This is a genomic window from Apilactobacillus micheneri, from assembly GCF_002993975.1.
Lineage (GTDB): Bacteria > Bacillota > Bacilli > Lactobacillales > Lactobacillaceae > Apilactobacillus > Apilactobacillus micheneri.
This window is the reverse complement of the sequence record NZ_POSO01000002.1, coordinates 230,687-346,029: the sequence shown is the minus strand read 5'-3', so window position 1 is coordinate 346,029 and position 115,343 is coordinate 230,687. Positions and strand designations below refer to the sequence as shown.

Here is a 115,343-nt window from a genome sequence, read left to right as displayed (position 1 = left end):
TGATTGTGCTACTAAACGTATGTATCCAGATATTTTAATGTATGACAAACTTTGTGAAATTACTGGTAATTTTAAAGCTCCAATGGGTTGTCGCTCATTTGTACCTAAATGGGTAAGTCCTGCAGGTGAAGAAATCAATGCCGGCAGAATGAATTTAGGTGTTGTTACTGTTAACTTACCAAGAATCGCTTTATTCGCTAAAGGTAATCAAGATTTATTCTGGAAAATATTCGATGAAAAGTTACGTATTGTGCATCAAGCAATGGCATATCGTATTGAAAGAACTAAACAAGCCAAGCCAGATAATGCCCCTCTATTATATAAATATGGTGCTTTTGGGAAACGCTTAAATTCAGATGATGATGTGGATCAACTATTTAACAATGAACGCGCTACTGTTTCATTGGGTTACATTGGTCTTTATGAAGTGGCTACTTCTATGTATGGTCCTGATTGGGAACATAATCAAGCAGCACATGACTTTACTGTCAGCATTGTCCGTGAATTAAATAATTTATGTAAAAAATGGTCTAAACAAAGTGGTTACCACTATAGTTTATATTCCACTCCAGCTGAATCTTTAACTGATACTTTCGCCCAAGATGATATTGAAAAATTCGGTAAAGTTAAAGATATCACTGATAAAGAATACTACACTAATAGTTTCCATTATGACGTTAGAAAACGCCCTAATCCATTTGAAAAATTAACTTTTGAAGAAGCATATCCTCACTATGCATCAGCCGGTTTTATTCATTATTGTGAATATCCTAACTTGAAGCAAAATCCTAAAGCATTAGAGGCTGTTTGGGACTGGGCATATGATCATGTTGGTTACTTAGGTACTAATACTTCAATTGATAAATGTTTCAAGTGTGGTTTTAAAGGTGATTTCAAAGCTACTGCCCGTGGCTTTGAATGTCCACAATGTGGAAATCATGACCCTAAATATTGTGATGTGGTTAAAAGAACCTGTGGTTATTTAGGTAATCCACAAGCGCGTCCAATGGTTCATGGTCGTCATGTTGAAATTTCATCACGTCAAAAAAATATGTCGAAAGGAATGGTAAAAGATGTCGCAAAGGAAGAGACAACCCAACAATCCAAAGCCTAAAGAATGGCTGGCAGATGATTTAAGTTTACAATATATCGCTGATTATAAACCCTTTAATTTCGTAGATGGTGAAGGTATTCGTTGCAGTATTTATGTTAGTGGATGCAATTTTCACTGTCCTGGTTGTTACAATGTGGCATCCCAAAATTTCCATTATGGACAACCATATTCAAAGGATTTAGAAGATCAAATCATTGAAGATATGAAAGAAGATTATGTTCAAGGTTTAACCCTTTTAGGTGGTGAACCATTCTTAAATACCCAAGTTTGTTTACAATTATGTAAACGTGTTCGTAAAGAATTTGGTCATACTAAAGACATTTGGTCATGGTCAGGTTACCGCTGGGAAGAATTAATGAAGGAATCTTATGATAAATTAAAATTGTTATCAATGATCGATATTTTAGTTGATGGTCGTTTTATGGAAGATAAAAAAGACTTAACTTTACAATTTCGTGGTAGTTCCAACCAACGTATTATTAATGTCCCTGAATCATTGGAACAAGATAAAGTGGTTATTTGGGATAAGTTAGTTCACTAAAGGAGTCTGCTTTTGCTAGAAATCAAAAATTTACACGTCAAAATTAATGAAAATGATAAAGAAGTCATTAAAGGGTTAAATTTAACTATTCCGGATGGTGAAGTACACGTCATCATGGGGCCAAATGGAACTGGTAAATCTACCCTTTCACAAACTATTATGGGTTCACCTAAATATAGTATTACCAGTGGTGAAATTCAATTTAATCATACAAAATTCAATGATTTAGCAACCGATGAAAGAGCACGTTTGGGATTATTCATTGGGATGCAATATCCTACTGAAATTAGTGGTGTTAAGAATGTCGACTTTATTCATGCTGCTATGAATGCAATTAAACCAGCTGATCAAAAGGTTAGTGTTTTAGAATTCATGCACAGATTGGATAAAGTCATGGACTTTTTGGATATTCCAGAAGACTATACAGACCGTTATTTAAATGAAGGCTTTTCTGGTGGTGAAAAGAAACGTAATGAAATTCTTCAAATGATGATGATTCAACCAAAATTAGCCATCTTAGATGAGATCGATTCTGGATTAGATATTGATGCCTTAAAAGTAGTATCCAAAGGAATTAATGAAATGCGCGATGACAAATTCAGTTCGTTAATTATTACTCACTATGATCGTATTTTAAAATATGTTCGACCTGATGTAGTGCATGTCATGATGGATGGTCGTGTCGTTACTAGTGGTGATTATCATTTAGCCGAACAATTGGAAGCTGGCGGATATGCTGATCTTCGTGATCGTTTAGGTATTGATGCAAAGTTGGTGGATGATTAATGAGTCTTTCAATTCAAGAATTTGCAAAACAAAATAATGAACCACAATGGTTGTCAGTTAAAAGAATGGTTGCTGCTAAGCTGGCACCTAATTTTGAGTTAGATAATCAACAACGTAGTTTTAATTTTTCCAAACCAGATTTAAATCAACAAAAAATAAATTCCAATAATCAAGCTAGTGATCAGCATCAAAAGGATGGTGTCATTGCGATGGATTTATTTGCAGCTGCTAATCAATTTCCAGAATTAATTCAAGAAAATTTGATGGAAAAAGCTATTTACTGGCGAGATAATCAACTAAATGCTAACCATTTAGCCTACCTACAATCCGGTGGCTTTGTTTTTATTCCTGATAATAAAAACGTTGATAAGCCTATTAAAATCAGTAATTTAATTAATCATAATAATCAAGAAAAACATCTATTAGTTATTGCCGCTGCTGGTTCAAAAGCTAATATTGTTTTTGAAGATAAAGATACTAGTCGTAAAAATGATCGCTTAATGATTGAAATATTATTAGGTGATCATGCTAAAGTTAATTTTTATGATGCCGCTTTATCCAAAGCACAAAATGCGCATCGCGTTTTAAATGCTTATTTAGCACAAAACGCTGAATTAAATACCTATACCGGACTATTTAATCATTTTAATAGTCGTTATGATAGCAATATCGATTTAGATGGTATTGGTAGTTGTGCAACCATCAATTTAATTAACTTAGCTGATAAGCAACAAAAACAATTAATTAAAACTAAGATTGTGAACCAAAGTGAACATACCAGTGGAACCATTAATGAACGTGGTATTGTGGCTGATGAAGCTAGAACTATTTGTGATACTACTGGTCAAATTAAACAAGCTGCCCCTAATAGTTATTCAGATCAAACCAATCGATTACTAACTTTATCTAAAGAAAGTAAAGGTAAGATTGATCCTATTTTGCTCATTGATAATCATGATGTTGTGGCAGGTCATGCAGCTAGCGTTGGCAGAGTGAATGCTGAACAACTATATTATCTAAAAACACGTGGCATCCCTGCAAAAGAAGCTCGTTTACTGCTTACTCGTGGATTTTTAATTCCACTAATTAATAAGTTTCCTGACAAAAAGATTAGAAAACAAATGATGATTAATTTAGAGGAGCGAATCAATGGATAATCAAGAAATCAGAAACGATTTTCCAATGTTAATAAAACATCCCCATTTTATATATTTTGATAATGCTGCAACTACTCAAAAACCACAATCAGTGATTGATGCTTTAACCAATTATTATGAAAATGATAATTTCAATGTACATCGCAGCGTTTATTCAGCGGCTGAAAGAACTACTCAAATGTTTGAAGCTTGTCGTGAAAAAGTTGCACAATTTATCAATGCCAAAGACAACAAATCAATTATTTTCACTGCCGGTACTACCCAAGGTATTAATCAGGTTGCAAATGGCTATTACAAATATCATTTAAAAAAAGATGATGGAATTGTTGTTTCCATAGCAGAACATCATAGCAATTTATTACCATGGCAAAACATTGCTAAACAAAATGATGCGAAATTAAATTTCATTGATATTAATGATGATGGCACATTAAATCTTAATTCTGCTAAAAAGGTCATTACCGATAAAACTAAATTAGTTGCAATCACAGCAGTTTCAAATGTGCTAGGTACAATTAATAATTTAGCAGCATTAATTGAGATTGCACATCAACATAATGCTGATGTTTTAATTGATGCTGCACAAGCAGCTCCTGAAATTAAAATTGATATACAAAAATTAAATCCAGAATGGTTAGCATTTTCAGGCCACAAAATGTTAGCACCAACTGGCATTGGGATCTTATATGGCAAAAAAGAATTATTAGCAAAGATGCAACCTACTCAATTAGGTGGCGAAATGATTGAACATGTTGATAAAAATGACTTTAAAGCCAAAGATATTCCTTATCGACTAGAAGCTGGCACCCCTAATGTTGAAGGCGTGATTGGATTATCAAAAGCAATCGATTATTTAGCAAATATTGGTATGAATAATATTGAAACTATCTGTAAAAACTTAGGCCAATATTTATATGATCAATTAAGTAAAATTGATGGCGTTAGTGTATATGGTCCAAAGCAAAGACAAACTGGAATTGTTTCTTTTAATATCGATAACATTCATCCTCATGATGCTGCTACCTACTTAGACTTTAATCATATTGCTGTCAGAGCGGGCCAACATTGTGCAGAACCACTTACTAATAAACTGGGTGTTAATGCTACTTTACGTGCTAGTATGTACTTTTATAACAATAAACATGAATGTGATAAATTAGTTCAAAAGATTATTGAAATGAGGTCCTTTTTTAATGGAGCTTAGAGATTTATATCAACGAATTATTCTAGAAAACGCTAAAAAATGTCCAAACGAACAATTTCAAAATGAAACTGTTCATTTACATAATCCAACTTGTGGTGATGATATTGCTATCAAATGCCAATACGATAACAATTTATTCAAAGACTTCGAGATTAAAGCTGATGGCTGTATTATTTTTAAAGCAGCCACTACTTTTATGAAAGAACTTTGTATTAATAAAACCAAAGAAGAAATTGAAGACATTGTACTAAATTTTTCTAAATTTATGACTAATGATAAAAAAGTTAATCAAAAAATTTTGGGTGATGCTGTCGTTTTACAATCAGTATCACATCTACCTATGCGTATTAAATGTGCAATGCTACCGTTTAAAGCAATCTATCAATTAGTAAATGGAGATGATAATAATCAATGATGAAATTAAAAATTTAAATGATGATTATCAATATGGATTTAAGGATAATTTTAATCCCCTTTATTCGACTGGTGATGGATTAAATGAAGATATTATTCGTGAAATATCAGCCCATAAACATGAGCCAAAATGGATGTTAAATATTCGACTAAAGGCATTTAAAATTTATCAAAAATTACCAATGCCTGACTTTGGACCTGATTTATCAGATCTAGATTTAAATAAAATTAGATATTTTCAACGTGCATCAGATCATGTTTCCAGAAATTGGGAAGATGTACCTGATCAAATTAAAAATACTTTTGAAAAAATTGGGGTTCCAGAAGCTGAAAGAAAATATTTAGCTGGTGCTGAAGCTCAATATGAATCAGAAGCAGTCTATGCCAACATCAAGAAAGAATTTAAAGATATGGGGATTATCTTTAGCGATACTGACACTGCTTTGCGTGAACATCCGGATTTAGTAAAAGCACATTTTGGTAAATTAGTAACCCCACAAATGAATAAATTTGCTGCTTTAAATACTGCCGTATGGTCAGGTGGCGTTTTCTTATATGTACCAAAGGGTGTCCATGCAAAAATTCCCATTCAAGCTTTCTTTAGAATTAATGCTGGCAGAACTGGTCAATTTGAAAGAACTTTAATCATTGTGGATGAAGATGCCAGTGTTAACTATGTTGAAGGTTGTACTGCTCCTAATTATTCAGAAGATAGTTTACATGCTGCTAACGTAGAAGTCTTTGTTAAAAAGAATGCCTTTTGTCGGTACACAACTATTCAAAATTGGTCTGATAATGTTTATAGTTTAGAAACTAAACGTGCTTCTGCTGATGAAAATGGAACTATGGAATGGGTTGATGGAAATCTTGGATCCAAGGTAACTATGAAATACCCTAGTATTGATTTAAATGGTCCCCATGCCACTGGAACCATGTTATCAATTGCTTTTGCAAGCAATGATATTTATCAAGATACTGGTTGTATTATGCGTCATCATGCGCCACATACTTCTTCTAATGTAGTTTCTAAATCCATTTGTAAATCTGGTGGTATTTGTAATTATCGTGGTACGATTCGGATGAATAAAGAAGCTCATTATTCAAAATCACATATCGAATGTGACACTATTATTATGGATGATGATTCTGCAAGTGATACGATTCCACATAATGAAATTAATAATGGTGATTCTGAAGTAGAACATGAAGCTAAAGTTTCTAAAATTTCTGAAACTGATTTATATTATTTAATGAGTCGTGGATTATCAGAAAGTGAAGCTACTAAAATGATTATTATGGGCTTCATTGAACCCTTCTCTAATCAATTACCAATGGAATATGCAGTTGAATTAAATAAATTAATTGACTACCAAATGGAAGATTCAGTTGGTTAAAAAGCTTATGTTAAATAACATAAGCTTTTTTGTTTCACATGAAACATTTTATATTTTTTGCAAATAATTATTGAAAATTATTTATATGGTGTTAAAGTATAGATGAAGCGAATATTACAATAATGTTACATAAATATTATGCAAATATTACATAAATAAAAAATAAGAAGGTTGTATTATGAAAAAACAATTTATTAAAATTTCAGCTGCATTATTAGCATTAATAACTACTACAACTGCTTTTAGTTCAATTAATGCTAATGCCAAAACTGTTGATTATAAAAGAGCTCCTAAAGAATATGCTGCTAAAACAATTACTAAAAATAAAACATGGGCTAATCGATTAAATAAAGATGGCTATACATTTAGAATTAAAAATGATCCTAATTATTATAAAGATGATTTTTCTAAAAATATTAAAGGTGACAAATTAGTTAACTATAGCAACAAAGATACTAAAAATTTTGCACAAAAGGGAATTAATTTTAAAGTCAATCATATTTGGAGTTATAAAAATGGTTTAGCTGCTAATATTGTTTCTCAATCTGGCAAAATAAATGGATGGATTGGCTATACAAGTATTTACAATAAACAAACTTCTAATAAAAAGTTTAAAAATTTAATGAATATTGAAAATAAAATTTGTGATCAAGCAGAAGATTTAACTTTCTATAAATATGAAGGTAAAAATATTCATGATCAAAAAATCAGTAAATTAAATACTTCAATTAACAAAGATTTAAAAGATGCTAAAAAGGATGCCAATAAGTTAACTGGGAATGATAAAAAATTAGCTGAACAATCAATTAAAGAAACCAAGACATTTATTAAAAATAGTGATATTAGGAATCTTCCAACATTATTAGTTGGCCGTATGTAATAATATTAAATTAATATAAGGAATAAAGCTTTACGATAATATATTTTAACGTAGAGCTTTATTTTTTTATTTAAAACAATATATAAATGCCCTTGTCATGTAATTGTCGTGTAAGTGTCGCCTATCTGGCGTAACATTTAATAAGCTATTAAGCTATGATAAAAGTATAGAAAATAAATATTTTATAGGAGGCTTTGTTATGAAAAACAAAACTTTAATTAAGGATTTAAGAAAGCAAAAGGGTTGGACACAAGAAAACTTAGCAGAAAAATGTAACTTAAGTGTCCGTACTATTCAAAGATTAGAATCTGGAGAAGATGGCAATTTAACAACACTTAATCTTGTTGCTAAAGCTTTTGAAGTAAAAATCGGTGATTTGTTTGAATCAATAGGCAATTCCAGTAAAGAAAAAGACATCTCAGATTATAGTGAAAATCAAAGCGAACAAGTTGAGCAACGCCGTATGGTTCAAAAGCTTTATATAATTGCTATACTTCTTTTCATTGCAATCATGATTGGGATAGCACCATTTATGAAACATTTTGGTTTTCTTTGGGCAATTATGTGGCCAATTGGTTTTATATTATTAAAGATTTCTAATGACACTTGGTTTAATCCACTTCTAGATAAAAAATATCCATTAACTAGAGGCGTTAATATTAAGAAATATACTAAAAAATAGTATTTAGTTAAGGAGATTAATCATGAATAATATAAGATGAGATGCTGCAAATAATATATTTGCTGGAGTATTAAGTGGTATTGCTAAACAATTTAATTGGAATAAAACAATTTTAAGGATCATATGGGTAATTTTGACGCTTACTCCATTTCCAGGTTTAATCTTATACTTGTTATTATGGATAATAATTCCAAAAGAAGATTTGAAATAAAATTATTAATTAAAAAAGACTAAATACCATATTTTTAATGATATTTAGTCTTTTTTAATATTAATCTTCAATGGTTTTAATAACTTTAGCCGGAACTCCGCCTGCAATAACATTATCGGGAATATCTTTGGTTACAACTGCCCCAGCAGCAATTACCACATTACTACCAATAGTTACACCTGGAACAATAGTTGAATGACCACCAATCCAAACATCATTACCAATATGAACTGGCAATGCTTGCCCTAATCCTTGATTACGAGCTTCAGCATTAATTGGATGATTAATTGTATAAATTCCAACATCTGGGCCAATCAAAACATTATTACCAATAACAACATCATTAATATCCAAAATAGTCAAATTATAATTAGCAAAAAATAAGATCCTACATATATATTTTGACCATGATCAAAATTAAAGTTTGATTGAATATAGACATGTTCACCATATCCACCCAACATTTCTTTCATTTTATCGTTTCTTGCTTTCTCATCTGATTTAGGAATTGAATCATATTCTAAGCATAATTTCTTGTAATGTTGTTTTCGATTAGTGAATACTTCATCTCCGAGAAAAAACAATTCACCCTTTTTCATCTTTTCAAGTTCAGACATAAATCATTGTCCCCTTTAAATTATAATTAACGGTATTTTACACCTTTAATTAAATTTTTGAACCAGCCTTCATTGCTGTTTTGCAACATAAGTCCCTTATAAACTTTAGAAATAAAATAGGTTAATCCAATAATAAATGCAATCAAAATAATCAATGAAATTATTCCTTCAAAAATATTAGCCTGATTGTTAATCATTCTAATAGGCATAAAGAAACATGATGATAATGGGAAATAAGAAAGAATTTGAGGAATGATACTATTACTATTATTTTGGAACATAATAGATAGCAAAAATAGTAATAATGTAATCATAACAACTGGCTGTGCTGATTTTGATGCATCTTCTTTTCTGGCAACTAATGCACCAGCAGCTGCTGATAAAATTATTCCAACAATTAAACCTAAAACAATAAATGCTAAATTAATGTTTATAAAATTACCTATCATTTGATGAATTGTATCTGAACTTTCATTCACAATGTCTTTAGAGAAAGAAGCTGTTGATAAAAACTTATATCCAGCAAATATCATAATTAAGTAAGCAATTAATTGAGTTATAAGAGTGAGGATGATTCCTACAATTTTACCTAAGAAATATTTGGTAGCGGTAGTACTGCTAAATATAACCTCTATTATTTTTGAACCTTTATCTTTTGCAATTGTACTAGCAGTTACTGATGAATACATTATTAAGAAGAAATATAAAACAAAAATTAGCGTTTGTAGTGATGCCATCTTAATACCATTGTCATTATTTTCAGAATTTTCTGATTTTTGTTTTTCAATATGACTTTCAAATAATGGTTTATTAGATAATTTTTGTATCTGATCTTTTGTTAAACCACCGTTACTAATATTAAGTTCATTTTGTTTTAAAGATAAAGTTTGCATCAAATCATGTTTAACATCGCTATCAAGATAATCGTTACCGATATATTGAGCCTTAATCTTATTATTATTTTTAGACATTTTTACGTATCCATAAATATCATCTGATTTAATCTTATTTTGAGCTTGCTTCTCTGTTTTTACAGAAGAATCAATTGAGTCTCCGTCTAATTTAACTAATGACTTTTTTATACTTGAATCACCAACAATAGCGACTTGATCTTGTTCTGCAGAGGATGATGCATTGGAATAACTTATATATCCAGCTCCTGCACCAATTATTATAAATATTAATGGCATCAATAATAATGCAATAAAACTTTTAGATTTAACTTGGTTCATATAAGTTTCTGAAACAATTGCCTTAAATTTATTCATTGGTTTCACCAACCTTTTCTCTAAAAATTTCATCTAATGATGGTGGTTGTTGACTAAATTCCTCAATATATTTACCCTTACTGATTAATTTAAATAGTTCAACTCCAGCATCTGGATTAGATAAATCCAACATATATTTATTATTATCACGAATTTTTACCGACAAAACTCCTGGTAATTGTTGTAGTTCATCTTTGGACATGGGGGTTGTTACATAAAGTTCATTTTTGCCAAATTGATTTCTGACATCCTGTACTGATCCATTTAAAACAACTTCACCATTTCTAAGCATTACTAGATCATCACAAATTTCTTCCACGTTATTCATATTATGACTAGAGAAGATGATGGTCGCACCATTGTCTTTCGCCTCTAAAATTGATTGTTTTAATAAATCAGCGTTTACTGGATCAAGTCCGCTAAATGGTTCATCCAAGATAATTAATTTAGGTTCATGAATCAACGTACAAATTAATTGAATTTTTTGTTGATTCCCCTTGGATAATGATTTTAATTTAGAATTTAATTCACCTTTAACATCAAATTTTTTCATCCAGCCTTTAATTCTAGGCTTAGTCCAATTAGCTTTGCGATTTTTTAATTTAGCAAAGTAAATAATTTGTTGTTGAACTGTGGCTTTTTCCATAAGGCTACGTTCTTCTGGCAAATATCCAATTTCATCAAAAGCCTTTTCGTCTATGTGTTTTCCATTCCAAGTTATTTCACCACTGTATTTAATAAAATTTAAAATACTGTGAAAAGTTGTGGATTTCCCAGCCCCATTTTGTCCAATTAGTCCTAAAATACGGCCATTTTGTGCATCGAAATTTACATTACTTAAAGCATGTAAATTATCAAAATACTTGTCTAATTTGCTTATATGTAAGATACAGATCATCTCCTATTTCATTTTTTTCATACGATGAAGTCTAGATATATAGTTACCAATTGCTACAAATGTTCCAAAAAATATTAAAATTGTAAAACCTTTTTTAGGATGAATTATTTGATTTAAGATATTATCGTTATCAAAAACAAAATTTAAAATTGCATCCAATAAGTTAAAGATTACTACAAATAGAATAAAGTCTTTAATACTTAAAAGTAATATTTTTTTCTTTGCTTTATTATAATCTTCAATTGAAACTTCCTCTTTTGTTAAATGTGATTTTCTAGCCGCTAATTTCATATAGACACTAACAAAGAACAGAAATATAACATTAGACATTGAAAACATCATAATTCCATTAAATGGATGAAGATAACCATATAACATAAAAAACATCGTTGCTGTAACTATATATAACCAGGTAATTACAAATGCATTATTACAAATTCTCTGCATTTCTTGTTTTCTATATTCATCTAATTGACCTGGAATACCCAAAATCATTTTCATATACTTAGTTAAAAGTGATTCTTTAATTTTCATCGTCTTCCTCCCAAAACAATCCATTCAAATTAGTACCTAAAACTTTGGCCAAACTAATACATAAGTTTAATGATGGATTATATTTATTATTTTCAATCAGATTAATAGTTTGCCTCGCTACTCCAATCTTTTGCGATAGAGCAAACTGTGATAATCCTTGTTTCTCTCGATATTCGCGAACACGATTCAAAAATAAGCCTCCTTATTTTCTGTCACATATATGTTACACATAACATAAAACTAATTTATATATTTGTCAAATATATATGACAAAATAAAACAGTAATCTTAATTAAGATTACTGTTTTTAATATATTTTATTTAACTAAGTGTAGTGGCTCTTCGCCTTTAACGATTTTAATTGAATCAATTGATGATATCATGTCCATATTTTTAACAGCTGCATCTGTATAAAAACCAATATGTGGGGTAACTATCACATTGGGCATTTTTAATAATTCTGATAAATCTTCATTTTCAAATCCTGGTTTAGATAAATCAACACCAGTAATGCCAGCTTCACCTTCAAAGGTATCAACTGCAGCAGCTGCAATTTCATTATCATTAAGTGCTGCAATTAAATCTTTTGTGTCAACAACTGGTCCACGAGAAGCGTTGATAAAAATAGCATCCTTTTTCATTTGTTTAAATCTATCAATATTCATAAAATGATGCATGAAATCAGTCATTGGTGTATGCATTGTAACGATATCAGATTTGGTTAACAAAGTATCATAATCTACATATTCAACGGTATCAAATAGTTCAGGTCGCTTAACTGGATCTGAAACAAGCACCTTGGAACCAAGTGCTTTAAAAATTCGAGCAACCGCACTCCCAATTTTTCCAGCACCAATAATACCAACTGTAAGATTATGAATCTCTCTAGCCTGTAATCCATTCCAAGCAAAATCAGCATTATCTTCACGCAAATGCGTTTCACGTAGATGACGTAATAACGACATTACATCAGCTAATACTAATTCACTCACTGAACGTGGTGAATATGCTGGAACATTGGTAATTTTAAGATCATATTTCTTAGCTGCAGCAAAATTAATAATTTCATATCCAGTAATTCGCAATGAAATTTGTTTAATCCCAAAATCATGTAATTTTTGGTAAATAATATCGTCATCAATATTGCCATGTTGTTGTACCGTAATGCCATCAAAGCCCTTTGCCAAATCTACAGTATCTACATTTAAGGGCTTATCAGTTGTACTTATTTTCACAGCATATTTTTGTTCAATTTCTTTTAAATTATCTAGTTCATCTTCTCTAATTGAGTACATCAATAATTTCATAATTAGCCTTCTTGTTTAACAAAATTTTGGATTCTTTTGATTGCCTCTTTTAAATTCTTTTCACTGGTAGCATAACTGATTCGAATATATCCAGCGCCACCTTTTCCAAATGAACTACCTGGAATTACACCTACTTTAGCTTGATGTGCCAATTGACGACTAAATGCAAAATCATCTTGAGTAAATTGTTCTGGAATTTTGGCAAAAATATAAAATGCTCCAGTGGGTTTAGCACTAACAAATCCAGCCTTTTCTAATCCAGATCGCAATAAATCTAGTCTTTTTGCATATACATCTCTCATTTTGAGACCATCATCTAAACCATTTGTTAAAGCTTCCAAAGCTGCAAATTGTACATTATCAGTAACTGATGTCACTGCGTACTGATGAACCACATTAATCATCTTAATTAGGTCTGCTGGTGCCATAATAAAACCAATTCTCCAACCAGTCATTGCATGTGATTTAGACAATCCATTCAAAACAATGGTTTGTTCTGGAATGAATTTAGCAATTGAAATGTGTGGTTCACCATAAGTTAATTCACTGTATATTTCATCACTAATACAAAAGATAGAATTATCTTTTATAACTTTTGCTAAACCTTTAAGGTTTTCTTCATCATAAGAAATTCCAGTGGGATTACCTGGTGAATTAATAACCATTGCTTTTACATTTTTATTTTCAGCTAATGTTTGTTTTAATTTTTCTGGGGTTAACATAAAGCCATCTGCAGAAGTATCAACTTCGATTACATGCGCACCATGTAATTGAATATTATCCATGTACAATGGAAAAGTTGGAGTGGGGACAATTACACTATCGCCAGGATTTAAAATCGTAGCTAAAGAATCAAAAATACCTTCAGTTACTCCAGCTGTAGTAATAATTTGAGTTTTTGCATCATAATGTAAGTCATATTTTTGGGCAAAAATTTAGAAGCAGCTTCTCTTAATTTTAAAATGCCACGTGGATTAGTGTAGTGACTGTAATTATCATTAATTGCATTGATTGCCGCATCTTTAACATGTTCAGGAGTATTAAAATCTGGTTCTCCTAAAGTTAATGGAATTAAACCCTCTTCTTTCGATAATTCTTCATTAAAACCTAAAATAGGATTAGGTTTAATTGATCGTAAATCTTTATTAATTTTTTCAATCATATAAATCACCTGCTACAATCATTAGAAAATGATTAGAATAATTATTAAAATTCTAATATTATAATTGGTCATTGTCAATATTAACAATAACCTTTCAAATTAAATTGACATATTAAAGATATGAACTATAATCTTATGTAAGGTTTTATAACAGAAGATTGATTAGGAGATGCTTGTAATGAGAATTGAAGAAGATTGTGTTGGTAAAATGGAAGTTCCTGATAAAGCGCTATATGGTATTCATGCACTTAGAGCCGTCGGTAATTTCCCTATTACTAAAGAGTTAGTCCATCCCAAAATTATTGAAAGCTACATTGAAATCAAAAAAGCAGCTGCAATCACAAATCATGGTGCCAACACCTTAGATGTAACAAAATGTAACGCAATAATTAAAGCATGCGATCAACTATTAAAATCAGGTGATCAATCTGGATTCATCACGCCTTCAATTCAAGGTGGTGCGGGAACATCTACCAATATGAACACTAACGAAGTTATTGCAAATTTGACAATGACATTGGATTCAAAAGTATTTATTCATCCCAATGATGATGTTAATCAATCACAATCTACCAATGATACTTATCCTACTGCTGGTAAAATGGCCATGTTAAAATTAATTCCTAATTTATTAAGTGAGTTAGAAAGACTAGTCGCTACTTTTACCAATTTAGGCCAAAAGTTTGCAAAGACTATTAAACTAGGTCGTACTCAATTGCAAGATGCTGTTCCTACTACATATGGTAAAAGCTTTCACGCATATGCTTCATTATTTAAACGTGATTTAAAACGTATCAAACATGCTAGTGCCGAATTAAAAACAATCAGTATGGGTGGAACTGCCATTGGAACTGGTATGAATGCTTCTAAATATTATCAAAAACACATTGTAGAAAACATTAATAAATGTTCAAAAATGAGTTTAAAATCAGATGAAGATTTAATCGACGCTGTACAAAATACTGACCACTTCGTTACATTTTCAGCAGCATTGAAAACTCTAGCCGTTGATTTATCCAAAGTAAGCAATGATTTAAGACTATTAGCCAGTGGTCCCCAATCTGGTTTGGATGAATTACGTTTACCAAAAAGACAAGCGGGGTCATCAATCATGCCTAATAAAATTAATCCTGTAATTCCAGAAGTGGTTAATCAAGTTGCCTTTGAAGTTATTGGATTTGATGCAACTGTCACCGCTGCATCTGAAGCTGGACAATTGGAATTAAACGCTTTTGAACCAATTATGTTTAAGAGTATTTTAACTGCGGAAGAACATTTAACTAACGCAACGCAAACATTAGTTGATAATTGCTTGAAAGATATTAATGTGAACGATGATAAATGTAGCGAAGATGTTAAAAAATCTGCTGTTACAGCAACTATCCTTTCTCCAATATTGGGTTATGTAAAAACAACTAAAATCATTCAAGAATCTTTAAAGAAAAATGAATCCGTCAAAAACATTCTATTGAATCATAATATTCTAGATGAGCAAAAGATAGATGAACTATTTTCACCAGAAAATTTGGTTAATGAATCCAAATAAACAAAAAGAGCAATAATTTAAAAATTATTGCTCTTTTTTTATTCAGAATATTTAGTAACTCGTTTTCTTATATAGCTTGCAATTATCATCGATAAAATACAGATTAATAAACAGGTTAAGGAACAAGCGATAAATAATGAGTGATAGGATGTCATATCAATCACAATTCCACCAACTAACGGACCAATGGCTTTACCAACTGAAGCCCACGCATTAGTTAATCCTTGGTATTTTCCTTTAACTGCAACTGGTGTTAATTCATTCACCAAAGCTGGTATTGCTGGAATAACTGAAGTTTCACCTAAAGTTAAAATAATCATTGAAATGACAAAGCCTATATATGAGTGCATAAAAATCAATGTAAAGAAAGATAGTCCTATAAAAATAATGCCAAAGTAAATTTGAAAGTATAGGCTATCATGATATTTTGCAATCCAGTTAATAATTAATTGAAATACAACTAATAAAAATGCATTCAACGTCCATAATAAACTGTACATACTCATTGGAATTCCCATTCCAGTTATATATACAGACATATTAGAAACCCATTGTTCATATACAATCCAAATAACTGCCAAACTTACAAAAAATGTCATAATAATTGCTAAATTAGGCTTAGGCAATTTCACTTTTTTAGTATCAATTTTCTTAATCGATGGATGAATTGAATTAGGTTTATTATAAGTGAAAATTGCATTAACACCATAAACAATCAAAATAATCGTCGATAATAAAAAGACTGAACTAATTCCCATTGGATATAATAATCCAACTGCCATAGTTCCAAAAACAACTCCTACATTTTGTGCTAAATACAACATATTGAAAATAAAACGCCCTGATTTCATTTTGACAGTTGTACCTAAGGAATTAATCATCGTTAAATTCCATCCAGTCGAGAAACCAAATAAGACTAGACCAATTGGGTATGCTGGCCATCCATTGAAAAAGATCAATCCAGCTGATACTACAATTGAAAATACAATTCCTAAAATGGTTAATATGTATCGATTATGACGATCAAACAATTTTCCACCAATATAATTTCCTAATACATTCGATGCTGAATATAAAAATAATATAATTCCTACTTCAGTTAAGCTGTTGCCTAAAGCATCATGCATGTAAACAGTAGTAAGTGGCCACACAGTACTGACCGCAATGTTATTAATTAAAGATCCCATAAATAACCAATGTAATTTTATTTCATTCATGTGTTCACCTTCATTTCTCTTTATTTTATTATACAAAAAATCCTTAGCTATATTGGCTAAGGATTTAATTTTTTATTCATCTTGATTATATGCAATGGATGAAAATTTATTATGCGACTTAATAAATAATAATTTAGCAGTCCCACGAGGACCAGAACGATTTTTTTCAATAATGACTTCAACTTCACCAACATCATTATTTTCCTGTTCATCCCCGTCATCTTCATCATCACCATCTTCACGTTCATAATAATCATCACGATATAAGAAAGCAACAATATCCGCATCTTGTTCAATTGAACCAGATTCACGAATATCAGATAGCACTGGGCGCTTATCTTGACGTTGTTCAACCCCACGAGAAAGTTGAGATAAAGCAATTACTGGCACTCCTAATTCCTTCGCAATTTTCTTCAATTGTCGAGAAATATAAGATACTTCTTGTTGACGATTTTCTTTATTTCCACCATCAATTAATTGTAGATAATCAACTACAATTAAACCAAGATTACCAGTATCTTTTGCCAAGCGACGTGATTTTGCACGAATTTCGGAAATTTTAGTTCCAGCTGTATCATCAATATAGATACTAGCATTCGCTAAGCTTCCCATCGCAATCATCATGTTATTCCACTCTTCATCTGATAATTGACCCGTTCTCAAATGATTGGCATCAATACTACCTTCAGCACAAATCATACGGTTAACTAATGATTCGGCACTCATTTCCAAACTGAAAATGGCAACTGTTTTGTCAGTTTTAGTTCCAACATTTTGTGCTAAATTCAATGCAAAAGCTGTTTTACCAACCGCTGGACGAGCCGCCAAAATAATTAATTCGTCTTCATGCAATCCAGTTGTCATTTTATCTAATGCTGGATAACCAGTTGAAAGACCAGTAACCTCAGTCGTACTCTCTGCTAAATCTTCAATATTGTTTAAAGCATTTTTTAATACTTCACCAATTTCTTGAAATCCAGTATCGTTACGATCTTCAGAAACGTTTAAGATTGATCTTTCTGCTTCATCTAACAAATCATCGATGTTGTCATTATTATTGTAACTTTCAGTCACAATATTAGTGGCCGTTTTAATTAGTTTTCTCGCAACTGCCTTCTTACGCACATTTTTGGCGTAATACATCGCATTTGCTGCAGTGGGAGTTGATGATGCTAAGTCAGCTAAATAAGCGACTCCACCAGCATCTTCTAATTGTTTTTGACCATCTAATTCAGAACGTAAAGTAGAAGCATCAATGGGTTGATCTTCATCAGATAAGTGAACCATTGCTGCATAAATCAATTGATGAGCACGCTGATAAAAGTCATCAGGCTCTAGATACTCCTGCGATTCAGGTAATTGATCATTATCCAGTAAAATCGCACCCAAGAGTGCCTTTTCAGCTTGAACATCTTGAGGAGGAGTTTGGGTATTTAAATAATCATTACTCATATTAATCCTCTATTTTAAATCCAGAGAACTATTTTTCACTAACATGCACACGCATAGTAGCAGTTACTTGCTTATGCAATTTAACTGGAATATTTGTGTAACCTAGTGACTTAATAGGTTCCTTTAGTTCAACCTTACGTTTATCAATCTTAAGGTTGTGCTGTTTTTGCATTTCATTAACGATTTGCTTAGATGAAACTGATCCGAATAAACGACCATCAGCACCTACTTTAGCAGATACTTCAACAACATTTTTGTCATTTTCTAATTCAGCTTTCAAATCTTTAGCTTCTGCTAATTCAGCTGCAGCTTCTTTCTTTTCAGCTTTCTTTTCACCATCTAATTGGCTCACTGCTGAGTTAGTTGCGGCTTTAGCCTTGTTACGTTTAATCAAGAAGTTTTGTGCATATCCATCAGGTACGTTTTTGATTTCTCCACGTTTACCTTTTCCGCGTACATCTTCTAAAAATATAACCTTCATACAATATCACTCCTCTTATTATTCTGCATACAATTATAAACTTAAATTAAAACTTTTTAAATTATGTTTTATTATGAATCTTCATTTTCTTCAGGAGCTTCTTCAGATTTAGCCTTTTTAATCGCTTCGTCTAACATTTGATCAACTTCGTCAATCTTCTTATCAGCAATTTGGGTAGCACCACTAGATAAGTGACCACCACCACCTAATTCTTCCATTACTCTTTGAACATTGACTTCACCATTACTTCTAGCAGAAATTCCGATTAAATCATCAGGACGGTGCGTAATAACAAATGAAGCACTAACTCCCGACATATTTAGCAATGAATCAGCTGCTTGAGCAGCAGTTACTGGATCATATACCTTATCCTGTTCACCAGAAACTACCATCATATTCTTTTCATCACTAATAAAACGTGCTAATGAAATTAAATGCATTCTAGCCATATAGCTGTCAGGATTTTCCTGCATAAATTCTTTCATTTCACTAGAATCAGCTCCAGCCGAACGAAGATAACTAGCCGCATCAAAAGTTCTGGTTCCAGTTCTTAAAGTGAATGATTGCGTATCAATAAAGATTCCCGTTAACATCGCAGTTGCTTCAAGTTTATTAATTGGTTCTGCATCTTGTGATTGATATTCAAACATTTCAGTAATTAATTCACAGGTCGATGAAGCATATGGTTCAATGTAAACCAAGACTGGATTTTCAGGGAATTCCTCACCACGTCTATGATGATCAATAATCATAACTTTATTTTCAAGACGTTCATACAACTTCGAAGAAACACTCATTGAAGGTTTAGAATGATCTACCATAATCAATAAACTATTATCAGTTGCCTTTTGTAAAGCTTCATCAGGAGTGACGATATCATCTTTAAGATTGTCATCTTCTTGAATTTTATTGATTAATCTTTGCACATCAGAATGAAAAGTACCTTCTGGAATAACAATATAACAATGTTTATTATTCATTTGCGCAAGGCGATGCATTCCCATACAAGCACCAATTGAATCCATATCTGGTTGACTATGACCTTGGACGAAGATTTGATCAGATTCTCTGAACACTTCTTGTAGTGCTTGTGAAATCATACGAGCACGCACTCTGGTACGTTTTTCCATTGGGTTAGTTTTTCCACCATAGAAACGGGCTTCATGATCTTTTGCTTTTACAACAACTTGATCACCACCACGGCCTAGTGCCAAGTCTAAGTCACTTTGAGCTTGTTCAGCCAATTCGTTTAAATTATCTTCACCATAAGCAATCCCAATACTTAAAGTTAATGGGAAATTTTGCTTAGATGTTGATTCACGAATAGTGTCCAAAATATTAAATTTATCGGCTTCAATATCTTTCAATATTTTAGAATAGGTAAACATAATATAGTGATCTTCATCAACTTGTTTAATGAAGAAACCAAATTTTTGCGCCCAAATATTCAATTCATTAGTAACGTAATTGTTCAAATTAGATATTTCTTGATCACTCATGGATTGAGTAATTTCATCATAGTTATCCAAAAAGACTTGCCCAATAGAAATTTTCTCATCACTATAGTCTTTTTCAATTTGATAATATCTAGTGATATCAATCATATAAGCAGTACGATATTCTTTTTGAATTAACAAAGTGAAATAATGATCTTGCCACTTAACAGTTGCATTATCTGGATTATTCCAATTATTTGTTAAAATATCATTTAATTCTGGATTAGTTTCTTCCAGATTAGTCCCTAATAGGTCTTGGTCACCAAAGTATGGCATTAGATAAGGATTAACCCATTCAATTGCACCATTTTCGCTAACAATGATGACTCCAACTGGCATTTCCAACAATGCTTCTTGGTCTCCACGATTAATTCGATATGATAAATCAGAAATATAGTTTTCAGTACTTTCACTTAAATCGTTCATCTTTTTAAATATGTAAGATAGAAGTGCACAGACAGCAACTAAGAATCCAATTCCAACAATATAATTGTATAAAAATGAGACTACCAAACTAAAAATTGATAATAAAGTTAAAGCTAACGTAATCCATCTTAAAATCTTATTTTTAAGGAAAGGTGGTAAGTTAGTAAATGAAAACAATTTTTTCATTGTAACTCCTCTTTTACACTGTTTTTGTATTTCTATTTTATCACAAAAATTATGTAATAAAAAAACTGAGATAACCAGAAGTTATCTCAGTAAAAATATAATTTTTATGCATTTTCAGTAACAAATGGCATTAAGCCCATGATACGAGCACGTTTAATAGCTAAAGTAACACGACGTTGGTTCTTAGCACTTGTTCCAGTAACACGACGTGGTAAAATCTTACCTCTTTCTGAAACAAAACGTCCTAACAATGCGATATCTTTGTAATCGATGTAATCGATGTGGTTGGCTGCGATAAAGTCAACCTTGCGACGACGACGGCCGCCACCTCTTCTTTGTTGTGGCATTAAAATTCCCTCCCCTATTATCTACTCATTAAAATGGTAAATCATCATCGGAAATATCAATTTGATCGCCAGAATTAGCAAATGGATCAGATGAATTATTATTGTTATTCATGCCATTTCCATTGTTTCCACCATTATTTGATGAATTGTTATTTTGGTTTTCAAAAGGATTATTATTTCCTGAATTATTTTGAGGAGCACCATTGTTGTTGCCACCTTTGTTTGCAGAACGTGGTTCTAACAAAGCAAAGTTTTCAACAACTACTTCAGTAACATAAACTCTTTGACCTTGTTGATTTTCGTAATTTCTTGTTTGAAGACGACCATCAATTCCAACCAAAGCACCTTTATGAGTGAAGTTAGCAAAGTTTTCAGCAGCTTTACGCCAGATAACACAGTTAATAAAATCTGCTTCTCTTTCACCATTTTGGTTAGTAAATCTACGATCAACAGCTAAGGTAAAATTACCCACGGCAGCACCGTTTGGAGTGTATCGCAAATCAACGTCCCGTGTTAATCTACCCGTTAAAGTTGTACGATTAATCATGCTGAAAGTACTCCTCTCTTTTTAAAAAACAATAAAGTTCTAAATTATCTTCTTACGATCATGTGACGTAAAATGTCGTCACTGTATTTTGATTGACGATCAAATTCGTCTAATGCTGTTTTTTCAGCAGTAGTTAAGTTAATAACGTGGTATACACCTTCGTTATAACCACCGATTTCGAATGCGAAACGGCGTTTTGACCAGTCTTTTGAGTCAATTAACTTAGCACCATTGTCAGTTAAAACCTTGTCGAAACGAGCAACTAAATCATTTTTAGCGCCTTCTTCTAGATCTGGACGAATAATGTAAGTAATTTCATATTTATGTTCTTCCATGAATTACACCTCCTTGTGGACTTTAGACCCTCTTAATTGAGAGTAAGGAGTATAAGTTTTATAACTAATACTCACGTTCAATTAGTTTACCATCAAAAATAATTTTATTCAATACAATACGGGAAATTGTTTACGATACATATATATAATACGAAGATATAAAATATTATTTTTAAATTTTAGAATTAAAAATGACTAAAGGTCATGATTTCAGGTGATCTATTTAATAGTAAATGACCTTTACCATTTTTAGTAAACGCTAATCCTTCAAACTCACGACGAGTTAAAAATTTGGTGTCACGGATATCATGATTCTTCAAATGCCCCAACTTATTAACTGGAGCTGATAAAATTCCGCCATCAGAAACAAAGTATAAACGATTATTTCTAGGATTATATGATAACGACTGGGTTAAATATCCTGGTGCGTGGCGAATCCCCTGCATAATCATTTTAAAATGAACCTTGTGATGTGAAATATAGCCCTTACTAATTCTTAATGTGCCATTTTTAATGGCACCATTACCACTAGTTCTAGTATAGGTATATAGATTACCACGTTTATCAAACGCTAGTTCATTACTCAATGAATAGGCTTTGCTATAATGAAATTTAATAATCTGGACTGGCTTTAAAGTCTTCATGCTTAATTCTTCTAATTTAGCATGTTTATTCATAGTCCCCATGTTAATAAACCATAGGCGATGAGTTTTATAATTATAGCTAAGTGATTGACCGTGCCCGTTTTCAATAATGGGTCCAAATTTAACTGCTGCTTTAATCTGCTTTTCACTTAAAATAGGATGCTTAAAATTAACGCCCATTTTATGTAACTTAAACAAGTTATATCTAACAACTTCTCTAGGATACATTACAAAGGCAAATTTTCCATTAGGTGTAATCACTAAACTTTGTGGATTCCAACGACGATGTTTAGAGTTCCTTCTGGCACTAGTTAAAAAGAATAAAGTTTTAGCATAAGTGCGATAGTTCCCACCATAAGACTTAATATGATTATGTGTACGACGATATCCTCGATGATAATGTTTATGGTAGTCTTTGCGGGTATAGTTATGATTATGTACATATTTAAATTTAGAAACTTTAAATTTTTTAAGTGCTATACCATGTTGATTATAAACTTTAACTTTAGCGTTAGTACTAATAGAAACCGTTATCAAGCAAATTGCTAATATGAAAATTGGTATAAAAAACTTTTGCTTAAAAGTATGCATTATTTTATTCCTTCAAATATATATTTATTTTTTAATTACATTATTATATTATAAATTCAAATTAATCAAAATTAAATAATCATATTATAATTTTATAAAAATCAAGATAAAAGGAGCAATAATAAATGAATGTAGAGGAAAAAGTGTTCAATTTTCTCAATAATAATGGTATAGATTATAAATTAATCCATCATAAACCAGTATATACAATTGAAGATATTGATTTTGATTTTAAAGGCAGTAAAGTCAAAAACTTATTAATTAAACATCAAAAAAATTATTATTTGTTAATAATTGATGATGAGCATAGAGCTGACACCAAGCTAATATCTAAACAAATCGATGAAAATAGAATTTCATTTGCAACACCTGCAGAATTATTTGAATTAATGAACCTACGTCCGGGTTCAGTTAATCCATTTGGATTATTAAATGATAAAGATAACCAAATTACAATTTTAATTGATAAACATATTAGTAAAGAAAAATCAATTGGATTCCATCCAAACATAAACAATCAAACTATTATTATTTCATTTGATGATTTTCTTAAATCAATAAGTAAAATTGGACATAATTATAAATTTGTTGATGCTTATTAAAATTTTAATTGATTTAACCATTTAATGGTTTCAGGATTTGAATGATCTAAGAATAAGCTTTTATTCAAATCTAAATCACTAATTTTGTTCATTTCATCTTCAGTTAATTCAAAATCCCAGATATCAATATTTTCTTTCATACGTTCAACATGGGTAGATTTTGGAATTATTACAACTCCACTTTGTGCCAAGAATTTCAAAGCAACTTGAGCAGCAGACTTTGCATATTTTTCACCAATTGAATTTAATACTTCATTGCTGAACAAATTATTTTTACCTTCTGCAAATGGTGCCCATGATTCGATTTGAGTGTCATTTTCATTCATATATTTTCTTAATGTCTTTTGTTGATTGAAAACATGAGTTTCAACTTGGTTCACTGCTGGTTTAACTTCGTTATTCATAATGAAGTCTACATACTTAGCAGGATCCATATTTGAAACACCAATTGCTCTAATTTTACCGTCATTATATAACTTTTCTAGAGCACGATAAGCACTATAGTAATCAGCAACTGGTTGATGAATTAATACCAAATCAAGATAATCGGTCTTTAATTTTTTCAATGATTCATTTACTGTTTCTAAAGTTTTTTCATAACCAAAATTACTTATCCATACTTTTGTAGTAATAAAAATGTCTTTTCTATCAACATCACTTTCAGCGATTGCATCACCAACTGCATCTTCATTTTGATAGCCTTGAGCAGTATCAATTGCACGATATCCAACTGATAAAGCATCTTTAACTGCTTGTTTACATTGTTCATAATCGGGTACTTGGTAAACACCAAAACCTTCTTGAGGCATTAAAACACCATTATTTAATTTTACATTAGGAATTTTTACCATAAATATTACCTCCTCATTAATGTTGTCATATCATAGCACCTTCATGTAACATGAAGGCAAGTAATAAGGAGTGATTTTTTTGGAAATTAAAACTGCTGCTAAAAAAGTTGGCTTAAATGAAAACACTGTCAGATATTATTGCGATAATGGATTAGTTCCCAGCGTTCAAAGAGATAAAAATAATCATCGTATTTTTGATCAAGAAGCTATTAATTGGTTGGTGGGTGATAAAAGAATGCGTGAAGCTGGTATGTCAATCGACGATTTAAAAAAATATGTAGACCTATGTTTAAAAGGCCAATCAACAATTAAGGAACGTTATCAAATAATTGAAAATTTGAAAGTTAAAGCCCAAAGACAGTTAGAAGAGGCTCAAAAACGGGTTCAATATTTGTCTAAAAAATCAGATATTTATAAAAAAGGATTAAATAATAAAAATGAAGATATTTTAAATCCTAAAAAATGGTAATAAAAAAGACGATTCAAATGAATCGTCTTTTTTCATTAATAACTGATTGCTCTATTGTGATCATGACTTCTATGAATATTTATCTGTTTAATATTCATACCAGTTCTTTTACCCAACCATGGATCATTATAATATAATTGTTTTTTATTAAAACCAGTCATAGTTACTGCATGATTAGGAAAGCCATCAGCATTAGCTATCCAAATAACAATAGGATGATTATTTTGTTTTAAATAATGTTTTAAATAATTTGTACTTTTACCAGTTAGATTGACACTACTGTCAGCATAACGATGAACTAATTTCATTAATGCTGGTGGATAAATATACCAACCTGATTTGGAATAAGGACTGCCCACAAAACCTTTATTAGGATTAGAGTTACGAGGCATTTTATTAGCAAAAAAAGTTTTAGAGTATTTCTTACCAGTAGCGTAATTAATCATCATTGTCACAGCCGTAATTTCACAACCCGTTGGTAACTGTGGACGTTGGCTAATCAGTGGGACATTATTTAATTTAAAAGATGAGTAATCTAAAGCAGAATTGTTAATCCAGCCTTCATCTTTTCCATTATGTATAATATGAGCATATTTACCTAATTTAGTATTCTCAAATTCAATTACATGAACCCATGCTTTAAGTAAATTTTTACTATTTTTGTAGCTTTTAATACTTTTTTTATTTGTATTATAACCACCGCCTATATAAAGACTGCGATTTTTTTTAACAATCGTATTAAAGTTAGTCTTTTTTGTACTTAAAATTCTAAAATAATGATGTTTCTTTACCTTTTTAGTTCGATTATCAGGAATACGTTTATCTGTATTTTGATTATTATCTGTGGAATTACTAATGCTCTTGTCATCATTATTATTGTTTGAATCATTAGTATTATTTCCAGAAGATTGATTACTATCAGTAACATTATTTTGTGAATCATTCTGATTATTAGTAACTGGTGAGGTTACGGTATCCGCTTTTATATCAATAGATTGAATAGAAATTGCAATGATAGCAATTATTGGAAGGATAAAAAGGATTCTCAAATTTTTTCGTTTCATATAATTTACTTCTTTCAATATAAGCTTATTATATTATAACACTATTATAATTAATCAATACAAAATGATTACAACAGTGTTAGAATAATTATGTGTTTTATTATTTTATTTTAAGAAAGAAGGAAGTTCCATGAATAATTGGAGAAAATTATTCACTTCAATTGCATCAGCACTATTATTAATAACTTTGTTGATATGTTTTAGCAATAACAATGTTAATGCAAAAGCAAAAGAATACCAAAATCCCAAGCGATATTATCAAATTGCTGACAAACAAATTAAGCCAGTTGGTAAAGTTGGCTATACAGTAAAAGTCGGCTATGAAGGTATTAAAACAGTTAAAATCATGCGTAGACTAGGTATCAATATGGGACCAATTGGAACTGGTCATTATGAATACAACTATGCAACTAAAAATGCTGTTATGAATTTTCAAAAGAAGCATCATTTAAAGATTACTGGTGATGTAGATGTTAATACATGGGTTAAATTAGGTTTCCCAAGATGGCAATTTTACAGTATCGATAGATATGTAGCTCCACTAGGTGCAAAAATCACCCAAGGTAGACAAGCACATATCAATGCGGCTATTAAGCAAGCATACAAATACTTAGGTAAACCATATATTTATGGTGCATCTTCAAGCCCTAATTATGGAAATGATTGTTCAGGATTAGTTGTCCAAGCATTATATGCTGGTGGTATTAATCCTAAGCCAGTTAGTGCAATTCAACATGCCCATCCAGGTAACGAATGGAATTCACGCAAATTATGGGCAAGTAAAAAATTTAAATTTGTTCCATTTGGTCAACGTAAACGTGGTGACTTAATTTTCTATTATGAACCCGGTACCAAAACAATTTGGCATGTAGCATTATATCTAGGAAATGATCGTATTATTGAAAGTTGGCCTCCAAGAGTTCAAGTATCAAGCGTTTATGCTAGATCCGTACATACTGGATATGTAGCACGCCCATGGGACGAAAAATAATATTTTTAAGATATAGCTAACTGCTATATCTTTTTTACAAAGAAGGAAAAATTATGAAAAAAATAATAAATATATCATTATCAATATTAACTGTATTAATCGCTTTATTATTTATACAAAATACAAAGAACATTAATATTCATGCTAGTGTTCCACCTACAACTTATAATAAAAATGAACTAAAAGCGTTGGGTTTTAGTAAATCAAATCATTTTCCCAAAGCATTTTATGGAAAATGGTATAATGCTTCGAAAGAATCTAATTATGGTACTAAAGAAAAATCACCTATAAGTATTAATAAAGTAACAATTAAAAAGAATATCTTGAATGATGGTGGATTAATTTATAACTTAAAAACCAATAAACAACATAAAAATCATTTTCCAATAATGATTGGCAAAAAACTAATAAAAATTCATGATTCATTTAAAAATAATAATAAAGCCATCTGGGCTTTACCAATATATAAAGACAATAATCTATGGTATATGCCAATTAAAAATAAAAAAATTGGTATGAGTGTGGTTGTACCTAATTCCAAAAAAAGTGGATTACCTAATCATGTATCTATTACTACTTGGTATTATAAATCAATGAAACAAGCTAAAAAGAATTATCAATTAGATAACTAATAAAATAATAAATACCTTTTTATTTGAAACCATAAGACGACAAACTTAAAATTGAAAATGTAAGAGGTCTTTATTTATGGATATTAATCATAATATTTTTAAATTATTTAGTTTCTTTTTAAGCATTATTGTAATTACTATTTGTGGTTATGGAATAAATAATGTTGATGCTCACGCAAATATTCCAGCAACCTATTATAATAAAAAGCAATTAAAAGAATTAGGCTTTAACCATGAAAACAAAATTCCAAAAAGATTTTGGGGTAATTGGTACAATGCCGAAAAAGATTATCATGGAGCAGCTAATCCAAAACATGTTCCATTCATTATTTTAAAATCCGTGATGAATAATCACATGATCAAAAGAATTACCTTAGGTGATGTCTATAACACTAACCATCCTTTAAATTATTTAAAATTAAATCATAAAACTAATGATTATAATTTTGGCTTAAGGATCAATAAAAAGATGGTTAATGCGAAAGTTTTAGTGGGGCATAAATATCAAAACATAAAAGTCTTGCCCGTATATGAAGGTCGAGAATATGGTTTATGGTATTTGTCAGTTAAGCATAATCATCTAAGCTTAAGTGATGCTGTGCCTAATAAAAACACAAAACATCATTTAACATTACCCAATAAAACTACTATGACTACTTGGTATTATCGTCATGTGAATACTGCAAAGAAGCATTACCGAGTATATTAAAAAATAAGCTAGTGAATTGATAAATTCACTAGCTTATTTTTGTTTAATTATTCTCTTGTAGTTTCATCGTTAGAATCTGATGATTCATCATCTTTTTCATCATTTGCTTCTTGCGCTTCGTTAGAAACTTTAGCAACTGTTGAAACTCTTGAATCTTCATCAATCTTAATTAAATGAACACCTAATGTAGCACGACCAGTTTGTGAAACATCTGCTACATTGAATCTGATCATAACACCCTTATCGGTAACTAACATAATATCTTCATCACCAGTAACAGTCGTTAAACCAGCTAATGGACCATTCTTTTCAGTTACGTTAACGGTCTTGATACCTTTTCCACCACGACCTTTAATTTGATACTCAGAAGCAGGTGTTTGTTTTCCATAACCTTTTTCTGAAATAACAAAGACATTGTCATCTGGATTTAAGACATCAGCACCAACAACATAATCGTTGTCTCTTAAACGAATTCCACGAACCCCGGTAGCAGAACGTCCCATTGAACGAACATCGGAAACTTTAAAGCTAACACAGTAACCTAAATGAGTCCCAATAATAATGTTTTGGTCTTCATTTACAGTGGAGACACGCATTAATTCATCCTTATCTTTTAGATGAATTGCTTTTAGACCATTACTACGGATATTCTTGAATTCATCTACAGAAGTACGTTTTACAGTACCTTGAAGAGTAGTGAAGAATAAGTCTTTATCATCATAATTTTCATTTTCACTAATGGTAATAACTGCTTGGACTTTTTCAGCATTTTCAATTCCTAACAAGTTGATAATAGGAAGACCTTTAGCAGAACGACCATATTCTGGGATTTCATACCCTTTCATACGGTAAACCTTACCTTGGTTAGTGAAGAATAATAATGTGTGGTGAGTAGTTGTTGAAACTAAATGTTCAATGAAGTCATCATCATGGACACCCATTCCTTGCACTCCACGACCACCACGATTTTGGCTCTTGAATTCTGAAGTAGCAGTACGCTTAATGTATCCATTATGAGTTAGAGTAATCATAATGTCTTCTTCAGCAATAAGATCCTCGTCTTCGATGCTTAATACTTCGCCGACACGTAATTCAGTCTTACGATCATCACCGAATTTATGTTGAATTTCCATTAATTCTTCATAAATAATTTCGTTGATTTTTTCACGACTGGCAAGGATTTCTTTGTAGTGGTTAATACTCTTTAATAATTCATCATGTTCACTAGCAATCTTGTCACGTTCTAGTCCAGTTAAACGAACTAAACGCATATCCAAGATAGCTTGTGATTGCTTATCTGATAAATCAAATTCATCCATCAATTGCTTTTTAGCAACGGCTGAAGTTTGTGATTCACGGATAATTGTAATCACGCGATCGATATTATCTAAAGCGGTAATTAAACCAGCTAAAATGTGGGCACGATTTTCGGCTTTTCTTAATTCGTATTCAGTACGACGTTTAATAACACTAACTTGATGTTCTAGATAGTATTGAAGAATTTCTTTTAAGCTCAAAATTCTTGGGGTCCCATCCACAATTGCTAACATGTTAAAACTAAAGCTAGTTTGCATTAAAGTCATTTTGTATAAGTTATTTAATACAACTTGAGCTGAAGCATCACGTTTAACATCGATTACGATACGCATACCTTCACGATCAGATTCATCATTAACATCTGAAATTCCATCAATTCTTTTATCACGAACTAAGTCAGCAATTCTTTCAATTAGTTTTGCTTTATTAGTCATATATGGAATTTCAGTTGCGATAATGCGTTGTTTTCCGTTTTTATTTTCTTCGATATCAGTTTTAGCACGTAAAATAATGCTACCCTTACCAGTTTCGTAAGCTTTTCTGATACCAGATTTACCTAGGACCACTCCCCCAGTAGGAAAGTCAGGGCCAGGTAATGCTTCCATTAAATCAGCAGTAGTTGCATCTGGGTTTTCCATTAAAATATGCAATGCTGAAATAACTTCGCTTAAGTTATGTGGTGGAATGTTAGTAGCCATCCCAACCGCAATTCCTGAAGCACCATTAACTAATAAGTTAGGAAATCTTGAAGGTAGTACTTCTGGTTCACGTTCACTACCATCAAAGTTATCTTGAAAATCAACAGTATCTTTGTTGATATCGCGTAACATTTCCATCCCCATTTTACTTAATTTAGCTTCAGTATAACGCATAGCGGCAGCTCCATCACCATCGACAGAACCAAAGTTACCATGTCCATTAACTAATGGATAACGATAACTAAATTCTTGTGCCATACGTACCATTGATCCATAAACAGCACTATCACCATGGGGATGATACTTACCTAAAGTATCACCAACCACTCTGGCTGACTTACGGAAAGGTTTTTCTGGAGTCAAACCTAGTTCACGCATATCATATAAAATTCTTCTATGAACTGGTTTCATACCATCTCTAACATCAGGTAAGGCACGTGCAACGATAACACTCATTGCATAGTCTAAAAATGATGTTTTCATTTTTTCAGATAAGTCCACATTCTCAATGCGATGACTTGATAAATCTTCATTATTGGCCAATGTATTTGCCTCCATTCATGGTCGTTATAACATAATGTTTCATGTGAAACATTTTAACTAAACATCCAAGTTTTCAACGAATGTTGCGTTTTCTTCAATGAATTTACGACGTGGTTCTACTTTGTTACCCATCAACATATTGAAAACTCCAGCTGCGTTTTCAGCATCTTTAGTTTCAACTCTTTGTAAGCGACGGTTTTCTGGATTCATAGTAGTATCCCATAATTGTTCAGCATCCATTTCACCAAGACCTTTATAACGAGAAATGCTTGGTTTAGGTGATGCTGGCAATTCGGCTTTCCATCTATCTAATTCTTCATCGTTAGCAACATATCTAATCATCTTACCTTGTTGTAAACGATACAAAGGTGGTTGAGCAATATATACATATCCGGCATCAAGTAATGGACGCATGTAGTTATAAACTAATGTTAATAGCAATGCTTGAATATGGGCACCATCGACATCAGCATCGGTCATGATAATTAACTTATGATAATGCACATTATTAATATCAAAATCTTTACCAAAACCGGTTCCCATTGCAGTAAACATTGATCTGATTTCTTCATTAGCTAAAATCTTATCCATTGATGCTTTTTGCACATTTAAAATTTTACCTCTAATTGGCAAAATAGCTTGGGTTAAACGAGAACGACCTTGCTTGGCAGATCCACCAGCAGAGTCCCCTTCGACAATAAACAATTCTGAAATAGCTGGATCTTTACTAGTATTATTAGCTAACTTACCAGGAAGACTACTAATTTCTAGACCAGATTTCTTTCTAGTTACTTCACGGGCACGCTTTGCAGCAGCACGAACTCTAGATGCTAAAGAACCCTTATCAACAATTTGTTTACCTAGTTTAGGATTTTCCATTAAGAATTTAGAGAAACGTTCTGAGAAAATATGGTCAGTAGCCGTTCTAGCGTCAGAATTACCTAACTTGGTCTTAGTTTGTCCTTCAAATTGTGGATCAGGATGCTTAACACTAACCACTGCCGTTAAGCCTTCACGAACGTCCGGACCAGTTAAGTTATCATCTTTTTCTTTTAGTAAATTATTCTTTCTTGCATAATCATTAACTGCACGAGTTAAAGCACGCTTGAAACCTTCTTCATGGGTTCCACCTTCAATAGTATGAATATTGTTAGTGAAAGTTCTAAGTTCACTGTGATAGTCATCAGTGTATTGCAAAGCAACTTCAACTGAAATACCATTTTCCTTACCTTCGACATAAATAGGTTCTGGGAAAATTGGTTCTTTATCCTTATCGATGAATTCAACATAATGTTTGATTCCACCTTCATATAGGAAATCTTCTTCAGTTGGTTCTGCTGGACGATTATCACGAAGTGAAATTTTTAGACCCTTATTTAAGAAGGCTAGTTCACGAATACGTGCAGTCAAAGTCTTAACATTATAAGTAGTTGTTTCTGTAAAAATATCTGGATCTGGTGTGAAATGAACTTTAGTTCCGTGATTATCAGGATCATCATTACCAATAAATTTCATTGGTGTTTTAACATGCCCTCTAGAAAAGTCCATATAGTATTTCTTACCATCACGGGTAACTGTTACATCTAGTTCAGTGGATAAGGCGTTTACTACTGAGGCACCAACCCCATGTAAACCACCAGACACTTTGTATCCACCACCACCGAATTTACCTCCGGCATGTAAGATAGTGAAAACAGTTTCCAATGCGGGTTTTCCAGTTTTCTTTTGAATATCAACTGGAATTCCACGACCATCATCAACAACGGTAATACTATTGTCTTTTTCAATAGTTACGTGAATTGAATCTGCAAAACCTGCTAATGCTTCATCAATTCCATTATCAATAATTTCCCAAACTAAATGGTGTAGTCCTTGCACACTAGTTGATCCTATGTACATTCCTGGACGTTTACGAACGGCTTCTAGGCCTTCTAGAACTTGAATTTGACTGGCATCATATTCGTCAGTCTTTCTTCTTTGTTCTGCTTTTTCCTTATCAGTCAACTTTATTCCTCCTAAAAAGAAATCACTTTTCTTCTGAGACGGTTCCACTTTCAATATTAAAAATCTTAGGATCTGAAATTAATTCGCGAGCAATTCCACTTAAACTAGTGGTTGTTAAGAAGGTTTGAACTTTATCTTGAATCGACTTTAATAGGTGCGTTTGTCGACTATCATCCAATTCAGATAACACATCATCCAATAATAAGATTGGATATTCATGCGTTTCTTCCTTCATCAAATCAATTTCAGCTAACTTAACTGAAAGGGCTGAAGTTCTTTGTTGTCCTTGCGAACCAAAAGTAGAAACGTCTTTTTTATTGATGATAAATTGTAAATCATCACGATGTGGGCCATATAAACTATTGCCTTGTCTAATCTCTTTATCACGATTATCAGTATATAAACTAAGTAATCCATTATAAATGCTATCAACATCACTTAATTGCTTTTTCTTTAAAGCACAAGCATATTTAAACTGTAATTTTTCTTTATCTTGTGAAATTTCAGCATGAATATCTGCTGCCCAGCCTTCTAATTTTTTCAATAAATCGATACGTTGAAAAATAATCTTAGAACCATAAGCAGCTAGTTGATCAGACAAAACTTCCAAATATAACTGATCACTAGCTTCTTTCATCTGTAACTTTTTCAGATAGTTATTACGTTGTTTTAATATTTTTCTATATTGAGCATTGTCATAAAGATATTGATTACTCATCTGACCAAATTCCATATCCATAAAACGACGACGAACACTTGGCGAACCCTTAACAATTGATAAATCTTCTGGGGCAAACAAAATCACATTTAATTCACCTACATAAGATGAAAGTTTGGCTTGCTCCAAATGATTGACCTTAGCTCGCTTGCCTTTTTTACCTAAATCAATTTCTAACTTAGTATCGCCCAATCGTTTAGCAACATTGCCATAAATTTGTGCAGCTTCTGATTGCCATTCAATCAAATCACGATTGTTGTTAGTACGATGACTACGCGTTAAAGCTAAAACATAAATAGCTTCTAACATATTAGTTTTGCCTTGAGCATTATTACCAAGTAAAACATTGATTCCAGGCGAGAATTGCATATTAACGTCGTCATAATTACGAAAATGGTGTAACTCTATTTCTTTTAATTTCATAGATTTAGCCTACTTTTTACGGATAAAAAATAATCCTACATCCATTACCTCAACATTATCGCCATCATATAGCTTTTTACCACGGCGGTTTTCAGGTTCATCATTCAACATAACTTGATGATCCTTCAAATACCATTTTGCTTGTCCGCCAGAAGAAACAACGTCTTCTTCTTTTAATAATTGGCCTAATGTAATATATTCAGTACTGATGAAAACACTCTTCTTCAAAACTTCACCCACCTTTTCTTACTTCTCTTATTATACCCTTTTATAGGGTAAAAGTATAGATAATAGGCCGTTATTAGCTCATATAAGCATTTTAACTCGTATTAGATAAAACATACTATTTTGCAATAAAAACGCTCAAAAAGCTTTTATTTTAAAATTGGCAATAAAAAATGCTTACCAATAGGATTGATAAGCATCATTATTTTATAAATATTTAAGTTCTTTAGGGGTATGGGTAAATGGTTCACATCCATTTTCAGTGACATGAACACAATCTTCAATTCGAACTCCTGCAAATCCAGGTACATAAATACCAGGTTCAATTGAGAAACACATCCCTGGTTTCAATTCCATCTTATTGCCTTCCATAATAGATGGGAATTCATGTTCTGACATCCCCATACCATGGCCAAGACGGTGAATGAAGTATTTACCATAACCAGCTTTGTCGATAATATCACGGGCAACTTTATCAACTGATTCGGCTGTCACACCAGGTTTAACATAATCCATGGCTGTTAATTGAGCATCTAAACAAACATTGTAAATATCTTTTTGTTTATCAGACAATTTACCAACAGCAACTGTTCTTGATGAATCTGAAATATAACCTTGATGTACAGTTCCTAAATCAAATAATACCATTTCATTATTCTTGATTAAATTACTGCCAGTTGCACCGTGAGGTTCAGCAGCGTGAGCACCAGCTTGAACTAAAGTGTCAAAGCTCATTTCCATAACACCCTTAAGTTTTAGTGCATATTCTAATTCGGCCATTACTGCTGATTCTGGTTTACCAGCTTTAACGGCTTCAAAACCTTTTTGAAATGCGTAGTCAGCTTCACGACCAGCTGCATCTAATTTTTCGATTTCATCGGGTGATTTAATCAAACGCATGCTGTTCATGAAATCAGTAACATCAGTGGTAAATGATACATCTAGAACTGCTTGTAATTCATTTAAACGACTGATTGTTAAATTAGTCATTTCTAAGCCAGCCTTTTTAGGGTTAGCATTACGTTCTTTAACATGTTCAGCAATCATTTGCCAAGGATTTTCATGATCTAAGTATCCATATACGTCATATGGAAAACCAGTATCCTTAATTGCTTCTACTTCCAAAGCAGGTGCAAACATAAATGGTGCTTTATCTGGAAAGACAACCAGTGCAAGCACTCTTTCTACCGGGGCACTAAAGAATCCAGTCAAATATTGAATGGTCTTAGGATCACTCAAATATGTAAAATCTAATCCTTGTTTATCAGTCCAATTTTGAACTTGTTCTAACTTAGTCATTAAAATCCCCTCCTATATAAAATATTCTAGTTCATTTAATAAGTAATTAAAACACCATTATTAAAAAATGATGAGATTTCATTAAAGAATTAAAATTATTTGTTAGCAGGTTTTCTGTACATACTGTAAACAATAATCGCAGCAATTCTTAATCCAAAAGACAAGAAACTAAATAATGCTAATAATGGAGCATTAAAGAGTTGAATATTTTCTCCTTGAATGTGATGATCTGAAATATATACAATCTTATTAATGACTTCAGGCAATTCCAAATAAAAATAAATTATACCAATTAAACTAAAGATACTGGATATAATCATCAAGATTGTTCCAGCCTTAGGCATGTAAGTTTTCTTATTTAAAATAATAATTGATATGATAATTACAGCAATATCTAATCCACCAAAAAAATAATCTAACATGCTAACAATGGGAATACATAGAATAATAGCAAGAATATAATTAGCTTTAATTAATCCAGATCCGTCATTTCCTTCATTCATAATTTCACTTCCTTTAACATTTGTTAAGGATAGTATAACAAATATAGGAATAAATATTATATGGAGATTTTTTATCAAAGGTTTAGTTAATTCCATTAGCAAGTTAAAATTGTCACTAATAACAACATTTTTCGTTTATGTTACTATTTATTTAGTTGTATTTGAGGAGATATTTTTATGAATACTAAAAGAAATATAATTATCGAGATATTTATAGATATATTAGATGCCATATTTGAATTAGGCTGTATGATTTTAGATTTATTTTAATATAATATTTTATACTCCAGGAGCTAAAATATGAACAAAAGAATTTTTGGTAACAATAAATCAAAGAAACTATTAGCACTTATTTCGCCTCCAATTATTATTGCAATTATATTATTTTCATTATGGTTTAATATGAAAAATAACGAAAATGATTCAATATTCAATCAATTTAATGCATCAGTACAAAGTAAAGATAAATTAAAAAGTATATGCAAAGATAAGAATCTATATAATTATATTATTAAGCATAAAGATGAAGAGTTGCATAATGTAACAGATAATCAAGGAGGCGGAAATGTCTCATACTATGTTGGTAAATTAGGATCAAAAAGAGTGGACATTTTTGGAAAAATAGGTAAAAACAAAGAGACGTTAACAAATATAAAAAGCTACTGATAAATTTATCAGTAGCTTTTTACTATATATTAGAGATGATATTAAGAATTCAGTTTTTATTTATTTTGATCAGCAAAAGCTTTAGCAGTCTTTGCAAGTTGTTCAGGAACATCTTGCATTCCCATGTTCACTTGAATTAATACTAATTTATCTTTCTCTTCTTTAGCCTTAGACATTGCATCAAATAATTCATTTTCAGTTGATGCTTCAATAAAATCATATTCATCATCTTTAGCACCAAATGCTTTAGGCATTAGTCCATAATTTAACTTAGGAACATCATTATAATGTTCATTCATACCATGAATAACTCTTTCAACTGTATATCCACTATTATCAATAACAAACATTACAGGATTCAATTTTTCACGGAAAGCAAGACCTAATTCTTGAATTGTTAATTGTAACGAACCTTCACCTGTAGATAAAACAACTCTACGGTCTTTATTAGCTATTTGATTACCTAAAGCTGCAGGAAATGCATATCCAATGGAACCCCAAAGTGGTTGACCAAAGAATTTGGCGCCTTCTGGTAATCTTTGACTAGCTAAACCGAAGAATGATGTACCTTGTTCAGCAACTATTGTATTATTATCAGATGTAAATTGACGAACCGCATTATCGTAAAAGCTTTGTGTCAATTTATTATCGGAGGGTTTAACTTCTGATTTATCATTTTCATCGTTTATTTCAGGTAATGATAAGTCCAATTTGGCATTTGATAAATAACTCATAATAGTTTTAAAATCATAATCTTTATCAACACTTTTACCATAAATATTAGCATTTTCATAATTAAGAACAATCGTGTTTTGTTCATTAAACTGTTGAGTAAATCCTCCAGTAACAGAGTCAGTTAATTTAGCACCAATAAGGATAACTGTATCTGCATGTTCAACGTATTTGTTAACATTTTCATCTGAAATTTGACCATTATAAGTACCTACAAAGTTAGCAAAGCTTTCATCGATATTTCCTTTACCAAGTCCTAAATCTAAAATTGGTATATTATTATTAGATGAGAAAGCCTTAATATCATCAAAAACATTAAAACGATCTACTTCGTGTCCCATAATAATAACAGGTTTTTCACTATTATTAATTGATGATTTAATTTGATTAAAAGCTTTGTCTGAATTAATTTCTTTGTTAATAAATAAACTAGGAATATCATTCTTTAATGATTGATTAACTTCCATTTCAACTAAATTAGTTGGTAAAATAATGTAAGCTGGTTTTTTAGTTTCATAAATATATTTAGCAACATCATTAATTTGATCAATGGCGTGTTCACTATTTAATTTAACAGCTTTAATACCTAATTGACGGTGAGCCTTTTCAAACCTATCGAATTTATGGTCACCAAAAGTATGGTGTACTAATGAACCATTATTTTGTACATTATTTGTAGGAGCTCCTACAATTTCTAGTACTGGAACGTGTTCAGCGATACTTCCAGATAGACCATTAATTGCACTTAATTCCCCTACTCCAAAAGTAGTAACAAAAGTGGCAAATCCTTTTTCTCTAGCATACCCATCAGCCATGTATGAAGCATTTAATTCATTAGCATTACCTGTCCAATTTAAATCTGAGCGATGTGTAATATGATCTAAAAATTGTAGATTATAATCACCAGGTACTCCAAAAATATCATTAGCACCCATATACTTAACTACATCTAGTAAATAATCTGATAATTTATAATTATTTAACAATTTAATTCTTCCTTTCAAAAATATGTCAACGCTGTTGACCTATATGATTTTTTAATTATAAATCCAGAAAAATAAAATGTCAACACGGTTGACCTAATAAGGAGAAATTTATATCAACAATAAAGAAAAACTTTCAACTATATTCTTCGCATATCAACAATTTTCGTCTATGATAGATCTAAAAAAATATAATTTGAATAAAACACAGCATAGAATAATATACTCAGTTTCAGAACTAAATATTGCTAGCATTGGAAATATTTTAAAATTACTTAATATATCAAAACAGGCTTTAAACGTGAATGTTAGAAATTTAATGAAGCAAGAGTTGATAACTGAAATCAGTTCTAAAAAAGATAAAAGAATCAAAACATTAAAACTGACTAAAAAGGGAAATGCTTTAAATAATAAAATTAATGAAGAACAAACAAAAAGGATTGAGTCATTATTCAATAAAGTAAATAATGATTGGGAAAAAGCAATGATTGAATTATCCAATGAATATATAAATGGATTAAATAAAAATTAGTAAAAAATATTATTTAAATCTTTTAATATATAAATAACACCAAACAGCTACCTTGAAGTAATTGTTTGGTGTTATTTTCTATACGATGCATTAAATGTAATTAATATCCTATTTTCTGTTTATCAAAAAATAAACTATAAAATAAATAATAAATAAAATTAAACAAAATAATAGCCATATAGCCAATGAAGCAATTTTAATTTGAAATGTATTATTTAATCCACTCCCATCAGAAGTTCTAAACCATAAAAACAAAGAACCAATAATAAATAATATTCCCAAAATATATCCCATAATTTTCATAAATATCCCTTCCTTTATCTTTTTAATGTAGCTGCACATTTATCAATGTATTTTGTTCTTCTATCTAAAGAATCTTTGTTATTACCAATGCTTCCTAAATCATAGCATTTATTCAATTTAATGCCACAATATCCTAAAATTAGGTGCTTCCATCTTGATAACACATTGCCATACATTTTATAGAAAAATTGAGGCCCATGACTACTAGTGAAAATATCAGCAGTTTTTCCATTAAGTAATTTTTTATGTGTACCATTTTCATATAAAGATATGAAAATGCGGAGTTAAAGTCCTGTCTAAAAGTCCCTTTAATACTGATGGCTCAGCAGCCCACCAAATAGGAAAGAAAAAGGCAATATGATCAGACTCACTTATTAACGATTGAACATATTCAATGTATTTTTCATTAGGCATGTGTTTCCTATATCCATATCTAAGTACGGGATCAAATTCAGCTTTACTTAAATCCACTAAATTTACAGTGTGGCCTAATTGTTTGGCTACATTATAATAATTCATTGCATTATCATGAGTAAAAGAATGAATATCAGGATGTCCTTGTATTACTAAAATATTCATAAGTTAATCACTTCCTGTAATTAATATAATTCAATTGTAATTCAAGATAAAATAAAAATAGACTTTATATACAAAAATATAGAATATTTCATCCTTTATGTTAACTTAGTGTAATATGTATGGCACATGTTTTAAAGATTGTCCTGAAGTAATAACTTTTGCATTATACAAATAACTGTTAAGTATTTTACATATTTATACATAGATTTATTGTGGTAATATAAAATTAAAATTATAGTAAAATAAAGGATATGTTTTAGCAGCAGATAGATTATTTAATTTAAGATATGCTATGGATGAAAACAATTTTAAAAAATTATGTATATGGTTCTACTCCAAAGGACCTAATAAAGAATACAAAATTCAAGATTATACTAGGAACTCTTTATTGTCATATTTGAATAAAGTTAGAAATATTAAATAAAATAAAAAATATAAGGATTAGTTGAAAATGAATAAAATATACAAATATAGATATTGGATTCTGTTTACAATATTATTATCAATAAGTTTTCTTAGTGGCATAGCAGTAGGATTATCTTCAATTAATAATTAAAAGGAGTATAATTATATAATGAATTTTGAAATAAAATGTGCATTAGGAATATTGTTACCATTAACTGCAATGATTTTTATTTATAATGGATTACATAGCTTACCAAATATAATTTCAACTATTTCACTATTAATTATAGGCACAATTTTTTCAGGTAGTGCAGTGGCAGATATCATTTTAAAAAGGACCAGATAATTAATTGTATCTGATCCTTTTTTTGAATAATTTTTTGTATGAATATTAATACTAAATAAAGGGAGAATTAATATGTATATAGTTTTAGGATTTTTCATAATTTTATTTTTAATTATATTGGGAATTAATTTCATATACTATGAAAGAAAGAATAAGAGTAAAAAAGAAAATATTTGGACTGCTTTTTGGCATTCTATTTTGGACTTACTTTTTTGGGTATAAACTTTGATTAGGATGATGATTAAATGATTTATTTTTTGCATTTATTAATTTTAGATTGTTGTTTAACAATTGGTATTACATTTCTTCTAATGGTTTTTCAAAAAGATAGTAAATGCATTGAAAATAACGGTGGCTTTGATGAATTTTCATTTATAATTATTGTTATTTATGGATTATTAAAATTGTTTCATGTGAAACAAAAAGAAAAATGCCTAATAATATCTTCCATAATAACTGGGCTTATTCTCACAATTGCTAGTTTAGGATTAATTTTATACATGTTGATCACTAAAAAAGCGATATTTTAACTAATGTTAAATATCGCTTTTAATTACTCATCAATAAATTCTGCTGATAAAATGTTTCTAACTGAAATCAATACTTTTTTATATTCTTTAGATTTAATACCTTTATGTTCAGTCGCAATGATAAAATCTTGCTCCTTTAAAAAGTACGATAATGATTCTTCTCTACTTAATTGGTCATTGAATTCCAAGCCTTGAATATTAAAAACTGTTTTTCTAACCCCTGCATTCATTCCTGCAGTTAGAATCAGTCTCAATTCAAATCTATTTTCATCGTTCTTCATTAATATCACTACCCTCTTAGCTTTTTACATTGATTATTATAATTAATTCAAAGAAAAATTTGCAATGATATCAGTTTAGAAAATAATCTTATTTAACAATTTTTTGATATCGATAATTTCATATAAAAAATATGTTAAGCTAATTAAAATAAGATGGTTAATAATATAGTAAAAAAATATATGGAGGTGTGAAATATATAGAATATATAGAAATATTTTATATATACATATGAAAATAAAGAACTTTTTGTTAACGATTGTAGCTGTTAGTTTATTGATGGTTACTTTTGGTGCTACTAGTCACAATGCATACGCAATGTCAGCTAGTGATGCTAATCCCAGCAATACGGTTTACGATTTATCAGAACATCAAGGAGTATTCACAGACCAACAAGTGCAACAATTAAAATCAGAAGTACCTTTTGTGATTTTAAGAGTACAACAAGGCAGTGCTTATTCAGATAAAAACTTTGAACAAAACCGTGATTTAATGAATAAATATGGAATGCCATATGGTGTTTATTCATATAGTATGTATGAAAGCCCTAGTGATGCCGCTGATGAAGCTCGTACCTTATACAATCGTGCACCTAATGCTAGATTTTATGTAAACGATTATGAAACACAAACGGTTAAATCTGGTGGCACTAATGAAGCTACTGAAGCTTGGATTAATGCTTTAAGACCTTTGGTTGGACAAAGAAAAATTTTATTTTATTCAAACGCTGGTTTCATGACAAATAATGCTGCTGAAGCTGTTAGTTCATATGATGGATTTTGGTTGGCAAATTATAATCCAACTGAACCTTCGAGAGAACATGTCTTATGGCAATTTGCCAGTGATTTTTACTCTAATGCATTAGGACAAAATTTGGATGCAAGTTTATTGAATTCAAAAGATGCTAACTGGTTTATTGGTGATACTGCTGATACTAATTCACAACCAGTTGATCCAAATAATCAGAACAACAATAATCAAAATAATGACACACAAAACAACAACCAACAAAATAATAATAATCAAAACAGTGATAACAACAATTCAGATCAACCTAAGCCTCAACCAAAGCCTAGAAATACTAGCTACGTACAAAAATCAAATAATATGATTGTTAAAGATGGTTATGACTACCAAGTTTATAATCATGTTCCAGGCGACAACAAGTTTGAAGGCCAAACTTCTGCAAAGGCCAGTATTAAAGACTATAAACACAAATCAGTTTATGTAAATTCAATTGCAACTGTTAATGATAAAACTTATTACCGTTTATATTATAAACACCACGCAATTGGTTGGGTTAATACTAAAGCACTTATCCCAAATGTAAAATATACAAATTACTACAAAACTAAAACTGTAAAGAAAAATAATAAGATTGATTTTTATAATCATATTGCTAATAGTGGTTTTGCCAATGTTAAAGTAACCGCTCATGGTAAAAATTATGCAAATAAAAAAATAAGCGTGAACCGTCGTGCCATTAAAGATGGTTGGCACAGTTACTACTATCAAGCCTTTTATAAAGGTAAACTCATTGGTTGGATTTACCAAAGTGCTCTTAAATAATTGAATTTAAATTAAAAAATGCTATTTCTTTTGGAAGTAGCATTTTTATTTTTGTTAAAAATCATAACTGTATTATTATATATAAAAAGCATAGTTAGTTATAATGAAGATTGTAGGAGGGATGCATATGAAATTACGCGATTTTATTACAAGAAACAATGATGTTTTTCATAGAAATTATGATAATTATGAACGTGGTAAAGACAGCCAATTATCAAAAAATAAAACTCTAGATGATTTAATTCAAAAAGAAATGAGAAAACAAAGTCTAACTTCAATCAATCATAAAGTAGACATTGATTACAATAAATATTCTACAGATATGAAAGTTTATGAATATATCAGATGGCAAACTCAAGAAAATCACTTTAGTTTGGCTGATGATGTCTTTCAAATCTTTTTCAATCAAAATAATGAATATGAAAATGCCAAAGATAAAATTAGTGAATATTTAATTATCGCTCCTTTTATTAAAGTCCTTGATAATTTATACAATTTAAATGTTATTAATGTTGATAACAATTCGCATCATGTAGTAGCTAAAAATACTAAATGCCATGCATATCAACCAATGTTAATGCAAAATGGCCCTGATTATACAATTGAATATAAAAATGACTGGCCAACTATTTTTGAATCCATTAATGATAAATACTTAAAATAAAAAAGCATCTAGATAAATAATCTAGATGCTCTTTTAGTTACTATTTAAATGCGCTTTGGTAAATCCAACCTAGCAATTTACCGTGATAATAAGCTTTATAATAATAGCTGTGCCAACCATCTTTAATGGCACGACTAGTAATTTTTAATTTTTTATTAGCATAACTATATCCATGATTAGTAATGCGACTAGCAAATCCGCTATTATTGATATGATTATGGAATGCTACCTTAGGGTTATTCTTCATCGTTTTATTTAAATAATAACTGGAATAATTAACATTAGGAACTAAAGCTTTAGTATTAACCCAACCAAGTGCATGGTTTTGATAATATAAACGATAATATGATCTGCCATTAACATCAGCGATTGAATTTATATAAACCCTTTTATGAGTATAATCACTAACACTAGCTTTAGCATAGATATTATCTGAGAATTTATTATCTAATGGTACATGATTATAAATTTGATAATCATAACCATCTTTAATAATCATTGTTTTAGATTGTTGAGTGTAAGTTGTATTTCTAGGCTTAGGCTTAGGTTTTGGAATATTATCTTGTGAATTACTTGATTGATTTTGTTGTGAATTGTTACTCTGTTGGTTATTACTGTTATTCTGATTATTAGATTGATTACTATTTGAATTATTATTTGGATCAACAGGAACTGGTTGTGCATTCGCATCAGCAGTATCACCGATAAACCAATTTGTATCTTTAGAGTTCAATAAACTAGCATCTATATCTTTATCCAATGCATTTGAATGGAATGTACTCGAAAACTGCCATAAAACATGTTCTCTTTGTGGTTCACTATCTTGATATGCAGGAAGCCAATATCCATCATATGAACTAACAGCTTGAGAAGTATCTCTTAACATTAACCATGCTGGGCCATAATATAAAACCTTTCTTTGCCCTACTAGCGGACGTAATGTATCAACCCACGTTTGAGCTGCAGTATTAGGATCTCCAGAAGTTAAATCATTTTCTTCATAATCATTTACATAGAATCTAGCGTGTGGAGCTCGTTGATAAAGCGTGCGAGCTTCATTTTCTGCATCATCAGGCGATGTATATAAACTAAATGAATATACACCATATGGAACACCATATTTTTCTAATAAATCACGGTTATGCTGAAAAGTATTATCATAGCGCATACTTCCTAATTGAGCCCTAATAATGACGAATGGGACTTCACTTTTTAATTGTTGCACCTGTGAGTCTGTTAAATTATGTTGCCATTCGGAAATATCATAAACAGTGTTACTAGGATTAGCATCACTAGCTGACATTGCATGAACATTTGGTTTAAATGAAACAAAAGCAATTATTAAAAGTGTAGAAGTTATAATAGTTAATAAAATATTTTTTATTTTCATATTTTAATATGTAATCTTACTTAAAATGTAAGAGTGCATACTTCACCTCCTACTTCTATTCTATCGCTATTTTATTAAATGTGTAGAAAAAATAAAAATGCTTAGAAAATTCTTCTAAGCATTTTTTAGTAATTAAATTTTTGATTTTGTATTGTTTGCTTCAGCAGTGCAAACATTATTGTAAATTAATGTGTATGCTTCATTGAATGCTTCTAGATAAGTTTTACCATCTTGTGGATCTAAACTAGCATGATTAAAGAATTCTTTGGTAAGTTCTAATGCAATTTCTTTATTGTTCATATTAAACTACCTCCTAATTTGAAAATAATTATAACAAAAAATTGAAAATAATGAAGTAATTTTTTAATAAAATTTAGGTTAAATATCTACAAAAAATTTGATAATATTAACTATAGAAAGTAAAAACACAGTTTCGGTTGGTAGTCCGAACATAATGAATATTACTTCATTATCAGTATCCCTCCTCCTTGGATGTCCATCTTTCGATATTTTTAAGGAGGTAATAAGTGTTATGCAAAATTTAGTTCAAAATAGAACCCTAGTTATTTTTGATGATCCATTTTACAAAATCATAATAGAAAGAAAATATGATAAATATTATGAGGTTGCCCAATTAACGTTGGGTTCATCTGTACCTAAAATGCCACTTATTGAAAGTTTAATACTGAATAAATGGTATAAGTTCAATTTTCATGCAGAGAAAGATTATTCTTTTAATAAATACAGTAAAAGAATAAATCCAAAAAGGCTTCAAAGAATTAGTAAAAAAGAATCAAAGAGAAGTATTGGTACCAAAGCCCAAAATGCATTGAAAAAACAAATTCATTTAAAAAAAGAAAGTATTAAAAATAACAAACGCTTCTATGCTAAAAAAGAAAAACAGGATTTGTTTAAATTAAAACAAAGAAAAAAGATTCAAAAGCATAAAGGCCATTAAAAAAGAGTGTCTATAAAATAGACACTCTTTTTAATATATAAATTATTTTTCAAACATCGAAAGTCCTTTACTATACCCTGCTTCATATTCTTCACTATATGGTTTATTAAATAGTTTTCTTAAAAAGCTTTTATTACTAATTCCTGCAGTATAAATTTTGGACATAATTTTACGATCTTTTATGTATAGGAATGTATTTTGATCCATTATAGCTTTTTGCATCCCTTTTTCGTAATCAGTAGGCTTTCTATTAAATCCTTGTTTCATTTTACTATATGCATCTTCATAGCTATTACAATCATCATATCTCATTATTGTGAACACCTTCCTTAAGGTTAAACATTTAATTCTACTTTTTATAATTAACCTGTTATTATTTAATATAATAATACTAATATTTTAGGAAAGAAATGATTTTATGAAAAAATTATTTGTTGCGGTCTCAACATTTATTTTTATGTTGTTAATAACTTTCAACATTACGAATGCTGCTGGATTTTCTAATGCTAAAGGTTCTACTCAAAAAGCGACGATTGTTAAAAATGTTCAACAATTAAATGATGCTATTAAAAATAAGCAACATCATATCATTGTCGATGGAACCATCAATGGTGGAAATGTTCCAAAGACTTATACTTTTGCTGATAAGAGTTGGGACAATTTAACAATTGAAGGATTAAAGGGCAGCAAGCCTGCATTAGTGAATATTCAATTAAAAGTTGACGGTGAATTATTACCCGCAAATCAAAGTATTAATAATGTAGTCATTAAAAATATTAATTTCTATGGTAATATTAGTGACTTACAAAAATTAAATAATGATCAAATTAATGTTGGTGGCGTTGGCGTAAACTATTTAGGAGTTTCACTACGTCGTGTAAATAATGCCCTTATTAAAAATAATGATTTTCACGATATCCCCGATGATTTATTCTCAATTTCATTATCTTCCGATAAAGTAACTGTTGATCATAATCATTTTTGGTTTTCAAATAAATGGTTAAATATGAACCCTGATCCTAAATGGAATTGGGTTGGCGATTGGCATGATTTAGCATCTGAAAGATTGCCATTATTAGTCGGTGCAAATAAAAATGATTCATATATGGCAACAAACAAATTACATGTCACTTTAAGCAATAATTGGTTTGGTCCTAACTTAAAGGGACGTCCATTACTTAGAGGCTATGTTCATGCTTACAATAACTATTTTGATAATAGTACCAACCCTACCGGTCAAAATGCACAAGGTTATTCACAAAATCAATATAACGCTATGCAAATTGGCAGTGGCAGTAATGTATTATCTGAACACAATTATTTCTATAAAACCAATAACAGCCAAAATGTTGGTCTAGATAGTAAAAATGATGAATATAAATTTGTAACTAGACATAATACATTTAGAAATACCATTGGGACAAGTGCTAAAAGCAATGCAAAAAGCCTTAAGATTCCATATAAATATCATTTAATTACATCACACAATTTAATTAAGACTATTAAGAAAGATGCCGGTGTTAAATAATATTTATAAAAAGGGTCGCTAACTAACTGTTAGCGACCCTTTTGTTATTATAGTTTTAAATTGGTAATTATTCCCATAACAAAACCATATACTAGAGGAATTAAGATTCCTAAGCATATGATAATGTATGCAAATTTTTCTAGTTTGCTAAGCTTGCCAAAAAAATGATTCCATCTAGTAATTAGCATCAACAATCCCACTAATGTAGCCATATAACCAATTATGTAAATCATAACAATACACCTTCTTAGCCTATAAATTAATTATATTACTATTTGATAATAAAAATGCAAGCGTAAGAAGCAATTACAATAATAGAAACAATTACATTAAATATTATGTATAGCTTTTTGCTGTCTTTAAAATCAATAATTACTTTCTTAATAGAAATCGGCAATATCATTACAATCATAGCTAAAATAACACCAAGCATATTTAATTTACTTGCATTAAAAACGAATACTATGAGTAATAAACAGCATAGAAGATCTCCAAACTTTTTACTGTTAATTTTCATTATCTCACCTCTTTAAAAATTATAATTCATTATATAAATAACAAATAAAATTTCAAAAGCTAATAAAAACAAATTAAAAATAACGTAATATTTCTTATAATTTACTTTATCTAAATACTTAACTTTAAAAATACCTATTATATTAATAAATATAAAAATACCTATAAGTTCTGTTATTTTGATAATATTATATTTCATTATTTCATCAATATTATTACCTAGCCAAAAAATACAAATGAGAGAAAACATATAACTAATAGTCTTTGTTAATTCTTTTGCACTAAAAGCTTTCTTTAAATAATTTTTCATTTAATCCTCCTAACTAGGGATATAACTTAATAACATAAATAAAAATGGCATTATCAAACTATATATAAATATGCGATTCATGTTTTTATTAGTATTTATAATATACTTATTGGATTTTATATTATATCTATATATAAAGTATCTTATTATTAATAAGATAAGTGCCATAATCCCCATTGCATAAGAGATTTTTTGTAAAAACATTACGAAGAATAAAGATATTGTTAAAGATATAATTGCTGTTATCATTACTAAATTTAATTTATTTAATAAATGTTTTTCATTCATAATTTTTGACTCCTAAGAATAATAAAATTTAATTTAATATATAGATTAGATTAATAATTAATAAACAAAAGACAAAAATAGAAACAATAACAATAGAAATATTAATTTTCTTATTAAGATTAATTTTCCCATTTTTTATTTCCTTTTTATTTTTAAAATATCTGCTTTGTGAATTAATAATTCCGATAATAAGAAGAAAAAACATTACAAAATTTTGAGAATTGATTTTGAATAAAAATATAATATCTAATGATCCTAATATAAATACAGTAATATATAATATATTTAAAGCACCTAATTTTTTTAATGAATTTTCTTTATTCATGAAGTCACCTCTATAACTAAATTTATTTTTTAATTCTTGATTTTAAAATAAGGTAAGTAGTAAACCCCATAAAAATAGCACCTATTCCCCAAACAATATTTTCTTTAGGTGAAATAATGTTTTGCCAAATGCTTAATTCATTGTCTTTGTCTAACAAATCAAAAATAAAAAAGAAAATACGTGGTATTATAAAATCTAAAAAGAATGTAAAAATAGCTTTCTTTTTAGCTATTTTTAGTTTCAGATGAAAATCATTATCATCATAAGCTTCCACTTGATCCAAGTTAAGCCTAGAAACCGCAATGGCTAAATACCAAAGAATTACAAAAAATATCAATAAATTACTACAAATCAAAATTTCTAATATTAGATCAGAATCAACACGTAATGAAGCAAAACTTGTTGCTAAGAGTTCTATCCAAAATAAAGAAAACAATATTAAGAAAGCATTATTACCTATTCTATTTACTTCTTGTTTTTTATATTCATCGAAATATCCCTGTATACCATAAACATGTTTTATTATTTTTATGTATAAGGATTCCTTTTGTTTATTCATTTTTACACCTTCTATTTAAAATTTATTTGTTAATTTTTGACTTAGTTCTAAAATAATAAATAAATCCTACAGACACAGCTCCTATAAACCAATTTATATTTGCTCTCGGAGAAAAAATTAATTGGATTAATGACAAGTTATCAGTATTGTAAGAATAATCTAGGTAAAATGTTGATAAACGTTCAATAATAAAAAATATTAATGACATAAAAATACTTTTTCTTTTTAATTTTTTTAATTTTAAATGGTAATCCATATCATCATATGCATCTATATGATCTAATTTTAATTTATAAATGCTAAAAGATATGTAAGACATTATAATGAACAATATTAACGCATTTGAAAAGAATATTATTGATAACATATCTGTTAAATCGAATGAAGAAAATACTAATACAACAAAGGACATGGTTTCTAACCAAAAATATACTATTAAAAACATAAATGCATTATTACCAATCCTATTTACTTCTGACCTTTTATATTCATCAAAATTATCATTGATATTATATAAATATTTTATAAATTTTACATAAAATGATTCCTTTTGTTTCTTCATTCTTACACCTTCCAAAATAATGTATTTAGATCAGAGTCTAAAGCTTCTGCAATATTCACACATAACTTTAAAGAGGGATTATATTGTCCCTTCTCAATCAAACTTAAAGTTTGTCTGGAAATACCTACTTTTAAAGCTAAGTCTTTTTGTTGCATATCTTTAGAAACTCTGATGATTTTTACTTTATTATTCATATTTCACGCTCCCACTTAGGTAACATATAAATTACTTAAGTAACTTATATGTTACTTATAATTTTATAAAAGTCAAATTTAAAAAGGACATTATTAATTATAACAATGCCCTTTTTCATTTATTTAATTATTATTTTCTTTAATCAAATGTAACTTCTTAGCTAATGCTTCCAATTGCTTTAATCCTTGTTGATAACCTTGTTTGAACTCTTCAGAAACATTATTAACATTGAAATTTTTATTGTTAATCGCTGAATCAAAGCCTTTATTTTCTTCATTACTTCTAGTTTTAGCTTTTTCTTCATTTTTCTTATTAAAATTATTTTCTACCTGTTTAAATTGGCTATTAACTGCTCCACCTAATTCACTTGCTTCATTTTTTAAGTCGGCCTGGCTTTTTGATCCCAATAATTCTTTGAAATTACCTTGTTTTACCTGATTAATTTCATATTGAAAATTATTATTGGAATCATTGTTTTTATAATGATTCCATGAAATAAACAGTATAAAAATCAAAATAACCGAAAATATTAATCTTTTCACATCAATATTCCTTTCTATTATTTAACATAATTGCGATTATATATTAATTCAGCCATTTTTTAAATAAATAGACACGCAAATAAAAAAGTAGCTACCCTTGTATCAAGGTTAACTACTTTTTATTATTTTAATTATTTAATTTTTAAAGTTAAAGCATTCAAAGCAACAATCACTGTACTTAGTGACATGATAATAGCTCCAACCATTGGATCTAGCATAATACCAGCAAATGATAAGATTCCAGCAGCTAATGGTAAAGCTACAATATTGTAACCAGCACCCCACCATAAGTTTTGAATCATCTTAGTATGTGCTTTCTTAGCTAATTTAACTAAGTTAACAACATCTAATGGATTACTATTAACTAATACCACATCAGCTGAATCAACGGCAACGTCAGTTCCTGATCCAATTGCAATTCCCATATCAGATTGAGTTAAACTAGGTGCATCATTGATCCCATCACCAATGAACATTACTTTGCCATCTTTTTGATAATTAGTAACATTCTTTTGTTTATCTTCTGGAAGTAATTTTGCTTTTACTTCTGTAATTCCTAGTAATGAAGCTACTTTGTTAGCAGCTGCTTCGTTATCACCAGTTAACATCACTGGAGTAATACCTTGGCTTTGTAGATATTGAATCATCGCTTTGGAGCCAGATTTGATTGAATCACCTTCGGCAACAAAACCAATTACATTGTTGTTTTCAACCACATAGCTTAGTGAATTACCTTTTTCTAAATATTGTTTAGATGCACTAGCATCATAATCAATATTATTGGCATCTAAATAAGCAGCTGAAACAACCAAAAATTCATGATTATTAACAGTTCCGCGCATTCCATATCCAGTAATTTGATTATCATTATTTACTTCAGATAATGATAATTCTTTTTGTTTAGCAGTTTCCATAATGCCAGTTGCTAAAGGATGATTGGAATTTTGTTCAACGCTAGCAGCAATCTGCAAAATATCATCTTTGGAGTAACTATTGTCTAAACGATCATAACCATTAACTTGGAATTTACCTTCAGTTAAAGTTCCAGTTTTATCCATTAATGCGTATTTAATATCATTGATTTTTTCTAAAGAATTTTTGTTTCTAATTAATAAACCATTAGTAGCGGCAATGGAAGTTGTTCTAGAAACGATTAGAGGAACTGCCAAGCCTAATGCATGTGGACATGCAATGATTAATACGGTTACGGTTACTGGAATTGAGAAGCTAACGCCTTTAATAAAGGACCAAGCAACGAAAGCAATAATTGCGACTACTAGTGCGGCATAGAATAAGTAACTGGCAACTTGATTAGCTAAATTTTCGGTTTTTGATTTAGCTGATTGAGCTTCTTGCACCATGTTCATAACTTTTGATAAATAACCACTATTCCCAGTTCCAGAAATTTTAACTTTAATCGTGCCATCACCATTTACAGAACCACCGATAACTTTATCTGAAGGCTTCTTGTTAACACTTCTAGATTCACCAGTTACTAATGATTCATTCACTGCGGTCGAACCATCATAGATAGTACCATCAGCCGGAATCTTTTCCCCAGCTTGAATTAAAATTGAATCCCCAACTGATAATTCACTTGTGGAAACATTTTTAGTTTCATTATCAGTAATTAAATGTGCGTTATCAGGCAATAATTTAGATAATTTGTTAATTGCAGAACCGGCATTCATCACTGAATTCATTTCAATCCAGTGGCCCAATAACATAATCACAATTAATGTGGATAACTCCCAAAAGAAATCATTAACCATTGGAGTCACATGTAAAATATCATTAGCAATCACCGCGTAAATACTGTAAATATAAGCAACTGAAATTCCTAAGGTAATTAGTGACATCATTTCAGGTTTTTTATTTTTCATTTCACCCTTGGCACCGTTAAAAAATGGTGTACTGCAGTAGAAGAATAAAATACTTCCTAAAATTAAAACAATAAAATCAGAACCACTAAAAGTTAATTGAAATGGTAATTTCATCCCCATCATTGGTGACATTAGAATAATAGGAATTGTTAGGATTAATGAAATCCAAAACTTCTTTTTTAAATCTCCCATGTCCATCATGTGGCCACCATGATTCATCATCATATGGCCATGATCATGGTTCATGCTACCCATATCCATGTTGTGATCCATATGTCCCATGTGATTCATATCATGACCTTCATGATTATGTTCCATATTACTCATGTCATGGTGCATGTGATTGTGATTCATATCATGATCCATATGTTCTTTATCATCATGTTTCATATCACAATTTTTCATGTCCTTATGATTATTGTCACAGCAATCCATATTTTCATGATTCATCTTACTGTGATCCATGTCTTTCATATCTTTATGACTCATAAATCTTACCTCCTAAACAATGACATTCAACTTTTTCTGGTGCATCAACCATTTTTTTATTCAAAGTGTTAATTAATTTACTAATATCAGATTTACTTAAATCAACATTATCGATTAAATAATCAAGGGTTGAACCATATTGCATACAACAAATTTCATCAAACAAATGTTTAATTTTCATCTTGTAAGCATCTTGTTCATTAATTAAACAATGATAATAATTCTTTTTATCAATTTTTTTAACGCCGATTATTTTTTTGTTCTTTAATCTAGTAATTAAAGTTTTAATTGTTGATTCACTCCAATCACTTTTTTTAGAAAGCAAATCAATAATGGTCTTACTTCTTGAATCACCGATTGTCCACAAAATACGCATTAATTCCCATTCAGCATCGGAAATATTACTAACTTTGTTATCGATGGTTACCACCTCGCAAATTTATTATTTATATTTAGTCTACACTTGTAGACTAAAAAATCAAATAAAAAGATTTTGGCTTAAGTTTTGTTTAAGATTTCATTGTTATATTATTAATAATCTTAAAGGAAAGAAGGTTTTACAATCATGAAAAAACATTTAATTAAGAAAAATCAATCGAATATTAATCAAAATCATAAATATAGACTGAACTTACGTGTTAATCAGGATTGGAAAGCTGCATCTTTAAGATGGATCAATAATTGAAGTTAATAAATACTCCTGCAAATTAACTATCTCCTACACTCTACAAATAAATTTATAACAAAAGCAGCACTTAGAACAGAGAGTCTAAGTGCTGCTTTTTTGATGTTAATTATAAGAACATTAAAATATAATATAATTAATAAGAAGGAGAAATTTTTTATGAAGATAAAATATATACTAAACTTTTTATCAGATAGTCTAGCATTCATAATTTTTATAGTATTGGAATCAATTATTGAATTGTTCATTATTAATTCGAATGAGACTCATACGTCATTATTGGGTATAAAATTGATTAAAAATATATTCAAAGATGGCGGCTTTAATTTCGGCATATCAATGCATTTCAACATTAGAATATTAACGTTTTACATAATCTTTTTATTAATTTGTGTCTTAATAAGATTTTGGCATACTAAAAGGAGTACTAAAAATGAAATTTAGTTATGATCAAGAAAATATTTATTTAATGAATAATAATTCTGAAATTGCTAGAGCTAATTTCACAATCAAAGATAATATTTTATCTATTAATCACATTATTGTTGAAGAAAAATATCGTGGTAAAGGTATTGCAAAACAATTAATGTTAGAAGTAATAAAATATTCTGAAAAAATAACTTGTTGATTAATCCTATTTGTGAATATGCAAAAATGTTCTTTAAACATAAAAGTAAATATAATCATTTATTAATCGATTAAATAAAAAGATATACACAGATTTAAAAAATTTGTGGATATCTTTTTTAAATTTTTCATTGCACGAAAAATTTTAATTCACTATAATTACAAACACTAATGTATTTTATAATACAAATTTTATAGGAGACGAAATATAATGATTATTTAATGAAAGAGAGAATATCAACAAACGTATTATTAGCAATAATTGCTGTCGGAGTTATGACATTCAGTGGGGTGACTGTTGAAACCTCGATGAATATCACATTTCCAACTTTAATTTCAGAATTCCATATTGGACTAAATGTAGTCCAATGGATTACAACGATTTATCTATTGGTTTTATCCAGTGTGATTCCACTTTCCAAATTCCTAAAAGAAAGATTTAAGACTAGTCATTTATTTATATGCGCTAGTATTTTATTCCTAATTGGTTTGGTTGTTGATGCGATGGCACCAGCATTCATCTTCTTATTACTGGGAAGACTGATCCAAGGAATTGGAACTGGGATTGCATTACCGTTAATGTTCAACATTATTTTGGAAAATGTTCCAAAAAGTAGACTTGGTTTCATGATGGGATTTGGCTCATTAATAACTGCTGCAGCATCAGCTGTGGGGCCTACATTCGGTGGAATTATTGTTAATACGCTAGGTTGGCGTTATATTTTTATCATTTTAATTCCAATTTTAGTTTTAGCTTTTATCTTGGGAATTATATCAGTTCCAAAATTACCACAAAGTGAATTAAGCAATAATAAATTTGATGTATTTAGCCTTATTTTGATTTTCTTAACCTTTGCTGGTTTGATTTTTGGAATTAGTAACATCAGTAGTAAACCACTACTTAGTGTTAATGTTATTTTACCAATCATAATTGGAATTATTGCTTTAACTATATTTATAAAAATACAAGATCGAAAAGAAGATCCTATTCTAAACGTTAAGATTCTTAAGAATATGGCTTATTCAAAATATGTAATTGCATTCTTTATAAATCAATTAATTATCTTAGGACTATCATTCATTGTTCCTAATTATGTCCAAATTATTAATCATAGTTCATCAAGTATTGCTGGATTAATCTTATTACCTGGTGCTGTTGTTGGTGCTATTATTTCACCATTCTCAGGATCACTATTAGATCGTCTAGGTGCTAAGAAACCAATTCTAACTGGAATTGGTGCCATCGTAATTTCATTACTTTATCTAGCAGCTACTTCTTATAATTTAAGTGATACCATTTTCACAATCTTCTACACAATTATTATGATTGGAATTGGATTATCATACGGAAACATTATGACCAAAGGTTTAGATTACTTAGCAGCTGATATTAAAGCCGACGGTAATGCAATCTTAACCACAGTTCAACAATTTGCTGGTGCAATTGGCACTGTCATTGTTTCCACAATTATTACTAAGATTACTGCTATTTCAGGCACAAATAATGTAATTGGTTATACTTTTGCAATCCTATTTTTAGCTGTATTAAGTATCATTCAATTTTTAGTAGTTTCTTCAACAAAAGAATAATGAAAATTTTGAGAACAGAATTTAATTCTGTTCTCTTTTTTTGTGTTAATATTTAAAAAATTATATATTGCTTGGAGTGAAATAAATGAAGATATCTCTTAAAAAATAAATAAAAATGATTTGGAAGATTTCTGGAATGTTGCATATAAGGATAAAAATGCTGCATGGACAAAATTTAATGGTCCATATTTTAAAGACAAATTGCCTGCAAAAGAAGATTTTGTTAATGGAGAAGCTTCTAAAAAGCATTTAAATAACAATATGTATAAAGCTATCTGGTGTGACGGTGAAATCGTTGGATCAGTTTCAGCGTATTATGAAGATAAAAACTTAAAAAGATGGTTAGATGTCGGTATTTGTATTTATGATAAATCAAATTGGCATAAAGGCATTGGAAAAATTGCTTTAAAGAAGTGGATTGATGAAATTTTTGTGCTAGTTGATTTACCTCATGTTGGATTAACAACTTGGTCTGGTAATCAAAGTATGATGCATTTAGCAACCAAAATTGGCTTAAATAAAGAAGCTGAGATTCCAAAAGTAAGATACTGGGAAGATAAGTATTGGAATTCTGTAAAATATGGAATTTTAAGAAATGATTGGAATAATTTAAAAGGGGAGAGGAGAATATAATTTTATAAATAAAAAACAGGGAGCATTTAAATGCTCCCTGTTCAACACATATCTATAATTGATAATTAATTTATCAACAACTTAAATATATAAAATATCTAAAAAATCATCAAGCTAGTAATTAAAAATAGACAAATATATGGGTTACATTCATAAAAAATATACATTATTAAAATACTGTTATATCAATATATTATCGTGTCTATAGACATAATTTTTAAATAATATCCAATACTATTTACCATTTCTGTAGTTAGTTATGATGAAGAAACTAGAAGTAATTATTAAAGAGTGTATAACTGCACCTATAGCAAATGGAATATCTTTTAAAATATTTGAAAAAATATATATGTATTCTAAATTATTCATAGTAATTATAAATAAAATAATTATTACACAAAAAAAAGCATACATATATTTACGTTCACTTTTTAATTCAATAAATAAATTTATTCTATAATATATAAAGAAAAAAGAAACGAAAATTAATTGTAATGCTGCTATTCCCATAAACATTCCAGTAAATAAATTTATTAAGGATAAAATAAATAATAAAAGGTTAATATAATAAAATAAATGAAAATGTTTATTATTTTCATGTTTATTTTGTGTATAATGTAGTTGGAGATTGGTATCATATATGGAATTTAATTGTTTCAAATATGAAGAATTGGGTTGTCCACGACCATTTTCCCAACTTGAAATAGTTTTTCTAGAAACATTAATTTGGCTAGCTACATATTCTTGAGTTAATTTTTTATTTTTCCTAGCTTTCTTTAGTTGATTAGATATTTTCATATTATTACCTTCTCTAAAAAATAATTGGAGTGTGATTATGTTGAAAAAATTAGTAACTGCTTTTGCAATTGTTGTCATGTCATTATCATTTAGTTATGGTTCATTTACTGCCATTAATAATGGCAGTAATAATGTTTATGCTGCACGAAAACATCATAAAATAAGCGACGATGATCAGGGCTTTTGGCAAAAAATTTGGGACGGCATTAAAACTGTTCAAGATTAATTATAAATTAAAATTAACCAATAAAAACAGACACTTTCATGTGTCTGTTTTTTATTTTACTTAAATGCACCTTGGTAAATCCAGCCTAAATATTTACCGTTATAATAACATTGGTAGTAATAGCTATGCCAGCCATCTTTTTTAGCTCTAGCAGTTATCTTTAATTTTTTATTAGCATATTTATGCCCGTGATAAGTCATTTTAATATTACTAAAATGACTATTGGTTACATGGTTGTAGAAATTATTGAGTGGATTATGTTTAACCGTTTTATATTCGTTAACTTTGCCATAATTAATATGGGGACCTAAAGCATCACTACTAATCCAACCTAATAATTTTCCTCGATAGTAACAACGATAAAATGTTTTACCATCCACAACAGCTCTACAATCTATATTAACAGTTTTAGCACGATATTTTACTCCATAATTTTTTAATTTAAAATTATGTGCATACTTATTATCTGCGACTACATGATCATAAAAGTTCTCGTTAAATTTACTTTTAGTAGTAAATTGTCCACCATCACGATAATATTTAGTATTCACAATTGGTTTTTGATTCCCAATAAACCAATTACTCTTTTTAGAAGTTAATAAACTTGAATCAATATATTTACCTAATGCTGGTGAATAAAAATGATCTGTATATTGCCATAATACATGTTCTCTTTCAGGTTCATTGGATTGATATGCAGCCAACCAATAACCATCGTATGAACTAATCGACTCTGCTGCATATTGCAACATAAAACTTTGGTATGAATAGAACAATATCTTTTTATTTTTCGCTAATGGTCGAAGTTCATTTAACCAGGCTAAAGTCGCTGCATTCGTATCACCAGATTTAACAGTTTGATCTTCATAATCATTTACATAAAATTTTGCATTAGGCGCACGCTTATAAAGCGCTCTAGCTTCTCCTTTAGCATCATTCACACTTTCATACTGACTAAATGAATAAACTCCATATGGAACCTTATACTTATCTAATAAATTTCGATTATGTTGAAAAGTTCGATCATAATAAGCACTTCCATATTGAACTCTTAAAATGACAAATGGCACTTCATTTTTTAATTGTTTCACTTGTGAATCAGTAAAATTTCCTTGCCATTCGGACAAATCATAAACATTTCTTTGATCTGCATTTACATTAGTTATATTTATGTATATAAACGATATAAATATCGCAGCAATACTTATAAATAAATACTTCAATCTAAAATTTTTCAAAATAACTATCCTCCATATACAATTACTTATTGTAGTAGAGTAATGTTTCATAAATGATATAGTTAAATTACAGTTTAAAATCAAATTATCACAGAGAAATTACATCGGAGGATTTATGAAACAATTTTTAGAAGGATTTATATATGTGGTATTGGGCATCATGTTATTCAAAGTACTTTATTATTTTATTGTACGATTAAATTTAAATAACATAGTTTCAATATTATTAACTTTACTAGCTACCTCTATAGCAATAACTTTAGCCATTATTTTAATAGTCAATATTAAAAAATTTGTTTTTCACAAGCATAATACATGACATTAAATTCAAAGCGTGGTAATTTGTATCTTGTAAGATATAAATAAAACATTAAATGAATTTGGAGGTACAAGTATGACAGTAAAAATTGGTATTAACGGTTTTGGTCGTATTGGTCGTTTAGCATTCAAAAGAATTCATGAATTAAAATCTGATGGTATCGAAGTAGCAGCTATTAATGATTTAACTACTCCTTCAATGCTAGCTTACCTATTGAAATATGACTCAACACATGGCAAGTTCCCAGGTGAAGTTTCATCAACAGATAAGGGAATTGTGGTTGATGGTCATGAAATTCCAGTTTACGCTGAAAAAAATGCCGCTGACCTTCCATGGGTTAAAAATGATGGTGTTGACTTCGTACTAGAATGTACAGGTTTCTACACATCAAAAGAAAAGGCACAAGCTCACTTAGACGCTGGTGCAAAACGTGTTCTAATCTCAGCTCCTGCTGGTGACATGAAGACTGTTGTTCCTGGTGTTAACTTGGACACATTGAACTCAGATGATCAAATTGTTTCAGCTGGTTCATGTACAACTGGAAGTATTGCAGCCACTGCATACTTCTTAAACAAGGACTTTGGAATTAAAGTTGGTTCAATGACCACTATTCATGCCTTTACTTCTACTCAAGCTATCTTAGATGGCCCTCGTGGTAAGAAGTTCAGAAACAACCGTACTGCTTCAGTAAACACTATTCCTCACTCAACTGGTGCTGCTAAGGCCATTGGTTTAGTTGTTCCTGAATTAAACGGTAAATTAGACGGTGTTGCACAACGTGTTGGTATTATTGATGGTTCATTGACTGAATTGACAGCCATCGTTGACAAGAAGAATGTTACTGCAGACGAAATCAATGAAAAGATGAAGAGTCATGCGGACGAAACATTCGGTTACAATGATGAACCAATCGTATCAAGTGATATTATCGGTGATACTCACGGATCAGTATTTGATGCAACTCAAACTAACGTTTCAACTGTTGGTGATGACCAATTAGTTAAGGTTTGGAACTGGTACGATAATGAATGGGGCTTTACTTGCAACATGGTTCGTACTTTATTGAAGTTCTCACAACTATAAAATTAATTAAAAGTTCTTGGAAATTATCCAAGGGCTTTTTTATTACATAACTTTTTGTTGTATTAATTTTACCCACATATAATTAAAATTATTCATGTTTTAATAAATTTAAAAGTATATTTAGTATAATTATCCACAATTTTATTAACAGGTCTTAAAAAGCAATTTTTCGCTTTATTTAAATATACAAAAAGAGCACTGATATTTTTAATCAGTGCTCTTTTTATTCTCTATTATTTTTAAAATGTACGAACTGGTGTTATTAGTTCGACAAAGTTTTCTTGATCTTCTGAAGGAACCAATGTAAATGGTCTTAATGGTGATGTAAATGAAACATTAATCATCGTTTGACCAAATGCACGAAGCGCATCTTTCATATAATCAGGATTAAATGAAATCTCTAAATCTTCACCGCTAACTTCTTTAGTATCAAGTTCTTCTTCAACATTACCAACATCAGGTGAATTACCTGAAATAGTAACTTTTTTATCATTAGCATTAATTGTTAATTTAACAACGTTATTTCTAGATTCATGTGAAAGTAATGAAGCTCTTTCAATTGAACCTAATAATTCACGAGCATCAAATTGAACATTAGTTTCTGATTCTTTAGGAATCAAACGTGAAGTGTCAGGGTAAGCACCTTCTAGTAAACGAGAGTAGAAGTAAGTATTACCAATTGTGAATAAAACTTGGTTTTCTGAAATCTTCATTTTTACATCTTCATTATCATCAGAAATCATTTTTGATAATTCTGACAAACTGCTTCCTGGAATAATTACATCATATTCACCATTATTATCTGGTAAAGCAACTTTACGTTGACTTAAACGATGTGAATCAGTTGCAACAGCAAATAACATTTGATCTTTTAAAACAAAGTGTACACCAGTAAGAATAGGGCGACTTTCTTGTTTTGAAACTGCAATAACAGTTTGATTAATAATTTCTTTAAAGACATCACCAGATAATGAAATTTCATTTTCATTATCAATTTCTGGTAGGTGTGGATAATCATTAGCATCTAATCCATTAATCGTAAATGATGATGAACCAGAAGTAATTTCCGTTTGGAAGCCATTACTTACTGATAAAGTCATTTTATCGTTAGGAAGTTTTTTAACAATTCCACTGAAGAATCTTGCTGGTAGTACAATTCTACCAGTTTCACTGATTTCTAATTCATTATCTTCATCACTAGCTTGAATTTGAGTTTCAATTGAAACATCAGCATCACTACCTGTAAGAATAATTTCATTATCGGTTACAGTTAATTTTAAACCAGTAAGAATAGGGATAGTTGTTTTAGATGATATTGCTCTTGATACAGTATTAATTCCTTGAATAAATGATGATCTTTTAATTGAAAATTTCATTTTTAATTTCCCCCTGTTATTAATAATAATTAATATATAGTAAATATAGTAGTAGTAGGGCCTGTGGATATGTGTATAACTAAGCTAATCACTTGATATCATTGACTTTCGTCCTGTGGATAACCTGTGGATAACTTTGCCTTTTTTCCACAAACGATAAAATTACCTTTTTAGTTCTTCTTTTAATTCATCAACTTTATTTTGTAAATTGACGTTATCTTTTAGTGACTCGGATATTTTATCATAGGCGTGGATTACGGTGGTATGATCTTTTCCTCCAAATGCAACACCAATTTTAGGTAATGAATTATTAGTCATGATTCTTGCTAAGTACATTGCGATTTGCCTTGGAATGACAATTTTTTGGATTCTTTTTTTACCTTTAATATCGTCAATCGATAAATTAAAGTACGAAGAAACAGTTTCAATTATTTTATCAATGTTTACTTCGATTTTATTTTCACCTTTATTAAGTCCTTTTAATGCGTCTGATACTAAATCCGTTGTAATTTTAACATTTTTGAATTTAGCAAAGGCCTGAACTCTTGATAAAGCTCCCTCTAACTCACGGACATTTGAATCAATTTGTCCAGCAATATAATTTAATGTATCAGTTGGTACATCAATATTATCAGCTTCAGCTTTGGTTTTTAAAATAGCAATTCTAGTTTCTAAGTCGGGTGGAGTTATGTCAACTGATAAGCCCCATGCAAATCTTGAAACTAATCGATCTTGCAGTTTTGATATTTCATTTGGTAGCCGATCAGAAGTTAATACGATTTGTTTACGATTTTCATATAAATCATTAAATGTGTGGAAAAACTCTTCTTGGGTACCATCCTTGTCTGCAAAGAATTGGATATCATCCACAAGTAAAACATCCACATTCCGATATTCTTGTCGAAAACTTTCTGTTTTATGATTTTGAATAGCGTTTATAAAATCGTTCGTAAAAGATTCACTAGTAATGTATTTAATGTTTGCCTCAGGATTATCTTGAATAATCTTGTTACCAATTGCATGCATTAGATGTGTTTTACCTAATCCAACACCTCCGTACAATAGTAGAGGATTATACATCTTACCAGGGTCTTCTGATACAACTAATGCCGCAGCGTGCGCCATTTGGTTACCTTTACCAATAACAAATGATTCAAATGTATAGTTAGTATTTAAATGGGTATTCTTCATTAAATTGTTACTATTTTTTTGATCGTCGTTTATTGGTTCAAAACTACTTTGTTTTTCATTCCTTAATTCATCTTCTAAAACAAAATTAGGAATAATATCTTTTTTAGTTATTTTATAAGCATATTCGACTAATTGGTCAGCTAATTTATCTTTCCAATAGTCTCGATGAAGAGGGGAGGGGAGTTCTAAAGTTAGTTGATTGCCTTCTAGACTAACCGGTTTAACGGTTTCTATCCATGTTGAATAAGTCGTAGTTGAGACATTATCTTCAAAAGCATCAAGGATTTTTTCCCATAATGTGTCTTTATTCATGAATTATTTCCTCCCACGTGAATTTCTTAAATAATTTTACCATTATGAAGTGTAGTTTTCCACAGGTAATTATAACTAATATAAAATGTTCCACAGGGTGTGCATAAAGTTATCCACAGGGTGTAGATAACTTTATAAAATAATAATAATTTTTAGTTATTAACAGCCAATTGTTAATAAAAAATATTGTTTAATGATTGTTATAACAACATTTTAAGATATTTATACACTGCTTGTGGATAACTATATACACACCCTGTGATTATGTGGATAAAATGTGGATAACTCTGTGAATTAATATTTTTTAGTCCACAAATTAATCCACAAAAATATGCATGAAACAAATTAAAATGTGGATAACTTTATAATTTGAATAACTCCCATATTTTTAAATAGATGTTTCATGATTTTAGTTTTTATGGTATTATGTTTAAGAAATGTATTTAGCATAGAAAAGAAACATTTAAATAAGCAAGGAGGGTTAGTAATGAAAAGAACTTACCAACCAAAGAGACGTAAGCATGCTCGCGTACACGGTTTCCGTAAACGTATGGGTACAAACAACGGTCGTAAAATTTTAGCTAATCGCCGTAGAAAAGGCAGAAAGTCATTAACTGTCTAGTATACTAAAGACCACTGACCAATTAATCAGTGGTCTTTTTCATTATATTGATAGAAAATTAACGGAGATGGATTATGCGTAAGTCATATCGTGTGAAGAAAGAAGCAGAATTCCAAAAGGTTTTTGAAAAACATGATTCAGTAGCCAACCGGATGTTTGTTGTCTATCAAATGGATAAACCTGATCAAAAACATTTTCGTGTTGGAATTTCTGTGGGGAAAAAAGTCGGTAATGCTGTACACAGAAACTGGGTAAAAAGAAGAGTTAGACAAACTTTGCTAGAGTTAAAGCCTGATTTAAAACAAGATGTTGACTTCTTAGTTATTGCTCGTCCACGTGTCGATGGTCTTTCAATGAAAGAAGTTAAGCAAAACCTAGTTCATGTTTTGAAGTTAGCAAAATTACTTGATGAGGGAGAAGAATAAATGAAAAAATTCAAAAAATATTTTTCATTAGCTTCCATATTAGGTCTAGTATTCTTTTTAAGTGCATGTAGTAATAAACCTATTACTTCCCACAGTACTGGATTATGGGATGGAGTAATTGTTTTAAACTTCTCTAGAGCAATTATTTGGTTGTCAAAATTCTTTGGTAATAATTACGGAATGGGAATTATTATTTTTACCATTATCGTAAGAATCATTATCCTACCTTTGATGATTTACCAAACTAGGAGTATGAAGAAAACTCAAGAAATACAACCTGAGTTAAAGAAATTACAAAAGAAGTATTCATCTAAGGATACTGAAACAATGCAAAAATTGCGTACTGAACAACAAAAGTTATACTCAGAAGCAGGTGTTAATCCGGTTGCTGGATGTTTACCTTTAATTGTTCAATTACCAATTTTATGGGCTTTATATCAAGGAATTTGGCGTACTGATATTTTGAAATCAGGTCATTTTCTATGGTTACAATTAGGACATAAAGATCCTTACTTTATTATGCCTATTTTGGCGGCCCTATTTACTTTTATTAGTTCATGGTTAGCTACTAAATCGCAACCTGAACAAAATGGAATGACTAAGTCGATGACTTATGGAATGCCATTAATTATTTTCTTCATGGCATTAAATATTCCAGCCGCTATTTCCATTTATTGGGTAGTAACTAACTTGTTCCAAGCTGGACAAACTTTAGTATTACAAAATCCTTGGAAAATTCAAAAGGAACGTGAAGAAAAACAACTTGCTGAAAAGCAACGTAAACATGCTGTTCAAAAAGCAATTAGAAAAGCAAAACGTTCACGTCGTAAATAGTATAATAAAAAGACTGACTTTTAAGTCAGTCTTTTTTATCGTCTTAAATTAAGATATCCTTAAATTAGCTATCTTTATTATTAAAATTTATGATAATATAGGTGAATATGATTAAAAATAAAGGGAGAAAGCTTAATGTCAACATTTACTGCGAAAACAGTCGATGAAGCAATTAAAAAAGGATTATCAGAATTAAACCTTAATAAAGATAATTCAAAAATTAATATTGTTCAAAATAGTCGCAAGGGATTCCTTGGGATTGGTAAAAGAGATGCTATTGTTGAGATTGATAAAATTGTTACCTCTCAGCCTAAACAAGTTAATAATGATGAACAAACAAATAATAATTCAAAATCAGAAGCTCATTTTGATGAAGAAACTAAAGTAAAAACAAAATCTAGAAAGGATGCTAACGAAGAAGCAATTGAAGATTTGATTGCATATTTAGCACCAATTGTTAAAGAACTAGGAATTGAAGCAAAATTAGATTATGAAGTTATTAATCGTAAATTTGCACGAATTAATTTTCAAACTGATCAAGAAGGCATTTTGATTGGTAAACATGGTTTAACAATTAATGCATTACAATCATTAGCACAAATATACTTAAACCACTTAGGCTTTAGTCGGTTATTGATTCAATTAGATACCGCCGATTATCGTCATCGTCGGGTTGAAACTTTAAAAAAATTAGCTGAAAAAACCGCTCGTGAAGCAGTAGCGACTGGACAACCAGTTTATTTAGACCCAATGCCTTCATTTGAAAGAAAAGTTATCCACACACAATTAGAAAATAGTTCACATGTGGAAACTTATTCTTCAGGTCGTGATCCATACCGATCAGTAGTGGTGGAAGCAAAAATTATTTAGTTTAAAAAATTGACAAATTTAAATAAAATTCTTATTATTATATTTAATAAGAAAAAACGAAAACTTAGATGAAGTAGTCAAAGTGCTTTGTCCATGCTTATTTATTGTGGCGTGGAGTGGGCACTTTTTTTGTGCTCATAGCTACGTTTTATTGATATAGAAAGGAAGAATAACATGGCAACAACGACAGATTTTGATACAATTGCCGCAATTTCAACCCCACCTGGTGAAGGTGGAATTTCAATTATTAGAATTAGTGGTGAAGATGCTTTACAAGTTATTTCCAAACTTTATCGTGGAAAAGATTTAAGTAAAGTGGCTTCTCACACTATTAATTATGGACACATTATGGATCCTGAAACCAAAGAAGATATTGATGAAGTAATGGTTTCAGTGATGTTAGCACCTAAAACTTATACTTGTGAAGATGTGATTGAAATTAATTGTCACGGTGGAATTGTTGCTACGAACACAATTTTACAGTTAGTCCTTAGTTATGGTGCTCGTATGGCTGAACCGGGTGAATTTACTAAGCGTGCCTTTTTAAATGGTCGAATTGATTTATCACAATCTGAGGCCGTTATGGATATTATTGATGCTAAAACTAACCGTTCAATGAAAGCTGCTGAAGGTCAATTAGATGGTAATTTATCACGTCTAATTAGAACCCTGAGACAACAAATTCTTGATGTCTTAGCTAATGTTGAAGTTAATATTGATTATCCAGAATATGATGATGCCGAAGTTGTTACTTCCAATTTATTGATGAAAAATGCTAAAGACATCAAAGAAAAGATTATTAAATTACTTAAAACTTCAAAACAAGGTCAAGTTTTACGTGACGGTTTAGCTACTTCCATTGTAGGACGTCCCAATGTTGGTAAATCAAGTATTCTAAATCATTTACTACATCAAGATAAAGCGATTGTAACTGATGTTCCAGGAACGACTCGTGATGTTTTAGAAGAATATGTCAATGTACGTGGAGTACCTTTGAAATTAGTTGATACTGCTGGAATTAGAAAGACTGAAGATAAAGTTGAAAAAATTGGGGTCGACAGATCCAGAAAAGCAATTCAAAGTTCAGATTTAGTTCTACTAGTGTTGAACTCATCAGAAGCATTATCAGATGAAGATAAAAAATTGATTGAATTAACTGATGATGCCAAAAGAATTGTTATTTTAAATAAAACCGATTTACCACAAAAAATTGATATTGATGAAATTAATCAATTAATTGGTAAAGAAAATGTGATCACCACTTCAGCCATTAAAGACGATGGAACTGAACCATTAGAAGAAATGATTGCTCATTTATTCTTTAATGAAGGAATTCAAAGTTCACAAGCTGATGTCATGGTTACCAATGCTCGTCATGTCAGTTTATTGCATAAAGCTAAAGAATCATTAAATAATGTTATTAGTGGTTTAGATGACGGAATGCCCGTTGATTTAGTTCAAATGGATATGCGTGATTGCTGGGAAGCATTAGGTGAAATCACTGGTGACAGCTATAATGGTGAACTATTAGATCAACTATTTAGCCAATTCTGTTTAGGTAAATAAATATTGTTTCACGTGAAACAATGATTAAAAAATAAAATGTTTTACATGAAACATTTATGTTTATGGAGGAAAAACGAATGAGTGAAATCGTGAGCGAAGAAAACATCCAATACGATGCCGGCGATTATGACGTAATCGTTGTCGGAGCTGGACATGCTGGTAGTGAAGCTGCTTTAGCTTCAGCCAGAATGGGTAATAAAACAATGTTAATTACTATCAATGTTGATATGGTTGCATTTATGCCATGTAATCCATCATTAGGTGGCCCTGCCAAAGGAACCGTTGTCCGTGAAATTGATGCCCTTGGTGGTGAAATGGGTCGCAACATTGATAAAACTTACATTCAAATGAGAATGTTAAATACTGGTAAAGGTCCAGCTGTGCGTGCTTTACGTGCCCAAGCAGATAAGCATGCTTATCATCGTGCGATGAAACAAACGATTGAAGAACAACCAAACTTAACCTTACGTCAAGGAATTGTTGATTCTTTAATCGTTGAAGACGGTGTATGTAAAGGAATTGTTACTTATACCGGCGCTAAATATAGTGCTAAATCAGTAGTTGTTTGTGCCGGAACTGCTGCGCGTGGCCGTATTATTATTGGTGAACTAAGATATTCATCTGGTCCTAATAATTCACAACCAGCTTTGAAATTATCAAAGAATTTAGAAGACTTAGGCTTTGATCTAAAACGTTTCAAAACTGGAACTCCACCTCGTGTTAATGGTCGTACTATTGATTTCAGTGAAACTGAAGAACAACCAGGTGACCCAGAAGTTAACCACTTTAGTTACGAAACACCTGATGAAGACTATATTCCAGTTAAAGACCAATTATCTTGCTGGTTAACTTATACTAATGAAACTACCCATCAAATTATTCGCGATAATCTAGACCGTGCTCCAATGTTTACTGGTGTAATTGAAGGAGTAGGTCCAAGATATTGCCCATCAATTGAAGATAAGATTGTGCGTTTTGCTGATAAGAATCGTCATCAAGTATTCTTAGAACCAGAAGGTCGCGATACTAATGAATACTATTGTGATAGTTTATCAACATCATTGCCTGAAGAAGTTCAACAAAAGATGTTGCATTCAGTTGAAGGTTTACACCATGCTGAAATGATGCGTCCTGGTTACGCAATTGAATATGATGTGGTAGCTCCTTACCAATTAAAACCAACTTTTGAAACTAAGCTCGTGAAGAACTTATACACTGCTGGTCAAACCAACGGAACTTCTGGTTATGAAGAAGCTGCTGGACAAGGATTATATGCAGGTATTAATGCTGCTTTGCGTGCACAAGGTAAAGATCAATTTACTTTAAAACGTGATGAAGCTTATATCGGGGTATTAGCTGATGACTTGGTAACTAAAGGTACTAATGAACCTTACCGTTTATTAACTAGTCGTGCTGAATACCGTCTATTGTTAAGAAATGATAATGCTGACTTTCGTTTAACTGAAAAAGGTCATGATTTAGGCCTTATTTCTGATGAAAGATATAACAAATTCTTAGACAAGAAAAAGGCAGTTATGGACGAATTAGCTCGTTTAGATAAAATTAGAATCAAACCTAGCGACGCAGTTAACAAATTTGTTGAAGAACATGGTGATAAACCATTGAAAGATGGTATCTTAGCATCCATCTTCCTACGTCGTCCATATGTAACCTATCAAACATTATTACAATTTATCGAACCAGCACCTCATCCATTAGGTCGTCGTGTAATCGAACAAGTTGAAATTAGAACTAAATATGCTGGATACATTAAGAAAGCTGAACAAAACGTTGCTCGTATGAAGAAAATGGAAGCTAAAAAGATTCCAGAAGATATTGATTACGAAGCTATTGATAGTTTGGCTACTGAAGCTCGTCAAAAACTTGAAAAAATCAGACCACAAACCGTGGCTCAAGCTTCAAGAATTTCGGGTGTTAATCCATCTGATGTTGCTATTTTAGGTGTTTATATTCAACAAGGACACATTGCAAAAATTAATTCAGAAGAGAAATAATGAAAAAAGAGCTAAGTAATTAATGATTACTTAGCTCTTTTGTTAGTTATTATTCATTTTAAATAATGTTATAATTTTGTTAGTTGAAATTAGGAGATCTAATTATGAATAATAGGCTATTGAAAAATTCGTTGTATCTTTTGGTATATATAGTTATTGGTATGGTTTTATACTTTGTTATAGGATACTTTATTACAACCGTAAAAGTTGAAGGAAACTCAATGTACCCCAATCTAGTAAACAAAGAACGAGTAATTTTATTTCCACAAGCAAAGGTTAAAAGAAATAGTGTAATCGTATTTGATGCACATGGTGAAGATCCTAAGGCAGTAAGTAATGATGATTATGTAAAACGAGTAATTGGGATGCCAGGCGATCATATTTCATTTAAAGATCATCAATTATATATCAATGGGAAAGACGTTAAACAAAACTATATTAGTAAATTCCAACAACAACAAGGTTCTGAATATAGTAATGACAATGGACATTTAAAAGATTGGAATATTGCAAAATTATCAGAAACTAAATGGGAATATAATAAAAATGCCACGGTTGTGCCTAAAGGAGAATATTTTGTAATGGGGGACAATCGAGCAATCTCAAATGATAGTCGTTATTGGGGCTTTGTGAAAAAAGATAAAATTTTAGGAGTTGCTCATACTTTACCATGGTCAACTAATAAAACTGCTCGTCACAACATTAATGACTTAGCTGAATAATAATTAAAGCCATGTTTTAACTCATAACATGGCCTTTTTACATAGTTTTAATATTTAAAATTTTAAAATAGTGATACAATATGAATATAATTGTGAGGAGAATTAATTATGAGTAAGAGATTTTTTAAAGAAGCTTTAAGTATCTTAATATATATTGCAATTGGGGTACTTTTATTTTTGATTTTGAATCATTTCGTTACTAGAGCTAATGTTGATGGTGATTCAATGTATCCAAACTTGGAAAATAATGAAAGTATCCTTGTTTTTCGCCAAGCTCAAGTAAAAAGAAATAGTGTAATTATTTTTGATGCACATGGTGAAGATCCTACAGCAACTCAAAAAATTAATTATGTAAAACGTGTAATTGGGATGCCCGGAGATAAAATTTCCTTTAAAAATGAACAATTATATGTTAATGATAAGCCAGTTGAACAAAATTATATTAGTAAGGAACAGCAACAAAAAGGTTCTGAATATAATTACAACGGTGAAAACATGAAGAACTGGGATATTTCTAAATTGTCTAAAACAAAATGGACATATAATAAAAATGCTACAGTTGTACCTAAGGGTGAATATTTTGTAATGGGTGATAACCGAGAAATTTCCAATGATAGTCGTTATTGGGGATTTGTTAAGAAAGATAAAATTCTAGGTGTTGCTCATACATTGCCATGGTCAACTAATAAAACTGCTCGTCATAACATTAATAGTTTAGCTGAATAATAAAAAGGTTCACTTGGATTTACCAAGTGAACCTTTTTTTAATAAATATTTGGAGCAACTGTGTATCTTTTTACATTTTTAATGTGTTTATGTTTTTTAATCTTTTTCATTTGATTAAATGGTACATAACCATCAACTTTTGGAATATAACAAAACATAATTCCATTAAAACTTACTGAACGACCAATTTTTGTCTTTCCCAGTCTTTTAAAATTGTGAAAATGAATCATTTTATTTCCACGATTAGAAGCAATGTATTTATAAACATTAGTGTAGTCATTACGATTAGTATATCTACTATTTGCTGATGCTTGATTATTAGTGAAAATCAAGCAAAATGTAAGTGCGGTAAACAGGGATAATGCAATTGCAAATCTCTTCATGATAATATTATTCCTCCAAAAAACTATAAGCATAACTAATTACTAATTTACCAGTAATATAAAAAATATCAATAAATTTTCAAAAATTTAATACAATGTTAATAAATTGAAATCATTTTTAAAGCAGACTGGTTTCAAATAATTTTTCTTGTGATAACCTAATAATTAAAGAAAATAATTGGAGGTCTATTTATGGCTGATTCAAAATTAACTAAACAAGATTTTGATGCAATGCGTGAACAATATGCAAAAAATAAACGCGCAAATGTAATTCAAAGATCCATTATTCAAAATGGAATTAATAATACCGCAAAAGATAATACCGTGCCTGCTAAATTAAATCGTAGCTTCTCTGTTGAAGTTGATACAGGTAAAGTAACTGATCAAAAACGTTCAGGTCGTTGCTGGTTATTTGCCTTACTTAATACATTAAGACATGATTTTGCTAAACGTTATGATGTAAAAGATTTCGAATTATCACAAAGCTATCTATTTTTCTGGGACAAAATCGAACGTGCTAATATTTTCTTCGACAATATTATTGCGACTGCTGGCAAACCAGTTGATGATCGTGAAGTACGTACTTACTTAGATGGACCCGGTAGTGATGGTGGTGAATGGACAATGGCGGTTGCTTTAGTGCAAAAATATGGAGTAATGCCTACCTACGCTTTTCCTGAAAGTAAAGTTACTGATGATACATCTGATCTAAACGATGTATTGGATCTTACCATGCGTCGTGATGCTAAAATCTTGCGTGACATGGTTAATGGTGACGCATCTGATGATGAAATTAATCATAAACGCGATGAATTATTACGTGAAATCTTTAAAATCGCAGGTTATGCTTGTGGTGTTCCACGTGAAACATTCAACCTAGAATATCGTGATGACAAGAAAAAATATCATTTAGATCAAGATATTACCCCTAAAGAATTCTTTGATAAATATTTTGAAATTGATCTTGATGATTATGTTGTAATTGAAAATGCACCTAATAAGAAATTTAAGCAAAACTATATTAATCCTGCATCTGATAACGTTGTAGGTGGTCGTCATGTTGGCTTCTTAAACATGCCAATGGACGTTTTGAAAAAGACTGCTATTAATCAATTAAAAGATGGTGAAACCGTTTGGTTTGCTAATACTGTTACTACTCAATCTGATCGTAAAAATGGTATTTTAGATGCTGATTTATATCACTATGATCAATTATTTAATATTGATATGGATATGACTAAAGGCCAAAAATATGAATATTTAGATAGTATTTCTAATCATGCGATGACTTTAACTGGAGTTGATTTGGTAGATGATAAACCTACTAAATGGAAAGTTGAAAACTCATGGGGCGCAAAAGTCGGTGAAAAAGGTTACTTCGTAATGGCTGACAATTGGATGGATGCTTATGTTGATGAAGTAATTGTAAACAAAAAATACTTAACTGACGAACAACGACAATTATTAGACCAACAACCAATCGTATTAAAACCTTGGGAATAATGATAGGAGTGTATCTAAATGAATGATTCAAAATTAAGCATGGATTACTTAAATGATTTAAGAAAAGAATATGACAGTAATCCAGAAAATAAAATGTTAGAACGAGCAGTTACGCAAAATGGTATTAATAATGTTGCTCGTGATCCAGAAGCTAAAATTAGAATGAATCCAGTGTTCTCGGTGGAAGCAGATACTGGTAAAGTATCAAATCAAAAACAATCTGGTCGTTGCTGGATGTTTGCATTATTAAATACTTTGAAACATGAATTTGGCAAAAAATATGGTGTTAAAGACTTTGAAATGTCCCAAAATTATTTATTCTTCTGGGATAAAATTGAACGTGCTAATATTTTTTATGACAATATTATTGCAACTGCTGATAAGCCTGTTGACGACCGGACTGTTGAATTTTATTTAGCTGGACCTGGTACCGATGGTGGCCAATGGGCAATGGCAGTTTCATTAGTACAAAAATATGGAATAATGCCAAAAAGTGAATTTCCAGAATCATCAGTTTCTGAAAACACTAGTGATTTAAACACAGTCTTAAATTACAAATTACGCCAAGATGCCATGAAATTAAGAAATATGGTCAATGATGGTGTTAGCGATGAAGACATCAAAGAAGCTCGTAGCCAAATGTTGTCAGAAGTTTACCGTATCACTGCATATTCATTAGGTGTTCCACGTGAAACATTTGACTTTGAATACCGTGATGACAAGAAAAAATACCATATTGATCGTGATTTAACTCCTAAATCATTCTTTGATAAATACTTTGCTGATATTGATTTAGATGATTATGTAGTCTTAAGTAATTCACCTGATAAGGATTACGCAAAAGTTTATAGCATGAGTGCTCAAGACAATGTTGTGGGTGGTCGTAATATTGAATTCTTAAACTTACCAATGGAAGATTTGAAGAAGGCATCAATTGCTCAATTAAAAGACGGCCAAGCAGTTTGGATTTCTAATGATATTGCGCAACAATCAGAACGTAAGGCTGGATATTTAGATTCTAATTTGTATCGTTATGCCGACTTATTTAACATTGATTTATCAATGAGTAAAAAGGATCGTTTTGAATATCATGATGCTGAAGTTTCACATGCAACGGCGTTAACTGGCGTGGATTTAGTTGATGATCAACCACGTCGTTGGAAGATGGAAAACTCCTGGGGTGCTAAAAATGGATTTGATGGTTATTACACCATGGATGATAGTTGGATGAATGACTACGTATATGAAGTGGTTGTTAATAAAAAATATTTAACTGATAAGCAAAAAGAAATGTTAAATCAAGCTCCAATCGAATTGAAACCTTGGGATTCATTGGAATAATTATAAATAAAAAAGACGTTAGTAATGAACCGCCTTACAAAAGTTAGACATTAAATCTAATTTTTGTAAGGCGGTTTTTCTATGACAAAATATTCAACTAAATTAAAAATTGAAATTACTAATAAAATTTTAAGCAATAAAGCTTCGGTAAATGGACTATCAAAAAAGTATAATATTAATAGATCAGTCATTAGAAGATGGACAGTTTTGGCTAGAGAACAAGGCCTTATGGCCTTGAAGGTCAAACATAAAAAACATAATTATAATATTGAATTTAAGCTTAACGTGGTAAAATACTACCTAACTCATGACCTAGGTATGAATCAAGTGGCTTCTAAATTTAATGTAAACCCTTCGCAAGTTCTTGTTTGGACCAATACATTTAATAAATTAGGAGCTATTGGACTTATACCTAGAAAGAAAGGTAGACCAATGAAAAAAACTAATTATAAAAAACAAGATAGTGTAAATAAAAATACAAAATTACCCTTATCTGAGAAAGAAAAATATGAAGAAAAAATAGCTCAACTTGAACAAAAAGTATATGATTTAGAATTATCTAACTACTGTTTAAAAGGCCTACGGGCTGTGATGAAAGATTATCAAACAAAGTAAAAGCTCAATTTGTTTATAATTCATGGTCCGCAGATAATTGTCCTTATACTCTTAATACTTTATTAAAAGTAAACAATCTTAAAAGATCAACATATTATGATGAAATAAAAAGAATTAAAAATTATAAGGACAAATACACAGAAGTTAAGAATCAAATTAAGCTTATATTTAAACGTAGTAAGATGACCTATGGTCATCGAAGAATGAAATGTATGTTAGATAAAATGGGACTTCATTATTGTTTAGAAACTGTACGCAAATTAATGAAAAAGCTACGACTACAACCAACTATGTTTAATAATCGTTGTATGAAAAAATACAGTTAATATAAAGATTGGTAAAACCCATCCAAATATTCTAAAGCAAAATTTTAAAGCTACTATGCCATACCAAATATTGCATACAGATATTACTCGACTTAAATTAAAAAAGCATACTAATGGTTATATCTCTGCAGTTATTGATGAAGGAACCAAAGAAATTTTATCAATACAGGTTAGTACTTCTCCCAATCAACAATTAATTTATAAGAACCTTAGAAGATTTGAAAAACAAAATTCCTACGGAATTCAGTCCTATTATGCATTCAGATCAAGGTTGGCATTATTAACTTCCTTATTACACTTCTGAATTAAAAAAGATGAACTTTAAGCAAAGTATGTCACGTAAGGGTAATTGTTTAGATAATGCACCAATGGAAAGCTTTTTTAGCTTGCTTAAAAGAGAGTATCTTAATAACTTTGAAATTAAAAATATCGAAATGTTAACGAAGTTAACTAAAGATTATTTAAAATTTTTTAACAATCAAAGAATTTCATTAAAAACAAAAGGAATGACTCCGATTGAATATCGAAATCATTCCCTAAAGAATCATTTAATTTAATATAAATGTCTAACTTTTATAAGGCACTCCAGTAATTAAAAATTAACTAACGTCTTTTTTATCTATAGTCTACTGTTGTATATCATAAAGCTAATGTAACAAATGTCTCCATCAGGTAATTTATACCCAGTATTTTGATTATTTCCATCATTTTCGTGTAAAACTGTAAATTCACCTGAACCATAGTCTTGTTCATTTAAATAATTTGCAAGCTTTTCATCACATTCTTCTAATGTTTTACCTGTTACAAGACGACGATTCCAACCACGATGGATTGTATTGTTTGGTCTAATCATATTATCATCTCCTTAATTATAAATTCATCAGTTGTTTTTGACGATCTGGTGAATTTTTTATATCTATTTGTGTTAAATCAGCGTCTACTGTATGATTTTCTTTAAATATTATGAATCTTTGCGCGAAATCTTTTATTTGTTGATAATTATGACTCGCCATAATTATAGTTTTGCCAGCTTCTTGTAGTTCTCTTATTAAATTGAGCATTTCTCTTTGTGCAGATATTGTAAGACCATTTAATGGTTCATCTAACAATAGAATTTCGGGATTTAATGCTAAGACACTTGCCAATGCTACTCTCTTTTTCTCTCCACCTGAAAGCTGGTAGGGAATTCTATCACGAAATTTTTCACAATTGGTTAATTTTAAGCAATCATTAACTCTTTTTATAATTTTATTTTGAGATAATCCTAATTGTTTAGGTCCAAAAGCAATTTCTTCATAAACAGATGGATTAAACAATTGAACGTCTGTATTTTGAAATACCATTCCAATCTGTTGATGTAATTTTTGTCTCTGTTTATTATTAGATAGATATTTTTCTGTTATTTCGCTATTCTTAAAAAAATATTGTCCATTATCCGTTGTTTTTAATCCACTTAAGATTTGAAGTAGTGTAGATTTACCAGAACCATTTGCTCCCATTAAACATAAGAATTCACCTTTATTAATGTTAATAGATAAATTTTTAATTCCACATGTATTAGGATAACTGTAACAAACATCTTTTAACTTAATTAAAGTCATTTTATTTCCTCCAAAGTACAAATAATAATAAAACTATAATTGCAGGACTTAATGTAACAAAATCTTTGAAATTGTTATTTTTAACTTTTATTGATTTATAATGTCCATTAAAACCCCTTGCTTCCATTGCAGCGTATAATTCTATAGCATAATCGCAACTTTTTAAGTATAAAGCACCGAATATAGCTCCAATAAGTTTATATGGATGTTTATTTTTGGAAACAGTTCTAAGTTCCAATGCTTCTAAATTGAGAAATAAATTTTGTCCTAACATTCTAATATATGTCAATGAAATTGCAATAATCATAATAAACATGTCAGGGAAATGAAGAGCTTTTAGTCCAGTTAACAATTCCTGGAATGGTGTTGTTATTCTATAATATTGAGCATTTGCAAGAATTAAACTAGTTTTAATAGTGAAATACAATACTGTTGATATACCAGTTAACCAGTAGCTAGGAATTATTAATAAACTAGCAATAATTGAACCAATTATCCAACTTTTAATAAATTTTCTTAGTTGTTGAGGATTAAGAAACAATAGTTTAAATAGTAATAAGATGTATATAATCCATAATAAAGTTATATTATGAATTAATACTATTAATAATACAGATATTAGTAGTTGTATTAGATTTACTCCAGGAGATCCCCTCCGGTGTACATAGCTAACACCCTTTGGTTGTGCTAATGAACTAAGTAAATTTTTAATATGCATACGGTTATTTTTCCATAAAGACTTTCTATAATTAACTTTATAATTATAATTACTATTTTTAATCCAATCTGGTAGGTCATTTAATTTATTTGGTTTCATGTTTAAGACCTCTAACTAAAAGAAGAAAAACTAAGATTGCAGTTATAGCTGATAGAATATATCCAATACTAATTGGTAACCCATTTATTGTATAGTCACTGAACAATGCTTTAAAATGAAATCCATTAAGCATTCCTTCAGGTACCTGAGAGCCTAAATGTTGTTTTATCAACATATGTTGTAATTCTTGATTATTCCATTCTCCAAAGGCTGTATTTTTAGCAATTAGACCTAAAGGAGAAATTAATGCTAAACCTATTAACAAATATATCCAATGTATATTATTAGCATTATTTGAATTATCGTAAATTTTTGTTGGTGAAACTTTATTAACAAATTTAAAAACTAGCAATGTAAATATAACTTCAACCCAACCAGCCACTAATAAATGAGCTAGAAGCATTGCAGGAACGGTTATGTTGAGACCATATGGACAATATAATGGCGATCCATTATTTGTATGAGCTATAAGTGGTTGAATTCCTAACTCAATTCCAGCAAGTAATGCGGCAGAATTAATTCCAATATATGATCCTAAAATAACTCCAAGTTTTTCATGTTTAAATTTTTTACCAATTTTATAGATCCAATATCCAACAAAGGGCATAATTACAGCCATGTTCATAACATTTACCCCGAATGATAATATTCCACCATCACCAAATAAAAATGCTTGTAATAATAGTGTAACTGTTATTGCCAGACAAGTTGCCCATGGCCCAATAAGTATTGATAAAAGTGTACCTCCAACTGCATGTGCAGTTGTTCCACCTGGAATAGGTAGATTAAACATCATTATTAAAAATGCTAAAGATGATGCAATACCAATCATTGGTAATGTTTCATGATGCTTTTTTATTTGTTTTTTTACTTTTATTACTGCAATTGTCCAAATTGGAGTAACAGCAGCAAATAATGTTCCACAAGTTACAGGACTTAAATAATTGTCAGGAATATGCATTAATCGGGCACCTCACTAATTTGCAATTTGATCCATTAGATAATTAATATCTTGGATAATAAATTTATGATTTTTTATTGTAATAACTCCATCGTTTCTAAGATCTTTCAGTGTACGATTAACACTGCTTCTGGAACTGATCCCACAAAATCCTGCAATATCATCATTCGTTACTATAAAATCAATTAACCATCCATTTTCAATTTTTCTGCCAAATAAATCTATTAAACTGTAAAGAAATCCACAAATTGCTCCTTTTTTACCATTCATTACCATTCTCTGTAATCTAAATATATTTTCTGACAATTTTTTTCGATAATAATTTTTAACATAATTTTGTAATTTTGGATTACGATTTACATAGTCCCAAAAGGTAACACGCTTTACTTGATAAAAGGTTGCATAATCAGACTCAATTCTTACATTGAAAGGTTGATCAGTTGATCTAGAAACCTCATCTCTAAGTAATGAAATAACATCAGGCTTTGCAATATATGATAGATTAAATTCCCTACCATCTTTTAAAATAATACTGTTTTTAATGATTCCATCTTTTAAGATATACGTATAATGTTCTGATAAACCGTGATAAGTTAAATATGTATGTCTCTTTTTTTTGATTTTAGGAACTTGGTGTTCCTCTAAATAATTCATTAAATATTCAATATCGGTTAACACCATTTTAATTATCATTTCTTTCGCTAATAATTTTAAAGTAGTTTAGTAAATAATTATAATTACTAATCACGATAACTACACCTATTTATCGTAACAGTAATTATATTCTTAACAACCGCATTTAAAGTATACATATGTTAACTTTTTTTGATAACTAAAAATGTGAAAGACAGGTTTTTAAATAGCTGTTATAACAATATATGTAAATTAATATTGCATTTTTTAGAAAGAAGATGGCTAAATAATATGGTTGAAATTAAATTACCATATGATAAGAAAACAATTACTGCAAAAATAGATGACAAAAATTTTGCAGGTAAGCTGGTTTCACAAGCTGCAACATATCATAATGAATTATCTGAAACTGAAACTGTAGAACGTTCATTAGATAATCCAATTGAATCAAAGAAGTTAGAAGAATTAGCAAAAGGTAAACATAATATTGTTATTATAAGCTCTGATCATACTAGACCAGTGCCTTCACATATTATTACACCAATTTTACTAAGAAGAATTCGTTCTGTTTCACCGGATGCAAGAATTAGAATTTTAGTTGCAACTGGTTTTCATCGTCCATCAACACATGAAGAACTTGTTAATAAATATGGAGAAGAAATTGTTAACAATGAAGAAATTGTTATACATAAATCCACTGATGATGAGAGTATGGAAAAAATTGGACAATTACCATCTGGAGGAGATTGTATTATCAACAAAGTTGCTGCTGATGCAGATTTGTTGATTTCAGAAGGATTTATTGAATCACACTTTTTTGCTGGATTTTCTGGAGGAAGAAAGTCAGTTCTACCTGGAATTGCCTCATATAAGACAATTATGGCTAATCATTCTGGTGAATTTATTAACTCTCCTAAAGCTCGTACTGGTAATTTAATGCATAACCCTATTCATAAAGATATGGTATATGCAGCTAGAACTGCTAAATTAGCTTTTATTATTAATGTTGTTTTGGATGAAGATAAAAAAATTATAGGATCTTTTGCTGGTGATATGGAATCAGCACATAAAGTTGGTTGTAATTTCGTTAAGAAATTATCTAGTGTACCTTCTGTGGATTGTGATATTGCAATTTCTACTAATGGTGGATACCCATTAGATCAGAATATTTATCAAGCAGTAAAAGGAATGACAGCTGCTGAATCAACAAATAAAGAAGGTGGAACCATCATTATGGTTGCTGGTGCTCGTGATGGTCACGGAGGTGTTGGATTCTATCATAATTTAGCAGATGTCAGTGATCCAAAAATATTTTTAGATAGAGCTATTAATACGCCAAGATTAAAAACAATTCCAGATCAATGGACAGCACAAATTTTTGCCCGTATTCTTGTACATCATCACGTTATTTTTGTTTCAGATTTAGTGGATCCAAAATTAGTTACTGATATGCATATGGAATTGGCAAAATCATTAGACGAGGCTTTGACAAAAGCTTATAAGCGTGAAGGAAAAAACGCAAAGGTAACTGTTGTACCTGATGGACTGGGCGTTATTGTTAGATAAGGAGTAATATTTTGACAACAACTGAAATTTTACATCAAGTTGCGACTGGTCAATTAAGTACATCTGAAGCTACCCAGTTATTAGATGAAAATCAAACTGCAGCATTAGGCTTTGCTAATGTTGATCTCAGTCGTCAACAGCGAAATGGAGTTCCTGAGGTCATTTATGGATCAGGAAAAACATCAAAGCAAATTGTTAGTATAGTTAAAGCATTATCTAAACAAACTTTACCAGTACTAACAACTAGATTATCTCTTACAAAATTTTCAGAATTAAAAGATTATTTTCCTTCTGCTGTTTATTATGAATCAGCACGTTGTATGACTTTAGGAACTCCTCCATTGCCAAAAACAAATGATTATATTGCCGTAGTTACAGCGGGAACTTCAGATCAACCGATAGCAGAAGAAGCAGCAATTACTGCTGAAACTTTTGGTAATAATGTTAAAAGAATTTATGATGTTGGAGTTGCTGGTATACACAGATTATTTTCTAAATTGGATATTATTCGTGGAGCTAAAGTTGTTATTGTTATTGCTGGTATGGAAGGCGCTTTAGCTAGTGTTGTCGGAGGATTAGTTTCGTCTCCAGTTATTGCAGTACCAACTAGCATTGGATATGGAACTAATTTTCAAGGTATGACAGCATTATTAACAATGTTAAATAGTTGTGCTTCTGGAATAACTGTTGTCAATGTTGATAATGGTTTTGGAGCAGCATATTCTGCTAGCTTAATTAATCATATATGATAATAAATGAGGTTTAAAATAATGAAAACACTTTATTTAGATGCCTTTTCAGGAATTAGTGGAGACATGTTTTTAGGAACTATGTTGGATTTGGGTCTAGATTTTAACAAATTAGAATCTGAGTTAAGAAAATTAAAAATTGATGGATACAAGTTATCATGCAAACAAAACGATAAAAGTAGTATTTATGGTACTAACTTTGATGTTCAAGTTAATGGTGGTAAAGATAAAGGATTTATTGAGCATAAACATAATCATAGCCACCATAACGCTCGTCATTTAAATGATATTTTGAAATTAATTGATAATAGTTCATTAAAAGAAAGTGTTAAAAATAACTCCAAAAATATTTTTACTGAAATTGCTAAGGCTGAATCAACAGTTCATCATATGTCATTAACTGATGTTCATTTTCATGAAGTTGGTGCAGTTGATTCTATTATTGACATTGTAGGTTGTTGTATTGCTCTAGATTTAATGGATATTGATAATATTATTTCATCACCATTAAGTGACGGTAGCGGATTTATTCAAGTTGCTCATGGTCAAATGCCAGTACCAGTACCAGCTGTTGCCCAGATGAGAGTCGGTACTGATATTCCAATCAAACAAAGACTGGATATAAAAACAGAATTAGTTACACCCACTGGAATGGGTATTGTTAAGACATTAGTGAATGAATTTGGTCCTTTACCAGAACAAATAAAACCATTAAAAATTGGGTATGGTTTTGGAAAACGTGATACTGGTGGATTTAATGCTTTACGTGGGATATTATTTGAAAAAAAAAAACTAAGTCAAAAAGTAATTAAAGATACAAAAGATAAAATCACTTTAATAGAAGCCAATTTAGATGACCAAACTGGAGAAGGATTAGGATATGTGATGCAAAAATTAATGAATGCTGGTGCTTATGATGTTTTTTTTACACCAATCCAAATGAAAAAAGACCGTCCAGCAACTAAAATAACGGTTTTAGGAAACATATCTGATCAATTATTATTGATTAAAATAATTTTAAAGGAAACCAGTACAATTGGAGTTCGTTATCAACATTGGCATAGAGTTGTCATGCAACGAAGATTTGAAAAGGTCACGACTGATTATGGCGAAATTAAAATTAAAATAGCAACATATGGAAATGTTGAGAAAAAAATACCTGAATATATTGACTGTGCTCAAATTGCACATAGAAAGAACATTTCATTTATAAATGTTTATCAATCAGCAATTATTGCTGCTCAGCATTTAAATTAGGAGGATTAATGTATTGATACATGAATTAATTGCCGAATTCATGGGAACTGCTCTAATGATAGTTTTTGGAGTAGGAGTTCATTGTTGTACGGTATTAAAAGGAACAAAATATAGAGGATCAGGGCATCTTTTTGCAATTACCACATGGGGATTTGGAATTACTATTTCATTATTTATTTTTGGAAATGTTTGTATTAACCCTGCAATGGTATTAGCACAATGTTTATTAGGTAACTTACCATGGATGGATTTATTACCATATTCTATTGCAGAGGTTCTTGGTGGAATTGTGGCATCGATAATTGTCTGGATTATGTATGCTGATCACTTTAAAGCATCAGAAAATGAAATTGCTCCAATAACTATTCGTAATCTATTTTCTACATCACCAGGTATTCGTAATTTACCAAGAAACTTTTTTGTTGAATTCTTAGATACTTTTATTTTTATTTCTGGTATTTTAGCAATGTCATCAATAAAAACACCTGGAGTAATGCCAATTGGAGTTGGACTACTAGTTTGGTCTATTGGTATGGGACTTGGTGGGACCACTGGATTTGCTATGAATCTAGCTCGTGATATGGGTCCACGTATTGCTCATGCAATATTGCCTATTGCTAATAAAGCTAATAGTGATTGGCAATATGGAATTATTGTTCCAGGAATTGCACCATTTTTAGGTGCAGCTTGTTCAGCATTGTTTATGCATTGTTTTTTTGGAATTGATTAAAGAAAGGAAATTTATATGTCAAAATTAGAAGAAAAAGAAATTAAATTAACAAATTTATTGAATAAACTGGATAGTGCTACAGTAGCCTTTTCTGGCGGAATTGATAGTACATTAATTTTGAAAATGGCACTAGATGTTTTAGGAAAGGATAAAGTAACAGCTGTTGTCGCTAACTCTGAATTATTTACAGATGAAGAATTTGATAAGGCAATTAGTTTAGCCAAAGACTTAGGCGCAAATGTTAAAACTGTAACTTTAGATTATTTGAGTGATGAACATATAAAACAAAATACACCAGATAGTTGGTACTACGCTAAAAAGATGTTTTATAATCGTTTAAATAATTTATCATTAGCCGAAAATAATCAAGTTGTATTAGACGGTATGATTAAAGATGACGAAAATGATTATAGACCAGGATTAAAAGCAAGAGACGAATCAGGTGCTCTTAGTTTATTACAACAAGCTGATTTTTATAAATCTGATGTTCGTGATTTATCACAAAAACTAAGTCTTAATAACTGGAATAAGGTTGCATCTTGTTCAGTTTCATCACGTTTCCCATATGGAACTATATTGAATCATGATAATATTTCACAAGTTATGTTATCAGAAAAATATTTGCGCGGATTGGGATTTCCCATAGTTCGTGTTAGATACCATAATAATATTGCTAGAATTGAAATTCCTAGCGATAGAATTGAAGACTTCTTACCTTTCGATAATATGGTATCTCATAAACTACAAGAATTAGGTTTCCAATATGTTACACTTGATTTGAGTGGATTTAGAAGTGGTAGAATGAATGATGATTTAACTCAAAAACAAATTTCTGCATTTGCTTAATAAAAAAGTAAGCTTTATTTTGATTAATTTCAATATAAAGCTTATTTCTTTTATTAAAATTAAATTAAAAAACACTTGCAATTTTTATAACATCGTTATATGATATTCAACAATTAAACAAGACGTTGAACAGGAATTCTAATTATCAGATATTTCACAGGAAGCTTAGGGTTGTGAAACTAAGCAATATCCTAACTAGATCGTACCTGAGAGTCATTTTTCGAAATGAGTAGAAAAAATCGTTAGCTGCGTTAATTGCTGAAGTTTTATACTTCGTAAGTTAATATCTGTGAAGATATTAAAAATTGAGGTGGCACCGCGGTTGATTCGTCCTCTTGGAATTTTATTCCAAGGGGACTTTTTTATTTAATTAAATATTTTAAAAGCATCGACAGAAATTTTATTAGAATTGTTATTTACAGAGAATTTAGTAATTGATGAGAGCTAAAGATAATATCTAGTAAATCGTATCTGTAAGTTTAACTTTGAAATGAGTAAAAGTTACGTTCGCAGCGTTATTGCGGAAGTTATTATAACTTCTTGAGTTAGTATTTGTGAGAATACTAAAAATTGAGGTGGCACCGCGAGCAATCGTCCTCTTGGATTAATTTCCAAGAGGACTTTTTTTATTTTGTAGAAGAAGGGAGTAGTTTCACATGAAACATTTTAAGTTTATTGCAATTATGTTTATATTTTTCATCGGATTATTAGGAATGTTTAGCACTACTAACGTGAATGCAGCTAATACTAATGATCATTATTTAGCTAACATCAAAAAGAAGGGTACTTTGGTAATGGGGACTTCCCCTGATTATCCTCCTTATGAATTTTTAGGTAATAAGGATGGTCAAAATGAAGTCGAAGGTGCTGATGTTCAATTAGGCCAAAAAATTGCTAAAGACATGGGGGTTAAACTACAAGTTAAATCCATGGGTTTCGATTCATTACTAGTTGGATTACAAACAAATAAAGTTGATATGGTAATCGCAGGGTTAAATAAAACTCCACAAAGAGCGAAGAGTGTTAGCTTTTCAAATAGTTATTACAAATCTGGAACTGGACTAATTATCAACAAAGACGACAAAAATAAAATAAAAGATTATCATGACTTGAAAGGTAAAGCAGTTGGAGCTCAAGTTGGATCTGTTCAATATGATTCAATTAAAAAATTATCTGGTGTTTCTACTAAAGGTATGGAAAATGCTAATGATTTAATCATGGCTTTGAAATCCAATAAAATTTCTGCAGTTGCGATGGATCAATCAGTTGCCCAAGCCTATGCAAATCATAATAGTGGAATTGTCACAATTCCATCGGGACTTCACTCAGGTGATTCAGATAATAATATTGCTTTTTCCAAAGGAGCTAATTCATTAGTTCAATCAGCAAACAAGACAATTACTAATTTACAAAAAGACAATCAATACACTAATAAATTTATTCCAACGGCAATTAATGAAATGCCTAATAATAAGAATCAATCAACCGTCAATTCAATGTGGCAGTATAAAGACTTCTTTATTTCAGGAATTGAAAATACAATCTTAATCTCAGTTATTTCAGTTATTTTTGGTATTATTCTTGGTGTTATTTTCGCACTAATGAGATTAAGTCATAATTGGTTGTTACATGCAGTTGCAGTTTGCTACATTGAATTCATTCGTGGAACTCCTCAGTTAGTTCAAATTATGTTTGTATACTTTGGCCTAGGGGCAGTCGTTAATGTACCAGCATTAACAGCTGGAATTGTTGCTATTTCAATTAATTCTGGAGCTTATGTAGCCGAAATTATCAGAAGTGGAATTACATCCATTTCAGTTGGTCAAAATGAAGCTGCCCTTTCATTAGGATTATCTAGTAAACAATCAATGAGATACATTGTTTTACCTCAAGCCTTCAAAAATATTTGGCCAGCTCTTGGTAACGAACTAGTTACTTTGATTAAAGATAGTTCATTAGCATCTGTAATTGGAGTAGGTGAGTTAATGTATCAAATGAGAGCCGTTCAAGCAGACACTTATAAAGGGGTTGCACCAATTGCAATTATTATGGTGATCTACTTTATCATCACATTCACTATCTCTAGAATGATGAAATACTTTGAAGGGAAGTTTAACCATGGAACCAATGATTAAAATTGAAAATTTAACTAAAAAATTTAAAAACAATGTTATCTTTGAAAATTTAAATGCTGAAGTTAATAAAGGTGATGTAATTTCATTGCTAGGACCTTCAGGTGCTGGTAAAAGTACTTTCCTACGTTGCATTAATATGTTGGGGGAACCAACTAGCGGCAAAATTTTATTAAATGGCAAAGATTTAGTTTCTAGTTCTGCTAAAGAATTAATCCAATTAAGAACTAAGATTGGAATGGTTTTCCAAGGTTTTAATTTATTCGAAAATAAAAGCGTTTTAGATAATATTACTTTGGCACCAATTAAAGTTAAAGGCATGACTAAAGAAGCTGCTGAAAATAAAGCGCATGAATTATTAAAAACAGTTGGCTTAGATAATAAAGCTAATGTATTTCCGGCTAGTTTATCTGGTGGTCAAGCACAACGTGTGGCCATTGTTAGAGCTTTAGCGATGGATCCAGAAGTTATCTTGTTTGATGAACCTACTTCTGCTCTAGATCCGGAAAAAGTAGGGGAAGTTTTAAATGTAATGAAAGAACTTGCTAAACAAGATATGACAATGATTATTGTTACTCATGAAATGGAATTTGCTAAGAATGTTTCTGACCAAATCTGGTTTATGGATGAAGGTAAGTTACAAGAAAAACAAACTCCGGATGGTTTCTTTAATCAACCACAAACTGAAAATGCTAAAAGATTTTTAAGTAAAATGATATAGAAAAAAGGACTAGATTATTAAATCTAGTCCTTTTTATTAATCATCTTCGCCTTTTTTCTCGTAATGACGTTTTAACATTTTAGTTACTAGTGAGAGTAAATTTAGGAATATTACAGCTAATAAGAACGTCATTGTGATAGAAATTAAGATGATAACATCATTTTCTCTGTATTTATGAAAACTGAGTTGTGGAAAATATCTACGATAACTCATTGTCGCAATGCCAAAGATAATGGGAATGACAAACGTTGTTATGGTTTTAGAATAACTTAAACGGTATAAAGTTTTGTTAACGATATTGCTGAGCAAAAAAATAGCAATTGGTAAATTTGATGAAATTAAAAAGAAAAGGATAACCTTACGATCAGTGAAATTTTCATAAGAAGCAAAAGATGCAATACTAAAAACAATCCCAAACAATACTAAACCAGTTGCGAAAATAAACCATAATCTTAAATAGTTATCTAGTTCATTTTTCCTATCTTGACGTTTTTTATATGCTTGGATATTTTCTCGAATATCTTGATATAGTTCAAAAGTTAAATAATCTTCAGCGACATATAAAGTTTGGCTTTCATTTAGTTCTTTATTTTTATACATTTTAAATAAATAGTCCTGAAATTTTATTAGATCAAGTTTATTATTTTTTTCAACACTATATTTTTTTAAGTATTTTCGCATATATGGTCGCACTAACTGTTTAGCTTTAAATTCATCGTAATTAATAGTTTGTACCTCCTTCAATAATAATATATCAAAATAATTTATATTTGCCAGTCTAATGCTTTTTTGATTATTGATGCTTTATTATGTACAATAGAATAGATTTATAATTGTATAGTTATTGACGAATTCAAGGAGGCAGTTTTATTGTCTAAAAGATTTAAATTAGTTGAAGAATCATTTACAGGAGTTTCCATTTATATCGATCAACGTACAGGAGTGGAGTATGGTGGTTATGGTAGTACTTTAACCCCTTTACGTAATTCTGATGGTTCATTGTTTGTAGACCAATCTGAAATTGATGACGATTATAAACATGAATCTAAGTAGTTGATGGATTTTTATTGAATTTAATGGGAGTGTTTAATTTATATGTATTTGTGGATTCATTTAATTTTCGCAATACTTTTAATAGTTTTAGTATCATTATCAATTTTTAAGAAAAAAGGATTTATGCCTTACATGATGATTAGTCGTGTAACTTATTTAGTTTTTATTGTTACGGGATCACTTTTATTTTTTAAGGCATATGACCGTAATCCAATTTTTGCAATTTTAAAAGTTTTAGCAGCAATAATGTTTATTGGATTGCTAGAAATGACGTTTGCCGAAAAGAATAAGGGACGTATCACTAAGGGTATGATAATAAGCTTATATTGTGCATTAATTTTGTTATTTATTATTGGTTTTATTACTGCAGGTGGCCGTCCATTTGTTTAAAAATATGTAAAAAATAAGAGCATCCAATATTTGGATGCTCTTTTAATTTATTCAAAATCTTGTAATGCTAATTCAGCATATGTTAAACGTGCAAAAGTTTCATCTGTTGATACACCAGCATGAGTAAACATGTTAGCGAATAAAACAAATTTAGGTGTTTCTCTAAATTCACCACATAGTTCAATTAATCTTCTTAGTTGAGTAGTACGATTTTCTAAATCATCAATGTGATTTAGTTCAAGATCATTTTTAGCAGCGTCATAAATAATTTTATATGCCTCAGTGTTTGTTAACAAATCAAGTTTCTTAACTTGTTTCATGAAATCATCAAATTGTTCATCTGATAGTTGGTCTCTAACAAAATCTAAATCAACAATTTCATCACTATAATCTTGTGCCCATTCCATTAAAATAGGTCTTAATTTTATGTCTGACATCTTTTTAAAATCCTCTCCTAAATCAAATAGCAATCATTTTATATATTATATAACATAAATATATGGATGTGATGCTTTTAGTTTTATTCTGAAGTGTCATATTTTAACTATTTATTTTTTATAAATAGCATAAATGTTATTATCTCACATTTATTGATTAAAATGCAAAAGTAATAGATTAGTCTAAACATTAAATTATTTTTAGAAAAATTTGACAAAAATGAGAAAAGTATTAGAATTTAAATTGTTGGCAAATAAATATATCAAAAGCGTTGAAATAGAAAGAGTAATTTTTACATGATTTTTTAGAGAGATTCCGTTTGGTGAAAGGAATTAATGAGTGTAAAAATGAAAATCATCTATTAGCTGCTGGGCAAAATAAAGTAGTCCAAGCTGGGAATTCCCATTATTGAATCTGCAAATCAACAGGTTTGTTTGAGTGATATCGTTTTGCCATATTAAAAATGAAATTAAAAACGGTATAACAAAAGGTGGTACCGCGCGCAAGCGTCCTTTATTTCGTGTATGCGAAATATGGGGCGCTTTTTTTATACATAACTTTAAGGGGGTGATTTTTATGAAACATGACATTAGTGGCATTCAAAATGCGAATCGTAATTAGTTATAAATTTCATAAAAGTAGACTTCCAATGGAGAAATTAAAATAATAAATGATTTCCTCATTGGATAGTCGCTATATAAATATAGGGGGACTATAAAATGAAGAAATCAGTATTGTCAGTTGTGGCTTTAACGGCCTTATCAAGTTTAGGATTAGCTGCTTGTGGTAATCAAGCTAGTGGTAGTCATAATGGAGTTGTAAATATGTCAGAGCCATCTAACTTATTAACACTAGATCAATCAAAATTAGTTGATCAAGTGAGTGATGTAACTTTGAATAATTCCAACCAAGGGCTTTTGGTTATGACTAAAAACAGCCAAGTTGTTCCAGGTGTTGCTAAAAACTATAAAGTATCGAAAGATGGTAAAACTTATACATTTAATTTAAGACATTCTAAGTGGAGTAATGGGACTCCAGTAACTGCTAAAGATTTTGTTTATGGATTTCAAAGAAGTGTGAATCCTAAAACTGCTGCTGCTTATCAATATTTATTTGATAATGTACATAATGCTGGAGCTGTCGCTAAAGGTAAAATGCCAGTTTCTAGTTTAGGTGTTAAAGCTGAAGGTGATTATAAATTTGTTGTTAGTTTAGACAAACCAGAAACTTACTTTAAATACGTTGCAACAATGCCACCAACTTATCCACAAAGTAAATCCGAAGTAGATAAATATGGTAGTGGATATGCAACTACTAGTGATAAGCAATTATATAATGGTGCTTTTCAAGTTAAAGGTTGGACCGGAACTAATGATAATTGGCAATTAGTAAAAAACCCTTATTATTGGGATAAAAATAATACTAAATTATCAACCATGAAATTTAGTGTTGCTAAAGATCCACAAACGGCTTTAGATCAATATCAAAGTGGTAATTTAGATGAAATGAAATTAAGTGGAAAAAGCCAAGTATCAAGTTTTAAAGGTAATTCTGAATATCATCCTAGAAAAGAAGCAGGAACTTATTATTTAGAAATGAATCAAAAGAAAGTTGCAGCACTAAGAAATGTTAATGTTAGAAAAGCATTGTCACTAGCTGTTAATCGTAATGAACTAACTAATAATGTTTTAGGTAATGGATCGGTTCCAGCAAAAGGTTTTGTGGCTTCAGATATGTCTAAATATAAAGGAAAAGATTTTACTGATGATGCTTATGTTTCATCAGCTGTATCAAGTAATCTAGAACAAGCGAAGAAATTATTTGTTAAAGGGATGAAGGAAGTAGGCCAAAACAAATTAAATCTTTCTTTATTATCAGATGATTCATCAGATTCCAAATCAATGACTGAATTTATGCAAAATGAATTTCAAAAGTTACCTGGATTAACAGTTAATGATGTTAATGTGCCAGCAAAAGTTGCTACTTCAAGAACTGAAAAAGGTGATTTTGATTTAACTGTTGATGCTTGGATTGCTGACTTTCCAGACCCAGTTAGCTTTATGAGTTTAATGACTACTAATAATGGTTATAATCATGGTGGTTGGAGCAATTCTCAATATGATAGTTTAATGAAAAAAGCAACTACTAACGATGCAAATAATTATGCAAAACGTTGGAATGATATGGTTAATGCACAAAAAGTAATGTTAAAAGATCAAGCAGTAGCACCTTTGTATCAATTAGTCAGTCCACAAGTATTAAAAAATCGTGTTCAAGGAGTTAACTACTATCCAAGTGGTGGTAATTATGACTTTAGATATGTTCACACCAACAATTAATATTGCTATGTATTTCTTATAACATTAACTATTCAACTAATGTTAAAATAATATTGTTAGTTATTTTAATTTATAGATTGGAGTTATTAATATGTTAGATAATGTGATCTCAAAAGTTAAAAATATGATGAATAACTATGAAAATGGCGAAAAAGATGATGTTTCCAAAGATACAATTAGAGAAATCAGAGAAACAAAAGCTGCTAACCAATATCGTCATATTCAAGAACATACTAATTTAAGATATAACAGAAGAATGCAAAACAATGTTTATAGTGAATTAAATAAAGATAGAATGTACAGATTGGCTCTTGCAAACAGCCTACCAAAGTCTATTAAAAAAATTACAAGTGCTCATAATTAATAATAAAAAATTTTAGATCCATTAATTATTGAAAAATAATTAATGGATCTTTTTTTGATATGTTGCCTCTATGACGGGGATGCAATCAATTATTGCGTGACAATTTTTTAATATATGTAGTAACTTAATCAATGTTGGGAGGTCGAAAATGAATTTAGGATTGAAAATCAAAAATGGTCGCAAAAAAATGAATTTAACGCAACAAGAATTAGCCAATCGATTACATGTGACCAGACAAGCACTTTCTAGATGGGAAAATAATGTCAGTTATCCTAATTTAGATATGTTGGTTGATATCAGTAAAAGTTTAAACGTTTCTTTAAATGAATTATTAATTGAGGAGCAAGATGGAATGGTAAAAAGAATTAGTGATGATGTTAGAGATAGAAAAAAATATTTGAAATATTTAATCATGATTGGGATATTTTTCTTAATAATAATAACTTGGCTATGTACATTATGGTATGGAAGAGCCAACCAAGTGAGCGCAATTGATCAAAACAATCCATTTTTAAAAACAGAATATGGATATGCACTTTTGCCCGATAAAGCACCTTTGAAAAAACAAAAGGTATATATAACTTATAATTGGGATAAAAAAAGAAAACGTAAGATACATAAGCAAGTTACTAAAATGTTAAAAGAGCCGACTTCAATTGATGCTTTTGTTGTGAAAGATGCATTTGGTAATGGGGAATGGATGCCTTTTTATACAGGTAGGTATGATAAAAATCAACATTATGCGGTTGTAGAACATAAAGGTTCTTATGTTTCAAATGCTAGGACAATTAATAAAAATGAAATTCCGCAAACTATTAGAGATATTATTGGTAATAATTATATGAAATATCAAAGAACAACACCGGATGAACCGGGAGTTGTAATGGATAGAAGGACGAGTATTGTGCAAAATGATTAATTAAAAATGTTGACATAGCAGTCTTGCAACCGAAAGTTGCGTGACATTTTATCTCCCAATATAGTAATTTAATGAGTATAGGAGGCGTTTAAATGAATTTAAGTGAAAAAATAAAAAATGGTCGTAAGAAATCCAATCTTACTCAGCAAGAATTAGCTGATCGACTTCATGTAACTAGGCAAGCATTATCTAAATGGGAAAATGATCAAAGCTATCCTAACTTAGATATTCTAGTTAACATTAGTAAAATCCTACATATTTCATTAAATGAACTATTGGGCGAAAACCACGAAATGGTTGAACAAATTAGTAATGATGTAAGGAGTAAACATAAGTACATGAAATATCTTTATATTGTTAGCGGTGCTTTTGTATTATCGTTATTAGTATCATGTGCTATGTTATTTTTTGCATATGGTGAAGAAACGCATTCTGTTGCTTTTGATAGATTTAATCCATCATTAAAAACAGAGCAGGGATATGCTATTTTGCCTAAGAAAACGCCAAGTCAAATTATCAAGAATAATTCTAATAAGGAAGATTATAGAAAATATGTTAATCATCCTGAAAAAATTTATTCTTATGTTCATGATTCTGATGGCAAAGGTGAATATCTAAACTTTGCTACCGGTTTTTACGATGCTAATCATCGCTGGGCCAAAGTTGTTCATAAGGGATCATATGTTTCTAAAGCTGAATTAATTAGTAAAGATGAAATTCCATCAAATATCAGAAAAAATATTAGTGATTCATATGAAAATTATGGAGTGAAAAACTAAAAAAGATTACTCAAATGAGTAGTCTTTTTATTATATATTACTGATTGCAACAAAAGGTTGCGTGACATTCTGATTATTAAAAGATACTCTTATTTATGTTAGGAGGAGTTTTATGAAAATAGGTGAAAAAATAAAACATAGTAGAAAAAACAATGATTTAACACAACAACAATTAGCAGATAAATTGCATGTTACTAGACAAGCATTGTCTAAATGGGAAAATAATTTAAATTATCCTAATCTAGATATTTTGTTTAATATTAGTAATATTTTACATATTTCTTTAAATGAATTATTGGGAGAAGAAGAAAATGGTGTTGTGAAAAGCATTAGTAATGATGTTAGAAAGAAAAGAAGGTATGTAAAATATTTTATTGCCATTGGAATTTTTCTATTAATATTTATTTGGATTATCATCTGGAATATTTATATATGGCAGAGTTAATCAAATTGATCGAATTGATGTTCTAAATCCTTTTTTGAAAACTCAATATGGTTACGCAGTTTTACCTGATAAAGTTCCAACTAAGAGAACCAAAGAAAAAGTACATTATCCTAATGGTAAATCTGTTTATAAAATATTAAATGAATCACAACCATTTGATGCTTATGTTAGATCAGATCCATTTGGTGGTGGACAGTGGCTTAAATTTTCTACAGGAGAATATGATAAAAATCATAGATGGGCGCTAATTAAATACAAAGGATCATTTGTTTTTAATGCGCGTCCAATTGCCAAAAGTCATGTCCCAATAAATATAAGAGATATTATCGGTAATAGATATGATAAATATGATGGTTATATCAATTCTGGGTCCCGCAGTAACAGTATATTTACTAATTTCTAAAAAAAACTACTCATTTGAGTAGGCTTTTATTTATTAAGTAATGATGTTTAACAAAATACTTAATGAAAATATAAATGAAATAGTTATGCTGTAACTGAGTTTAGGTATTTCTTTATTTTTCTTAATGTAACTATGTATATCAAATATGATGATAAATGCTAATAGTGCTAACTTCATAGATAACATATCTATACATATGATATCCCATAAAATAAATATAATTTCAGATATAATAAAACAAAATTTTTTATTGTTAATCAATAACACCAACTTTCTTAATTGTTACCCATCAAAGAATATCATATATATTAATATAATAAATAAAACTAAAAAAGACTACTCAAATGAGTAGTCTTTTTACTATACATATTGTCGATTAATGACTGCACAATTAGCATTAACTGGCATATCTTCTTTAGAAAGAACAAATACTTCTCCAGCAAAACCAATCGTTGTAATCGCCAAATCATTATAAAGCTTTTCATAGTTATCTTCATTGATAAATAAAGTATCAATTTTACCTGCAGTGGCATCATAAATAATTTCATTTAAGTCATCTGAAACAGCATTATCAGCTTTAGCTTTTTCATAATTGAATTTATTATTAGCAGTGCCAGCTTTATAAAATTGTTGATTAACTTTATCAACGATGTCATTTAGATTGTCTTCATTAACATCATCTTCATAAGTTATATCTTTTAATAACTTAGGTTGTTTAGCGATTTTCGCATATAGATTATGATTTTCATCGTTAGCGATTAGGACAGTTGGTAAATAATCATCATCTTTGAACATATCGGTAATATATTCATCAACTAATTGATAAAATTTATTTTGATCATTGTCTAATAGAATAGAAATAGGTTTATTAACCAAATTGAATTCATTAATTTTTCCATTATCAACACGATATAATCTAAAACTATTTTTTTCTAATACCAATAAGCGATAATGTAATTCAGTTTCTATTTCTTTTATTAGTGGAATAATATCCATAGTATCTGACATCACAACTTTAGTATCAGTATTTTTAGTTAATGTGAATGAATGAATAGCTTTAACGCTCACAAATAATGCAAATCCAGTTCCATTATCAACGTGTTTAGCACGATCAAAATTGAATTTTTTAAGTTTACGTTCATATCTAGACCATAAACTTTCATCATATTTGTTAATAAATTTTGTTTTTATATTTTTAATTAAATTTAAATATTCATTTTTGTTACTTATTTCTTTAAAGGTAACATAAAGTGAAATGAATGGACCCATTTCATAGTCCAAAGTCAACATGTTTCTTAGCTCAGTAGTGGACGTCAATTTATAACCCCCTTGTTTAATATATTAACAGTATATCACGATACACATTTGTAGAAATATTATATGCTATAATATTATTATAATTATATTAAAAAAGAGGATTTTAAATGAGTATAAAGGCTATTATTGATTTTGTTATTTTAGCCAATGAAGTATTAGCATTAATCACTGTTTTTAGGGAAGAACGAGAAATCTCTGCCACCTGGGCATGGTTATTAGTTTTATCTTTCTTACCAGTAATTGGTTTTATAATCTATGCCTTCGTTGGTAGAAAATTGCCTAAAAAAAGATTATTCCGTTTCCAAGATAAGGATAACGAAAGAATTCATCAAGTGCTCGAAGAACAACTTAGATTACATAGTAACCCCAAAGGAATTAAAGCAGATGAGGTTTCTTATTCAGCTAGAAATTTAGTTAAATTGTTTAAAAATTCTGATATTTCAGATTTATCCAGACGTAATCATATCAAGATTTTTATTGAGGGTAATGATTTATTTAACAAGATGCTTAGAGATTTAAATAAAGCACAATCTTCAATTAATATTGAATTTTATACATTTTATAATGATAAAATTGGGAACCAAGTTTTAGACATGTTGGTTAAAAAAGCAAAACAAGGTGTTAAAGTTCATGTTATATATGATAGTTTTGGTTCTCTGGGAACCACTCGTCGCTTCTTTAAACCACTAACTAAAGCTGGTGGGATGGCCGAACCATTTTTACATACTCATTCTGCGATTACCGACTTTCGTATTAACTTTAGAGATCACCGTAAAATCGTTGTGATTGACGGCAAGATTGGTTATGTTGGTGGATTCAATATCGGAGACCAATATTTAAATCGTAAAAAGAAATTTGGTAACTGGCGTGATACCCATTTAAGAATAATTGGGAGTGCAGTTTATAATTTACAAGCCCAGTTTATTCTAGACTGGAATGTTACTGATATTCATCGTCAAATTGATGAGGTAAATAATAAAGATTTCTACTTTCCACCTACTTATCAAGATGGCAGTACGAATGTGCAAATTGTATCTAGCGGACCTGACACCAGTTTGCAGCAAATTAAACTGGGTTATATTAAATTAATCCAAACTGCTAAAAATTATTGTTGGATTCAAACGCCATATTTAATTCCCGATGACAGTACTACTGATGCCATCAAAAGTGCTGCAATGTCAGGAGTAGATATTAGAATTATGATTCCTTGTAAGCCTGATCACCCATTTGTATATCGAGCAACACAATATTATGCTAAACAACTGGCTAAATATGGAGTGAAAATTTATTTCTATAGAAAAGGATTTTTGCATGCTAAGACAATTGTTGTGGATGGTAAAGTTTCATCAGTAGGATCAGCAAACTTTGATTTTCGTAGTTTTAAATTAAACTTTGAAATTAATGCTTTCCTATATGATGAATCCATCAGTAACCAATTACGTTCGATTTACATTCAAGATATGCGAGATAGTACTTTAGAAACTGTTGAAAGTATGAGCAAACAACCAATATGGTTGAGATTTAAGCAGGTGTTTAGTCGTCTATTCTCGCCAATTTTGTAAGTTTAAAGGGGATTCTATTATGAAAAATATTTATAAAATAATGATTGCTGCTATATCTGCACTTGGATTATTATTTATTTTTAATTTAAATAATGATGTTAACGTGCATGCATTTGTGCATTCAAAACAAGAAATTCAGAAGAACTCTGAACTCTTTGAAGCTGCAGACTATTCTGCTTCAACAACAACTGATAAAACTAATAGGTATGCTTCAAATCACTTTTTAGACAATAAAGCTAAGAATTATATTTATAATCTATATCGAAAAAATGCAGAATATTTAACTAAAAATTATGAATTTTATGATGAATTAGGTGAATCATATTTTTATAATGGTACTCCTAAGGGCTTTAATGAAAAATTTACTAATTATTATCAATATGCTAAATATGCAGCAGAATTTCTAATCAATAATAATATAAAAACACAGCATCATTTTAAATTTAGTATTAAACATCGTTCAAATAATGACTACTTTTCATATAATAAATGGGAAAAGGGTTATATAAATCCAAAATGGATACATTACTCTTATTCTTCAGAGGCTGATGGATATTCTGACGTTCCTTTATATGACAGTTTATCAAAAGCAAACAAATTTATGAAAAACTCTAATTATTATGGAACTAAAACTAGATTAGATTTTTATTACAATGCTAATCAAATGCTCGGATCATTTTACATTAAAAAGAAGAATAAAAATGCCTTCATGATAAAAATAGACAATAAAGTTTACTATGTACCTAGGAAATTATATTCTAGCGACAATAAACAATATACAATTTTTGAAAAATATAACACTTATGTCGACAAAAATATTATTTGGTCTAGCATTGATATTACAGATCAAAAGAATGACAATATGATGGTGTTTAATAAAAATGCTAACTTAAATAATCAACGTATTTGGAATATGTCTAATGGAAATATTTATTATAAATATCGTAATAATATGTGGCAGGCAAACTCTTTAACTTATGGATAATATTTAACATAAAAAAGGAATCTTTGAGAAGATTCCTTTTTTTATAATAATTTTCTATCTTTTCCAACCCCATGGATCTTGATGCCACTTACTTAATGAAACAGATTCTTCTTCAGAAATTAAATTGTCAATTTTTGCTTGTTCAATAATTGTTGGATAGTCGGTTAAAGTATCAAAATCAATGCTAGCCTTTTTGAAATTATCAAAGCTATCAGGTAATCCATAAGTGAAAATAGCAGCTACACCTAGAACTGTAATATGATTATCAGTTAAGTATTTGGCAGCATTTAAAACACTATGGCCTGTTGATAACAAATCATCGATTAAGACGACTTTTGAAGATTCATCAACAACGCCTTCCATTTGTTTACCTTGTCCATGGCCTTTAGGCTTTGAACGTACATAAATCATTGGTAAATTTAACTTTTCAGCGACTAAAGCAGCATGTGGAATGCCAGCGGTAGCGACTCCACCAATGACATTCACTTCTGGAAACTTATTTTTGATTAAGTTAGCTAAACCTTCAGCGATATCATCTCTTACTTTAGGATAACTGATAGTAATACGGTTATCAGTGTAGATAGGAGCTTTAATACCAGATGACCAATTATATGGTTTATTGGGTGATAATGAGACCGCTTTTACTTTTAATAAATCTGTTGCGATTTTAGAACTAATTGATTGAGTCATATTATTTACCTCCATTAATTTGTGCAAAAATCATTTTGTAAGTTTCAACCGGATTATCTGCTTTAGTAATACTGCGTCCGACAACAATGCCATCACTACCTAATTGCCTTGCTTTAATCGGAGTAACGACTCTTTTTTGATCATCATTGTTATTACTATTGAGTCTAATTCCAGGGTTAATACATAATAAATTTTTGTTAACTTTTTTATGAATAAATTCATCTTCTAAAGCTGATGAAATAACACCATCAGCACCACTTTGATAAGCAATATTGGCTAAATGAGATACTGATTCTGGCATACTAACATCTACTTGTTCCTCAACTTTTAATTGTGCTTCTGAAGTAGAAGTTAATTGAGTAACGGCTAACAATTTAGGTGTTTTAGTATGATATTGTTTACTGCCTGCATCTAAACCATCTCTAGCGGCTTGAATCATTTTGCCACCGCCAAGTGCATGAATTGTGGTGTATTGCACATCTAGTTGAGCTAATTGAAAAGCGGCTTGTTCAACAGTGTGTGGAATGTCATGTAATTTTAAATCTAAGAAAACGTTGATATTCTTGTGTCTTAGTTTTTTTATTATTTCGGGACCTTCACGATAGAAAAGTTCCATGCCCACTTTTACTGACAGATTGTTAATCTCGCTAAAAGGCTGTAAGAATTCAAAAGTTTTTGCGGCTGTCGGAAAATCTAATGCAATAAAAACTGGTTTCATTAATTACCCTCCAAATAAAAAATCGTCTAATCAAAGAGACTAGACGACGAGTGTAGGGTACATTTATTCCGTTCATCGATTTGCTAGTCTCTCTGGACTAATTTAAAATCATTTATTACTCTCACTATACATTAAATTAAATTTTATGCAAACTTTAAAATTGAACTTGCAATCTAAAACAATGTAGTGCATAATTTTTTGAAGAATAAAATATCTTAGTCATAGATATTTCAAAAAAATAATGAATGTCTGCGAGCATTCGTTTTGGAGGAATTGAATATGGAAAATACGCAAAAAAGCCACGCTTTAACGTCGAAAAACCAAAAATGGGTGATTGCATCCACTTCGTTGGGGCAAATGTTGGAGAGCATGGATATATCATTTATCTCTTTTACATTGACCTCAATCATTGCAAGTTTGCACATCTCTTCAGCAGCTGCTGGGATGTTGTCAACAATCACTACTTTTGGAACGTTATTGGGTGGTATTTTATTTGGACTTTTAGCTGATCGTTTTGGTCGAGTTAAAATCTTAACCTATACAATTTTCATTTTCGCTTTTGCCACTGCTGGAGTTGTCTTTGCCAAAGACTTTACAACATTATTAATCCTAAGATTCCTAGTTGGATTAGGTGCTGGTGGTGAATATGGAGCTGGAGTTGCGATGATTTGCGAAAGTTTTCAAAAGAAACAATTAGGTAAATCAGTATCCATCTCAACAATCGGCGGTCAACTAGGATCCATTGTGGCAGCATTATTGGCATCATTTATGGTTCCCATGTTTGGGTGGCGAGCATTATTCTTAGTCGGCATCATTCCTATCTTCTTTGCATTTATAATCAGAAGACATTTAAAGGAAAGTCCTGATTTTATCGCAGCAATGTCAGATACTAAGAAACGTCCTAAAGTTTCAATTAAAAAATTGTTTGCAACACCTAAGATTACTTATCAAACTTTAGCATTAAGTACGATGGTTATTGTGCAAATTGCCGGTTACTATGGATTAATTAACTGGTTGCCATCAATCATGCAAAAACAATTGGGATTAAGCGTTTCTGGATCATCATTATGGATGATTGTGACAATCACTGGAATGAGTGCAGGGATGTTAACCTTTGGAACCATCTTAGATAAATTAGGACCACGTAAAGCATTTGGGATCTTCTTATTAGTTGCTGCATTTGCAGTATACGGAATTACGATTGCAGTTAATGGATTTACATTATTGTTAGCTTCAACAGTTGTAGGCTTCTTTTCAAATGGAATGTATGGTGGTTATGGAGCAATCATTAGTAGACTATATCCAACTGAAATTAGATCAACCGCTAACAACTTTATTATGGGGATTGGTCGTGCAATTGGGGCTTTTCGCCATTCGTTATTGGATTATTGATGGAAAGTCATTCACTATTCATGATTATGGGAATGCTCTCATGCTTATACATCTTTAGCTTTATCGTCATGATGTCCATCTCATCTTTAAAGAATTTAGCTAAAAACTAATATCAAATAAATAACCACTTAGGCATACACCTAAGTGGTTATTTTTATTTATTAAAGTATTTATTAATTGAACGGCCAACTTGATTGGCAACAGTTTCTTGATAAGCGTTGCTTCTAATGTACTGCAAGTCATGGTCACTATCCATAAAGCCCATTTCTAATAAAATAGCAGGTTGTTTATTTTCACGTAAAACATAATAATCGCCCATTGAAACTCCACGACTATGTAGTGGTAAGTCAAAGCCATCATTCACTGTATTAGCAATGCCATCGGCATTAGGGTGGTACTTGTAAACTCCAAAGCCACTAGCACTACCGTTACCGTTGGCAGAATCAAAATGAAAACTAACGAATAAATCAGCTTTTATATTATTGGATAATCTAGTTCTTTGACCTAAACTAACATATTTATCTGAATCACGAGTCATGATTACATTAGCATTTAAATTTTTTAAGCGACTAGCAACTTTATCTGCCATTTTTAAAGTATAAGTTTTTTCCATATACTGTTGATTAGCGGATAAGGTTCCAGAATCTGAACCACCATGACCAGGGTCAATAACAATGGTAGCTTCCGCCATTTTATTACTATGCTTAGGATTATAATCTTTTTGATCTAATAACCAGGATGCGACCCAACCCTTATGATTATTGTATTTGACGTACCACCAATTATTTTCGCTACTTTTAATTATTTTTAAATGTTGACCATGTGGTACTTGTTCAATAATTTGCGATTGGTCATTTGGTGCGTTTCTTAAGTTCAAACTTTCAGCTTCCACTTTTGGCAAAGATATCAGTCTAGCCAATTCAATAATTAGCAATATTAGTAAAATTACTGATATAATTCCTCTGGTAAGCCAAATTTTGAACGGGGCATTTTTAAAATCTATCCAGATTTGTTTCATCATTTGATTTACCTCGAATACTATTTAAATCTAAATCGTCATTAGAATAATTGTAATATATATATGTTAAAATTATGTATCAATTATGTATAATTATCAATTAATTATATTTGAAATTATAAGGAGTATCTAACTTTGAAAAGTTTTCGGAACTTATTGTGTGTTGTGATGATGTTATTTTTTACTGGCATCATTTTAGTGGGATGTGGTAATAATCAAGCTACTAAATCAAATAAAATGAAAATAGTCACTTCAACTGATATATATGGGCAAGCCGCTAGAGCGGTTGCTGGAAATAAAGCTCAAGTTACCTCAATTATAAATAATCCCAATGTCGATCCTCATGATTATCAACCGACAATTAAGGTGGCCGAAGATATTTCAAACGCTAATTTAGTTATCTATAATGGATTGGGTTATGATTCTTGGATTGAACCATTGACGAAAAATACTAAGGAACATACTAATTTGTTAAATGTTGGATCCCATCTACTTAATAAGAAAACAGGTGATAATCCGCACGTTTGGTATTTTAGTCAAACCATGATTAAATTAACGCATGAAGTTGCTAAAACTTTGAGTAATAAGGATCCAGCTAATAAAACTTATTATTTGAATAATGCACGCAAATACATTAAAAGTTTTACCCCAATTCAAAATAAACTCGCGCAATTAAAAGCTAATAAAAGTAAAAAATTAGTTGATGTTTCAGAACCAGTTTTTGATTATTCATTAAATGAAATGGGCTATCAAATTAAAGATGGTGGATACTCCAAAGCAGTTGAAAATGGGACTGATCCAACTCCTGACGAAATTCGATCAGTACAACTTGATATTATTCACCATAAAATTGCCTTTTTTGTTGAAAATACTCAAGCGAGTGATTCAATCGTTGATAATTTAGTCCAATTAGCTAATAAGCATAATGTACCGGTGGTTAAGGTTACTGAAACAATGCCAAGTAAGACAACTTATCAACAATGGATGCTTTCACAATACCAACAAGTAGAGAGGATACAAGATGGAAGAAAATAAGCAACCGCTTTTGTCGGTTAACAATTTAAACGTTGCAGTTCAAGATCGAACCTTGATTAATAATTTATCATTTCAAATTTTACCAGCTACTTTAACCTGTGTAACAGGGGAAAATGGTGTTGGTAAAACTACGATGGTTAAAGCCATTTTAAAAAATTTTAATAAGAATAATACAGTGAAGGCAACTATAAAACGCAGTCAATTTCAATACGTACCACAATTTAGAAATATTGATAATGACTATCCTTTAACGGTAAAAGATTTTATTAGTTTGGGATTACAACATTCAATGTTGCCTTGGCTAAGTAGAAAAGAGAAAGCTTCAGTTAATAAAGTTATTAAAATGACTAATTTAGAAGCTTTAGCTAAAACTCCATTAGGTAATTGTTCTGGTGGGGAACAGCAACGAGTATTCTTAGCTCAAGCCTTAGTTTCAGATCCTAAATTACTTATTTTAGATGAAAGTACGGCTAGTCTAGATAAAGAAGCTAAATTTTTATTACTAGATGTGGTTAAACAAGTTATTAAAAAAACACATACGGCAGTTATTTTTATCACCCATGATCCAGTCCTGGTACAAACTTATGGTGATTATGATTTAAATATTTATAATCATCAAGGCACCATTTCTAAGATAAAGGGGGTAAAATAATGTTAGATATGTTCAGTTATCCATTTATGCAATATGCATTTATTGCAAGTTTCTTTATATCTATTTTATGTGGATTAATGGGAGTATTCGTTGTTGCTAGAAAAACAGCATTCTTTACTCACACTTTATCTGAAATCAGTTTCTCAGGAGCTTCGTTTGGAGTATTCTTAGGAACTAATCCCATTATTGGGATGCTAATATTTACAGTGTTAAGTTCACTGATGATTGGAACGGTTGGTTCTAAAGTCAGCCGCCGTGAATCATCAATAAGTGTATTTTCGGTATTGTTTATTGGTTTGGGGATTTTATTTTTATCACTAGCTAATAGTCAATCTAGTTATGCTACCAATATTTTATTTGGTAGTATTGTGGGAATAAGTTTGGATAATGTAACAACTTTAGTTGCATTAAGTATTTTAATTATTTTGGTAATTGTCTTAATTTATCGTAAGTTAAAATATAATTCATTCGATGATATTGGAGCTAGTTTTAATTCTAGAGCCAACACTTTTGTTTCAATCGTATTTTTGATATTGTTAGCTTGTACAGTTAGTGTTACCGCACAAATCGTTGGTTCTTTATTGATTTTTGCTTTATTAACCATTCCAGCATCATCAGCTAAATACTTTGCTCATAGTATTTGGGGGATGACATTATTGTCATTTGTATTTTCACTGATTGGAACTTGGGTTGGTTTATATTTAAGTTTTATTACTAACTTACCAGTCAGTTTCTTTATCGCTTTAATCGAAACAATTATTTATATTGTTGCAGTTCTTTACGATAAAGTAACAAGAATTTAACCTAAACTTTAAACAAATTGAAGTATACATTTGTTATACTAAATTTAAGAAATAGTTTTACAAGGAGATGCTAAATTTATATGAAAGCATGGAAGAAAATTGTACCTGCAATTGCCGTTCTAGGATTAGTTTTAACTGCTTGTGGTCAAGGTAACTCAGACAAATCATCAAACAGTAGCTCACAAGAATCTAGTTCAAGTGTCAAATCATCTAATTCTAGCTCAAGTGATTCAAGTTCTAGTAAATCATCTTCAGATGAAAGTTCTAGCAATTCTGCTAGTTCCAGTCATACTGATAGCAAATTAGGCAACGAAAAATTACCAAGACAAAACTCAGCTGCATCAAAAATTAGTGGTGACAAAGCTAACTACAATGTTAGATACTCTACTGATGGTGCAACATTTAATAAGAAAACTTATAGTAATGCTAGCGCTGCTAGTCAACAAGTAGACTACCAAAGCAGTGATAGTACTAAAGGATTACCTTCAGTTGACTTAGGTTACAGCGTTAAAGGTCATGAAGATCGCGGTGCTGGTCAAGCTTATGTAAGTACAAACTTTGGTAATTGGTCATTAGTATCACATGCTAATGTTGAAAATGGTAGTGATAAAGCAGTTGAAAACGCTAAAGCAGCTGTTAAATTTGTTCAAAGCAATTCATTACCTATTCCTCAAAGTAAAGGTAATATTCAAATTGAAAGTGATACTGAAAGCTCAGTTACTTGGCAAGAAGGCAATTCTGTTTACACAGTTAAAGCCCCTAATGCCACAGCTGCCTTAAAGATGGCAACTTCAATTAAATAATGATGATTTCAATAGTCTATGAGCCTTAGTGGTTTTTAGGCTATTTTTTTGTTATACTTTCTTACCAATAATACTAAAAAGGACGTTGTAAATAATTATGGATAAAAATAATAAAATTTTAGTTTGTATTTCAACTTTGTTTTTATGTATGTTTTTATTTGTATTTTTTGGTGAAACGAATGTAAATGCTAGTGGTCAAAGTTATTCACCGGTTGCATATGACATATCGCAATATCAAGGTTACTTAACTGATAGTCAGGCTAAAAATCTTAAAAAAGAAGTTAAATTTGTTATTTTGCGAGTTCAAGATGGAAGTTATAAAGATATAAAATTTGAACATAATGTGAAATTAATGAATCGTTATAACATTAAATACGGTGTTTATGGATATAGTGAATACACTAATCCATATCAAGCACGGCAAGAAGCACGTAGACTTTATAATTCTGCTAAGGGTGCATTATTCTATGCCAATGATTATGAAATTGGCTTCAAAAATAATACAGATGCTTCTACTGCCGCTTGGGCCAGTGAGATGCGTGCTGTAAATGGTGGTAAACCAATTGTGTTATATGGATCTAAAAGTACATTAGATTTATTCAATAAAAATACTTTAAAGGTTTATAATAATATTTGGTTAGCTTCTTATTCTAAGTACATGCCTAATCCATCATATAAGTATGATTTGTGGCAATATACTAATGCTTATCCTAGTGTCTCATTGAGTCAAAAGCTAGATGGGAATACTATTCCTTATGGTGGTAGAATCAATGATCTATTGTATAGAAAAAACAACAAGAAACTTAATTTAAAACTTTATTATCACATTAAAAATATGAGCTATATGAAGGTTATTAATAAAAAAGGTGTTGATCTGTACATTAATGGGAAAGTGATTCGTAGAGCCAAATATGGCGAAATTTTGCCAATTAAGTCTTTTAAGATTAAGCATGATCGTGTAATGGCCAAAGGAAACTTAGCCACATATACTGCTAATAAGAAATCAGTAGCTATTTATAAATAAAAGGGAAGTCTTTTTATGAAGAAAAATATTTATCGTAATTTGTTATTGAGTGGATTGATTATGGGATCATTGGTTGTATCTGGTAATCAATTAGTTTCAGCTTCAAATAAACATCATATTGAACAAAATCACCAACAAAAAATGATTCATTCAACTAAAAATTATAAAAGAACTATTAATTTAGAAAATGAAACTGTTACTTTAAAGCCTGGTGGCTACTTAACAACTAACAAGCATAAAAAAATAGCTTTAAAGAAAATTATTGTGAACAATCCATCAAACTATGCTGCCCAGGTTTCTAAAAAACATATGGATACTAAATTTTATAAAGTAACTAAACATCAAAAACGTCGTTTTAGTCAATCTGTTACTTATTATGTAAATATTTATGGAAAAGGCTTTAGCCAAAAAGGTTGGGTTTCCAGTAAATACGTTCATTTTAACCAAAAAGATGCAATGAAAAACGCTAAGAAAACACCATTGTATGCTACACATCCATAAAACCATAAAAAATAACCTCCCAAACGGGAGGTTATTTTTTACTCTATCAAATATTATTTAATGATTTGGCAGAATTCAATTTTTTCATGGTTAGGACCTTGAATATTGAAGAAACGAATACCATTGTCCCAGAAAGTAGGGATTGATTGGATTTCGTCATCTAAAACATTGAAACCTTGTTCTTTAGCAGCTTCGAATGCTTTATCAACATCAGTACAGTTCATAGAAAGATGGTTAATAGCACCATTTTCCATAGCAACTGGATCGCCTTCCCATGTTTCAATGGTTAAATTACCATATCTCATGAATGCACAACGGTTTTCACCATTGTGGAATGCGCCAGCTTGGTCAAAGCCTAATGCTTTGTAGAATTCAATTGTCTTATCTAAATCTTTTGAAGGGATTCCAACGTGTTGTAATCCATCAAAGTAATCGTTTAAAGCCATAATTTTATCCTCCAAATAATTAGTCAGAAACTTTAACTACACATTTACCTTTAAGGTCTGAAGTACCGTTTAGAACGCCTTCAACATCTTCTAGGCTGATAACATTATCGATAATGTCAGCAACATCTACACCCTTGCTTTGTAGTAATGCAATAGCATCTTCAAATGAGTTAGGGTTAATGAATGCACCTTGGATAGTTAATTGTTTTTGGAATACTTCGTAAGTGTTCATTTCGAATTTTTGGTTAGGAGCACCAACACCGAACATTAATACTTGAGCACCCTTAACAGTTGCTTCAACAGCTTGTTCTTGAGTAGCAGGTTGACCAACAGCTTCGATAACAACATCGTATTCTGAAGGAATCTTTTCTTTAGTAGTGTTGATAACTTTGTCAGCACCAGTCTTTTCTTTTTCAGTAGCTAATTTGTCATCATGACGACCAGTTAGAGTAACTGATTTAACACCGTATGATTTTAGTAATTGAGCAAAGATTAGACCCATGAAACCATCACCAATAACTAGAGCGTTTTGGTAAGGTTTGATGCTTAATAAGTCCATACCGTGAACGGCACATGAAATTGGTTCACATGTAGCAGCTGATTTTAAATCAACGTTTTCAGGTAATTTGTATACAACTTGTGTAGGAGCAGTGAAGTATTCTTCTAATCCACCGTTTCTAGTAACACCAACGGCTGATAAGTTTTCACATAATTCAGGACGTCCAGTACGGCAGTACTTACATTTACTACAGTAGATGTTAGGGTCAACAGTTACACGGTCACCAACTTTGTAATCAGTAACGTCTGATCCAACAGCTGAGATAACACCTGAGTTTTCATGTCCTAAAACGATTGGAGGTACAGCTGGAGCTGAACCTGGAAGTCCATTGTATAATGCGTAGTCAGTACCACAGATACCAGCGTACTTAGCGTTTACAACAACTTCGTTAGCCTTTGGTTCAGGTTTTTCAGTATTTTGAATTTCTAATTGTTTCTTACCAGTTAAAACTAATGCTTTCATAATTCAAGATCCTTTCATATTGAATTTCAAGTTTATTAATTTCTTGTGTAAAATGATTAATTAATCATTTCACAATCTTACAACTATTATGATAACTCATTTTTCAAAAAAAGAAAGCATTTTGTGGAAAATTTATTGAAAAATAATCGATAAAAAATAAGCACATCAAGTAAATCTTTGCTATGAAAGGGTTTACAAGTTGTGCTTATTTTTTAATTATTTTTATATTTTTCTGATTAATAATTATATTGTGCATAAATGCACTTAGTTTTTATTTATTAATGATGATGCTAATGCAAAATTACCATAAGTTGCTGAACCATTATCGTCAATTAATGGCATGATAATATAATCGTCTACATTATCAATTGTGATGTATCCATTTAATAGCTTTTCAAATTCTGCTCTTACTTTTTTAAGGAAAGTTTCGCTGACTACTCCGCCACCAAAAACAATTTTTTCAGGACGAAAAGTTAAAGTCATTTGAACAGCTGCTTGAGCTACATAATAAGCCATGATATCCCAAACATGATTAGTTAATGGAACGTCCTGTCCTTTTTTACCCACTCGTTTTTCGAAAGTAGGGCCGGACACTAAACCTTCGAGGCAATCTTTATGATATGGGCAAATACCAGCAAAATTAAGATCATCAGCATGACGTTTTAATTTAACATGGCCTAGTTCTGGATGTCCCATATCACCAATAAATTTACCATTAATGATAATTCCAGCACCAACGCCAGTTCCGATTGTATAGTAAACAATTGAATCTAAATCTTTACCATGTTTTTGAAAGTTAATATATTCACCATATACAGATCCATTAACATCAGTTGTCCAATATATCGGAACATTCAAAGCGTCCTTCATAGTTCCTAAAAAGTTAACATTAGACCAGCCTTCTTTAGGAGTATCGGTTATGTATCCATATTTTGATGATTTTTTTCTAATTTCAATAGGACCAAAAGACGAAATGCTTAAAGCCGCTAAATCTTTATATTTTTTAAAAAAGTTAATTGTTTTTTCAAATGTTTCTTCAGGCGTCGTTGTTTTTATCACTACACTATCAACAATTTGATAATCGTTATTACCAACAGCACAAACAAATTTAGTGCCGCCCGCCTCAATGCTGCCAAGTAGCATATATGAGTACTCCTTATGTGATTTTTATTAATTTAATTATAATCTTTTAATTGTATTAGTCTCTACTTTAATAATAATAGTTATCAAAAGTACAAATGTCAAAAGAAAAATGTAAATTGGTATAGTATGAATTGAATAGTATTTCATGATATATTATAAAATATTATATATTGAAGACGAAAGAAGTGCGATTTGGTTATGCGTAAAGTTATTTATATCTTTATTTTTGGCTTTATTGGTGGCATTTTACGGGGATATTTTACATTTATATCTGGGGGTAATCATTTTATAGCCACTGCTATTATAAATATAGTGGGTTCATTTTTATTAGCTTTGATAACGGGAATGTTGCCAAAAGTGATGAATTTGTCTGAATCTTTTATCAGTGGAATTAGTATGGGGTTAATTGGAGGTTTTACCACTTTTTCAACATTTTCATTTGATAGTATTAACCTATTAATTAATCATGAAATTGGTCTAGGTATTATATATGTATTAGTAAGTTTATTAGGTGGTTTAATATTTGCTAATCTAGGCAACTCATTAGGTAACTTGATTATAACTAGGGGTGAAAGCAAATGATATTGAATGTTTTAACGGTTGGCTTAGGAGCAGCAATTGGTTCAGTGCTAAGATTTATAGCAACTAATATCTTTAAAAATGCTTTTAAAAATATATCTTTTCCAATTGCTACGTTATTTATTAATATTTCGGGATCATTTGTATTAGGATTAATTAATGGACAGTTGCCTAAAACAAGCTTCTGGACAACTTTATTTATTGCGGTTGTTGGTGGGTACACAACTTTTTCTACATACATGAATGAAATTGTTCAAATGAACATGAAAGATAAAATGATGGCAATGACTTATTATGCTTTAACTGCTATCTTAGGCATACTTGCAGCTTTATTAGGATATTTAATCTTTTAGAATTATAAATATTATCGAAAGCATTTTTATTTTTGCTTTCTTATAATTAATTCAAAAATCCACGCAAATAGATTAAGCAAATTTTGCGTGGATTTTTTGTATTATTTAATTTAAAAGAATTTTCTGAAGTATATATCTATTAATATATTTATTTTTCGATTCTAGCGCCTAAACAATTTTTAAAATGATTTAAAGCAAACTTTTGTCCAATATCGTTAGTTGCTGCAACGCCACTTTCATGAATAACTACATTGTAATTTAAATTGTAGGCATCAATTGCAGTGTGGAGGACACAAATGTCAGTGCATACGCCAACTAAGTGTAATGTTTTAATGTTGCGCTCACTTAATCTTAAATCTAAATCAGTTCCGGCAAAGGCACTATATCTAGTTTTATCGTACATATACACCTGATTATTATTTTTATTTTGATCATACCAATCTTGAAGAGTGCCATAAAATTGGCGGCCCCAAGTGTTAGCTAAATTATGTGGTGGGAATAATTTTGTTTCAGGATGGTAGGGATCATTTTTATGATGTAAATCAGTTGGTAAAATGACCCAATTATTATTTTTAACAAATTGATTTGCTAAATTAACAATAATATTTTCCAATAATTGTCCAGGTTTACCAACGGTTAAAGCACCTTTATCGGCAACAAAATCATTTGTATAATCGATTATTAATAATGCTTCTTTAGACATAATGTATGCCTCCTTAATAAATTGTATTTAAGATATATTATTGTATATGTCTTGCTCAGACTTCTTAACTTTTTTATAAATATAGAAGTTAAAAGAAGAATCTAAATTTTTTGTTTTCTTTAGTTTAAATATATTTTGCAAGATATATTTTTTATCATCAGATGAGTATTTATCAAATCTAAAAGTAAATAAATTGAAATTGTTTTTTCTTATGGCTCTATATGATTTTACAAAAGAATTTAAAAACATTTTTTTATGTTTTTTAAAATAGAATGTGCTTAAATCTAAAGTGCTTTGTTGAAATTGTAATTTTTCTTTATCTGATAATTTTTCTGTATTAATATAATCAAAAGTATCATCGCTTATATTTTTAAAAGCCTTTTTAAGTTTCTTTTTGACAAATACATCTAAACTGAACAATAATTTTATATCATTTAGTTGAGAAAAATAAAATAACCAACCGTATTTTTTCTTATTACTAAATTTATTTTCCATTACTGAACCGGATATTAGCAAATTTAATGAAAAAATTAGCGAGTTCATGTTCATTGAAACTCTATTATATTTTTTATTTTTGTAATTATTTATTATATTTACTATTCTCTTTTTAAGAACTTTTAGAGAATTATCTTTTATTGATACTTCAGATTTTATTCCATTTAACTTAAAACTATATCCCAAAAACTCAAATGAATTTTTGTATAAATTACCATTTTTTTCTTTATTTTTGTTATTTTTAATTTTGAATTCTTTGAATGTTTTTTTTAATGCTGTATTTATTTTACAACTATCTTTTTTTGAACATATAACTATTATGTCATCAACATATCGGAAATAGTCATAGGCTACATTATTATTTAATTTTTCTTTTATTTTATTTTCAAAATTGAACATATATATTTGACTTAAAATACTAGAAATAGGTATTCCTTGAGGAATACCTTTATATTTTCTTTCATCTTTTGGATAATTGTTTATTGAATCTCTTATTATTTTCAAAAATATTTTATTATCTATTATTACATTATTATTTTTTAAAAACATTTTTATATTGCTTAACAAAATTTTATGATTAAAATTATTAAAAAAATTACTTATATCATACTTCATAAAAAAATTATATTTTTTCTTATTTAATGTTAAATTTAATGTAGTTATGCTTTTTTGCGGAATTTCTGGAATTATATTTTTACCATTATAATTAAATTTTTCCATTTCGTTTAATAAAAAGTACATACAAAGCCTATCTCTTATAGTAGGTATAGAAATACATCTAGGTTTAGATTCTTTTCCTTTTAAAATCAGAAATTCTTTATATGGACTAAATTTATATTTATTTTTTGTAATTCTATTTGCCATATTTTTGATAATATTTTTTTTATTTTTATTAAATTCAAAATATGACATTCCATCTGATCCTATTGGACAATTTTTGTTTATTTTTGCTTCGAATATTTTGGTTAAAGTATCTTCTATATTGATCATTATTAATTCTTCTTTATACTATTATGTAGTGATATGATAAAGCAATAATAATTATAACAATAATAAATATTATTATATTTAATGTGTACTTATCAAATAGATACATCAAATATTCAAAATTATTGTAACTAAAATTATTGTTATTATTTTTTCTTTGTGTAATTTTAAAATAAATAAAATCTAAGTTATTATGGTTTAAATGTCGTTCTAATATTTTACTATATTCTAATTTCAATTCATTTTCATTGTATCTATCGCTATCATACATTAAATTTTCTAATTCCAAATATGATTTTCTGAAATCAAAAGCTTCCTTTGATAAGTCATAATTTGATATTATAAGTGATAACACAATCAATGCGATAGAAAGTATTATATTGAATAATGAAAAGTTTATTATTTTATCATTATTTTTAATAACCATATCCAAAATTGAAAGTATTAAGGTTAAAGTTGTAATTGAATTAAAAAAGATAAATAATTTATTTTTTTTGCAATTCTTCTTTCTTCAGCTTCCATTCTTATTTTGGAAGTTACCCATATTTTATTATTTATAAAATCATCCTTATTAATATTTATCACTACCTGTTCTTATATGTATGTATTAATATTTTCAAACTTATATAATAATCCTACACAATCTATGAAAGTGTGATATTTATTTTCATGTATTTATAATACACTTATAAGAAATTTTAACTTATCTCTTACTAATGGGATGTAATTAGTTTATTAATCATAAGCTGAAAATATCAATACAACTGTAATTATATTATAAAAAATCATCAATTCAAATTATATAGTTTGAATTGATGATTTTTATAAATTAATATTTAATATTTTTATTCGCTTAATAACCAGAAGAAGATAATGAAAATAACAGCCAATGAATACATAAATGCATTCACTTCTTTACCACGTTTTGCGGCAATCATAGCCAAAGGATAAGTAATAAATCCTAAAGCAATTCCATCTGAAATACTGTATGAAAGAGGCATCCCCAGAACAATCAAGAATGAAGGAGCAGCCAATTCGAATTTTTCCCAATGAATATCTTTTAGTGAACTAGCCATTAACACCCCAATGATGATTAATGCAGGTGCAGTGACTTGATCAGTAATAACACCTAATAATGGTGAGAAGAAAGTTCCTAAGATAAATAGGATTCCAGTAATAATAACGGTAAAACCAGAACGACCACCAACTGCAATTCCGGCAGATGATTCAACGAAAGCTCCCATAGGAGAAGTCCCTAATAATGAACCACCTAACATAGTAGTGGAATCAGCAGCTAGGGCGCGACCAATTCTTGGAATTTTATTATCTTTAATAAAACCAGCTTGTTGTGCTAATCCAACTAAAGTTCCGGCAGTATCGAAAAATGATACTAGTAAGAAAGTGAAGACAACAATCCATAATTTCACGGTATTAATATCACCGATGTGTGAAACTCCAGCTAAGAATACTGGTTTGATACTTGGGATGCTTGAAACAATTTGATCAGGCATTGCGATTAATCCAGTAACCATACCCAAAATAGCAGTGGCCACCATCCCAATAAAAATAGCTCCTGGAACTCTGGCACTCATTAAAACAATCACTAAAATTAAACCAAAAATTGTAAGCCAAGTTGTTCCAGTGTGGAATGAACCCAAAGTAACAAGGGTACTTTTATCAGCAACAATCATGCCACCTTGATTCAAACCTAAGAAAGCAATGAATAATCCAATTCCACCAGCAATCGCACTTTTTAAATCAGTAGGAATTGCATCGATAATTTTTTCTCTTAATTTAAATGCCGTTAAAATAATGAAAATAACAGCGGCAATGAAAGTACCAGCTAAAGCAGTTGGCCATGGCACTTTCATGCCGACACAGACTGAATATGCGAAGAATGCGTTCATTCCTAAACTAGTCGATAGTGCAATGGGATAATTAGCGATAATTCCCATTAAGAAACAACCAAGTGCAGTTGCTAAAGCAGTTGATGTAAAGACAGCTCCTTTATCCATTCCTGCTGCACCTAAAACATTAGGGTTTAGGAATATGATATATACCATTGAAACAAAAGTGGTAATTCCAGCTAATGTTTCTCTTTTATAATTGGTTCCTAATTCGTCAAATTTAAAAAATTTAGCTATTTGACTAACCATTATGTAATCTCTCCCTTTATAGTTCGTGTTTTTGTTATAACAATTATTAATTTTAGCACATTTTTATAATTTGTCTACAATTTACGAACTATATACAGATGGATATAAAAAATAGCATACAAATTGTATGCTATTTTGGGTATTCTATTATTTTGTGATTGGTTTTCTATGGA

At 30.1% G+C, this 115,343-nt stretch carries 127 protein-coding genes, 5 pseudogenes and 2 other annotated features (2 of these 134 running past the window's edge); of the genes and pseudogenes, 68 read left to right on the top strand and 64 right to left on the bottom strand.

Features of this window, described 5'->3' with window-relative positions:
- The 10 genes from nrdD to C7N41_RS03710 all read left to right on the top strand — a co-directional run.
- Nucleotides 1-1,114, top strand: partial view of an anaerobic ribonucleoside-triphosphate reductase gene (gene nrdD / locus C7N41_RS03755; RefSeq protein ID WP_105964389.1) — the 3' portion only. It extends 1,061 nt beyond the left edge of the window; 1,114 of the gene's 2,175 nt are visible here — the last part of the coding sequence; its start codon lies off the left edge, out of view; it ends in the stop codon at nucleotides 1,112-1,114.
- Nucleotides 1,074-1,655: an anaerobic ribonucleoside-triphosphate reductase activating protein gene (nrdG, locus tag C7N41_RS03750; RefSeq protein ID WP_105964388.1), complete on the top strand. Its 582-nt coding sequence runs from the start codon at nucleotides 1,074-1,076 to the stop codon at nucleotides 1,653-1,655. Before nrdD ends, nrdG begins: the two co-directional genes overlap by 41 nt.
- Before the next feature lie 6 nt (nucleotides 1,656-1,661).
- Nucleotides 1,662-2,441, top strand: coding sequence for a Fe-S cluster assembly ATPase SufC (gene sufC / locus C7N41_RS03745; RefSeq protein WP_105964387.1), 780 nt, complete (start codon nucleotides 1,662-1,664; stop codon nucleotides 2,439-2,441).
- A complete protein-coding gene (locus C7N41_RS03740) occupies nucleotides 2,441-3,598 on the top strand; it encodes a SufD family Fe-S cluster assembly protein (protein WP_105964386.1) in 1,158 nt (385 codons plus the stop codon). Before sufC ends, C7N41_RS03740 begins: the two co-directional genes overlap by 1 nt.
- A complete protein-coding gene (locus C7N41_RS03735) occupies nucleotides 3,591-4,802 on the top strand; it encodes an aminotransferase class V-fold PLP-dependent enzyme (protein ID WP_105964385.1) in 1,212 nt (403 codons plus the stop codon). The genes C7N41_RS03740 and C7N41_RS03735 overlap by 8 nt, the downstream gene beginning before the upstream one ends.
- Nucleotides 4,792-5,217, top strand: coding sequence for a Fe-S cluster assembly sulfur transfer protein SufU (gene sufU / locus C7N41_RS03730; protein WP_105964384.1), 426 nt, complete (start codon nucleotides 4,792-4,794; stop codon nucleotides 5,215-5,217). Before C7N41_RS03735 ends, sufU begins: the two co-directional genes overlap by 11 nt.
- Entirely contained in the window at nucleotides 5,201-6,610 is a 1,410-nt protein-coding gene (gene sufB / locus C7N41_RS03725; protein ID WP_105964383.1) for a Fe-S cluster assembly protein SufB, read from the top strand. The genes sufU and sufB overlap by 17 nt, the downstream gene beginning before the upstream one ends.
- 178 nt (nucleotides 6,611-6,788) lie before the next feature.
- Nucleotides 6,789-7,490 (top strand): hypothetical protein, encoded by a 702-nt coding sequence (locus C7N41_RS03720; RefSeq protein ID WP_105964382.1) that lies wholly within the window; start codon nucleotides 6,789-6,791, stop codon nucleotides 7,488-7,490.
- Nucleotides 7,491-7,689: 199 nt separating this feature from the next.
- Nucleotides 7,690-8,172 (top strand): helix-turn-helix domain-containing protein, encoded by a 483-nt coding sequence (locus C7N41_RS03715; protein WP_105964381.1) that lies wholly within the window; start codon nucleotides 7,690-7,692, stop codon nucleotides 8,170-8,172.
- A 55-nt stretch (nucleotides 8,173-8,227) separates the two neighbouring features.
- A complete protein-coding gene (locus C7N41_RS03710) occupies nucleotides 8,228-8,383 on the top strand; it encodes a PspC domain-containing protein (protein WP_105964454.1) in 156 nt (51 codons plus the stop codon).
- 60 nt (nucleotides 8,384-8,443) lie between these two features.
- On the opposite strand, the pseudogene C7N41_RS07900 reads toward C7N41_RS03710, so the two are convergent.
- The 7 genes and pseudogenes from C7N41_RS07900 to C7N41_RS03675 form a co-directional block, all read right to left on the bottom strand.
- A pseudogene (locus C7N41_RS07900) lies at nucleotides 8,444-9,000 on the bottom strand (sugar O-acetyltransferase).
- A gap of 26 nt (nucleotides 9,001-9,026) precedes the next feature.
- The gene (locus C7N41_RS03700; protein ID WP_157944964.1) at nucleotides 9,027-10,268 is read right to left on the bottom strand and encodes an ABC transporter permease; all 1,242 of its coding nucleotides are present in this window, start codon (nucleotides 10,266-10,268) and stop codon (nucleotides 9,027-9,029) included.
- Entirely contained in the window at nucleotides 10,261-11,157 is an 897-nt protein-coding gene (locus tag C7N41_RS03695) for an ABC transporter ATP-binding protein (protein WP_105964453.1), read from the bottom strand. The genes C7N41_RS03700 and C7N41_RS03695 overlap by 8 nt, the downstream gene beginning before the upstream one ends.
- A gap of 12 nt (nucleotides 11,158-11,169) precedes the next feature.
- Nucleotides 11,170-11,700 carry a DUF3278 domain-containing protein gene (locus C7N41_RS03690; protein ID WP_157944963.1) on the bottom strand — a complete coding sequence of 177 codons (531 nt, stop codon included), beginning with the start codon at nucleotides 11,698-11,700 and terminating at the stop codon, nucleotides 11,170-11,172.
- Entirely contained in the window at nucleotides 11,690-11,890 is a 201-nt protein-coding gene (locus C7N41_RS03685; protein WP_105964378.1) for a helix-turn-helix transcriptional regulator, read from the bottom strand. The genes C7N41_RS03690 and C7N41_RS03685 overlap by 11 nt, the downstream gene beginning before the upstream one ends.
- Nucleotides 11,891-12,017: 127 nt before the next feature.
- Nucleotides 12,018-13,010 carry a D-2-hydroxyacid dehydrogenase gene (locus C7N41_RS03680; protein ID WP_404799011.1) on the bottom strand — a complete coding sequence of 331 codons (993 nt, stop codon included), beginning with the start codon at nucleotides 13,008-13,010 and terminating at the stop codon, nucleotides 12,018-12,020.
- Nucleotides 13,010-14,169 (bottom strand): annotated as a pseudogene (locus C7N41_RS03675) (aminotransferase class I/II-fold pyridoxal phosphate-dependent enzyme). Before C7N41_RS03675 ends, C7N41_RS03680 begins: the two are co-directional and overlap by 1 nt.
- Before the next feature lie 178 nt (nucleotides 14,170-14,347).
- On the opposite strand from C7N41_RS03675, the gene C7N41_RS03670 reads away from it, so the two are divergent.
- Nucleotides 14,348-15,715 (top strand): aspartate ammonia-lyase, encoded by a 1,368-nt coding sequence (locus C7N41_RS03670; protein ID WP_105964376.1) that lies wholly within the window; start codon nucleotides 14,348-14,350, stop codon nucleotides 15,713-15,715.
- Nucleotides 15,716-15,753: 38 nt separating this feature from the next.
- Here the strand turns inward: C7N41_RS03670 and C7N41_RS03665 are convergent, their stop codons facing one another.
- The 8 genes from C7N41_RS03665 to C7N41_RS03630 form a co-directional block, all read right to left on the bottom strand.
- Entirely contained in the window at nucleotides 15,754-16,932 is a 1,179-nt protein-coding gene (locus C7N41_RS03665; protein WP_105964375.1) for an MDR family MFS transporter, read from the bottom strand.
- A 72-nt stretch (nucleotides 16,933-17,004) separates the two neighbouring features.
- Nucleotides 17,005-18,384, bottom strand: a complete 1,380-nt coding sequence (gene dnaB / locus C7N41_RS03660) for a replicative DNA helicase (RefSeq protein WP_105964374.1) — start codon at nucleotides 18,382-18,384, stop codon at nucleotides 17,005-17,007.
- A 28-nt stretch (nucleotides 18,385-18,412) separates the two neighbouring features.
- Nucleotides 18,413-18,865 carry a 50S ribosomal protein L9 gene (rplI, locus tag C7N41_RS03655; RefSeq protein ID WP_105964373.1) on the bottom strand — a complete coding sequence of 151 codons (453 nt, stop codon included), beginning with the start codon at nucleotides 18,863-18,865 and terminating at the stop codon, nucleotides 18,413-18,415.
- A 71-nt stretch (nucleotides 18,866-18,936) separates the two neighbouring features.
- Entirely contained in the window at nucleotides 18,937-20,973 is a 2,037-nt protein-coding gene (locus C7N41_RS03650) for a DHH family phosphoesterase (RefSeq protein ID WP_105964372.1), read from the bottom strand.
- A gap of 104 nt (nucleotides 20,974-21,077) precedes the next feature.
- The gene (gene rpsR / locus C7N41_RS03645; protein WP_105956937.1) at nucleotides 21,078-21,320 is read right to left on the bottom strand and encodes a 30S ribosomal protein S18; all 243 of its coding nucleotides are present in this window, start codon (nucleotides 21,318-21,320) and stop codon (nucleotides 21,078-21,080) included.
- A 28-nt stretch (nucleotides 21,321-21,348) separates the two neighbouring features.
- Nucleotides 21,349-21,867 carry a single-stranded DNA-binding protein gene (ssb, locus tag C7N41_RS03640; protein ID WP_105964371.1) on the bottom strand — a complete coding sequence of 173 codons (519 nt, stop codon included), beginning with the start codon at nucleotides 21,865-21,867 and terminating at the stop codon, nucleotides 21,349-21,351.
- A gap of 44 nt (nucleotides 21,868-21,911) precedes the next feature.
- On the bottom strand, nucleotides 21,912-22,202 hold the full coding sequence (gene rpsF, locus C7N41_RS03635) for a 30S ribosomal protein S6 (protein WP_105956935.1): 291 nt from the start codon (nucleotides 22,200-22,202) through the stop codon (nucleotides 21,912-21,914).
- 185 nt (nucleotides 22,203-22,387) lie between these two features.
- Nucleotides 22,388-23,437, bottom strand: coding sequence for a hypothetical protein (locus tag C7N41_RS03630; protein WP_105964370.1), 1,050 nt, complete (start codon nucleotides 23,435-23,437; stop codon nucleotides 22,388-22,390).
- Between the two features lie 125 nt (nucleotides 23,438-23,562).
- Here C7N41_RS03630 and C7N41_RS03625 point away from each other — a divergent pair, with 125 nt between their 5' ends.
- Entirely contained in the window at nucleotides 23,563-24,039 is a 477-nt protein-coding gene (locus C7N41_RS03625; protein WP_105964369.1) for a prolyl-tRNA synthetase associated domain-containing protein, read from the top strand.
- Here the strand turns inward: C7N41_RS03625 and C7N41_RS03620 are convergent.
- Entirely contained in the window at nucleotides 24,036-24,881 is an 846-nt protein-coding gene (locus C7N41_RS03620) for an aldo/keto reductase (protein WP_105964452.1), read from the bottom strand. The genes C7N41_RS03625 and C7N41_RS03620 overlap by 4 nt on opposite strands.
- 79 nt (nucleotides 24,882-24,960) lie before the next feature.
- Between C7N41_RS03620 and C7N41_RS03615 the strand changes: the two genes are divergently transcribed.
- Nucleotides 24,961-25,359, top strand: coding sequence for a MerR family transcriptional regulator (locus tag C7N41_RS03615; protein WP_105964368.1), 399 nt, complete (start codon nucleotides 24,961-24,963; stop codon nucleotides 25,357-25,359).
- Nucleotides 25,360-25,394: 35 nt separating this feature from the next.
- On the opposite strand, the gene C7N41_RS03610 is transcribed toward C7N41_RS03615, so the two are convergent.
- Nucleotides 25,395-26,423, bottom strand: coding sequence for a C39 family peptidase (locus tag C7N41_RS03610; RefSeq protein WP_105964367.1), 1,029 nt, complete (start codon nucleotides 26,421-26,423; stop codon nucleotides 25,395-25,397).
- Between the two features lie 223 nt (nucleotides 26,424-26,646).
- Between C7N41_RS03610 and C7N41_RS03605 the strand changes: the two are divergent.
- The 3 genes and pseudogenes from C7N41_RS03605 to C7N41_RS03595 form a co-directional block, all read left to right on the top strand.
- Nucleotides 26,647-27,414, top strand: a pseudogene (locus C7N41_RS03605) (C40 family peptidase); the annotation flags it as partial.
- 53 nt (nucleotides 27,415-27,467) lie between these two features.
- Nucleotides 27,468-28,046 (top strand): hypothetical protein, encoded by a 579-nt coding sequence (locus C7N41_RS03600; protein WP_105964365.1) that lies wholly within the window; start codon nucleotides 27,468-27,470, stop codon nucleotides 28,044-28,046.
- Nucleotides 28,047-28,122: 76 nt separating this feature from the next.
- Nucleotides 28,123-28,755, top strand: a complete 633-nt coding sequence (locus tag C7N41_RS03595; protein ID WP_105964364.1) for a hypothetical protein — start codon at nucleotides 28,123-28,125, stop codon at nucleotides 28,753-28,755.
- Between the two features lie 47 nt (nucleotides 28,756-28,802).
- Here the strand turns inward: C7N41_RS03595 and gyrA are convergent, their stop codons facing one another.
- The 6 genes from gyrA to C7N41_RS03565 all read right to left on the bottom strand — a co-directional run bounded on the left by gyrA (nucleotide 28,803) and on the right by C7N41_RS03565 (nucleotide 36,485).
- Nucleotides 28,803-31,328, bottom strand: a complete 2,526-nt coding sequence (gyrA, locus tag C7N41_RS03590) for a DNA gyrase subunit A (protein WP_105964363.1) — start codon at nucleotides 31,326-31,328, stop codon at nucleotides 28,803-28,805.
- Nucleotides 31,329-31,370: 42 nt separating this feature from the next.
- Entirely contained in the window at nucleotides 31,371-33,317 is a 1,947-nt protein-coding gene (gene gyrB / locus C7N41_RS03585; protein WP_105964362.1) for a DNA topoisomerase (ATP-hydrolyzing) subunit B, read from the bottom strand.
- Nucleotides 33,318-33,339: 22 nt separating this feature from the next.
- Nucleotides 33,340-34,458, bottom strand: a complete 1,119-nt coding sequence (gene recF / locus C7N41_RS03580; RefSeq protein ID WP_105964361.1) for a DNA replication/repair protein RecF — start codon at nucleotides 34,456-34,458, stop codon at nucleotides 33,340-33,342.
- A gap of 9 nt (nucleotides 34,459-34,467) precedes the next feature.
- A complete protein-coding gene (gene yaaA, locus C7N41_RS03575) occupies nucleotides 34,468-34,686 on the bottom strand; it encodes a S4 domain-containing protein YaaA (RefSeq protein ID WP_165807716.1) in 219 nt (72 codons plus the stop codon).
- Between the two features lie 204 nt (nucleotides 34,687-34,890).
- The gene (locus C7N41_RS03570; protein WP_105964359.1) at nucleotides 34,891-35,982 is read right to left on the bottom strand and encodes a M24 family metallopeptidase; all 1,092 of its coding nucleotides are present in this window, start codon (nucleotides 35,980-35,982) and stop codon (nucleotides 34,891-34,893) included.
- Between the two features lie 95 nt (nucleotides 35,983-36,077).
- Nucleotides 36,078-36,485, bottom strand: a complete 408-nt coding sequence (locus C7N41_RS03565) for a hypothetical protein (protein WP_105964358.1) — start codon at nucleotides 36,483-36,485, stop codon at nucleotides 36,078-36,080.
- 300 nt (nucleotides 36,486-36,785) lie between these two features.
- Here C7N41_RS03565 and C7N41_RS03560 point away from each other — a divergent pair, with 300 nt between their 5' ends.
- The gene (locus C7N41_RS03560; RefSeq protein WP_105964357.1) at nucleotides 36,786-37,151 is read left to right on the top strand and encodes a hypothetical protein; all 366 of its coding nucleotides are present in this window, start codon (nucleotides 36,786-36,788) and stop codon (nucleotides 37,149-37,151) included.
- Between the two features lie 56 nt (nucleotides 37,152-37,207).
- Here C7N41_RS03560 and C7N41_RS03555 read toward each other — a convergent pair whose 3' ends face one another.
- On the bottom strand, nucleotides 37,208-38,869 hold the full coding sequence (locus C7N41_RS03555; RefSeq protein ID WP_225362855.1) for an alpha-keto acid decarboxylase family protein: 1,662 nt from the start codon (nucleotides 38,867-38,869) through the stop codon (nucleotides 37,208-37,210).
- Between the two features lie 193 nt (nucleotides 38,870-39,062).
- On the opposite strand from C7N41_RS03555, the gene C7N41_RS03550 reads away from it, so the two are divergent.
- Nucleotides 39,063-39,398 (top strand): MarR family transcriptional regulator, encoded by a 336-nt coding sequence (locus tag C7N41_RS03550; protein ID WP_105964356.1) that lies wholly within the window; start codon nucleotides 39,063-39,065, stop codon nucleotides 39,396-39,398.
- 108 nt (nucleotides 39,399-39,506) lie between these two features.
- Here C7N41_RS03550 and C7N41_RS07955 read toward each other — a convergent pair whose 3' ends face one another.
- Nucleotides 39,507-39,692, bottom strand: a complete 186-nt coding sequence (locus C7N41_RS07955) for a DUF3923 family protein (protein WP_225362865.1) — start codon at nucleotides 39,690-39,692, stop codon at nucleotides 39,507-39,509.
- A gap of 267 nt (nucleotides 39,693-39,959) precedes the next feature.
- Nucleotides 39,960-40,280 carry an NAD(P)H-dependent oxidoreductase gene (locus tag C7N41_RS07780; RefSeq protein ID WP_225362854.1) on the bottom strand — a complete coding sequence of 107 codons (321 nt, stop codon included), beginning with the start codon at nucleotides 40,278-40,280 and terminating at the stop codon, nucleotides 39,960-39,962.
- Nucleotides 40,281-40,854: 574 nt separating this feature from the next.
- Here C7N41_RS07780 and C7N41_RS07665 point away from each other — a divergent pair.
- The gene (locus C7N41_RS07665; RefSeq protein ID WP_157944961.1) at nucleotides 40,855-41,031 is read left to right on the top strand and encodes a hypothetical protein; all 177 of its coding nucleotides are present in this window, start codon (nucleotides 40,855-40,857) and stop codon (nucleotides 41,029-41,031) included.
- A gap of 245 nt (nucleotides 41,032-41,276) precedes the next feature.
- Nucleotides 41,277-41,561, top strand: a complete 285-nt coding sequence (locus C7N41_RS03535; protein ID WP_105964354.1) for a hypothetical protein — start codon at nucleotides 41,277-41,279, stop codon at nucleotides 41,559-41,561.
- Between the two features lie 23 nt (nucleotides 41,562-41,584).
- Here the strand turns inward: C7N41_RS03535 and C7N41_RS03530 are convergent, their stop codons facing one another.
- Nucleotides 41,585-41,842 (bottom strand): hypothetical protein, encoded by a 258-nt coding sequence (locus tag C7N41_RS03530; RefSeq protein ID WP_105964353.1) that lies wholly within the window; start codon nucleotides 41,840-41,842, stop codon nucleotides 41,585-41,587.
- A 247-nt stretch (nucleotides 41,843-42,089) separates the two neighbouring features.
- Here C7N41_RS03530 and C7N41_RS03525 point away from each other — a divergent pair, with 247 nt between their 5' ends.
- On the top strand, nucleotides 42,090-43,409 hold the full coding sequence (locus C7N41_RS03525) for a GH25 family lysozyme (protein ID WP_225362853.1): 1,320 nt from the start codon (nucleotides 42,090-42,092) through the stop codon (nucleotides 43,407-43,409).
- Between the two features lie 127 nt (nucleotides 43,410-43,536).
- The gene (locus tag C7N41_RS03520) at nucleotides 43,537-44,073 is read left to right on the top strand and encodes a hypothetical protein (RefSeq protein WP_105964351.1); all 537 of its coding nucleotides are present in this window, start codon (nucleotides 43,537-43,539) and stop codon (nucleotides 44,071-44,073) included.
- A 40-nt stretch (nucleotides 44,074-44,113) separates the two neighbouring features.
- On the opposite strand, the gene C7N41_RS03515 is transcribed toward C7N41_RS03520, so the two are convergent.
- Together C7N41_RS03515 and C7N41_RS07660 are read right to left on the bottom strand one after the other, a co-directional pair.
- On the bottom strand, nucleotides 44,114-45,463 hold the full coding sequence (locus tag C7N41_RS03515) for a GH25 family lysozyme (protein WP_105964350.1): 1,350 nt from the start codon (nucleotides 45,461-45,463) through the stop codon (nucleotides 44,114-44,116).
- A 132-nt stretch (nucleotides 45,464-45,595) separates the two neighbouring features.
- Complete coding sequence (locus tag C7N41_RS07660) at nucleotides 45,596-45,763, bottom strand: hypothetical protein (protein ID WP_157944960.1); 168 nt, start codon at nucleotides 45,761-45,763, stop codon at nucleotides 45,596-45,598.
- Between the two features lie 232 nt (nucleotides 45,764-45,995).
- Here C7N41_RS07660 and C7N41_RS03510 point away from each other — a divergent pair, with 232 nt between their 5' ends.
- Nucleotides 45,996-46,421 carry a YjdF family protein gene (locus C7N41_RS03510; protein WP_157944959.1) on the top strand — a complete coding sequence of 142 codons (426 nt, stop codon included), beginning with the start codon at nucleotides 45,996-45,998 and terminating at the stop codon, nucleotides 46,419-46,421.
- 42 nt (nucleotides 46,422-46,463) lie between these two features.
- Here the strand turns inward: C7N41_RS03510 and C7N41_RS03505 are convergent, their stop codons facing one another.
- Nucleotides 46,464-46,733, bottom strand: coding sequence for a hypothetical protein (locus C7N41_RS03505; RefSeq protein ID WP_105964348.1), 270 nt, complete (start codon nucleotides 46,731-46,733; stop codon nucleotides 46,464-46,466).
- Between the two features lie 106 nt (nucleotides 46,734-46,839).
- Between C7N41_RS03505 and C7N41_RS03500 the strand changes: the two genes are divergently transcribed.
- The gene (locus C7N41_RS03500; RefSeq protein WP_105964347.1) at nucleotides 46,840-47,949 is read left to right on the top strand and encodes a pectate lyase family protein; all 1,110 of its coding nucleotides are present in this window, start codon (nucleotides 46,840-46,842) and stop codon (nucleotides 47,947-47,949) included.
- A 47-nt stretch (nucleotides 47,950-47,996) separates the two neighbouring features.
- On the opposite strand, the gene C7N41_RS03495 is transcribed toward C7N41_RS03500, so the two are convergent.
- The 10 genes from C7N41_RS03495 to C7N41_RS03445 all read right to left on the bottom strand — a co-directional run bounded on the left by C7N41_RS03495 (nucleotide 47,997) and on the right by C7N41_RS03445 (nucleotide 54,048).
- Nucleotides 47,997-48,182 carry a hypothetical protein gene (locus C7N41_RS03495; RefSeq protein WP_105964346.1) on the bottom strand — a complete coding sequence of 62 codons (186 nt, stop codon included), beginning with the start codon at nucleotides 48,180-48,182 and terminating at the stop codon, nucleotides 47,997-47,999.
- 38 nt (nucleotides 48,183-48,220) lie between these two features.
- Nucleotides 48,221-48,466: a hypothetical protein gene (locus C7N41_RS03490; protein ID WP_105964345.1), complete on the bottom strand. Its 246-nt coding sequence runs from the start codon at nucleotides 48,464-48,466 to the stop codon at nucleotides 48,221-48,223.
- 12 nt (nucleotides 48,467-48,478) lie between these two features.
- Nucleotides 48,479-48,775 (bottom strand): hypothetical protein, encoded by a 297-nt coding sequence (locus C7N41_RS03485; protein WP_105964344.1) that lies wholly within the window; start codon nucleotides 48,773-48,775, stop codon nucleotides 48,479-48,481.
- A 316-nt stretch (nucleotides 48,776-49,091) separates the two neighbouring features.
- Nucleotides 49,092-49,388, bottom strand: coding sequence for a hypothetical protein (locus tag C7N41_RS03475; RefSeq protein ID WP_105964342.1), 297 nt, complete (start codon nucleotides 49,386-49,388; stop codon nucleotides 49,092-49,094).
- A gap of 22 nt (nucleotides 49,389-49,410) precedes the next feature.
- Nucleotides 49,411-49,947, bottom strand: coding sequence for a DUF3278 domain-containing protein (locus tag C7N41_RS03470; protein ID WP_105964341.1), 537 nt, complete (start codon nucleotides 49,945-49,947; stop codon nucleotides 49,411-49,413).
- 22 nt (nucleotides 49,948-49,969) lie between these two features.
- Nucleotides 49,970-50,509, bottom strand: a complete 540-nt coding sequence (locus tag C7N41_RS03465; protein WP_105964340.1) for a DUF3278 domain-containing protein — start codon at nucleotides 50,507-50,509, stop codon at nucleotides 49,970-49,972.
- Nucleotides 50,510-50,511: 2 nt separating this feature from the next.
- Complete coding sequence (locus tag C7N41_RS03460) at nucleotides 50,512-50,703, bottom strand: helix-turn-helix transcriptional regulator (RefSeq protein ID WP_105964339.1); 192 nt, start codon at nucleotides 50,701-50,703, stop codon at nucleotides 50,512-50,514.
- Between the two features lie 123 nt (nucleotides 50,704-50,826).
- On the bottom strand, nucleotides 50,827-51,246 hold the full coding sequence (locus C7N41_RS03455) for a hypothetical protein (RefSeq protein ID WP_140936077.1): 420 nt from the start codon (nucleotides 51,244-51,246) through the stop codon (nucleotides 50,827-50,829).
- Between the two features lie 131 nt (nucleotides 51,247-51,377).
- Complete coding sequence (locus C7N41_RS03450) at nucleotides 51,378-53,618, bottom strand: heavy metal translocating P-type ATPase (protein ID WP_404799010.1); 2,241 nt, start codon at nucleotides 53,616-53,618, stop codon at nucleotides 51,378-51,380.
- The gene (locus C7N41_RS03445; RefSeq protein ID WP_105964337.1) at nucleotides 53,608-54,048 is read right to left on the bottom strand and encodes a CopY/TcrY family copper transport repressor; all 441 of its coding nucleotides are present in this window, start codon (nucleotides 54,046-54,048) and stop codon (nucleotides 53,608-53,610) included. Before C7N41_RS03445 ends, C7N41_RS03450 begins: the two co-directional genes overlap by 11 nt.
- Before the next feature lie 688 nt (nucleotides 54,049-54,736).
- Between C7N41_RS03445 and C7N41_RS03435 the strand changes: the two genes are divergently transcribed.
- The 3 genes from C7N41_RS03435 to C7N41_RS03425 all read left to right on the top strand — a co-directional run bounded on the left by C7N41_RS03435 (nucleotide 54,737) and on the right by C7N41_RS03425 (nucleotide 57,153).
- Nucleotides 54,737-54,931: a GNAT family N-acetyltransferase gene (locus C7N41_RS03435; RefSeq protein ID WP_105964335.1), complete on the top strand. Its 195-nt coding sequence runs from the start codon at nucleotides 54,737-54,739 to the stop codon at nucleotides 54,929-54,931.
- Nucleotides 54,932-55,206: 275 nt separating this feature from the next.
- A complete protein-coding gene (locus tag C7N41_RS03430; protein WP_167390231.1) occupies nucleotides 55,207-56,520 on the top strand; it encodes an MFS transporter in 1,314 nt (437 codons plus the stop codon).
- 120 nt (nucleotides 56,521-56,640) lie between these two features.
- Nucleotides 56,641-57,153 (top strand): GNAT family N-acetyltransferase, encoded by a 513-nt coding sequence (locus C7N41_RS03425; protein WP_225362852.1) that lies wholly within the window; start codon nucleotides 56,641-56,643, stop codon nucleotides 57,151-57,153.
- Nucleotides 57,154-57,387: 234 nt separating this feature from the next.
- Here the strand turns inward: C7N41_RS03425 and C7N41_RS03420 are convergent, their stop codons facing one another.
- Nucleotides 57,388-57,951 carry a helix-turn-helix transcriptional regulator gene (locus C7N41_RS03420; RefSeq protein WP_157944958.1) on the bottom strand — a complete coding sequence of 188 codons (564 nt, stop codon included), beginning with the start codon at nucleotides 57,949-57,951 and terminating at the stop codon, nucleotides 57,388-57,390.
- A gap of 37 nt (nucleotides 57,952-57,988) precedes the next feature.
- On the opposite strand from C7N41_RS03420, the gene C7N41_RS07655 reads away from it, so the two are divergent.
- Nucleotides 57,989-58,177, top strand: coding sequence for a hypothetical protein (locus C7N41_RS07655; protein WP_140935886.1), 189 nt, complete (start codon nucleotides 57,989-57,991; stop codon nucleotides 58,175-58,177).
- 56 nt (nucleotides 58,178-58,233) lie between these two features.
- Here the strand turns inward: C7N41_RS07655 and C7N41_RS03415 are convergent, their stop codons facing one another.
- Nucleotides 58,234-59,415: a GH25 family lysozyme gene (locus C7N41_RS03415; protein ID WP_167390230.1), complete on the bottom strand. Its 1,182-nt coding sequence runs from the start codon at nucleotides 59,413-59,415 to the stop codon at nucleotides 58,234-58,236.
- A gap of 394 nt (nucleotides 59,416-59,809) precedes the next feature.
- Here C7N41_RS03415 and gap point away from each other — a divergent pair, with 394 nt between their 5' ends.
- Nucleotides 59,810-60,817, top strand: coding sequence for a type I glyceraldehyde-3-phosphate dehydrogenase (gene gap, locus C7N41_RS03405; protein WP_105964329.1), 1,008 nt, complete (start codon nucleotides 59,810-59,812; stop codon nucleotides 60,815-60,817).
- Nucleotides 60,818-61,056: 239 nt separating this feature from the next.
- Here the strand turns inward: gap and dnaN are convergent, their stop codons facing one another.
- Nucleotides 61,057-62,193, bottom strand: coding sequence for a DNA polymerase III subunit beta (gene dnaN, locus C7N41_RS03400; RefSeq protein ID WP_105964328.1), 1,137 nt, complete (start codon nucleotides 62,191-62,193; stop codon nucleotides 61,057-61,059).
- Nucleotides 62,194-62,355: 162 nt separating this feature from the next.
- Nucleotides 62,356-63,696, bottom strand: coding sequence for a chromosomal replication initiator protein DnaA (gene dnaA, locus C7N41_RS03395; RefSeq protein ID WP_105964327.1), 1,341 nt, complete (start codon nucleotides 63,694-63,696; stop codon nucleotides 62,356-62,358).
- Nucleotides 63,697-64,183: 487 nt separating this feature from the next.
- Here dnaA and rpmH point away from each other — a divergent pair, with 487 nt between their 5' ends.
- The 8 genes from rpmH (at nucleotide 64,184) to lepB (C7N41_RS03355) (ending at nucleotide 71,476) form a co-directional block, all read left to right on the top strand.
- Entirely contained in the window at nucleotides 64,184-64,318 is a 135-nt protein-coding gene (gene rpmH, locus C7N41_RS03390; protein ID WP_105956880.1) for a 50S ribosomal protein L34, read from the top strand.
- 74 nt (nucleotides 64,319-64,392) lie between these two features.
- On the top strand, nucleotides 64,393-64,743 hold the full coding sequence (gene rnpA, locus C7N41_RS03385; RefSeq protein WP_105964326.1) for a ribonuclease P protein component: 351 nt from the start codon (nucleotides 64,393-64,395) through the stop codon (nucleotides 64,741-64,743).
- Nucleotides 64,744-65,577, top strand: coding sequence for a membrane protein insertase YidC (gene yidC, locus C7N41_RS03380; protein WP_105964325.1), 834 nt, complete (start codon nucleotides 64,744-64,746; stop codon nucleotides 65,575-65,577). It begins immediately after the preceding gene.
- Between the two features lie 135 nt (nucleotides 65,578-65,712).
- Complete coding sequence (gene jag, locus C7N41_RS03375; RefSeq protein WP_105964324.1) at nucleotides 65,713-66,447, top strand: RNA-binding cell elongation regulator Jag/EloR; 735 nt, start codon at nucleotides 65,713-65,715, stop codon at nucleotides 66,445-66,447.
- Between the two features lie 174 nt (nucleotides 66,448-66,621).
- Nucleotides 66,622-68,013 carry a tRNA uridine-5-carboxymethylaminomethyl(34) synthesis GTPase MnmE gene (gene mnmE, locus C7N41_RS03370; RefSeq protein ID WP_105964323.1) on the top strand — a complete coding sequence of 464 codons (1,392 nt, stop codon included), beginning with the start codon at nucleotides 66,622-66,624 and terminating at the stop codon, nucleotides 68,011-68,013.
- A 77-nt stretch (nucleotides 68,014-68,090) separates the two neighbouring features.
- Nucleotides 68,091-70,028 carry a tRNA uridine-5-carboxymethylaminomethyl(34) synthesis enzyme MnmG gene (gene mnmG / locus C7N41_RS03365; RefSeq protein ID WP_404799009.1) on the top strand — a complete coding sequence of 646 codons (1,938 nt, stop codon included), beginning with the start codon at nucleotides 68,091-68,093 and terminating at the stop codon, nucleotides 70,026-70,028.
- A 104-nt stretch (nucleotides 70,029-70,132) separates the two neighbouring features.
- Complete coding sequence (lepB, locus tag C7N41_RS03360) at nucleotides 70,133-70,750, top strand: signal peptidase I (RefSeq protein WP_105964321.1); 618 nt, start codon at nucleotides 70,133-70,135, stop codon at nucleotides 70,748-70,750.
- A gap of 108 nt (nucleotides 70,751-70,858) precedes the next feature.
- Nucleotides 70,859-71,476, top strand: coding sequence for a signal peptidase I (gene lepB / locus C7N41_RS03355; RefSeq protein ID WP_105964320.1), 618 nt, complete (start codon nucleotides 70,859-70,861; stop codon nucleotides 71,474-71,476).
- 38 nt (nucleotides 71,477-71,514) lie between these two features.
- On the opposite strand, the gene C7N41_RS03350 is transcribed toward lepB (C7N41_RS03355), so the two are convergent.
- Complete coding sequence (locus C7N41_RS03350; protein WP_105964319.1) at nucleotides 71,515-71,859, bottom strand: hypothetical protein; 345 nt, start codon at nucleotides 71,857-71,859, stop codon at nucleotides 71,515-71,517.
- Nucleotides 71,860-72,051: 192 nt separating this feature from the next.
- On the opposite strand from C7N41_RS03350, the gene C7N41_RS03345 reads away from it, so the two are divergent.
- The 5 genes from C7N41_RS03345 (at nucleotide 72,052) to C7N41_RS07945 (ending at nucleotide 76,201) form a co-directional block, all read left to right on the top strand.
- Nucleotides 72,052-73,362, top strand: coding sequence for a C1 family peptidase (locus C7N41_RS03345; protein WP_105964318.1), 1,311 nt, complete (start codon nucleotides 72,052-72,054; stop codon nucleotides 73,360-73,362).
- Nucleotides 73,363-73,380: 18 nt separating this feature from the next.
- A complete protein-coding gene (locus tag C7N41_RS03340; protein WP_105964317.1) occupies nucleotides 73,381-74,703 on the top strand; it encodes a C1 family peptidase in 1,323 nt (440 codons plus the stop codon).
- A gap of 81 nt (nucleotides 74,704-74,784) precedes the next feature.
- Nucleotides 74,785-75,318, top strand: coding sequence for a helix-turn-helix domain-containing protein (locus tag C7N41_RS03335; protein ID WP_105964316.1), 534 nt, complete (start codon nucleotides 74,785-74,787; stop codon nucleotides 75,316-75,318).
- On the top strand, nucleotides 75,270-75,644 hold the full coding sequence (locus C7N41_RS07950; RefSeq protein ID WP_369073422.1) for an IS3 family transposase: 375 nt from the start codon (nucleotides 75,270-75,272) through the stop codon (nucleotides 75,642-75,644). The genes C7N41_RS03335 and C7N41_RS07950 overlap by 49 nt, the downstream gene beginning before the upstream one ends.
- Before the next feature lie 314 nt (nucleotides 75,645-75,958).
- Complete coding sequence (locus C7N41_RS07945; protein WP_105964314.1) at nucleotides 75,959-76,201, top strand: IS3 family transposase; 243 nt, start codon at nucleotides 75,959-75,961, stop codon at nucleotides 76,199-76,201.
- 62 nt (nucleotides 76,202-76,263) lie between these two features.
- On the opposite strand, the gene C7N41_RS03320 is transcribed toward C7N41_RS07945, so the two are convergent.
- The 5 genes from C7N41_RS03320 to C7N41_RS03300 are packed head-to-tail and all read right to left on the bottom strand — an operon-like array spanning nucleotide 76,264 to nucleotide 79,704.
- Nucleotides 76,264-76,497 (bottom strand): hypothetical protein, encoded by a 234-nt coding sequence (locus C7N41_RS03320; RefSeq protein WP_105964313.1) that lies wholly within the window; start codon nucleotides 76,495-76,497, stop codon nucleotides 76,264-76,266.
- A 16-nt stretch (nucleotides 76,498-76,513) separates the two neighbouring features.
- Entirely contained in the window at nucleotides 76,514-77,245 is a 732-nt protein-coding gene (locus C7N41_RS03315) for an energy-coupling factor ABC transporter ATP-binding protein (protein ID WP_105964312.1), read from the bottom strand.
- A 1-nt stretch (nucleotide 77,246) separates the two neighbouring features.
- Nucleotides 77,247-78,062: an energy-coupling factor transporter transmembrane component T gene (locus C7N41_RS03310; RefSeq protein WP_105964311.1), complete on the bottom strand. Its 816-nt coding sequence runs from the start codon at nucleotides 78,060-78,062 to the stop codon at nucleotides 77,247-77,249.
- Nucleotides 78,049-79,023, bottom strand: coding sequence for a cobalt transporter CbiM (cbiM, locus tag C7N41_RS03305; RefSeq protein ID WP_105964310.1), 975 nt, complete (start codon nucleotides 79,021-79,023; stop codon nucleotides 78,049-78,051). The genes C7N41_RS03310 and cbiM overlap by 14 nt, the downstream gene beginning before the upstream one ends.
- A gap of 15 nt (nucleotides 79,024-79,038) precedes the next feature.
- Nucleotides 79,039-79,704 carry a Crp/Fnr family transcriptional regulator gene (locus C7N41_RS03300; RefSeq protein WP_105964309.1) on the bottom strand — a complete coding sequence of 222 codons (666 nt, stop codon included), beginning with the start codon at nucleotides 79,702-79,704 and terminating at the stop codon, nucleotides 79,039-79,041.
- Nucleotides 79,705-79,947: 243 nt separating this feature from the next.
- Between C7N41_RS03300 and larA the strand changes: the two genes are divergently transcribed.
- The 7 genes from larA to C7N41_RS03265 all read left to right on the top strand — a co-directional run bounded on the left by larA (nucleotide 79,948) and on the right by C7N41_RS03265 (nucleotide 87,657).
- Nucleotides 79,948-81,222, top strand: a complete 1,275-nt coding sequence (larA, locus tag C7N41_RS03295) for a nickel-dependent lactate racemase (RefSeq protein WP_105964308.1) — start codon at nucleotides 79,948-79,950, stop codon at nucleotides 81,220-81,222.
- 8 nt (nucleotides 81,223-81,230) lie between these two features.
- Nucleotides 81,231-81,971, top strand: coding sequence for a nickel pincer cofactor biosynthesis protein LarB (gene larB / locus C7N41_RS03290; protein WP_105964307.1), 741 nt, complete (start codon nucleotides 81,231-81,233; stop codon nucleotides 81,969-81,971).
- A gap of 21 nt (nucleotides 81,972-81,992) precedes the next feature.
- Nucleotides 81,993-83,228, top strand: coding sequence for a nickel pincer cofactor biosynthesis protein LarC (gene larC, locus C7N41_RS03285; protein ID WP_105964306.1), 1,236 nt, complete (start codon nucleotides 81,993-81,995; stop codon nucleotides 83,226-83,228).
- Between the two features lie 13 nt (nucleotides 83,229-83,241).
- Entirely contained in the window at nucleotides 83,242-83,958 is a 717-nt protein-coding gene (gene larD, locus C7N41_RS03280; protein WP_105964305.1) for a D/L-lactic acid transporter LarD, read from the top strand.
- A 15-nt stretch (nucleotides 83,959-83,973) separates the two neighbouring features.
- The gene (gene larE / locus C7N41_RS03275; RefSeq protein ID WP_105964304.1) at nucleotides 83,974-84,804 is read left to right on the top strand and encodes an ATP-dependent sacrificial sulfur transferase LarE; all 831 of its coding nucleotides are present in this window, start codon (nucleotides 83,974-83,976) and stop codon (nucleotides 84,802-84,804) included.
- A 116-nt stretch (nucleotides 84,805-84,920) separates the two neighbouring features.
- Nucleotides 84,921-85,142, top strand: a binding site (T-box leader).
- A 318-nt stretch (nucleotides 85,143-85,460) separates the two neighbouring features.
- Nucleotides 85,461-86,939 (top strand): ABC transporter substrate-binding protein/permease, encoded by a 1,479-nt coding sequence (locus C7N41_RS03270; protein WP_105964303.1) that lies wholly within the window; start codon nucleotides 85,461-85,463, stop codon nucleotides 86,937-86,939.
- Nucleotides 86,923-87,657 carry an amino acid ABC transporter ATP-binding protein gene (locus C7N41_RS03265; RefSeq protein WP_318530561.1) on the top strand — a complete coding sequence of 245 codons (735 nt, stop codon included), beginning with the start codon at nucleotides 86,923-86,925 and terminating at the stop codon, nucleotides 87,655-87,657. Before C7N41_RS03270 ends, C7N41_RS03265 begins: the two co-directional genes overlap by 17 nt.
- A gap of 36 nt (nucleotides 87,658-87,693) precedes the next feature.
- Here C7N41_RS03265 and C7N41_RS03260 read toward each other — a convergent pair whose 3' ends face one another.
- The gene (locus C7N41_RS03260) at nucleotides 87,694-88,401 is read right to left on the bottom strand and encodes a hypothetical protein (RefSeq protein ID WP_105964302.1); all 708 of its coding nucleotides are present in this window, start codon (nucleotides 88,399-88,401) and stop codon (nucleotides 87,694-87,696) included.
- Nucleotides 88,402-88,527: 126 nt separating this feature from the next.
- Here C7N41_RS03260 and C7N41_RS03255 point away from each other — a divergent pair, with 126 nt between their 5' ends.
- Both C7N41_RS03255 and C7N41_RS03250 read left to right on the top strand, forming a co-directional pair.
- Nucleotides 88,528-88,710: a DUF6440 family protein gene (locus tag C7N41_RS03255; RefSeq protein WP_105964301.1), complete on the top strand. Its 183-nt coding sequence runs from the start codon at nucleotides 88,528-88,530 to the stop codon at nucleotides 88,708-88,710.
- 42 nt (nucleotides 88,711-88,752) lie between these two features.
- The gene (locus tag C7N41_RS03250; RefSeq protein ID WP_105964300.1) at nucleotides 88,753-89,100 is read left to right on the top strand and encodes a DUF1516 family protein; all 348 of its coding nucleotides are present in this window, start codon (nucleotides 88,753-88,755) and stop codon (nucleotides 89,098-89,100) included.
- A gap of 47 nt (nucleotides 89,101-89,147) precedes the next feature.
- On the opposite strand, the gene C7N41_RS03245 is transcribed toward C7N41_RS03250, so the two are convergent.
- A complete protein-coding gene (locus C7N41_RS03245; RefSeq protein ID WP_105964299.1) occupies nucleotides 89,148-89,537 on the bottom strand; it encodes a hypothetical protein in 390 nt (129 codons plus the stop codon).
- Nucleotides 89,538-89,800: 263 nt separating this feature from the next.
- Nucleotides 89,801-90,055: a binding site (T-box leader), on the top strand.
- A 202-nt stretch (nucleotides 90,056-90,257) separates the two neighbouring features.
- On the opposite strand from C7N41_RS03245, the gene C7N41_RS03240 reads away from it, so the two are divergent.
- The 6 genes from C7N41_RS03240 to C7N41_RS03215 all read left to right on the top strand — a co-directional run bounded on the left by C7N41_RS03240 (nucleotide 90,258) and on the right by C7N41_RS03215 (nucleotide 94,787).
- Nucleotides 90,258-91,877 (top strand): peptide ABC transporter substrate-binding protein, encoded by a 1,620-nt coding sequence (locus C7N41_RS03240; protein ID WP_105964298.1) that lies wholly within the window; start codon nucleotides 90,258-90,260, stop codon nucleotides 91,875-91,877.
- 91 nt (nucleotides 91,878-91,968) lie between these two features.
- Entirely contained in the window at nucleotides 91,969-92,241 is a 273-nt protein-coding gene (locus C7N41_RS03235; protein ID WP_105964297.1) for a hypothetical protein, read from the top strand.
- 148 nt (nucleotides 92,242-92,389) lie between these two features.
- The gene (locus C7N41_RS03230; RefSeq protein ID WP_105964296.1) at nucleotides 92,390-93,160 is read left to right on the top strand and encodes a helix-turn-helix domain-containing protein; all 771 of its coding nucleotides are present in this window, start codon (nucleotides 92,390-92,392) and stop codon (nucleotides 93,158-93,160) included.
- Between the two features lie 92 nt (nucleotides 93,161-93,252).
- Nucleotides 93,253-93,939, top strand: a complete 687-nt coding sequence (locus tag C7N41_RS03225) for a helix-turn-helix domain-containing protein (protein WP_105964295.1) — start codon at nucleotides 93,253-93,255, stop codon at nucleotides 93,937-93,939.
- A gap of 112 nt (nucleotides 93,940-94,051) precedes the next feature.
- Complete coding sequence (locus C7N41_RS03220; RefSeq protein ID WP_105964294.1) at nucleotides 94,052-94,384, top strand: helix-turn-helix domain-containing protein; 333 nt, start codon at nucleotides 94,052-94,054, stop codon at nucleotides 94,382-94,384.
- Between the two features lie 34 nt (nucleotides 94,385-94,418).
- Entirely contained in the window at nucleotides 94,419-94,787 is a 369-nt protein-coding gene (locus tag C7N41_RS03215; RefSeq protein WP_105964293.1) for a hypothetical protein, read from the top strand.
- A 360-nt stretch (nucleotides 94,788-95,147) separates the two neighbouring features.
- Here C7N41_RS03215 and C7N41_RS03210 read toward each other — a convergent pair whose 3' ends face one another.
- Complete coding sequence (locus C7N41_RS03210; protein WP_140936078.1) at nucleotides 95,148-96,104, bottom strand: baeRF3 domain-containing protein; 957 nt, start codon at nucleotides 96,102-96,104, stop codon at nucleotides 95,148-95,150.
- A 107-nt stretch (nucleotides 96,105-96,211) separates the two neighbouring features.
- Here C7N41_RS03210 and cls point away from each other — a divergent pair, with 107 nt between their 5' ends.
- The gene (gene cls / locus C7N41_RS03205; protein ID WP_105964291.1) at nucleotides 96,212-97,666 is read left to right on the top strand and encodes a cardiolipin synthase; all 1,455 of its coding nucleotides are present in this window, start codon (nucleotides 96,212-96,214) and stop codon (nucleotides 97,664-97,666) included.
- Nucleotides 97,667-97,685: 19 nt separating this feature from the next.
- The gene (locus tag C7N41_RS03200) at nucleotides 97,686-98,651 is read left to right on the top strand and encodes a hypothetical protein (RefSeq protein WP_105964290.1); all 966 of its coding nucleotides are present in this window, start codon (nucleotides 97,686-97,688) and stop codon (nucleotides 98,649-98,651) included.
- A 54-nt stretch (nucleotides 98,652-98,705) separates the two neighbouring features.
- On the opposite strand, the gene pyrE is transcribed toward C7N41_RS03200, so the two are convergent.
- Nucleotides 98,706-99,341: an orotate phosphoribosyltransferase gene (gene pyrE, locus C7N41_RS03195; protein ID WP_105964289.1), complete on the bottom strand. Its 636-nt coding sequence runs from the start codon at nucleotides 99,339-99,341 to the stop codon at nucleotides 98,706-98,708.
- A gap of 1 nt (nucleotide 99,342) precedes the next feature.
- Nucleotides 99,343-100,059 carry an orotidine-5'-phosphate decarboxylase gene (pyrF, locus tag C7N41_RS03190; RefSeq protein WP_105964288.1) on the bottom strand — a complete coding sequence of 239 codons (717 nt, stop codon included), beginning with the start codon at nucleotides 100,057-100,059 and terminating at the stop codon, nucleotides 99,343-99,345.
- Between the two features lie 279 nt (nucleotides 100,060-100,338).
- Between pyrF and C7N41_RS03185 the strand changes: the two are divergent.
- Nucleotides 100,339-101,561: pseudogene (locus C7N41_RS03185) on the top strand (MFS transporter).
- A 44-nt stretch (nucleotides 101,562-101,605) separates the two neighbouring features.
- Here the strand turns inward: C7N41_RS03185 and C7N41_RS03180 are convergent.
- A complete protein-coding gene (locus tag C7N41_RS03180) occupies nucleotides 101,606-102,472 on the bottom strand; it encodes an N-acetylmuramoyl-L-alanine amidase (protein ID WP_225362851.1) in 867 nt (288 codons plus the stop codon).
- A gap of 165 nt (nucleotides 102,473-102,637) precedes the next feature.
- On the opposite strand from C7N41_RS03180, the gene C7N41_RS03175 reads away from it, so the two are divergent.
- The 6 genes from C7N41_RS03175 to C7N41_RS03150 all read left to right on the top strand — a co-directional run bounded on the left by C7N41_RS03175 (nucleotide 102,638) and on the right by C7N41_RS03150 (nucleotide 107,287).
- Nucleotides 102,638-103,504 (top strand): metal ABC transporter solute-binding protein, Zn/Mn family, encoded by an 867-nt coding sequence (locus tag C7N41_RS03175; protein ID WP_105964447.1) that lies wholly within the window; start codon nucleotides 102,638-102,640, stop codon nucleotides 103,502-103,504.
- Nucleotides 103,491-104,156: an ATP-binding cassette domain-containing protein gene (locus C7N41_RS03170; RefSeq protein ID WP_105964287.1), complete on the top strand. Its 666-nt coding sequence runs from the start codon at nucleotides 103,491-103,493 to the stop codon at nucleotides 104,154-104,156. The genes C7N41_RS03175 and C7N41_RS03170 overlap by 14 nt, the downstream gene beginning before the upstream one ends.
- 8 nt (nucleotides 104,157-104,164) lie before the next feature.
- A complete protein-coding gene (locus tag C7N41_RS03165) occupies nucleotides 104,165-104,959 on the top strand; it encodes a metal ABC transporter permease (RefSeq protein WP_105964446.1) in 795 nt (264 codons plus the stop codon).
- Between the two features lie 80 nt (nucleotides 104,960-105,039).
- Complete coding sequence (locus tag C7N41_RS03160) at nucleotides 105,040-105,762, top strand: hypothetical protein (RefSeq protein WP_105964286.1); 723 nt, start codon at nucleotides 105,040-105,042, stop codon at nucleotides 105,760-105,762.
- A gap of 97 nt (nucleotides 105,763-105,859) precedes the next feature.
- Nucleotides 105,860-106,786: a GH25 family lysozyme gene (locus tag C7N41_RS03155; protein WP_105964285.1), complete on the top strand. Its 927-nt coding sequence runs from the start codon at nucleotides 105,860-105,862 to the stop codon at nucleotides 106,784-106,786.
- 15 nt (nucleotides 106,787-106,801) lie between these two features.
- The gene (locus C7N41_RS03150) at nucleotides 106,802-107,287 is read left to right on the top strand and encodes a hypothetical protein (protein WP_105964284.1); all 486 of its coding nucleotides are present in this window, start codon (nucleotides 106,802-106,804) and stop codon (nucleotides 107,285-107,287) included.
- 53 nt (nucleotides 107,288-107,340) lie between these two features.
- Here C7N41_RS03150 and C7N41_RS03145 read toward each other — a convergent pair whose 3' ends face one another.
- The 3 genes from C7N41_RS03145 to scrK all read right to left on the bottom strand — a co-directional run bounded on the left by C7N41_RS03145 (nucleotide 107,341) and on the right by scrK (nucleotide 109,897).
- Nucleotides 107,341-107,733, bottom strand: coding sequence for a VOC family protein (locus tag C7N41_RS03145; RefSeq protein ID WP_105956836.1), 393 nt, complete (start codon nucleotides 107,731-107,733; stop codon nucleotides 107,341-107,343).
- Nucleotides 107,734-107,752: 19 nt separating this feature from the next.
- A complete protein-coding gene (locus tag C7N41_RS03140) occupies nucleotides 107,753-108,754 on the bottom strand; it encodes a zinc-dependent alcohol dehydrogenase family protein (protein ID WP_105964283.1) in 1,002 nt (333 codons plus the stop codon).
- A gap of 264 nt (nucleotides 108,755-109,018) precedes the next feature.
- A complete protein-coding gene (gene scrK, locus C7N41_RS03135; RefSeq protein ID WP_105964282.1) occupies nucleotides 109,019-109,897 on the bottom strand; it encodes a fructokinase ScrK in 879 nt (292 codons plus the stop codon).
- A gap of 198 nt (nucleotides 109,898-110,095) precedes the next feature.
- Between scrK and C7N41_RS03130 the strand changes: the two genes are divergently transcribed.
- Both C7N41_RS03130 and C7N41_RS03125 read left to right on the top strand, forming a co-directional pair.
- Nucleotides 110,096-110,479: a fluoride efflux transporter FluC gene (locus C7N41_RS03130; protein WP_105964281.1), complete on the top strand. Its 384-nt coding sequence runs from the start codon at nucleotides 110,096-110,098 to the stop codon at nucleotides 110,477-110,479.
- The gene (locus C7N41_RS03125; RefSeq protein ID WP_105964280.1) at nucleotides 110,476-110,829 is read left to right on the top strand and encodes a fluoride efflux transporter FluC; all 354 of its coding nucleotides are present in this window, start codon (nucleotides 110,476-110,478) and stop codon (nucleotides 110,827-110,829) included. Before C7N41_RS03130 ends, C7N41_RS03125 begins: the two co-directional genes overlap by 4 nt.
- A 148-nt stretch (nucleotides 110,830-110,977) precedes the next feature.
- On the opposite strand, the gene C7N41_RS03120 is transcribed toward C7N41_RS03125, so the two are convergent.
- The 5 genes and pseudogenes from C7N41_RS03120 to C7N41_RS03105 all read right to left on the bottom strand — a co-directional run.
- Nucleotides 110,978-111,532, bottom strand: a complete 555-nt coding sequence (locus C7N41_RS03120; RefSeq protein WP_105964279.1) for a cysteine hydrolase family protein — start codon at nucleotides 111,530-111,532, stop codon at nucleotides 110,978-110,980.
- A gap of 27 nt (nucleotides 111,533-111,559) precedes the next feature.
- On the bottom strand, nucleotides 111,560-113,017 hold the full coding sequence (locus C7N41_RS03115; RefSeq protein ID WP_105964278.1) for a reverse transcriptase domain-containing protein: 1,458 nt from the start codon (nucleotides 113,015-113,017) through the stop codon (nucleotides 111,560-111,562).
- A 13-nt stretch (nucleotides 113,018-113,030) separates the two neighbouring features.
- Nucleotides 113,031-113,498 (bottom strand): annotated as a pseudogene (locus C7N41_RS07940) (SLATT domain-containing protein); the annotation flags it as partial.
- Between the two features lie 361 nt (nucleotides 113,499-113,859).
- Complete coding sequence (locus C7N41_RS03110; protein ID WP_105964277.1) at nucleotides 113,860-115,170, bottom strand: NCS2 family permease; 1,311 nt, start codon at nucleotides 115,168-115,170, stop codon at nucleotides 113,860-113,862.
- A 147-nt stretch (nucleotides 115,171-115,317) separates the two neighbouring features.
- Nucleotides 115,318-115,343 carry the end of a hypothetical protein gene (locus C7N41_RS03105; protein WP_105964276.1) on the bottom strand. 319 nt of this gene lie beyond the right edge of the window, so the window shows 26 of its 345 coding nt (coding positions 320-345); the start codon falls outside the window, past its right edge; its stop codon occupies nucleotides 115,318-115,320.

Excerpts from the sequence above, each read along its gene's own strand:
- lepB (WP_105964320.1), top strand. The coding sequence starts at position 70,859 with ATGAGTAAGAGATTTTTTAAAGAAGCTTTAAGTATCTTAATATATATT.
- C7N41_RS03200 (WP_105964290.1), top strand. The coding sequence starts at position 97,686 with ATGAAAAATATTTATAAAATAATGATTGCTGCTATATCTGCACTTGGA.
- mnmG (WP_404799009.1), top strand. The coding sequence starts at position 68,091 with ATGAGTGAAATCGTGAGCGAAGAAAACATCCAATACGATGCCGGCGAT.
- C7N41_RS03265 (WP_318530561.1), top strand. The coding sequence starts at position 86,923 with ATGGAACCAATGATTAAAATTGAAAATTTAACTAAAAAATTTAAAAAC.
- C7N41_RS03245 (WP_105964299.1), bottom strand. The coding sequence starts at position 89,537 with ATGTCAGACATAAAATTAAGACCTATTTTAATGGAATGGGCACAAGAT.
- rpsF (WP_105956935.1), bottom strand. The coding sequence starts at position 22,202 with ATGGAAGAACATAAATATGAAATTACTTACATTATTCGTCCAGATCTA.
- C7N41_RS03630 (WP_105964370.1), bottom strand. The coding sequence starts at position 23,437 with ATGCATACTTTTAAGCAAAAGTTTTTTATACCAATTTTCATATTAGCA.
- C7N41_RS03340 (WP_105964317.1), top strand. The coding sequence starts at position 73,381 with ATGAATGATTCAAAATTAAGCATGGATTACTTAAATGATTTAAGAAAA.
- C7N41_RS03155 (WP_105964285.1), top strand. The coding sequence starts at position 105,860 with ATGGATAAAAATAATAAAATTTTAGTTTGTATTTCAACTTTGTTTTTA.
- C7N41_RS03300 (WP_105964309.1), bottom strand. The coding sequence starts at position 79,704 with ATGGTGTTAACCGATATTGAATATTTAATGAATTATTTAGAGGAACAC.
- C7N41_RS03625 (WP_105964369.1), top strand. The coding sequence starts at position 23,563 with ATGAATGTAGAGGAAAAAGTGTTCAATTTTCTCAATAATAATGGTATA.
- C7N41_RS03565 (WP_105964358.1), bottom strand. The coding sequence starts at position 36,485 with ATGAATGAAGGAAATGACGGATCTGGATTAATTAAAGCTAATTATATT.
- C7N41_RS03505 (WP_105964348.1), bottom strand. The coding sequence starts at position 46,733 with ATGAGATATGATGATTGTAATAGCTATGAAGATGCATATAGTAAAATG.
- dnaB (WP_105964374.1), bottom strand. The coding sequence starts at position 18,384 with ATGAGTAATGATTATTTAAATACCCAAACTCCTCCTCAAGATGTTCAA.
- C7N41_RS03230 (WP_105964296.1), top strand. The coding sequence starts at position 92,390 with ATGAATTTAGGATTGAAAATCAAAAATGGTCGCAAAAAAATGAATTTA.
- C7N41_RS03435 (WP_105964335.1), top strand. The coding sequence starts at position 54,737 with ATGAAATTTAGTTATGATCAAGAAAATATTTATTTAATGAATAATAAT.
- cbiM (WP_105964310.1), bottom strand. The coding sequence starts at position 79,023 with ATGCATATTCCTGACAATTATTTAAGTCCTGTAACTTGTGGAACATTA.
- C7N41_RS03460 (WP_105964339.1), bottom strand. The coding sequence starts at position 50,703 with ATGAATAATAAAGTAAAAATCATCAGAGTTTCTAAAGATATGCAACAA.
- C7N41_RS03125 (WP_105964280.1), top strand. The coding sequence starts at position 110,476 with ATGATATTGAATGTTTTAACGGTTGGCTTAGGAGCAGCAATTGGTTCA.
- C7N41_RS03320 (WP_105964313.1), bottom strand. The coding sequence starts at position 76,497 with ATGATTAGACCAAACAATACAATCCATCGTGGTTGGAATCGTCGTCTT.
- C7N41_RS03220 (WP_105964294.1), top strand. The coding sequence starts at position 94,052 with ATGAAAATAGGTGAAAAAATAAAACATAGTAGAAAAAACAATGATTTA.
- C7N41_RS03475 (WP_105964342.1), bottom strand. The coding sequence starts at position 49,388 with ATGAATAAAGAAAATTCATTAAAAAAATTAGGTGCTTTAAATATATTA.
- scrK (WP_105964282.1), bottom strand. The coding sequence starts at position 109,897 with ATGCTACTTGGCAGCATTGAGGCGGGCGGCACTAAATTTGTTTGTGCT.
- cls (WP_105964291.1), top strand. The coding sequence starts at position 96,212 with ATGAGTATAAAGGCTATTATTGATTTTGTTATTTTAGCCAATGAAGTA.
- dnaN (WP_105964328.1), bottom strand. The coding sequence starts at position 62,193 with ATGAAATTTTCAATTAAAAGATCATCATTTATTCAAGGAATTAATACT.
- C7N41_RS03700 (WP_157944964.1), bottom strand. The coding sequence starts at position 10,268 with ATGAATAAATTTAAGGCAATTGTTTCAGAAACTTATATGAACCAAGTT.
- C7N41_RS03515 (WP_105964350.1), bottom strand. The coding sequence starts at position 45,463 with ATGAAAATAAAAAATATTTTATTAACTATTATAACTTCTACACTTTTA.
- C7N41_RS03740 (WP_105964386.1), top strand. The coding sequence starts at position 2,441 with ATGAGTCTTTCAATTCAAGAATTTGCAAAACAAAATAATGAACCACAA.
- C7N41_RS03130 (WP_105964281.1), top strand. The coding sequence starts at position 110,096 with ATGCGTAAAGTTATTTATATCTTTATTTTTGGCTTTATTGGTGGCATT.
- C7N41_RS03160 (WP_105964286.1), top strand. The coding sequence starts at position 105,040 with ATGAAAGCATGGAAGAAAATTGTACCTGCAATTGCCGTTCTAGGATTA.
- C7N41_RS03315 (WP_105964312.1), bottom strand. The coding sequence starts at position 77,245 with ATGACTTTAATTAAGTTAAAAGATGTTTGTTACAGTTATCCTAATACA.
- C7N41_RS03470 (WP_105964341.1), bottom strand. The coding sequence starts at position 49,947 with ATGAATAAACAAAAGGAATCCTTATACATAAAAATAATAAAACATGTT.
- C7N41_RS07660 (WP_157944960.1), bottom strand. The coding sequence starts at position 45,763 with ATGAACAATAAAGAAATTGCATTAGAACTTACCAAAGAATTCTTTAAT.
- C7N41_RS03250 (WP_105964300.1), top strand. The coding sequence starts at position 88,753 with ATGTATTTGTGGATTCATTTAATTTTCGCAATACTTTTAATAGTTTTA.
- C7N41_RS03485 (WP_105964344.1), bottom strand. The coding sequence starts at position 48,775 with ATGAAAAATTATTTAAAGAAAGCTTTTAGTGCAAAAGAATTAACAAAG.
- dnaA (WP_105964327.1), bottom strand. The coding sequence starts at position 63,696 with ATGAATAAAGACACATTATGGGAAAAAATCCTTGATGCTTTTGAAGAT.
- larE (WP_105964304.1), top strand. The coding sequence starts at position 83,974 with ATGTCAAAATTAGAAGAAAAAGAAATTAAATTAACAAATTTATTGAAT.
- sufU (WP_105964384.1), top strand. The coding sequence starts at position 4,792 with ATGGAGCTTAGAGATTTATATCAACGAATTATTCTAGAAAACGCTAAA.
- C7N41_RS07945 (WP_105964314.1), top strand. The coding sequence starts at position 75,959 with ATGAACTTTAAGCAAAGTATGTCACGTAAGGGTAATTGTTTAGATAAT.
- C7N41_RS03175 (WP_105964447.1), top strand. The coding sequence starts at position 102,638 with ATGATGTTATTTTTTACTGGCATCATTTTAGTGGGATGTGGTAATAAT.
- C7N41_RS03715 (WP_105964381.1), top strand. The coding sequence starts at position 7,690 with ATGAAAAACAAAACTTTAATTAAGGATTTAAGAAAGCAAAAGGGTTGG.
- C7N41_RS03735 (WP_105964385.1), top strand. The coding sequence starts at position 3,591 with ATGGATAATCAAGAAATCAGAAACGATTTTCCAATGTTAATAAAACAT.
- C7N41_RS03120 (WP_105964279.1), bottom strand. The coding sequence starts at position 111,532 with ATGTCTAAAGAAGCATTATTAATAATCGATTATACAAATGATTTTGTT.
- C7N41_RS03240 (WP_105964298.1), top strand. The coding sequence starts at position 90,258 with ATGAAGAAATCAGTATTGTCAGTTGTGGCTTTAACGGCCTTATCAAGT.
- C7N41_RS03420 (WP_157944958.1), bottom strand. The coding sequence starts at position 57,951 with ATGAAAATATCTAATCAACTAAAGAAAGCTAGGAAAAATAAAAAATTA.
- rnpA (WP_105964326.1), top strand. The coding sequence starts at position 64,393 with ATGCGTAAGTCATATCGTGTGAAGAAAGAAGCAGAATTCCAAAAGGTT.
- C7N41_RS07780 (WP_225362854.1), bottom strand. The coding sequence starts at position 40,280 with ATGAATATTTTAGTAATACAAGGACATCCTGATATTCATTCTTTTACT.
- C7N41_RS03670 (WP_105964376.1), top strand. The coding sequence starts at position 14,348 with ATGAGAATTGAAGAAGATTGTGTTGGTAAAATGGAAGTTCCTGATAAA.
- C7N41_RS03170 (WP_105964287.1), top strand. The coding sequence starts at position 103,491 with ATGGAAGAAAATAAGCAACCGCTTTTGTCGGTTAACAATTTAAACGTT.
- gyrA (WP_105964363.1), bottom strand. The coding sequence starts at position 31,328 with ATGGAGGCAAATACATTGGCCAATAATGAAGATTTATCAAGTCATCGC.
- C7N41_RS03235 (WP_105964297.1), top strand. The coding sequence starts at position 91,969 with ATGTTAGATAATGTGATCTCAAAAGTTAAAAATATGATGAATAACTAT.
- C7N41_RS03510 (WP_157944959.1), top strand. The coding sequence starts at position 45,996 with ATGCAAAATTTAGTTCAAAATAGAACCCTAGTTATTTTTGATGATCCA.
- C7N41_RS03570 (WP_105964359.1), bottom strand. The coding sequence starts at position 35,982 with ATGACTAAGTTAGAACAAGTTCAAAATTGGACTGATAAACAAGGATTA.
- C7N41_RS03600 (WP_105964365.1), top strand. The coding sequence starts at position 27,468 with ATGAAAAAAATAATAAATATATCATTATCAATATTAACTGTATTAATC.
- C7N41_RS03610 (WP_105964367.1), bottom strand. The coding sequence starts at position 26,423 with ATGAAACGAAAAAATTTGAGAATCCTTTTTATCCTTCCAATAATTGCT.
- nrdG (WP_105964388.1), top strand. The coding sequence starts at position 1,074 with ATGTCGCAAAGGAAGAGACAACCCAACAATCCAAAGCCTAAAGAATGG.
- C7N41_RS03650 (WP_105964372.1), bottom strand. The coding sequence starts at position 20,973 with ATGAAAAAATTGTTTTCATTTACTAACTTACCACCTTTCCTTAAAAAT.
- rpmH (WP_105956880.1), top strand. The coding sequence starts at position 64,184 with ATGAAAAGAACTTACCAACCAAAGAGACGTAAGCATGCTCGCGTACAC.
- C7N41_RS07665 (WP_157944961.1), top strand. The coding sequence starts at position 40,855 with ATGAATTTTGAAATAAAATGTGCATTAGGAATATTGTTACCATTAACT.
- C7N41_RS03560 (WP_105964357.1), top strand. The coding sequence starts at position 36,786 with ATGAACAAAAGAATTTTTGGTAACAATAAATCAAAGAAACTATTAGCA.
- rplI (WP_105964373.1), bottom strand. The coding sequence starts at position 18,865 with ATGAAGGTTATATTTTTAGAAGATGTACGCGGAAAAGGTAAACGTGGA.
- lepB (WP_105964321.1), top strand. The coding sequence starts at position 70,133 with ATGAATAATAGGCTATTGAAAAATTCGTTGTATCTTTTGGTATATATA.
- sufB (WP_105964383.1), top strand. The coding sequence starts at position 5,201 with ATGATAATAATCAATGATGAAATTAAAAATTTAAATGATGATTATCAA.
- C7N41_RS03430 (WP_167390231.1), top strand. The coding sequence starts at position 55,207 with ATGACATTCAGTGGGGTGACTGTTGAAACCTCGATGAATATCACATTT.
- C7N41_RS03690 (WP_157944963.1), bottom strand. The coding sequence starts at position 11,700 with ATGAAAATTAAAGAATCACTTTTAACTAAGTATATGAAAATGATTTTG.
- C7N41_RS03165 (WP_105964446.1), top strand. The coding sequence starts at position 104,165 with ATGTTCAGTTATCCATTTATGCAATATGCATTTATTGCAAGTTTCTTT.
- larA (WP_105964308.1), top strand. The coding sequence starts at position 79,948 with ATGGTTGAAATTAAATTACCATATGATAAGAAAACAATTACTGCAAAA.
- recF (WP_105964361.1), bottom strand. The coding sequence starts at position 34,458 with ATGAAATTAAAAGAAATAGAGTTACACCATTTTCGTAATTATGACGAC.
- C7N41_RS03450 (WP_404799010.1), bottom strand. The coding sequence starts at position 53,618 with ATGAGTCATAAAGATATGAAAGACATGGATCACAGTAAGATGAATCAT.
- ssb (WP_105964371.1), bottom strand. The coding sequence starts at position 21,867 with ATGATTAATCGTACAACTTTAACGGGTAGATTAACACGGGACGTTGAT.
- mnmE (WP_105964323.1), top strand. The coding sequence starts at position 66,622 with ATGGCAACAACGACAGATTTTGATACAATTGCCGCAATTTCAACCCCA.
- C7N41_RS03665 (WP_105964375.1), bottom strand. The coding sequence starts at position 16,932 with ATGAATGAAATAAAATTACATTGGTTATTTATGGGATCTTTAATTAAT.
- C7N41_RS07655 (WP_140935886.1), top strand. The coding sequence starts at position 57,989 with ATGTTGAAAAAATTAGTAACTGCTTTTGCAATTGTTGTCATGTCATTA.
- C7N41_RS03465 (WP_105964340.1), bottom strand. The coding sequence starts at position 50,509 with ATGAAGAAACAAAAGGAATCATTTTATGTAAAATTTATAAAATATTTA.
- C7N41_RS03350 (WP_105964319.1), bottom strand. The coding sequence starts at position 71,859 with ATGAAGAGATTTGCAATTGCATTATCCCTGTTTACCGCACTTACATTT.
- C7N41_RS03180 (WP_225362851.1), bottom strand. The coding sequence starts at position 102,472 with ATGATGAAACAAATCTGGATAGATTTTAAAAATGCCCCGTTCAAAATT.
- C7N41_RS03345 (WP_105964318.1), top strand. The coding sequence starts at position 72,052 with ATGGCTGATTCAAAATTAACTAAACAAGATTTTGATGCAATGCGTGAA.
- C7N41_RS03535 (WP_105964354.1), top strand. The coding sequence starts at position 41,277 with ATGATTTATTTTTTGCATTTATTAATTTTAGATTGTTGTTTAACAATT.
- C7N41_RS03110 (WP_105964277.1), bottom strand. The coding sequence starts at position 115,170 with ATGGTTAGTCAAATAGCTAAATTTTTTAAATTTGACGAATTAGGAACC.
- larC (WP_105964306.1), top strand. The coding sequence starts at position 81,993 with ATGAAAACACTTTATTTAGATGCCTTTTCAGGAATTAGTGGAGACATG.
- pyrE (WP_105964289.1), bottom strand. The coding sequence starts at position 99,341 with ATGACTCAATCAATTAGTTCTAAAATCGCAACAGATTTATTAAAAGTA.
- C7N41_RS03115 (WP_105964278.1), bottom strand. The coding sequence starts at position 113,017 with ATGATCAATATAGAAGATACTTTAACCAAAATATTCGAAGCAAAAATA.
- gap (WP_105964329.1), top strand. The coding sequence starts at position 59,810 with ATGACAGTAAAAATTGGTATTAACGGTTTTGGTCGTATTGGTCGTTTA.
- C7N41_RS03150 (WP_105964284.1), top strand. The coding sequence starts at position 106,802 with ATGAAGAAAAATATTTATCGTAATTTGTTATTGAGTGGATTGATTATG.
- C7N41_RS03520 (WP_105964351.1), top strand. The coding sequence starts at position 43,537 with ATGAAATTACGCGATTTTATTACAAGAAACAATGATGTTTTTCATAGA.
- C7N41_RS03495 (WP_105964346.1), bottom strand. The coding sequence starts at position 48,182 with ATGATTTACATAATTGGTTATATGGCTACATTAGTGGGATTGTTGATG.
- C7N41_RS03595 (WP_105964364.1), top strand. The coding sequence starts at position 28,123 with ATGGATATTAATCATAATATTTTTAAATTATTTAGTTTCTTTTTAAGC.
- jag (WP_105964324.1), top strand. The coding sequence starts at position 65,713 with ATGTCAACATTTACTGCGAAAACAGTCGATGAAGCAATTAAAAAAGGA.
- C7N41_RS03310 (WP_105964311.1), bottom strand. The coding sequence starts at position 78,062 with ATGAAACCAAATAAATTAAATGACCTACCAGATTGGATTAAAAATAGT.
- C7N41_RS03500 (WP_105964347.1), top strand. The coding sequence starts at position 46,840 with ATGAAAAAATTATTTGTTGCGGTCTCAACATTTATTTTTATGTTGTTA.
- C7N41_RS03530 (WP_105964353.1), bottom strand. The coding sequence starts at position 41,842 with ATGAAGAACGATGAAAATAGATTTGAATTGAGACTGATTCTAACTGCA.
- C7N41_RS03720 (WP_105964382.1), top strand. The coding sequence starts at position 6,789 with ATGAAAAAACAATTTATTAAAATTTCAGCTGCATTATTAGCATTAATA.
- C7N41_RS03335 (WP_105964316.1), top strand. The coding sequence starts at position 74,785 with ATGACAAAATATTCAACTAAATTAAAAATTGAAATTACTAATAAAATT.
- C7N41_RS03490 (WP_105964345.1), bottom strand. The coding sequence starts at position 48,466 with ATGAAAATTAACAGTAAAAAGTTTGGAGATCTTCTATGCTGTTTATTA.
- C7N41_RS03225 (WP_105964295.1), top strand. The coding sequence starts at position 93,253 with ATGAATTTAAGTGAAAAAATAAAAAATGGTCGTAAGAAATCCAATCTT.
- C7N41_RS03140 (WP_105964283.1), bottom strand. The coding sequence starts at position 108,754 with ATGAAAGCATTAGTTTTAACTGGTAAGAAACAATTAGAAATTCAAAAT.
- rpsR (WP_105956937.1), bottom strand. The coding sequence starts at position 21,320 with ATGCCACAACAAAGAAGAGGTGGCGGCCGTCGTCGTCGCAAGGTTGAC.
- yidC (WP_105964325.1), top strand. The coding sequence starts at position 64,744 with ATGAAAAAATTCAAAAAATATTTTTCATTAGCTTCCATATTAGGTCTA.
- C7N41_RS03145 (WP_105956836.1), bottom strand. The coding sequence starts at position 107,733 with ATGGCTTTAAACGATTACTTTGATGGATTACAACACGTTGGAATCCCT.
- C7N41_RS07955 (WP_225362865.1), bottom strand. The coding sequence starts at position 39,692 with ATGGGATATATTTTGGGAATATTATTTATTATTGGTTCTTTGTTTTTA.
- C7N41_RS03270 (WP_105964303.1), top strand. The coding sequence starts at position 85,461 with ATGAAACATTTTAAGTTTATTGCAATTATGTTTATATTTTTCATCGGA.
- pyrF (WP_105964288.1), bottom strand. The coding sequence starts at position 100,059 with ATGAAACCAGTTTTTATTGCATTAGATTTTCCGACAGCCGCAAAAACT.